The sequence below is a fragment of the Microlunatus capsulatus genome, from assembly GCF_017876495.1.
GTDB lineage: Bacteria > Actinomycetota > Actinomycetes > Propionibacteriales > Propionibacteriaceae > Microlunatus > Microlunatus capsulatus.
Genome location: NZ_JAGIOB010000001.1, coordinates 3,803,550 through 3,915,918, shown reverse-complemented (window position 1 = coordinate 3,915,918; position 112,369 = coordinate 3,803,550). Strand labels below are relative to the sequence as shown.

Below are 112,369 nucleotides of genomic sequence, written 5' to 3'. Positions count from 1 at the left end.
CGGCCTACCTGGGGGCCGCGGCGGTGGGCGTGCTGGCCGCCGTGCTGGTGCTGCTGGCCGTCCGCGACCGGCCGGTCGGCGTGGCCGCCCCGGTGCCGGTGGGCTGGGGCCGGGCGCTGGCGGACCTGCGCAGCTCGTTCACCCACCCGGGCACCCGGCTGGGGCTCTGGTCGCACTTCAGCACCCAGTTCTCCGGGATGGTCTTCGCCCTGCTCTGGGGCTACCCCTTCATGACCGCCGGGCTGGGGTACAGCCCGGGCCTGGCCGGCGCCCTGCTCACCGTCATGGTGCTGGCCGGTCCGGTGATCGGGCCCGTGCTGGGCCAGCTGACCGCGGCCTACCCGCTGCGCCGCTCCAACCTGATCTTCGGCGTCCTCCTCGCCACGGTGGCGATCTGGACGCTCGTGCTGGTCTGGCCCGGCACCGTCCCGCTGCCCCTGCTGGTCCTGCTGCTGCTCGTGCTCGCCGCGTACGGGCCGGCCTCGGCCGTCGGCTTCGACTTCGCCCGCTCCTTCAACCCCTCGACCCGGCTGGGCGCGGCGTCGGGGATCGTCAACATGGGCGGCTTCACGGCGTCGCTGATCACGATCTTCGCCATCGGCGTGATCTTGGACTGGCGGGCCCCGACGGGGGCCTTCGACCTCGTCGACTTCAAGATCGCCTTCTGCTTCCAGTACCTGCTGTGGGCCTTCGGCTTCGTGTCCCTGTGGAGCAGCCGCCGGCTGACCCGGGCCGGGATGCGGGCCGACGGCGGCGCGCCCATCGACCCGCTGACCCGCGCGATCGCCCGGCACTGGCGGCACCGGGGCCGTCGCTGAGCCCCTGCGGCGCCGATTCGTCGTGCGGGACGGGTGTTGCTATAGTTCACTGCTGCTGCACCAGTCCGGGTGGCGGAATAGGTAGACGCGCTAGCTTGAGGTGCTAGTTCCCTTTACGGGGAATGGGGGTTCAAGTCCCCCCTCGGACACGACGGCCCAGAGCCCCTCCCACCTCGGTGGGCGGGGCTCTCGTCGTCCCGGGGTCCGGTCAGCCCTCTGCGGGGCTCCCGAGCCCCAGCTCCGCCCGCCAGCGGTCGAGCACCCGGGCGTTGCCGAGGGAGTCCGCGTGGCTCATCTGCGGGGCCTCCCCGACGCCGACGCTGTCGGCCAGCGCGTCGGCCTCCAGGGCGAACGGCGCCACGCCGGTGAAGGCGGTCCGCTCCGGCCCGCCGTCGGTGGTCGAGAGCACCAGCTCGGAGTCGGGGCCGTGCGTCCAGGGCTCGGGCAGGTGCAGCGTCCCGCGCGAGCCGTGCACCGTCGCCGTGCGCGCCCCCGCCAGCCGGATCCCGGCGCGCACCGAGGCCGTGATGCCGCCGGGGAAGTCGAGCTGGGCGACGCTCCACTCGTCGACACCGGTGGGGCCGATCGCACCGGTCGCCCGCAGCCGCTCGGGCTCGGCGCAGGGCTGCCCCCGCGCGGCCCCGGCCACGGCGCGCGCGAAGGCGACCGGGTAGCCGCCGACGTCGAGGACGCCCCCGCCGGCCAGCGCCGGGTCGAAGAGCCGTCCGGTGCGCTCGGCCACCCGGAAGGTGGAGGCGGCGTCGACGTGGGTGACCGTGCCGATCCGGCCCTCCGCGACCGCGGCCAGCAGGGCCGCCGTCTGCGGGTGGAAGCGGAACTTGTAGGCCTCGACGAGGCTCCGTCCCGCGCTCCGGGCCGCGTCGACCATCGCCTGCACGTCCACCGCGGTCGGGGCGAGCGGCTTCTCGCAGAGCACGTGCTTGCCGGCGGCCAGGGCGTCGAGGGTCAGCCGGGCGTGCGTGGTGTGGACGGTGCCGACGTAGACGGCGTCGACGTCGGGGTCGGCGAGGACCTCGGCGTAGCCGGTGCCCGCCGCGGCGGGCAGGCCGTGCTCGAGGGCGAAGGCCGCCGCCCGGGCGGGGTCGGAGCTGCCGACGGCGACGAGGACGCCGCGCCGGCTGGCGGGCAGCTGGGCGAGGAACTTCCGGGCGATGACGCCGGGGCCCAGGACGGCCCAGCGGAAGGGGGCGGGAGCGGTCACGGTGCGTCGTCCTCCGTCGGCGCCGGGCCGCGGGTCGGCGCCGACGTCCGCCGACGCTAGCGGGCCGGTTTGAGCGGGCGCCCGGCTGGCTACCCGGGCGACGTGCGCCCCGCCCGACCCCGGACCCTCGCGGCCGCGGCCTGGGGGCTCCTCGTCCTGCTGACGGCGGTGCTGGTCCAGATGGCCCTGACGCTGCCCGCCGGGCCCGACGGGCTCTCCGACCTGCGCGTCTACCAGCAGGCCGCCGGCGCGCTGGTCCGCGGCGAGGGCCTCTACGCCTTCCGCGCCGCGAACGGCGACGGCTTCAGCTACCCGCCGGTCGCCGCGCTGCTGCTCGCCCCGCTCGCGGGCCTGCCGCCGGCGGCGCTCGGGGTGCTCTGGACGCTCGCCCTCGTGGGGCTCACCGTGCTGCTCGCGCACCTCGTGCTCCTCCGGGGCGACCACCCGGTGCTGCGCCGGCCGCCCCCGGCGGCCGCGCTGCCGCTCAGCGCCTGCGTCCTGCTGGCCAGCTACCCGGTCTTCAGCGGGGTCTTCCTCGGCCAGGTCAGCCTGCTGGTGACGGTGCTGGCCCTGCTGGACGCCCTCGACGTGGTGCCGCGCCGGCTGCAGGGCGTGGCCACGGGGCTGGCGGCCGCGGTGAAGCTCACCCCGCTCGTGTTCCTGCCCCACCTCTGGCTGACGGGCCGGCGCCGCGCGGCGGTCGTGGCCGCGGCGACGTTCGTCGTCGCGGGAGCGGCGGCCTGGCTGGTGCGGCCGGCGGACTCCGGGCTCTACTGGTCGACCGCGCTGGAGGTGCCCGCCTTCATCCCGCTGGAGCAGCTGGACAACCAGTCGCTGCGGGGGCTGGCGGCCCGCGCGGGCCGGACCGGGCCGGCCGCCGGCGCCCTGGTCCTGCTGGCCTCCGCGCTGCTGGCGGGGCTGGCCCTGCTCCGGGCCCGCGCCCTGCACCGGCAGGGCCGGCGGCTGGCCGCGGCCGTCGTCGTCGGCGCGCTGGCCGTCGTCGCCTCCCCGGTCTCCTGGAGCCACCACCAGACCGCGCTGGTGCTGGCCGCCGGCTGCGCCGTCGCCGGGCCAGCCCGCTGGGTGCGGACCTGGCCGGTGCTCGTGCTGGTCCTGATGACCCTCCCGCTGCCGTTCCTGCTGCCGCTGCTGCCCGGGGCCGTCCGGCCGGTGGCCGACGAGCTCGTGCTGCTGCTGGCGCTCGCCGTGGCCCTGGGCCTGCCGTTCCGCCGCCGGCGCCCACCGGTGGCCTCCCCGGCCCCCGCCGTCGCGTCCTCGGAGGCCCGGACCCCGGCCCGGCGGTGAGGGGCTGGGAGGATCGGGGCGCGGCCGCCGGGCCGCCCGACGAGAGGACCTCCATGAACGCCGCCGCCCTGCCCGCCGTCGCCGTCACCGGCGTCACCGGGGCAGTCGGCGGGCTCGTCGCCCGCGCCCTGGCCGACGCCGGGGTGCCGCTGCGGCTGCTGGCCCGGACGCCCGCCAAGGTCGCCCCGCTGCCGGGCGCCGTCGTCGTCGCGTCGAGCTACGGCGACGGCGAGCGCTCGGTCGAGGCCCTCCGCGGGGTGCGGACCCTGCTGATGGTCTCCGCCGCCGAGCACGAGGACCGGCTGGGCCAGCACCGCGCCTTCGTCGCGGCGGCCGCGGAGGCGGGCGTCGAGCACGTCGTCTACACCTCCTTCGCCGCCGCCGGGCCGGACGCCGTCTTCACCCTGGGCCGCGACCACGGGGCGACCGAGCGGGCGGTCGAGGAGGCGGGGCTGGCGCACACCTTCCTGCGCGACTCCTTCTACCTGGACTTCCTGCCGGAGACGGTGGGCGAGGACGGCGTCATCCGGGGTCCGGCGGGCGAGGGCCGGGTGGCTGCGGTGGCCCGCGCCGACGTCGCCCGGGCCGCGACCGCGGTGCTGCGGGACCCGGCCGCGCACCGGGGAGCCACCTACGAGCTGACCGGGCCCGAGGCGCTGTCCTTCGCCGACGTCGCGGCGCAGGTCTCGGCCGCGCGCGGCCGCCCCGTGCGCTACCACGCCGAGACGCTGGAGGAGGCCTACGCCTCCCGGGCCCACTACGGCGTGCCCGACTGGCAGGTCGACGCCTGGGTGAGCACCTACACCGCGATCGCCACCGGCGAGCTGGCCCGCGTCACCGACGACGTCGAGCGGCTCACCGGCCGGTCGCCGCTGACCCTGCGCCAGCTGCTCGCCGCCGCCTGAGCGGCCGCTCGCGACCGGCGCTGACGAGTCAGCCGGCCGCGGCCGATCCGGCCCGCCGGACCAGGGCGTCGACGGCATCGACGACCTGGGGCCACAAGGCCTCCGGGAGGTCGTGGCCCATGCCGTCGAGCACGACGAGCTCGGCCCCGGGCACGGCCGCCGCCGTGGCCCGGCCGCCCGAGACGTCGATCAGCGGGTCGTCGGCGCCGTGCAGGACCAGGGTCGGCACGGCGACGTCGGCCAGCCGGGCGGTCCGGTCGCCGGAGGCGTAGATCGCGGCCAGCTGGCGGCCGACGCCGGCGGGGTCGTGGTCGCGGTCCCAGCCCTCGCCGGCGCGACGGCGGACCTCGTCGGGGTCGGCCGGGTAGCCCGGGGAGCCCAGCACGCGGGCGGAGACGACGCTGCGCTCGAGCGCCTCCTCCCGGCTGCTCACGGGCGGGGCGAGCAGCGTCGCCGTCGCCGCCTCCGTGGCCCGGCCCACCGACCGGTCGCCGGTCGTGGACATGATCGAGGTGAGGCTGAGCACCCGCTCGGGGTGGTCGACCGTGAGCGTCTGGGCGATCATCCCGCCCAGCGACGCGCCGACGACGTGGGCCGCGGCCAGCCCCAGGTGGTCGAGCAGCCGGACGGCGTCGTCGGCCATGTCCGAGAGGGTGTAGCTGGCCGAGGACGGGTCGCCCGCCAGCAGGGCGCCGAAGTCGGGCCGCGGCGCCCCGTCGAGGTGCGTGGACAGCCCGATGTCGCGGTTGTCGTAGCGGACGACGAAGAGGCCGCGCTCGACCAGCGCCGCGCAGAACCCCTCGCGCCAGGCCAGCAGCTGTGCCCCCAGCCCCATCACCAGCAGCACCGGCGGGTCGGCCGGGTCCCCGAAGGTCTCGTACACGATCCGGATGCCGTCCGCCGTCCCCGCCGGGACCTCGCCTGACTCGCTCACGTCCGTCACCGTACCGGGGGCCCGGCTGGCACGATGACGGGCGTGCGGATCACCGGAGCGGTCCTGGAGGAGGTCGGGCGGCCGGCGCCGTTCGCGGCGTCGCGGCCCCTGACCCTGAGCGCCCTGGAGCTGGCGCCGCCGGGCCCCGGCGAGCTGCGGGTGCGCGTCGAGGCCGCCGGGCTCTGCCACTCCGACCTGTCCGTCGTCGACGGGAACCGGCCGCGGCCCACGCCGATGCTGCTGGGCCACGAGGCGGCCGGGCTGGTCGCCGAGGTGGGCGCGGGGGTCGACGACGTCGCGGTCGGCGACCGGGTGGTGATGACCTTCCTGCCGCGCTGCGGCCGCTGCCCGGGCTGCGCCACCGGCGGCCGGCTCCCCTGCGGCCCCGGCTCGGACGCGAACGCCGCGGGCGACCTGCTGGGCGGCGGCCGGCGGCTGACCCGCGACGGCGTCCCGGTCGCCCACCACCTCGGGGTGTCGGCCTTCGCCGAGCAGGTGGTGGTCGACCGGCGCTCGGTGGTGCCGGTGCCGGCCGACGTCCCCGCCGAGGTGGCGGCCCTGCTGGGCTGCGCCGTGCTGACCGGCGGCGGCGCCGTGCTCAACGCCGCGTCCCCGGAGCCGGGCAGCCCGGTGCTGGTGGTGGGGCTGGGCGGCGTCGGGATGGCGGCCCTGCTGGTCGCGCAGGCGCTGGGGCACCCGGTGACCGCCGTCGACCCGGTGCGCGGGAAGCTCGCGACGGCCGCCGAGCTGGGGGCGGTCGCCGCGCTCACCCCGGCCGAGGCGCTGGAGCGCGGCCTGCGGGCGCCCACCGTCGTCGAGGCGGCCGGCAGCGCCCGGGCCTTCGAGACCGCGCTCGCCGTCACCGCGCCGGGCGGGACCACGGTGACGGTCGGGCTGCCGGGCCCCGACGCGCGGGCCGCGGTGTCCCCGCTGCTGCTGACCGCCGAGGCCCGCACCGTCGTCGGCAGCTACCTCGGCTCGTCGGTCCCGGCCCGCGACGTCCCGCGCTACGTGGAGCTGTGGCGCGAGGGCCGGCTGCCCGTCGAGCGGCTGGTCTCGCACCGCCTCGAGCTCGGCGGCCTGCACGAGGCCCTCGACGCCCTGGCGCTGGGCGTCGTGCTGCGCCAGGTCGTCACCTTCTGAGGACCGTCACCGTCGTACTGCTCAGACGAAGGCCTGGTGCCCGGTGATGGCGCGGCCGACGATGAGGGAGTTCATGTCCCGGGTGCCCTCGTAGGAGTAGATCGCCTCGGCGTCGGCGAAGAAGCGGGCGACGCCGTGCTCCAGCACGATCCCGTTGCCGCCGAGGATCTCCCGCGCCCAGCCCACGGTCTCGCGCATCCGGCTGGTGGCGAAGGACTTGGCCAGCGCGGAGTGCTCGTCGCGCTGGACGCCCTCGTCCTGCATCGCCGAGGCCTGCAGGCAGAGCGCGATGCTGGCGGTGATGTTGCCGACGCAGCGGGCCAGCAGGTCCTGGACCAGCTGGTGCGCGGCGATGGGCTTGCCGAACTGCTCGCGCTGCAGGGCGTAGGCCAGCGCCGCCTCGTAGGCCCCGACCGCGATGCCGATGGCCTGCCAGGCGACGTCGCAGCGGGTCAGCCGCAGGACGGTCGCGACGTCGCGGAACGAGCGGATGCCCGGCAGCCGGCGGTCCTCGGGGACGACCACGTCGTCCAGCATGATGTCGGCGTTCTGCACCGAGCGGAGGCTGATCTTGTCCTCGATCTTGGACGCGGTGAAGCCCGGGCTGTCGGTGGCCACGAGGAAGCCCTTGACCTGGCCGTCGGCGACGTCCTTGGCCAGGACGACGACGACGTCGGCGAAGGTGCCGTTGCCGATCCAGCGCTTCTCCCCGCGCAGCACCCAGTGGTCGCCCTCGCGCCGGGCGGTGGTCCGCAGGCCGCGCGCGGAGTCCGAGCCCGAGAGCGGCTCGGTCAGCCCGAAGGCCCCGACCACCTCGCCCGTCGCCATCCGCGGCAGCCACCACGCCTGCTGCTCCGGGGAGCCGCCGACGTGCACGGCGCCCATCGCCAGGCCGGACTGCACGCCGACGAAGGTCGCGACGCCGGCGTCGACGCGGGCGAGCTCCAGGGCGATCCAGCCCCGGTAGACCGCGGTGTTCTCGAAGTGCCGCACCTCGGGCACGAAGGCGCCGAGCAGGCCCAGCTCGGCCAGCGCCGGGATGAGGTGGCGCGGGAACTCCGCTCGCGACCAGAAGCCGTCGGCGACCGGGCGGACCTCGGTCTCCATGAAGGTGCGGACCCGCAGCGCCGCCGCCTGCTCCGGCCCGCTCAGCCGGCCCTGGAAGCCGAAGAAGTCCGACGCCAGCCGGGGGGCCGCCGGGGCCGCGGCCTGCGCCGTCGGCGTCGCGCTCGGGTGGGTGGTCTCGGTCAGCGTCACGGCGTTCCCCTCGGTCCTAAGTTACTCACCAGTAGGTTACTCACCAGTAGTGTAGACGCCTCTCCCGCCGAGCGGGCCGGGACCGGCGGTCTAGGCTCGCGCGGTGACCGGCTACCCCTACCGCCAGGCCTTCGGCACCCGGTGGAACGACAACGACCAGTACGGGCACGTCAACAACGTCGTGCACTACGAGGCGATGGACACGACCATCAACCGCTGGCTCATCGAGCGGACCGGCCTGGACCCGCGAGCCGGCACCCGGATGGCCGTCTGCGCCGCGTCGTCGTGCCGCTACCGGCGCCCGGTGTCCTACCCGGACACGCTGGAGGTGGGGCTGCGGGCGGGCCGGGTGGGGACCACGAGCATCACCTGGGAGCTCGGCCTCTTCGTGGCCGGGGACCCCGAGCCCGCTGCGGAGGGCACCTTCACCCACGTCTTCGTCGACCCGGCGACCGGGCGTCCCGTCCCCATCCCGGACGACGTCCGGAGCGCGGTCGAGCGCGAGCTCCGCTGAGGCGCTGACCGGGTCGGACCGGTCGCGTCGTCCACCTCGGGCCGGCGCGTCAGCCCGCGGCGTCGAGCAGCTGCCGCTCGAGCGCCGGCGGCAGCCCGTGCACCGGCCGGTCCGGGCGCTGGGCCAGCGGGCCGTGCGCCCGGAGCCAGGCCCAGGTGTCGGCCACCGTCTCCCGCACCGGCCGGCAGACCAGCCCGGTGGCCGCGGCGAGGCGCGTGTCCGCCTCGAGGAAACCGGCGAACTCCCCCGACTCGGGGACCCAGCACGGCAGCTGGGTCCACGGCTCCGCACCCGCGGCCGCCAGCGCCTCCTCCCCCACCCAGACCAGCTCGGCCCCGCCGCCGGTGACCTCGACGCAGGCCTGCAGCAGGTCGGCGGTGGTGGCGTGCCCCGAGCGGCTGATGGTGTCGACGGGCCCGGCCAGCCCCGAGGCCAGGCCGTCCAGCAGCCAGGTGGCGAGGTCGCGGGCGTCGACGAGCTGCAGGGGCCGGTCAGGTCGCCCGGGAGCGACCACCCGGCCGCCGGCGGCGGTCCGGGTGAGCCACCAGGGCAGCCGGCCGACGTCCTCCCAGGGGCCGAGGATGAGCCCGGCCCGGGCCAGCAGGGCGTCCGGGAAGCTCTCCAGCACGCCCAGCTCGGCCCCGCGCTTGTCCGCGGCGTAGTCGGTGCTCCCAGCCGTCGGGTCGGCCGGGACCAGCGGGGAGGACTCGTCGACGTGCTCGCCCCAGACGTAGACCCCGCTGGTGGAGACGTAGCCGAACCGCTGGGCCCGCCCGCGCAGCAGCCGGGCGGCGGTGGTCGCGACGACCGGTGCCCCCGCCCAGGTGTCCACCACGGCGTCGACGCGCACGTCGGCCAGGGCGGCGGCCAGCGCCGCCTCGTCGGTCCGGTCGGCGTGCAGCGCCCGGACGCCGGCGGGCAGGCCCGGCGTCACCCCCCGGTGCAGGGCGGTGACGCCCCACCCCCGGGCGACCGCCTCGGCGACCACCGCCCGGCCGACGAAGCGGGTCCCGCCCAGCACCAGCAGCTCCATGTCCCGATCCTGGACCACGGCACCACGGCGGCGCACCCCGTTCTGCCGGGGGCGGACCGCCGTGGCCGCCGGCTCAGCGCTGGGTGGTCGGTGCGACCGCGGCGGCGGTCACCTCCGAGGCGGGGGCGTCGACCGGTGCCGGCTCGTCGCCGTGGTCGTCGGTCATCGTCGTCTCGTCGAACGGCCGCTGGCCGGCCAGCACCGCGTCCAGCTGCTCGCGGTCCAGCGACCGCGTCCAGGAGCCGACGAGGACGGTGGCCACGGCGTTGCCCGCGAAGTTGGTCACCGCCCGCGCCTCGGACATGAACCGGTCGATGCCGACGATCAGGCCGACGCCGTCCACCAGGTCGGGGCGGTGCGAGGCCAGGCCGCCGGCCAGGGTGGCCAGCCCGGCGCCGGTGACGCCCGCCGCGCCCTTGGAGGCGATCATCATGAACACCAGCAGGGAGATCTGCTCCGGGATCGTCAGCGGGTCGCCGAGCGCGGCGGCGATGAACAGCGACGACATCGTCAGGTAGATGGCCGTGCCGTCCAGGTTGAACGAGTAGCCGGTGGGGACCACGACGCCGACGGTGGGCCTGGCCACGCCGAGGTGCTCCATCTTCGCGATGAGCCGCGGCAGGGCCGACTCCGAGGACGAGGTGGAGACGATGAGCAGGAACTCCCGGCCGAGGTAGCGCAGCAGCTTGAAGATGTTGATCCCGGTGAAGGCCTTGAGCAGCAGGCCGAGGACGCCGAAGACGAAGATCGCGCAGGTCGTGTAGAAGCCGATCATGATCACGGCCAGCGCCTTGAGCGCGTCGAGGCCCGTCGCGCCCACGACGGCGGCGATCGCCCCGAAGGCCCCGACCGGCGCCGCCCACATGATCATGGACAGCACGCGGAAGACGAGCCGCTGCAGGTGCCCGATCCCCACCAGGATCGGCTCGCCGGAGGTCCCCATGGCCTGGATCGCGAAGCCGACGAGGAGCGCGACCAGCAGCGTCTGCAGCACGGTCTCGGTGGTCAGGGCCGAGAAGAGGGTCTCGGGGATGATGTTGAGGATGAACTCGGCCGTCGTCGCGGCCTCCTTCGGCGCCAGCCCGGCGCCCTTGCCGGCCAGCTCCTCGGTCAGCCGCAGCCCCTCGCCGGGGTGGATGATGTTGCCCACCACCAGCCCGATGACCAGCGCGACCGTCGACATGGTGAGGAAGTAGACCAGCGCGAGGCTGCCCACCTTGCCCACCTGGGCGGCGCTGCGCAGCGAGCCGATGCCCAGCACGATGGTGCAGAAGATCACCGGGGCGATCATCATCCGGATGAGGGCGACGAACCCGTCGCCGAGCGGCTTGAGCTCCACCGCGAAGTCGGGGGCGACGAAGCCGACGACGATGCCGAGCGCCACGGCCGCGATGACGGCGATGTAGAGGTAGTGCGTGCGGTCGCGCCGCTTCGGGGCGTCGGTCGCGGCGCCGACGGGGGGCTCGGTGGCCATGGGGTCTCCTCGTCGAGGGGTGGGGGCACGTGCCCGAGCAGTGTGTCCCACGTCTCACCGGCGCGTCGAGCGCCACGCCCGGTGGGCTCAGCCGTCCACGAGCGGCCACTCGACGAGGTCGACCTCCTGCACGGGTGCGGCCGGGTCGGCGGGCACCCGGAAGGTGCGGATCTGGTGCGCCCCGAAGTCCTCCTCCAGCACCCGGTCCAGCAGCCCGAGCACGATCCGCGACCGCGCGGGCCGCCCGGACGTCTCGACGGCGCGGACGACGAGGTCGGCCCCGCCGGGGTGGTCCACCGGGTCCTCCGAGCCCTTGACCGCGGTGACCAGCACGGCCCCCCCGCCGTCGTCGACGAAGGAGGCCACCGGCGGCAGCGGCCCCGGGTGGGAGGACTCGACCATGGCCCGGACGCCGGTGGCCAGCACGGCGGCGCGGCGGGTCGGGGCGGCGGCGCGGTGGTCGCCCGCGTGCGGCACCAGCTCGTAGCGGAAGCGCTGGACCCCCTGGTCCTGGTAGCTGTAGAAGCCGTCGGGGTCGAGCAGCTGGGGGTCGTGCCAGGAGTAGACGGGGCTGCGGACTGCGGTGAGGCCGATGCTCGGCTCGGCGCCGGGCGAGACGTCGTAGCCGTGCTTGTCCGTGGTCACCAGCGTGAGACCGGCCGGCCGGCCGGCGACCGTGCCCGTCAGGTCCACCCAGGCCTGGGCCGGCTCCTCGGCGCCGTCGACCGGCCGCTCCAGCTGCCCGAAGGGGATCTCGTAGGTGGCGCGCGGGTCGGCCAGCACCGTCGGGAACCGCAGCTTGAGCAGGTGGGCGGGCTCGCGCCAGTCCAGCGTCACCTCCACCCGCAGGACGGGGCTGTCGTGGTCGAGCACCAGCTCCTCGACCAGGGTCGAGGCTCCCCAGGCCCGCTCCACCCGGACCCGGGTGCGCAGCGGGCCGGTCTCGCGGACGACGACCCGGCGCAGCTCCATCGTGGCGCCCGGCCAGGCGTAGGAGACGACGCGGTGGCCCCAGGTGTCGGTGGGGTCGGCGCAGACCTGGGTGTGGGTGGACCCGTCGACCCCGGCCATCACGTCCACGCCGCTCGCCCGGTCGGCGTAGGAGCGGATCCAGCCGGTCTCCGGGTCGAGCTCGATGCGCACGTGGTCGTTCTCCAGCACCGAGGTGTCGGCGCGCAGCGGCTGCGGCGGCCCCGCGCTCCAGCCCGCCGCCGCCGGAGCGGGCGACGCCGGCACCAGCCGGTACAGCCGGTAGCCGAGCGCGGGGACGTCGGCGCGGAAGACGACGGCGCCCCGGGTCAGGTCGGCCGTCGTCGAGGTCGACTGCGTGGGCTGGGCGACGACCAGGCGGCCCGCCTCGTCGACGACCCCGACGCCGGAGCGCTGGGCGGCGTAGGTCATGACCACGTCGGTGCTGACGGCCCAGGGGTGCGGGTTGAGCACGAGCACCGGCTGGGTGCCCTCCTCGAACGGCACGTCGACCTGCCGGGCCAGCACGTTGTGGGCCCGGACGACCAGCCGCTTGGCGATCGCCGTCGCCTCGCCCAGCTGGTCGCGGGCGTCGTCGTAGGCGGTCTCGATGGCGGAGCCGGGCAGCACGTCGTGGAACTGGTTGAAGAGGATCTGCTGCCACGCCCCGGTCAGCTGCTCCCGCGGGTAGGGCAGGCCGTCCCGGAGCGCGACGACGGCGGCCCACCGCTCCGCGGCCAGCACGGCGTGCTGGGCGCGGCGCTGCCAGGCCTTGACCCCGGAGTGGGCGGAGTAGCAGCCGGGGGCGTGGTGCTGGAGGTCGTCGCGGCGGACGACGAGGCGCTCGGCCAGCCCCGGCGTGGCCAGGGCGGCGTCCAGGTACTCGCGCGGGGAGGCCATGCGCAGCCGGCCGAAGGAGCCCATCCGGTCGAAGCGGTGGATGGAGTCGATGTTGGCCCGCGTCGGGCCGCCGCCGTGGTTGCCGACGCCGTAGAAGACCATCCCGTCGCCAAGGCCGCGGTCCATCGAGGCCAGCGACTTCTCGACCTGGCCGTCGACGGGACCGGGCGGGCTGCCGTACTCGTAGGGGATCCGGTAGGCGAGGACGCGGGAGCCGTCGGGCGACTCCCACCAGAACAGCGTCGGCTCCAGGTCGCCCTCGTGCGGGCCGGGCCGCAGGAAGAGGTAGGAGTCGAGGCCCTGGCCGCGCAGGATCTGGGGCAGCATCGCGTGGTGGCCGAAGGGGTCGACGTTCATCCCCACCGTGGCCGGCCGGCCGAACCGGGAGAGCAGGTAGCGCTGCCCGAGCAGGCCCTGGCGGACGAAGGACTCCCCCATCCCGAGGTTCCCGTCGGGCTCCACCCACCAGCCGCCCGCGTTGACCCAGCGCCCCTCGGCCTCGCGGGCGCGGATGGCGGCGAACAGCTCCGGGTCGGACTCCTCCACCCAGCTGAGCAGCACCACCTGGTCGCAGGTGAAGACGAAGTCGGGGTGCTCGGCCATCCGCGCGACGGCGGACGCGAACGTCGCCCGGGCCTCGGCGTAGCCCTCCTGCCAGGGCCAGAGCCAGACCGGGTCGAGGTGGGCGTTGCCGATCATGTACAGCGTCCGGTCGGGGGTGGCCAGCGGACGCGGGCCGGCCGGGCGGTCGCCCGGCTGCGGTCCCGAGGGCGCGTTGGACAGGGGTGCCGGGCTCACGCGGGGGACCCGGTCCCGACGACGTGGTCGTCGGCCGCCGGGGCGGCGGCCGCCTCGGCGGCGGGCTCGGTGCCGACGGCCCAGAGGTCGACCACCTCCGAGACGGCGTGCAGCAGGAAGGTGTGCATCTCCTGGATGCGGGCCGTCGTGGTGCTGGGCACCAGCAGGGCGTGGTCGGCGTGGGCGGCGGCCGGTCCGCCGTCCCCGCCGCCGAAGAGGACCGTCGTGGCCCCCCGCCCCCGGGCGACCCGGAGCGCGTCGACGACGTCGGGCGAGCGCCCGCTGGTGGTGAAGGCGGCGACGACGTCGCCCGGCCGGGCCAGGGCGAGCAGCTGGCGGGAGAAGACGTCGTCGAAGCGGTAGTCGTTGGCGATGCAGGTCATCACCGTCGGGTCAGTGCTGAGCGTGACCGCGGGCAGCGGGCGGCGCTCCCGCTTGAACCGGCCGACCATCTCCCCGGTGAGGTGCTGGGCGTCGGCGGCGCTGCCCCCGTTCCCGAGGGTCCACAGGCCGTGGCCCGCGGCGAACCGCTCGCACAGCAGCGCGGCCACGGCCCGCGCCGCCGGCAGCAGGGTCGCCGTGGCCTCCGCGGTGCGCAGGTGCTCGGTCAGGTCGTCGGTCATCGGCTCGGGCATGCAGGCTCTCCGTCGGCTGGCGGTCGGGGGCGGTCGGCGCGCGGGGGCGGCGCGCGCACCCCGACGCCGTTACCCAGCCCGGGGTGCTCCACCCACGGCACGGCGGCGAGGACGGCCCGCACGTCCGTCCCGCGCCCGGGACCGCCGACGCCGACGCCGACCTCGGGCACCGGGTGCTGCGGGGCTGCCACGCGAGGCCTTCCGTCCGGGGGCCACAGGTGCTGTGGCAACGTTCCCAGGCAGCCTAGGCAGGGCCCCGGGGGCGGTCAACCAGCGGGGTCGCCGACGCGCGGGCCGGGGACCTTGACACCGTCCGGGCCGGGCCGAAGACTCGGGGCGCCATGAGCACCCCCACCGCACCCGCCCCGTCCCTGCGCGTCCTGGTCTGGGGGGAGAACCGGCACGAGCAGGTCGAGCCGCACGTCGCCGCCCTGTACCCCGACGGCATGCACGCCACCATCGCCGCGGGCATCGCCGAGAACCTCGGCGACGCGGCCGTGGTCACCACCACCACCCTCGACGAGCCCGAGCACGGGCTGACCGAGGAGGTGCTGGCCGCCACCGACGTCCTCGTCTGGTGGGGGCACGCCGCGCACGGCGAGGTGGCCGACGCCGTCGTCGACCGCGTCCATCAGCACGTGCTGGCCGGGATGGGGCTGCTGGTGCTGCACTCGGGCCACTGGTCGAAGATCTTCGGCCGGCTGATGGGCACGACGTGCACCCTGCGCTGGCGCAGCGAGCAGGACCGCGAGCTGGTCTGGACCGTCGACCCGACGCACCCGATCGCCCAGGGGGTGCCCAACCCGATCGTCATCGACCAGCAGGAGATGTACGGCGAGACGTTCGACATCCCGGCGCCCGACGAGCTGGTGTTCATCTCCTCCTTCACCGGCGGCGAGGTGTTCCGCTCCGGCTGCACCTTCCGGCGCGGCCACGGCAAGATCTTCTTCTTCTCCCCCGGCGACCAGGACTACCCCGTCTACCACCACCGCGACGTGCGCCGCGTCATCGCCAACGGCGTCGCCTGGGCGCGGACGGCCCGGGCCGAGCGCGCGGTCCCGACGCTGCTGCGCTACGAGTCCGGCGAGTTCTACCGCGGGCACGGCTACCAGGGCGCGATCGCGGACGCCGATGCCTGAGCCGCTGCGGCTGCTGCAGGTGGGCGCCGGCGGGATGGGCCGGGCCTGGCTGGGCACCATCGCCGCGAACCCCGACGTCGAGCTGGTCGGGCTGGTCGACCTCGACCTCGGCACCGCCCGGGAGGCCGCCGACGCGACCGGGCACGCGGGCGTCCCGGTGGCCAGCACGCTGGCGGGGCTGGCGGGCCCGACGGGGGCGCAGGCCGTCGTCGACGTGACCGTCCCGCGGGCGCACCACCCCGTCAACACCGAGGCGCTGCTGGCCGGGCTGCCGGTGCTGTGCGAGAAGCCGCTGTCGGAGTCGCTGGCCGAGTGCCTGTCGATGGTGGCCGTCTCCGAGCTGACCGGGCAGCTGCTGATGGTGTCCCAGTCGCGGCGGTACTGGCGCCACCTCGACCGGCTGCGCTCCCAGCTGGGCGCGCTGGGGCCGGTCGGGCTCGCCTCCTGCACCTTCGCGAAGGCCCCGCACTTCGGGGGCTTCCGGGACACGATGCCGTACCCGCTGCTGGTCGACATGGCCATCCACCAGTTCGACCTGGCCCGCGACCTCGTCGGCAGCGAGCCCGTCGAGGCGTTCTGCTCCTCGTCCAACCCGCCCTGGTCCTGGTACGCCGGCGACGCGGCCGCCACCGCGGTCTTCCGGTTCGCGAACGGCGCCCGCTTCACCTTCGACGGCTCGTGGTGCAGCCCCGGCCGGGAGACCTCCTGGAACGGCTCCTGGCGGCTGACCACGGCGGAGGGCTCGGCGGTCTGGGACGGGGACACCGCCCCCGTCGCCGAGCGGGCCGACGGCAGCCCCGTCGAGGGCACCGGCTCGGAGGCGCCCGAGCAGATCGCCGGCTCGCTGGCCGAGTTCGTCCGCGTGCTCCGCGACGGCGGCGAGCCGTCCGGGGAGGTGCACCGCAACGTGCTCAGCGTCGCGATGGTCGACGCCGCCACCGCCTCCGCCGAGCAGAGCCGCTGGGTGCAGGTCGCCGACCTCGTCGAGCAGGCGCACCGGCGGGCCGTCGCCGAGGAGCGGCGCCCGGACGTGCGCGCGGTGCTGGAGTCCTGGCCCTCCGCCGCCGCCCGGGTGGGCCTGGGCTGAGCCCGGCCCGCTCCCCGCTCCCCGCGCTCGTCGAGGGGCCCTTCGACAGGCTCAGGGAGCGGTGAGGTCAGGGGACGGGTGGCTCAGGCCGCGTCGGAGTCGAGGACGTCGACGAGGGCCTCGGCGTGCTGGCCGAGCCGGAGCGCGCCGATGGTGAGGTCGACGGCGACCCGGCGGTGGTGGCCGGGCGGGCCGCTCGCGGTGGCCGTCCAGGTGACGTCGGCGCTCTCCCCCGGTCCCAGCCGCAACGTCGGGACCGGTGGGCTCGTCCAGCCCCGGGGCAGCACCGGGACCAGGTCCACGTCGGCCGCCTCGGGCAGCGGGTTGCGGACCTCGAGGGTGAAGCCGAGGGTGCCGCCCGGGCGCACCCGCGAGCGGTAGGGGCGGATCCGGGCCAGCACCGAGTCAGCGCCCAGGTCGAGCTCGTCCAGCGGCAGCAGGGCGCGGTGCACCGCGACCAGCTCCTCGCCGCGGCGGCTGAGGTCGTCGAGGTAGGCCTGGTCGACGTCGCGCGGGCTCCAGTGCCCGGTGAGCATGAGCCCCGGCGCCACCCGCTGGTAGAGCGCCGCGCTGCGCCGGTAGTCCTCGAGGCCGAACCGGTTGCGGTACTGGTAGTTGAGGACCTCGGCCCGCACGCCCGGCTCCCCCAGCCCGTCCTGCTGGTCGCCGGTGAAGAGGGCGCGCACGCCGTCCACCTCGACCTCGTAGGCGGCGGCGTAGCGGGTGTGGCCCGGCAGGTCGTGCACCGTCAGCGTGTACTCGTTCCAGCGGAACGACTCCCCCAGCGGGAGCCTGCGGTCGGCGACGACGGGGTCGAACCAGCGGCAGGGCAGGTCGAGGTCGTCGGGCTCGGCCAGCACCCGCGCCACGTGCTCGGGGGCCCAGATCTCGGTGCCCTCGACCGCCCGCAGCAGCGGCATGCCGGCCACGTGGTCGTCGTGGTAGTGGGTGGGCAGCGCGACCGACACCCGGCGGACGCCGTACAGCTCCCGGAGCGCCCGCAGCGACGCCAGCCACGGCCGGCGGGCGGCCCGGTCGGCGGCGCCCGGCAGACCGGTGGTGACGTCGTAGCCGTAGTCGACCAGCAGGGCCTCGCCGGTGCGCGAGAGCAGCACGTAGCTGGCCGCGAGGCTGCTGCGGTTGAGCAGCAGGTGCTCGGTGAGCGGGGTGAAGGGGTCGCGCAGCCAGCGCCGGAGGTCCCAGGGCCGGGGGCGCCGGCTGTCGACGTAGGTCTGCATCCGCTCGGCGAGCAGCGCCAGCGCGGCGCGGGCCTCCGGCATCGGCCGGCCGTGCGAGGGCAGCAGCAGGTCCGGCTCCTCGTCCCCCAGCAGCAGGGCGCTGAGGACCGTCATGGCCGGGCCCTCGTTCTCGGTGTAGGACCACTGGGTCGAGGCCAGCGACCACACCTGGCCCGGGCCGTACAGCAAGTCACCGGTGAAGGCCGTCCGCTGCCCGCCGCGGTCCAGCAGGTAGCTGACCGAGCCGACGGTGTGCCCCGGGGTGGGCAGCGCCCGCAGCCGGACGCCCCCGTAGTCAGCCTCCCGGTACTCCGGCACCGTCCCCGTCACCGCCACGGGCTCCAGCAGGGACAGGTGGTCGTCGCGCAGCAGGTAGCGGTTGTCGAGCTGGCGGCCCTCCCACATCCGGTCGACGGCGGTGAAGAGCTCGACCTCGACCGGGGGCACGTGCACCCGGACGCCGGCCGCGACCGCGCGGGGCAGGCCCTGGCCCTGGTCGCGGTGGTGGTGGGTCATCACGACGTCGGTGATCCGGTCCAGGCCGAGGGCGGGCAGCAGGTCCAGCACCCGGCCCGAGCCGAAGTCCACGCAGACGCCCGTCCGCTCCCCCACGGCGCCCGCACCCGGCTCGGCGCGGACGACGTAGACCGCGCACGTGTCCTCGACCCGGACGACGTCCGGGGCGACCTCGCTCCAGCCCGGACCGGCCGCTCCCCCGGTCCGCGCGGCGGGGGCTGTCGTGGCGGTGGGGGCGGTCGCACGGGCCGTTTCTGGGATCGTTCCCACAGGGGTGCCGGGCTCTCTCGGTCGGGGTGGTCGGGCGGGTGGGTCAGCCGGTCGGACGGGCGAGAATCCGCGGGGTGCGGCGGCCCGCCGGGCACGGCGGAGAAGTGTGCAGAGTTGAACACTTCTCGCCAGTCTAGGACACTCGCCGAGGGGCCGTTCGGGACCCCGGCGGCCCGGGTCACGGGCGGGAGAGGAGCGGGCCGTGCGGTACCGGGAGGCAGCGGTCCGGCGCGACGAGCTGCGCCGCCGGGTGGAGCAGCAGGGCTACGTCGCGTCGCGGTCGGTCGCCGCGGAGCTGGGCGTCTCGGACATGACGGTCCGCCGCGACCTCGACCAGCTGGCCGAGCAGGGCCTCGTGCTGCGCGTGGTGGGCGGCGCCCGCCGTCCCGACGGCGCCCCCTTCGTCACGCGGGCGGTCGCGGCCGCCGCGGCCAAGGAGCAGGTCGGCGCCCTCGCCGCGGGGCTGCTGGCCGGCGAGCTCGTCGGCCCGGGAGCCGTGGTCGCCCTGGACGCGGGCACGACCGTCGAGCAGGTGGCCCGCCGGCTGCCGGGCGGGCTCACCGTGGTGACGCACTCGGTCCCCGTGATGGCCGCCTGCGCCGACCGCGACGACCTCACCCTCGTGGGCCTGGGCGGCGGGTACCACGCTCCCACCCGCTCCTTCGGCGGCCCCGAGACCTGCGCCCAGCTGGCCGGCCTGGCCGTCGACCTCGCCGTGCTGTCCGCCTCGGCGCTGCGCGCCGACGGGCTCTCCTGCCACGACGCCACCGAGGCCGCGACCAAACGCACCCTGCTGGCCGCCGCCGCGCAGGTGCTGGTGGTGGCCGACGCCGGCAAGCTGGGCGCCCGCGCCCCGGTGCACGTCGCGGGCTGGGACGCGGTGGACGGCCTGGTCACCGACGACGGGCTGGACGACCGCGGTCGGGCGCGGCTGGCCCGCTGGGCACCGCGGGTGCCGGTCCGCACCCCGGCCGGTCGGCTCGACCCGGAGCCGCGCTGACCGACGCTGACGTCCGGCGCGCGGGCTCAGGTGGGGCGCGGGGCGGCCGTCGAGCCGCGCGGCCTGATCTCGGCCTCGAGCACGACGGTGCGCGGCTCGGCGTCGGGGACGGCGACGCGGGCCAGCAGCAGGTCGAGCGCGGCCGCCCCCAGCGCCACCACGTCCTGGGCGACCGCGGTCATCCCGGGGCTGACCATGCTCATCCAGCGGGCGTCGTCGAAGGAGACGAGGCTGACGTCCTCGGGCACGGCGAGCCCGAGGTCGCCGACGGCGCGCCACACCCCCTCGGCCAGCACGTTGTTCGCGGCGAAGAGGGCGGTCGGCCGCTCGCGGCGGGTGAGCAGGGCGACCGCCGCCCGCCGGGCGCCGTCGACGTCCCAGCCGACCGGGACCAGCAGGCCGGGGTCGACGGGCAGCCCGGCCCCCGCCAGCGCGTCGGCGTACCCGCGGGCCCGCTCGGCCCCCGTCGTCCAGTCGGTCTCGTCCACCAGCAGGGCCACCCGCCGGTGGCCGAGGTCGAGGAGGTGCTCGGTGACCCGGCGGGCGACGTGGTGGTTGTCCACCACCACCGCGTCGCAGCGACCGGGCGAAAACTGCCGGTCGGCCTCGACGACGGGGATGCCCTGGTCCAGCAGGTAGTCGGTGACGGCGGCCGAGACCGGGGTGACGACGACGCCGGCCGTCCGGGTGGAGACGAAGGTGCGGGCCGCGGCCAGCTCGTCGTCGGCCGATCCCTGGTCGTCGACCAGCAGGACGGTGTAGCCGTGCGCCCGGGCCCGGGCGGCGACGCCCGCGGCCAGGTCGGCGTAGAAGGTGTTGCGCAGGTCGGAGACGACGACGCCGACGGACCGGCTCACCTGGGTGCGCAGCCCGCGGGCCATCGCGTGCGGCACGTAGCCCAGCCGCTCGGCGGTGTCGCGCACCCGCTCGCGGACGGCGGCGGCGACGTAGCCCTCGCCCGAGAGCGCGCGGGAGGTGGTCGACTGGGAGACGCCGGCCGCCCGGGCCACGTCCTTGAGCGTCGCCCTCCGGCGGGCCGGGCCGGGTCGGGGAGGTGTGCTCATCAGGTGGCTCTCCCCTCGGACGACGCCGTCCGGTGCGTGCGGATGGAGCAGGACCAGGGGTTTCGGAGGCGACCGGGGTGGGTACGCCTGGCTCGTGCTGACGACACCTGCGACTTCCTTGCACTCCCCTGGGGCAGCACCTAGAGTCGCCGTCGTGGTGACGATGCCACACGTCCCAGAAGGAGTCACCGGGGTGTCGAGCGTCGAGACGACGGGGCGTGAGCACGCCGCAGTGCGCAGCCGGAGCGGGGCCTGATGGCCGTCCTCACCCGGGAGCCCCGGGCGGGCGACCGCGGCGGCCGACGACCACCCCGCGACACCAGCGTCATCAAGAGCCGGAAGTACAACAAGCGCGAGGCCATCGCCGGGTACCTGTTCATCTCGCCCTGGATCATCGGCTTCCTGGTCTTCACCCTGGGCGCGATGGCCTACAGCCTCTACATCTCCTTCAGCTACTACAACCTGGCGAAGAACACGACGCGGCCCGCGGGCCTGGCGAACTACCAGGCGCTGATCGACGACCCGAAGGTCGCGCTCTCGCTGAAGAACACGCTGTTCTACGCGGTCATGGCCGTGCCGCTGGAGATCGTCTTCGCCCTGCTGCTGGCCGCCTTGCTGAACAAGGTGGGCCGCGGCGCCGGGATCTTCCGCACCCTGTACTACCTGCCGAAGATGACGCCGTCGGTGGCCACCGCCGCGGTGTTCTTCCTGCTCCTCAACGGCAACACCGGCGCCATCAACCAGGGCCTGGGGCTGATCGGCATCGAGGGCCCGCAGTGGCTGATCGACCCCTCGTGGGTCAAGCCCTCGATCGTCCTGATGACGCTCTGGGGCGTCAGCGGGACCATGGTGATCTTCCTGGCCGCGCTGAAGAACGTGCCGCGCGAGCTGTACGAGGTGGCCTCCCTCGACGGCGCCGGTCCTGTCCGGACGTTCTTCACGATCACCGTGCCGATGATCTCGAGCGCGATCTTCTTCAACGTCATCGTGCTCACCATCGCCGCGCTCCAGGTGTTCGACCAGGCCTTCCTGCTGTTCTGGCGCGACCAGAACAACGCCTCCCCGGAGTCGTCGCTGTTCTACGGCATCTACCTCTTCCAGCAGGCCTTCCGGACCTTCGACTTCGGCTTCGCCGCCGCCATGGCCTGGCTGCTCTTCGTCATCATCATGCTCATCACCGCCGTGCAGATCCGCTTCGGCAACCGCTTCGTCTACTACGAGGGAGACCGGGACTGATGTCGGTGACCCAGCCCACCTCGGGCACCGTGCCCGCACCGGCCCAGGCCGTCGGCCTCGCCGTCGCCGACTCCGCCACCACCGCCCGGCGCCCGGTCAACCGCTGGTACAGGCCCAAGAGCGTCGTCGCGAAGGTCCTGCTGTGGGTCGCGCTCATCGCCTTCTCGCTGCTGTTCCTCTACCCGTTCGTGTGGCTGCTCGCGGCGAGCCTCAAGCCCCGCGGGCAGGTCTTCGACAACCGGCTGTTCCCCGAGACGGTGCTGACCAGCAACTACGTCGAGGTCTGGGACCAGCTGCCGCTGCTCAGCTGGATGGGCAACAGCGTACTGATCGCGGTCCTCGCCGCGCTCTTCGTCGCCGTCTCCAGCTCGGCGGTGGCCTTCGGCTTCGCCTACTTCAAGTTCCCGCTGCGGAACTTCCTGTTCGGCCTGGTGCTGGCGACGATGATGCTGCCGGGCGCGGTCACTCTGATCCCCCAGTACCTCATCTGGAAGAACCTCGGGTTCCTCGGCACCAACGTGCCGCTGTGGGGCGCCAACCTGTTCGGCTCGGCCTTCTACATCTTCCTGCAGCGCCAGTTCTTCCTCGGCCTGCCGCGCGAGCTCTTCGAGGCCGCCCGGGTGGACGGCGCCAGCTACTTCGGGCTGTTCCGCCGGATCGCCATGCCGCTGGCCATCCCCTCGTTCATCATCGTGTTCCTCTTCGAGTTCCAGTCCAGCTGGAACAACCTGCAGGCGGCCCTGATCTACCTCAACGCCGGCAGCGTCGAGGACTTCACCGTCCCGCTGGGCATCGCCTACGCGATGACGAAGTACAGCCCGACCAACGGCGGCCAGGGCGACTACCAGTACGTCATGGTCGCCTCGCTGCTGGTGACGCTGCCGATGCTCGTGCTGTTCGCCTTCGGCCAGCGCTACTTCATCGAGGGCGTCGCCACGCAGGGGCGCAAGGGCTGAGAGCCACGCAGGGGCGCAAGGGCTGAGGGCGACGCAGGGCCGGCACCCCCCACCACGACGACGACCCTCCCGCAGCCGGGCTGCGGGAGGGTCGTCGTCGTGCGGGGGTCCAGCGGGTCAGAACCCGCTGCCGGCGTAGTCCTCGCCCGCGGGCTCGTCGCGGTGGGCGCCGTCGGGGTCGTTGGTGCTCCCCTGCGCGTAGCTGTCCTCGGTGGTCGTCTCCGACCCCAGCGAGGGGTCGGCCGGACCCGGGGGCAGGTCCACCTCGGCCAGCTCCTCCTCGTCCATCGCGCGCGGGTCGTCCATCGGGGTCTCGCTCATGTCCAGCCTCCTGTGCTCGGTCTGCCCCCTTGTCTACCCGCACGGCCCGCCGCGTCCCGGCGGGGGTGCCGGTCCCGGACGCGCGAGCGGCCCCGGACCAGCAGGTCCGGGGCCGCTCGAGGCCTTCAGTCGCGGCTGGTGCTCAGCCGGCGACCTGGTTGTAGGCCCGCATCGCCGACGTCTGCGCGTCGGCGAGGGCGGCGTCCGGCTCCTTGGTGCCGAGCAGCGTCGAGGTGATGGCGTTCTGCACCTCGGTCTGGATCTGCTGGCCGGCCGGCGAGGCGCCGTAGGACTTCCCCGTGCTCACCACGTCGTAGTACGTGGCGATGGTCTCGTTGAAGCCGGTGTTGTCGCTCTCCTTGACGTACTCGCTGCGGATGGCCTGGTCGGCCGCCGGTGAGCCGGTGAAGAGCCCGGTGTTGATGGCGCCCGGGGTGCCGGCGATCGTCTTCGCGCGCGCCGCGCCCGCCGCCATCCACGCGTCCTGGGAGGTCAGGTTGACCGCCCACGCGCACGCGGCGTCGGGGTTCTTCGCCGCCGTCGGGATGACGAAGGAGGTGCCGCCGGCGACGGTGAAGGGCTGCCCGTCGGCGTTCTTGAACGGCACGGCCGAGATCTGCACGTCCTTGACGTAGGGCGTCAGCACGTTGACGTACCACTGGGCGTTGACCTGGGCCCCCACCTGGTCGGCGACGTACTGGTTCTTCTCGCCGAAGGTGTCGAAGGAGTCGGTGAAGCTCTTGACCTTCGCGTAGCCGCCCTGGGCGTCCATCAGCTGCTTGAGGAAGCTGAGCGCCTTGGCGTTGGCCGGGTTGTCCAACGTCGGGACGCCCTCGGCGTCGATCAGCTGGCCGCCGAGGCCGAGGATCCACAGCTCGGACTGGCCGGTCGCCACCGGGTCGAAGCCCAGCGTCTCGGGGTTGCCCCCGCTGGCCACGTACATCTTGCCGGCCGCCGCGAGCAGTGCGTCGGGCTTGGAGGTGTCGATGTCGGCCGCGGTCACGCCGGCCTTCTCCATCACGCGCTGGTTCAGGATGATGGCCGGCGGCTGGTAGAACTGCGGCACCGCCCACAGCTTCTGGTCGTAGGTGACGTCGTCCACGACGGAGGGGTAGTACTGGCTCTTCGGGTCGACCCCGTGGGCCGAGAAGCAGGTGTCGAGCGGGCGGATCAGGCCCTGCGCCGCGTAGGTGCCGACGAGGCGCCGGTCCATCTGCACGACGTCGGGAACCTCGCCGCTGGCCGCACGGGTCGTGAACTTCTGCGCGTCGAAGGCCGTCGCGTCGATCTTGATGCTGACGCCGTTCAGCTTCTGCTTCGCGTAGTCCAGGCGCGACGTGCCGACCTCGTCGGCGTTCTCGAAGCCCCAGGCGCTCAGGTCCCCGGTGGCGTTGGTCGTGAAAGCGGGGCCCGTGTCGGCCGACTCGTCGGAGCCGGCGTCACCGCCCCCGCCGCAGGCGCTCATCAGTCCCAGGCTCGTGGCCAGACCGAGAGCGAGCAGCGTCCTCGTGCTCTTCTTCACCGCGGTTCCTCTCCTCAGGTCGTGGTCGCGCCGTCGCGACCACGCGGAACCGCGGTCCCCGGTCGGGTGGCATCGGTTCCAGGGGGAACGTAGTCCAGCGCCGCAGCAGTGACAAGCGGCGACCGGCCGTGTCGTCCGCACAGGTCCGGCTGAGCCTGAAACGGCCTCTGGTCAGGGCCGGAGAAGTGCTCGGCGGGCTCTGGGAACGTTCCCAGGTCGAGAGGTCGGCATGGTGGGTTACCCGCTCCCGACCCGCGTCAAACCCCGCGTCCGCGGACGCGCGTCAGGGCCTCCTGGGCGACCCAGTGGGGACCGCCGTCGGGGGCCGTGATCCGGCAGACCTGCACCCCGTCGAGCACCGCGACCTCACGGACCACGGACACGTGCGTGGGGCGGATGCGGCGGCCGTCGTCGAGCGCGATCGGGGCGGCGGGCCGGACCACGGTGCCCACCTGCAGCGGTCGCGCGCGGAGCAGCAGCATCCCCAGCAGGGCGATCGGCCCCAGCACGACGCCGAGCACCAGGAAGAGCCGGTCGTCGTAGCCCTTGCGGCGGGCCTCCCAGGCCGCGGCGATGCCGGCGGAGAGGTAGAGGACGAGCAGCAGGAGGTCGGTCACGCGTCCCACTCTGCCGCGCGTCGCGGCTCGGCGCCGCCGGCGTGGCCGAGGATGGACGCCGACCGCCCCGGCGCCCGCCGACGGCGCCGACGGTCCGAGGAGGGCGTGCGCACGTGAGCCCGGACGACGTGCTCCGCGCGGGCGTGCTGCTGCTGGCCGGCATCGGCTCGGGGGTGGTCGGCTACGCCGCCGGGCTCGCCTCGCTGGTGTCCTTCCCCGTGCTGCTGGCCCTGGGCGTGCCGCCGCTGACGGCGAACGTCACCAACTCCGTCGCGCTGACCGGGGTGACGCTGGGCGGCGTCGCCTCCGCCCGGCCCGAGCTGGTGGGCCAGCGACGACGGATGCTCACCTTCGGCGGCATCGGGGTCGTCGGCGGGGCGGCCGGCGCCCTGCTGCTGCTCCGGCTGCCCCCCGGGGTGTTCGAGCGGGTGGTGCCCTGGCTGGTCGCCTTCGGCTCGGTGGTGCTGCTGCTGCGGCCGTGGCTGCGCCGCTGGCACGCGGGCCGGCTGCACGAGCGGCACCCGGCGGTGCTGGCCGTCGTCGGCGCGGTGACCGTCTACTGCGGCTACTTCGGCGCCGCCGCGGGGGTGCTGCTGCTGGCCACGTTCGGCGCCGTGCTGCCGGACCGGATGGCCAGGCTGGCGGCCCTGCGCAGCGTCGTGGTGGGGGCGGCGAACACCACGGCCGCGGTCATCTTCGCCGTGACCGGCACCGTCGCCTGGTGGGCCGTGCCGCCGCTGGTCGTCGGGGCGGTGATCGGCTCGACGCTGGGGCCGCCGCTGGTCCGCCGGCTGCCCGAGACGCCGCTGCGGGTGGGCGTCGCCGTCGCCGGGCTGGCGCTGGCCGTGAGCCTGTACCTCGACCGGGCGGGCTGAGCAGGCGCTCACCGGAAGTCCCGGGACGGGTGCCGGCTGGGCAGCGTGCCGTGCGCCGCGGGGAAGACGGCGCCCAGCGGCTCCAGCTTGTCGGCGACGAGGTTGGTCACGCCCTCGCTGTGCTCGACCCGGCCCCGGATGACCATGGCGTTGGCGTTGCGGCCGACCCGGCGGAAGGCCCGCCACATCGGCTCGGCGCAGACGATGTTGAGCATCCCCGTCTCGTCCTCGAGGTTGAGGAAGGTGATGCCCCCGGCGGTGCCCGGCCGCTGCCGGTGGGTGACCAGACCGGCGACCCGCAGCCGTCGGCCGTCGTCGCCCGGGCCCAGCCCGCTGATCGGCACGATCCCCTGCTCGTCCAGCACCGGGCGGAGGTGGCCCACCGGGTGGTCGTCGGGTGAGATCTGGGTGGACCAGAGGTCGGCCAGCGTCAGCTCGACCGGGCTCATCCCCGGCAGCGCGGGCGGGGCCGCGTCGATCGCCGAGCCGGGCAGGGTGCCCAGGTCGTCGGCGTAGCCGGCGTTCCACAGCGCCTGCCGCCGGGAGAGGCCGAAGCCGTCGAACGCGCCGGCGGTGGCCAGCGCCTCGGTCTGGGCGACGCTGAGCCCGGCCCTCCGGACCACGTCGTTCTGGCTGGTGAACGGGGCCCGCTCCCGCTCGGCGACCAGCCGCTCGGCGACGTCGCGGCCCAGCCCCTGCACCGCGACCAGTCCCAGCCGGACGGCGAAGTGGCCGTCGCGGCGGTGCTCGTGGCTGCGGTCGGGGGCGCCGCGGACGAACCGGCCCACCGGGTCCTGGTCGCGGTCCCGGCAGCGGTCGGACCCCGTCGGCCCGGACCGGCCGGGCCCGACCGGCTCGAGGTCGGCGTCGACGCCGGAGAGCAGCACGTCGGGCCGGCGGACCTCCACCCCGTGACGGCGGGCGTCGCCCACCAGCGACTGCGGGGAGTAGAAGCCCATCGGCTGGGCCCGCAGCAGGCCGGCGAGGAAGGCGCCCGGGTGGTGCAGCTTGAGCCAGGCCGAGGCGTAGACCAGCAGGGCGAAGCTGATGGCGTGGCTCTCGGCGAAGCCGAAGTTGGCGAAGGCCTGGATCTTGGCGTAGATCTCGTCGGCCACGGCGCCGGTGATGCCGTTCGAGGCCATCCCGGCGTAGAGCTTCTCGCGCAGCCGCTCGATCTTCTCCACCCCGCGCTTGGAGCCCATCGCCCGGCGCAGCAGGTCGGCGTCGTCCCCGGAGCACTCCCCCACGGCCATCGCGATCTGCATCAGCTGCTCCTGGAACAGCGGGACCCCGAGGGTGCGCTGCAGCACCGGCTCCAGCTTGGGGTGCAGGTAGCTGACCTCCTCCTTGCCCGTGGCCCGCCGGATGTAGGGGTGCACCGCCCCGCCCTGGATGGGTCCGGGGCGGATCAGCGCGATCTCGATCACCAGGTCGTAGAAGCGGCGCGGCTGCAGCCGGGGCAGCGTCCCGATCTGGGCGCGGCTCTCGACCTGGAAGACGCCGATGGAGTCGGCCCGGCAGAGCATGTCGAAGACGCCGGCCTCCTCCTTGGGCATGGTGTCGAGCGTCCAGCGCTCCCCCACCCGCTCGGCGACGACGTCGAAGCTGTGCTGGATGGCGCTGAGGATGCCGAGGCCGAGGAAGTCGAACTTCACCAGGCCCATCCAGGCGCAGCTGTCCTTGTCCCACTGCAGGACGGTGCGGTCCTCCATCCGGCCCGGCTCGATCGGGCAGACCTCCCCCACCGGGCGGTCGGTGAGCACCATCCCGCCGGAGTGGATGCCGAGGTGCCGGGGTGCGCGCAGCAGCTGGTCGGCCAGGTCGATGACGGGGGCGGGGATGGAGTGGTCGTCGTCGAGCGGCATCGACCCGAAGGCGTCGATCTGCTTGGACCACGCGTCCTGCTGCCCGGTGGAGTAGCCGAGGGCCTTGGCCATGTCGCGGACGGCCGACTTGGGGCGGTAGCTGATGACGTTCGCCACCTGCGCCGCGTTGCGCCGGCCGTAGCGGCGGTAGACCTCCTGGATCACCTCCTCGCGCCGGTCGGAGTCGAAGTCGACGTCGATGTCGGGCTCCTCGTCGCGGGTCAGGGAGAGGAACCGCTCGAACGGCAGCTGGTACTTGATGGGGTCGACGGCGGTGACGCCGAGGACGTAGCAGACCACCGAGTTGGCCGCCGAGCCGCGGCCCTGGCAGAGGATGCCGCGCTCGCGGGCGAACGCCACGGCGTCGTGGACGATGAGGAAGTAGCCGGGGAAGTCCTTCTCCTCGATCACCGCCAGCTCGCGCTGCAGCCGCTCCTCCGCGACCGCCCGGTTGCTCCCGTAGCGCTCGTCGGCCCCGCGCCGGGACAGCTCCCGCAGCCAGCTGATCGGGGTGTGCCCGGGCGGCACCTGCTGCTTCGGCAGCCGCGGCTTGGCCAGCCGCAGCGCGAAGGCAAGCTCGTCGGCCAGCGCCGTGCTGGTGGCCACCGCGCCCGGGTAGCGGGCGAAGCGCTGCTGCATCTCCTCCCCCGAGCGCAGGTGCGTCCCCGGCGGCGGCAGCCAGCCGTCCATCTCGGTCAGGCTGCGGCGGGCCCGGACCGCGGCCATCGCCGCCCCCAGCCGGTGCTCGGCCGGGGTGGCGGCGTGCACGTTGCCGGTGGCCACGGTGCGCAGGCCGTGGTCGGCGGCCAGCGCGGCCAGCGCGTCGTTGACCCCGGAGTCGGTGGGCAGGCCGGAGTCGGTCAGCTCCACCACCACCTGGCTGTGCCCGAACAGGGCCGTCAGCCGGTCCAGCTCCACGGCTGCCGCCTCGGTGCCGCCCCGGGCCAGCGCCGAGCGCACCGCACCCTTGCGGCAGCCGGTGAGCACCAGCCACTCCCCGCCGGCCGCGGCGCCGAGCTCCTCCAGGTCGTAGCGCGGCCGGCCCTTCTCCCCGCCGCGCAGCTGGGCCTCGGTGATCGCCGCGGCCAGCCTGTGGTAGCCCGGGACCCCGGCGGCGAGCACCAGCAGGTGCCCGCCCTCGGGGTCGGCGACGCCGTTCTGCGGCGTGGTCAGGCCCAGCGACAGCTCGGCGCCGTAGACGGTGCGCAGGTCGTGGGCGCTCGCCGCCTCGGCGAACCGGGCGGCCCCGTAGAGGCCGTCGTGGTCGGTGAGCGCCAGGGTGTCCAGCCCCAGCCGGACCGCCTCCTCGACGAGGGTCTCCGGGTCGGCGGTGCCGTCGAGGAAGCTGAAGTTGCTGTGGCAGTGCAGCTCGGCGTAGGGCACGACCGGTCCGGACGGCCGCCGGACATCGGCGCCCGTCGGCTCGTAGGCCGCGCGCTTGCGCTTGTAGCCCGGCGCGGAGTCGTCGGTGGGGTTGTCCGGCGAGACGGCCCGGGCGAAGGGCCGCTCCCCCGGCCCGCCCGGGGCCGGGGGCCCGTCCGGGCGCGGGGCGGACGGCGCCCGGTCCGACAGCCGGCGCTCCAGCTCGGCCCAGGGCAGCGGCGGGTTGTCCCAGCTCACCGCGCACCGCCGCTAGTCATAGCGGGCCTCGCACCACCAGCGGCCGTCCTCGACGACCAGCAGCCACGCGCTGCCGTCCACCCCGACGACCTGGAACCGGGCCACCCGCCGGGCCTGGGCCGGGTCCCACCACAGCTCGTCGACCGGCCACGGCCCGGCCCACGCCTGCACCCGGGTGGGCGGGGACATCCGCTCGACGGTGAACAGCACCGGGTCCCCGGTGACGAGCCCCCGCTCGGTCACCGCGACCGGGCGCCCGTCGGTCCCGGTGACCAGGGCGGGCTGGGGTTCGGGGAACACCCGGGCCGGGGCGGGCGGCGGGATGGAGCCCGGCCAGGGCAGCCCCGCCGGCCGGGAGGAGGTGGCGCGCTCCCCCCACGGCGTGAGCGACTGCCGCTCCCGCGGTCCCCGACCGCCCTGGACGGCGGGGGCCAGCACCTCCTCCGGGCCGAGCATCCCCTGCAGCCGCGCGACCCCGCGCTCCACCCGCTCGTCGGCGGCGCTGCCCCACAGCCCGTCCCCGTGGTCCGCGCTGGACTCCACCGTCTCGGGGACGAACCGCACCTCGCAGACCGGGTCGGGCGCCGGGTCGCCCTGCAGCTGCCAGTAGAGCCGGTCCACCAGGTCGGCGGTGCTGAACCAGCGCGCGTGCAGCCAGACCCGCGAGCCGCTCCAGCCGCCCTCGGTGGTGACCACGACCCGCACCTCGGTGCAGACCAGGCCGTGCCGGGCCAGCTCGGTCACCGTCCGCTCGGCGGTCCGCCGGCTGGAGAAGGTGATCGGCTCGATGGTCTCCAGCGGCGGCTCGAAGGCCACCCGCTGCTCCAGCTCGGGCGGCACCTGCCGGGAGACCGCCGCCCGGTCGTCCACCCCGCGGGCCAGCCGGTGCAGCCGGGCGCCCGACGAGCCGAACCGGGTCAGCACGTCGCGCGCCGGGAGGGCGGCGAAGTCGCCGAGCGTCCGCAGCCCCAGCCGGCGCAGCAGGCTGACCAGCTCGGCGTCCTCGAGCGCCCCGACGGGCAGCGGGGCCAGGAACGCGGCCGAGCCGCCGGCCGGCACCACGGTGCAGTCCTGGGTGGCGGCCCGGCGCGCGGCCTGCTCGGCGGCGAAGATGCCGTCGGCCACCCCCGTCCGGCAGTCCCAGACCCCCAGCGCGACGAGGTGCTCGGCCACGGCCGCCGCGGCCGCCGCCTCGCCGCCGTAGAAGCGACTGGGCACCGACAGCGCGCACAGGCCGGGCTTGACCGGGGCGACGCCGGCGCTGACCTCCTCCACCGCGGCCAGCACCGCGTCGAAGCTGCGGGTCTCCACCTCGGGGACCCGGTCCACCACGACGAGCTCGGGGCAGCGGGCGGAGGCGTCGCGGCGTCGCATCCCGCGCTTGACCCCCTCGGCCCGGGCCGCGGCGGAGCAGGCGAACACCTCCCCGCGCTCGACGACGGCGAGCGGGGCGTCCAGCGACAGCTCGTGCTGCAGGGCCGCCGCCACCACCGGCCAGTCGGGGCACCAGACGACCATCACCCGCCGCCCGCCCGGACCCGTCTCCCCCGCGCCCGACGACCGCCCGGCCGCCTCCGGCCCGGCCACGCGCCCGACCGGCCCCCGCTCCACCAGCGCCGCCATCTCAGCCCGCCCGCACCGCGGTCAGCGGGGCCCGCTGGACGGCCGGCCCGGCCGCGCTCACCCGGGCGTCGACGCCGGGCAGCCAGAGCGACGTCCGCCGCACGGGCGCCCCGCCCCGGCGGACCCCCACCTCCACCGAGCGGCCCTGCAGGTGGCCGTGGCCCTGGCCCAGCCCCGTCCAGGAGGAGGTGAGCACCGAGACCGTGGCGTCCGAGCGCGGCCAGGAGCCCCAGCAGATCAGCGCGGCGTCCTTCTGCCGGAGCCGGGCGCGCAGCCGCTCCGCCTGGTGCTCGCTGACCGGGGACGCGGGCCGCACCAGCACCACCGAGACGACGTCGGCGAGGCCCGCGGTCACGCTCAGCCAGTGCTCGCCGGGCGAGGGCACGACGATGGTCCGCTCCAGCGCGACCCCGAAGCCGGCGGCGGCCTCGAGCCCCAGCTCGGGCACCCCGACGACGGCGCACCACTCCCCGGCCTGCGACGGGCCGGCCATCAGGGCCAGGGCGAGGCTGGGGCTGTCGACGGCGTAGGCGCCCCCGGTGCGCAGCCGCAGCACCTCGCCGAGCGCGGGCAGGCTGTCCAGCGTCCGGGTGACCCCGGCCCCCTGCATCCGCTGGACGCGCTGCTGCAGCTCCTGGATGCGGTCGGCGGCGGGGAGTGCGGTCACCCGTCCATAATCGAACACGTGTTCGAACACGTCAACCGCGGTCTCACCCGGAGGTGGAGGTCGAGCCCGACCCGCCGGGCCAGGGTAACGGGGCTCCGGCGGGGCCTTGACCGGGCGGCCATAATCCTGGTGACGACATCGTCGTCCTCGTGCACCCTGGTCGGGCCGGTCGAGGGGCCGGCTCCCGGGTGGCGGGGAGCTGAGGAGGTGCGGCTTGTCCGGGGTCATCGTGCTCAACACCGACAACACCGCGCTGCACACCGTCTCCGTCCAGCACGCGATCAAGATGCTGGTCCGCGAGGTCGCCATCGTCGAGGAGGCCCGCGACGGGCACTCGATCGGCCCCTACCCGTGGCCGGTGGTGCTGCGGCTCCTCCGCTACGTCCGCACCACGTTCCTCTACGCCCGCAACCCCGCCTGGTCCAAGCGCGGGGTGCTCCGCCGCGACCTGCACCGCTGCGCCTACTGCGGCACCGCGGCCGACACCGTCGACCACCTGCTGCCGGTCTCCCGCGGCGGGCAGAACACCTGGCTCAACACCGTCGCCGCCTGCACCCGCTGCAACAACGTCAAGGCCGACCGCACCCCGGCCGAGGCCGGCATGCGGCTCGACCGGCGTCCCGTCGTCCCGTCCTGGCGCGAGGCCTACCAGCGGCGCGGCTGAGCCCGCGGGCGGAGCGCGCCCTGGTGCCGGTCGCTACGGTGGGCGCGTGCCCGAGCCCGAGCGCGAGACCGCACCGCCGTCCCCCGAGCCCGGGGCGGCCGACGCCGCGGAGGCCGACGCCACTGCCGACGGCGAGGAGACCCCCCGGGAGTGGTGGGACGACCCGCGGATGCCCTGGAAGGGCAGGCCGGGCCGGGCCGACGTGGGCTGCTGGGTCGCCTTCTCCCTGACCGGCCTCTACGCCCTCGTGCTGCTGCCGCTGCGCCCGGTGCTGCTGGGCGCCAACCCGTACCTGCTGGCCGCGCTGGGCGGTTCCCGGGTCTCGGCGGTCACCATCGGCGCGCTGGCCGCGACCGGCGTCGGCTTCTGGCCGCTGGGCCTGCTGCTGGGCACGGTCGGCGCCGTCAAGTTCGACTGGATCTACTGGTGGGCCGGCCGGCTGTGGGGCCGCGGCCTGATCGAGATGGTCGCGGGCCGCTCGCCCCGCGCCGCCCGCAACGCCGACCGGGCGGAGCGGCTCGCGCGGCGGTTCGGGCCGGCCGCCATCGCCCTGGGCTACGTCGTCCCGCTGCTGCCCGGCGCGGTCGTCTACGCCACGGTCGCGGCAGCGGGGATGAGCCTGCGGAAGTTCCTGCTGATCGACGTGCTGAGCGCCGCCGTCACCCGCGGGCTGCTCATCTGGCTCGGCTGGAGCATCGGCGCCCCGGCGGTGCACGTCGTCGAGGTCGTCGCGCAGTACTCCTGGTACCTCTCGATCGTGCTGCTGGTGGGCGTCGTCGTCACCAGCGTCCGGCAGGCGCGCCGGCGCCGGGCCGCCGTCGAGGGCTGAGCCTCAGGCGGGTGGCGGGGCCGCCGGCAGGACCTCGTCGGCCCGGGCCCGGACCGCGGGCCGGACCAGGGTGAGGAAGGCCAGCGACGCGAGCGCGCTGACGACGACCGCGACGACGCCGAGCGGCACCGCGGTCTCCTCGCCGGCGATCCCGACCAACGGCGCGACCACCGCCCCGAAGACGAACTGGCCGAGCCCCAGCAGCGAGGACGCGGTCCCGGCCTGCTCGGGGTAGTCCGACATCGCCAGCGCCGTGGCGGTCGGGAACACCAGGCCGAGCGCGCTGACCATGACGAACAACGACGGCACCAGGAAGGGCAGGCCGAGCCCGAGCAGCACCGTCGTGGCGAGGGCGGCGGCGCCGAGCAGGTTGAGACCGAGCCCCAGGGCCAGCACCTGGACGGGCGGGCGGCGCCGGCTCAGCCGAGCCCCCAGCTGGCTCATCGCCATGATGCCGACCGAGTTCAGCCCGAACACCAGCGAGAAGCCCTGCGCCGACATCCCGTAGATGCGCTGCAGGACGAAGGTCGCCCCCGAGATGTAGGCGAACATCGACGCCCCGGCCAGGCCGGCCGAGAGCGCCGCGCCGACGAAGAAGCGGTCGCCCAGCAGCACCCGGAACCCGCGGAGCGTGGTGGTCAGCCCGCCGGTGCTGCGGCGCTCCGCCGGCAGCGTCTCCCGCTGCAGCAGCCCCGCGACCAGCAGCAGCGCGCCGAACCCGGCCAGCACGACGAAGATCCCGCGCCAGCTCATCACCCGGCTGAGCTGGCCGCCGAGCACCGGCGCGACGACAGGCGCCAGGCCCGAGATCAGGGTGAGCCGTGAGAAGAACAGCACCAGTCGCCGGCCCTCGTAGAGGTCGCGGGCCACCGCGCGGGCGACCACCAGCCCGGCGGCGCCGGCCAGACCCTGCACCAGCCGGAGGACGACGAGCACGGTGACCGACGGCGCGAAGGCGCAGGCCAGCGAGGCGAGCAGGTAGGCCACCAGCCCCACGAGCAGCGGCCGGCGGCGGCCGAAGCGGTCCGACAGCGGGCCCGCGACGAGCTGGCCCAGGGCCAGCCCCACCAGGCAGGCGGTGATCGTCAGCTGCGCGGCGGACGGCGTGCTGGCGAGGTCGTCGGCCAGCTCCGGCAGGGCGGGCAGGTAGAGGTCGAGGGAGAGCGGGCCGAAGGTCGACAGCAGCCCGAGCACGACGATCGAGCGGAGGGCCGGGGCGGCGGGGTCGCGGGACACGAGCGCCACTGTGGCACCGGGTCGCCTCCGCGGGCCCGCCGGGCCGTCCGCCGAGATGGGGCGCGGGGCGACCGGCCGAGCGGCGCGGGTCGCTCAGCCGAGCGGGCGCGGACCCGTCCCCGGGCGGGTGGCCCGCCGGGACTGGACGACGACGTAGGTGCTCTCGAGGGCCTCGACCGCCTGGTCGTAGGAGCGCTGGGCGACGCCGCTGAACAGGCAGTCGACCACGGCGAGCTGGGCGATCCGGCTGGACATCGCCCCCGAGCGGAAGGTCGTCTCCCGCGCCGCGGTGGTGAGCACCAGCTCGGCGTGCTCGGCGAGGAGGGAGCCGGCGAAGTTGGTGACGGCGACGGTCGTGGCCCCGCGGTCGCGCGCGACCTTGAGGGCGTCGACCACCTCGGCGGTCGTCCCCGTGTGCGAGATGCCGATGGCCACGTCGCCGGCGCCGAGCAGGGCGGCCGAGGCGAGGGCCTGGTGGTGCTCGGACCAGAGGAAGGAGACCAGGCCGATCCGGTGCAGCTTGAGCTGCAGGTCCTGCCCCACGAGGGCGCTGGCGCCGGTGCCGTAGACGTCGACGCGACGGGCGGCCGCGACGGCGGTGACGGCGGCCTCGAGGACCCCGATGTCCAGGGCCGCGCCCGTGTCCTCGACCGAGCGGGCGTCGGCGTGGGTGACCTTGGCGACGACCTCGGCGAGGGTGTCGGTCTTGGTGATGACGCCCGTGACCGGGCTGCCGCCGGCCTGGTCGCTCTCCTCCCACTGGGCGGCGCGGGCCAGCGCGATCCGCAGCTCGGGGTAGCCGGCCAGCCCGAGGGCGCGGCAGAACCGCAGGACCGTCGTCTCGGAGGTCTGGCACTGCCGGGCGACGGTGGTGATCGAGCTCTCCGACACCTTCGCAGGGTCAGCCAGCACCGCCTCGGCGACCCGGCGCTCGGCCGGTCGCAGGTTGGGCATCGCGCCGCGGACCCGGATGAGGACCGACAGCGTCGGCCGTGCGGCCGGACCGGCCCCCGTGCTCGTGCTCTCCGACGTGCTCATGCCGACCTCGCTCCCCCGCTCGGGCTCTGCGCGAGCCTACTGTCCAGCACCCCTCAGCGTGCGGACCGCGGCAGAGTCCCGTCCGGGCGCGGCGGCAGGTGCGTGGCGAGGAACTCCGCGGTCGCCGCCCAGGCGGCCCGCGAGGCCTCCGCGTGGTGGAAGGCGGGGGCCGGGTTGTCGAAGGCGTGGCCGGCCCCCGGGTGGCTGAGGAACTCCGCGCCCACGGCGGTCACCGCGCGGCGGATCGCGTCCTGGGTGGAGGGCGGCACGTAGGCGTCCTCGGTGCCGAAGTGGTGCAGGCTCGGCGTCCGCACCTGCTCGGCGAGCGCCAGCAGGTCGCCCAGGGCGGACCCGTAGTAGCTGACCAGCGCCTCCACCGGCTCGACCGCGGCCACGTTGAACGCGAGCCCGCCGCCGAAGCAGAAGCCGACCAGCCCGACGCCGCCCTCGACGCCGTCCAGCCCGCGCGCGTGCCGCACCGTCGCGGCGACGTCCTGCACCGCGGTCGGCCAGTCCAGCCGCTGGACCAGGGCCATCGCGCGCGGCAGCAGGTCGTCGGCCGTCTCGGGCAGCGCGTGGTCGGGCAGCCGCCAGTAGACCTCGGGCACGACGACGACGTAGCCGAGCGCCGCGAGGTCGGCCGCCCGGTCGCGGATGTAGCCGGTGACGCCGAAGATCTCCTGGACCAGCACCAGGCCCGGTCCCGAGCCGCCGGGCGGGCGCAGCACGAGGGCGGGCACCGCCCCGTCGGCGGTCGGCACCGCGTCGTCGCGGGGCTCTGCTGCGGGGGGTGTGGCGGCCGTCATGGCGTCACGGTAGCCCCGCCGGCGGGCTTCCCCGGGGACCCGGACCGTGGTTGTCTTGACGTCAAGACATCTGGAGGAGCACGTCATGGTCGTCTGGGACCCCCGCACCTACCTGCAGTTCGCCGACGAGCGGAGCCGGCCCTTCGCCGACCTGCTGGCCCGCGTCGGCGCCGAGGACCCGGCCGTCGTGGTCGACCTCGGCTGCGGGCCCGGGCAGCTCACGGCGACGCTGGCCCAGCGCTGGCCCGGGGCCGACGTGCTGGGCGTCGACTCGTCGCCGGCGATGGTCGACCGGGCGCAGGAGCACGCCGGTCCGCGGCTGCGGTTCGTGTCCGGGGACGTGCGGACCTGGGTGCCCGACGCACCGGTCGACGTGCTGGTCAGCAACGCGACGCTGCAGTGGGTGCCGGACCACCGCGCCCTGCTGCCCCGGCTGCTCGCCGGGGTCCGACCGGGTGGCTGGCTGGCCTTCCAGGTGCCGGGGAACTTCGACGAACCCAGCCACGCGCTGCTGCACGCGCTCGCGGCCAACCCCCGCTACGCCGACGCGACCCGCGACGTGGCCCGTCCCTCCGCCGCGGGACCGGGCGACTACCTCGCGGACCTGACCGCCCTGGGCTGCACCGTCGACGCCTGGGAGACGACCTACCTGCACGTCCTCACCGGCCCCGACCCGGTGTTCCGCTGGATCTCCGGCACGGGAGCCCGCCCGGTGCTGCAAGCGCTGGACGCACCCCGGCGGGCGGCGTTCGAGGCCGAGTACCGGGCCCGGCTCGCGGCGGCCTACCCGCCCGGACCCGCGGGCACGGTGCTGCCCTTCCGCCGGGTCTTCGTGGTGGCGCGGAAGACGGTGGCCGCGTGAGCGCGCGGTGGACGGCGCCGGTGACCCTGCGCGGGGACCGGTTGGTGCTGACGCCCCTGCGGCTGGCCGACACCGCCGCCTTCCTCGCCGCCCTCGGCAGCGCCGAGGAGGCGGCGGAGGTCACGGCGCACCTGTCCTACCGCTCCCCCGACCTCGCCGGGGCCCGGGCGGCGGTGGCGACCCTGCTGACGACGCCCGGGCAGCTGCCCTTCGCCCAGCGGCTGGCCAGCAGCGGGGAGCTCGTCGGGACGACGTCCTGCTACGAGGTCGACCCGCAGCGGCGAAGCCTGGCCATCGGGCACACCTGGCTGGCCCGGCGGCACTGGCGGACGGGGCTGAACACCGAGTCCAAGCGGCTGCTGCTCGGCCACGCGTTCGACACCCTCGGCGCCGAGCGGGTGGTGTGGCACACCGACATCCGCAACACCCGGTCCCAGGCGGCGGTCGAACGGCTCGGCGCGACCCGCGAGGGCGTCCTGCGCCACCACCGACGACGGCCCGACGGCAGCTGGCGCGACACCGTCCAGTACGCCCTGGTCGCGACGGACTGGCCGGCGGTGCGGGAGCGGCTGCTGACCGCACCCGGGAACGGGTGAGCCCAGGCCGGCGCCGCCTGGAGCAGGGTCGGGCCTTGTGCGGCTCGTCGGTGCCGCGGACGGCGGGTCCGCCGGACGGCGGTCCGGGACGGTCAGCCCGCGGCGGGCTGGGCGGTCGGCTCGCGGACCGGCGCGACCCCTCCCGGCGCGGTGGCCGCAGCGGTGGCGGCGGGCGGCGCGGCGGCACGCCGGGTGCGGCGGCGCTCGGCCAGCCGGACCACCCCGAGCACGGCGAAGCCGTAGGCGCCCATCCCCGCGATGACGCCCCAGGCGACGAGGTCGTTCACGCGCCCGGCCCCACGACCCGGGCGCAGCGGTCGCAGCGCGCGTAGCCGTCGGCGTGCGGCCCCGTCAGGGCCGTCGTCGCTCGGTGTCCGGTGACGTCGCACAGCCGGCGCCGGACCCAGCTGGGCCGGCTGCGGGCAGCGCGCAGCGTCGTCTTGAGCAGCATTGAGATGTCCCCCGATATCTCCGGCCGGCCGGGGCTGGTGCCCGGGCCGCCGATCCCCTGTGGCGTCAGGCCCGCATGACCAGGCGCCGCGCGAACCGTAACGAGGGATCTTCGGAGCCGTCCGGCGAACGGATCGGATCGTTACCCGCCGCCGCCGCGAGGCCACCGGTCCGGCGTCGGCCCGGGTGGCGGTCGTACGCTGCCCGGGGGGTCCGCCCGGGACCCGGCCGGGAGGAGCGACCGATGAGCGACGACGACCAGGACGGCCGCCCCGCGGTGCGGGTGACCCGGGACGACGACCGGTCGCGCTACCAGGGGCTGGTGGACGGGGAGCCGGCCACCGTCATCGACTTCACGCGCCGCGGCGACGTGCTGGTCTTCACCCACACCGGGACCGACCCGCGGTTCCGCGGCCGGGGGCTGGCGGGCGCGACGACGCGGCAGGCGCTCGAGGACGTCCGGGCGGCCGGGCTCGCGGTCGAGCCGCTGTGCTCGTTCACCGTCCGCTACTTCGCCGAGCACCCCGAGGTCGCCGACCTGCACGCGTGAGCCGCGCCGGCCGGGCGCCCGGTCAGGCCCGGGCGCCCAGCAGCGTGGTCTCGTCGCTGACCCAGAGCCCGACGAGGCCGCGGAAGTGGGCCAGGAAGCGCTCGTGCTCCGCCGGCGGGTAGGTGGCTCGCACGGTCTCGACCAGCACCCGGTCGAAGTCGGCCGAGGAGACCCAGGCCAGGACGCGCTCGTCGAGGTCGGGCAGCGCCTCGGCGCAGAACGCCTCGTACTGCTCGCGCTCGAAGTGGGCGTCGGCCAGCTGCTGGTAGCGGCCCAGCTTGGCCTGGTAGTCCAGCTCCGGGTCGTCGGCGACGGCGAACCAGGGCGTCGGGTCCACGTGCAGCCGGGAGCGACGGCCGCTGGCGGCGCAGAAGGCGGTCCAGCGGACCAGCGCCCGCATCGCCCAGGGGAAGTAGTAGTGCAGCGAGGTGACGGCCACGTCGGGGCAGGCGTTCGCGTAGTCGATGGGCAGCACCTGGTCGCCCTGGACGAGCATCTCGCAGGAGTTGAACTCCCAGCGGAAGAAGGCGTTCACCGTCTGCGCGATGGTGATCGCCTCCTGCCCGACAGCGGGGGCGAGGAAGTCGTGGTCGACGGCGTAGCGGTCGTGCATCGGCTCGTCCGGCCGGAAGTGCATGACCATCGTCTCGGGCCCGATGGTGAGCGCGCGGGCGAAGACGTCGAACGGCTCGACGGCCTTCTGCAGGTGCATGAGCATCTCGCCCGACTCGTCGTAGGCGGAGCGGAGCGCCGCCTCGTCCCCGATCCGGGACACCCCGCGCCACCCGCCGCCGTCGAACGGCTTCATGAACAGCGGGTAGCCCATCTCGCCGGCGATCTCGGCCAGGTCGAAGGGGTCGTTGTAGTTCCGGGAGGTGTAGGCCCAGCGGACGTTGTCGACCGGGTGCTTGTGCGGCACCAGGACCGTCTCGGGCACCTTCATGCCCAGCCGGATCAGGGCGCAGTAGGCGGAGTGCTTCTCCATGGACTGGAACGTGAAGGGGGAGTTGAGCAGGTAGACGTCGTCCATCAGGGCGACCTTCTTGAGCCACTCGCGCGGGTGGTAGTACCAGTAGGCCAGCCGGTCGATGACGACCTCGTGGCGGGCGGGGTCGCGCAGGTTGAAGGGGGCGATGTGGATCCGCTCGGTGTCGAGCACGTGCTCGGCGCCCCGGTAGGAGAACGGCCCGACGGCGCGGGTGAGAGCCTCGAACGCCTGCGGCCAGTCCTCCTCCGCTCCGAGCAGCAGACCCACCAGGTGGTGCTGTGACGTCATCGTGTCCCCCTTCGTACGGCCCGCGGGCCCCGGTCGAGCGGTCTCAGCAGAAGCGTGGCAGGTGGTGCGCCAGCTGGCGCTGCCACCACACCCAGTCGTGGCTGACGTCCTCGCCCCACAGGTCGAGCTCGCAGCGCAGGCCCTTGTCCTGCAGGAGCTGGGCCATCGCCCGGGTGGAGGGCAGGGCGCCGGTCGGGTGCGTCTCCCAGGCTCCCTGGCCGACGACCAGGAGCACCGAGAGCCGGCTGCGCAGCCAGTCGAGGTGGTCGCCGTGCAGGTGCGGCACGTAGTCGGTCGGGTTGGCGAAGTAGGTGGCGTCGCCGCGCTCGCCCCACGCCCGCCAGGTGGTGACGTCGTAGTTGCCGGAGAGCCCGATGGCCAGCGGGGCGAGGTCGGCGCGCTGGAGGGAGAACTGCAGGGCGTGGTAGGCCCCGAGGCTGCAGCCGGTGGTGATCAGCTCGGCGCCCGGGCTGGTGTCGGCGTGCACCGTCGGGACCAGGACGTCGGTCAGCCAGCGGTGGTAGATCCCGTGCCGGACCGCCCGCTCCTCGGTCGGCAGGCTGCGGTCGGACCAGGTGTCGGCATCCACGGAGTCGACGCAGTAGAGCGTCACGCGGCCCGCGTGCAGGAGGTCGCCGACGGCGTCGACCATGCCGTTGGCCTCGAAGTCCCAGGCCCGGCCGGCCTCGCTGGGGAAGACGACGACCGGCCTCCCGTAGTGGCCGTAGCGGATCACGGTCATCCCGCGGTCGACGCCGCTGCCCAGCGGCAGCTCGAACTGGTGGCGGTTCACGCGGCCATCCTGGCGCTCGGGGCCCCGGCGGTCGCGGTCCGGGCGCCGACGTCCCGCCGGCTGGTCACCCCCGGCGCCCGTCGGCGTCGGCCGGGAGCCGGAGCGCGTCGGGCAGGTCGAGGCCGCTGCGGCGCAGCTCGACCTCGGCCAGCCGGGTGATGACGGCCCGGTCGCCGCCCCGCCAGGCGGCGACCGGGTCCGGGCTGATCGCGGCGAGGACCGGCAGCGGCTGGGCGGCGAGGGCCCGCAGGGCGAAGAGGTCCAGGTCGGCACCGGAGTCCAGGAAGGCCTGAGCCGCCCGCGCCCGCCGGTGGAAGCGGATCCGGCGGGGCAGCCAGAGCGCGAGGACGACGGCCACCGGGATGACGAAGGCGAGCCAGCCGGTCAGCGCGGCGACCCGCTCGATCACCGCGACCTGCCGGTCGGCCGAGGCGATCAGCTCCCCCAGCGAGCCGGAGGCCGAGTCGAAGGGCCGTCGGAGCTGGTCCCCGAGGCCGGGCACCTGGGCCGCCTGACCGGCCGCGTCGGAGAAGCTGCCGGCGATCCGCTCGGCCGTGCGGGCGGTCTCCCGTGCCGGCCCGGCCAGCAGCGAGACCGTCCGGTCCACCAGCACGCCGACGACCGCCCAGCCCAGCACCCAGGCAGCGACCAGGCCGTCGCCGAGGAGCTGACCGGCCCGGCGAGCCGGCTGTGCGGCGTAGAGGCCCATGCCCGGACCCTACAAGTGACGCCCCGGCGGGCCCGTGCAGCACGGGGACGCCGGACGGCGGTGGCACGATGAGGCGATGCGCCCGTTCTCCCCCGACGTCGCGCGCGCCCGGCCGGCGCGGCGCCCCCGCTGGACGTCGCTGGCGGTGGCCGCGCTGCTGCTCGCCGGCTGCACCTCCACCCCCGGTCCCGACCCCGACGACGCCGGCGCGCAGGCCGCGGCCGACGCCCTGGCCGCCGGGCTGGCGGCGAAGGACCTCACCCCGGTCGCCTTCGAGGGCGCGACCGGCGCGGAGGCCGAGGCCCGGCTGGACCCGCTGGTCGCGGGCATGGGCCCGCTGGCCCCCGTCGTGACGGCCGGCCCCGTCAGCACCGACGGGGACACCGCGCGCAGCACCCTCACCTACCGCTGGACGTTCCCCGGGGTCCCCGCGCCGTGGACCTACGAGGCCCCGGCCCAGCTGGTCCGCGAGGCCGGCACCTGGAAGACGCGGTGGGCCCCCACCCTCCTGGAGCCGTCGCTGAACGGCAGCCAGCGGCTGTCGCAGCGCCGGCTCTACCCCGAGCGCGGGGAGGTCCTCGGCGAGGACGGCGACCCGCTGGTCACGCAGCGCTCGGTGATCCGGATCGGCCTGGACAAGACCGCGGTCAGCGGCGCCGCCGCCACGCGCTCGGCCCGCCAGCTCGCCGCGCTGCTCGACATCGACGCCGGCGACTACGTCGACGAGGTGGCCGACGCCGGCCCGCAGGCCTTCGTCGAGGCTCTCACCGTGCGGGCGGAGGCCGACGACCGGCCCGACGACGGGGACGTGCGCGCGATCACAGGTGCCCTGGCCCTGGAGGACCGGCAGATGCTGGCGCCCACCCGCACCTTCGCCCGCAGCCTGCTGGGCACCGTCGGGGAGGCGACGAAGGAGGACGTCGACGCCGCCGGGGGCGCCGTGGTCACGGGGGACCAGGTGGGCCGCTCCGGCCTGCAGAAGCGCTACGACGAGCAGCTGCGCGGCGTCCCCGGGGTCCAGGTCGTCCGGGCCCCCCTCGCCACCGGCGCCAGCCCCTCGCCCAGCCCCTCGGCGGACCCGTCCCCCTCGGCGAGCCCGTCGCCGGCCGCCGACCTCTTCCGCGTCGCGCCCACGGCCGGTGAGCCGCTCGAGCTGACGCTCAACCAGACCCTGCAGCAGCTGGCCGAGGACGTGCTGGCCGACACCGGGCCCGCCAGCGCCCTGGTGGCGGTCCGTCCCTCGACCGGGGCCGTGCTCGCCGCCGCGAACGGCCCCGGCGCGGGCGACCAGGCCCTGGCCACCACCGGCCAGTTCCCGCCCGGCTCGACGTTCAAGGTCGCGTCCTCGCTGGCGCTGCTGCGCGCCGGGCTGACCCCGACCTCGCCGGTGCGCTGCCCGGCGACGCTGGAGGTGGACGGGTTCCGCTTCAAGAACTACAGCGACTACCCCGGCGGAAGCCTGGGCCGGATCGACCTGCGGACCGCGCTCGCGCAGTCCTGCAACACCGCCTTCATCGGCGAGCGCGACGAGCTCGGCCGGGGCGACCTGGCCGACGCCGCCGCCTCGCTGGGCCTTGGCACCGACTACGACGTCGGCTTCCCCTCCTTCTTCGGCGCCGTGCCCGAGGAGTCCAGCGAGACAGGCCGGGGCGCGGCGATGATCGGCCAGGCCAAGGACCAGGCGTCGCCGCTGGCCATGGCCGCCGTCGTCGCCTCCGTCCAGGCCGGGAAGACCGTGGTCCCCCACCTGCTGGACGGGACCGTGGCCGAGCCGACCGCCGCCCCGCTGACCGAGGACGAGGCCGACCAGCTCCGCGCCATGATGCGCCGGGTGGTGACGCAGGGCAGCGCCGGCGGCGTGCTCGGGGACCTCGACGGCCCGGCCGTCCTCGCCAAGACCGGCACGGCCGAGTACGGCGACGACGAGCCGCGCAAGACCCACGCCTGGATGATCGCGGCGCAGGGCGACCTCGCCGTCGCCGTCTTCGTCGCCGACGGCGCCTCGGGCTCCCGCACCGCCGGACCCCTGCTGGCGGACTTCCTGCGCGGCACCCGGTGAGCCCGCGGACGGCCGGTCGGCGCCGGCGGCGCTGAGTAGGCTGGCCGCCCGGCCCGACGGGCACGTGGAGACGGACCGGCCCGGACCGGGCCCGAGCAGCGGAGGAGCACCAGGATGGGCGGCAGCCACGGCCACGGGTCCTCCCACAGCCACCACCCCACCGGGCCCGGCGACCACCGCCGCGTCCTCGCCCTGGTGCTGGGCCTGACCGCCGCCAACTTCGTCGCCCAGGTCGTCGGGGCCGCCCTCTCGGGCAGCCTGGCCCTGCTGGCCGACGCCGGGCACATGCTCACCGACGTCATGGGGCTGACCCTCGCCCTGGTCGCCGCCGGCCTGATGACCCGGGCCGCCTCCACCCGGCGGACCTGGGGCTTCGTCCGGGCCGAGGTGCTCTCGGCCGCCGTCCAGGCCCTGGTGCTCAGCGCCGTCGCGGTGTACGTGCTGGTCGAGGGCGTCCGCCGCCTGCTGGACCCGCCCCCCGTCGCCTCCGGCGCCATGCTGGCCTTCGGCGTCGTCGGGCTGGTCGGCAACGCGCTGGCCATCGCCCTGCTGACCCGCAGCCGGACGTCGAACCTCAACCTCCGGGCCGCGTTCCTCGAGGTGGTCAACGACGCGCTGGGCTCGGTCGCGGTCATCGTCGCCGCCGTCGTCATCGCCACCACCAGCTGGCTGCGGGCCGACGCGGTGGTGTCCCTGCTGGTGGGGTTGCTGATCCTCCCGCGGGCCCTGCTGCTGCTGCGCGAGGCGGCCGCCGTGCTGCTGGAGTCGACGCCGCGGGGGCTGGACCTGGCCGAGGTGCGCCGGCACCTGCTGGAGACCCCGCACGTGCACGACGTCCACGACCTGCACGCCTCCCAGATCGCCACCGGCCTGCCGGTGCTGAGCGCCCACGTCGTCGTCGACGACTCCTGCTTCAACGACGGGCACCTGCCGACGATGCTGGACGCGGTGCAGCGCTGCGTGGCCGACCACTTCCCCGTGAGCATCGAGCACTCGACCTTCCAGTTCGAGCCGGTCAGCCACGTCGAGCACGAGCACGCCACCCACGCCTGAGGCTCGTCGCCGTCCGCTCGCGTCTGCGCCGCGCCCCCCGGTCGCGCCCGACCAGCGGGTGCACGCACGCCGAGGGCGGGCTCCGGGAGGAGCCCGCCCTCGGGTCGTGCGGTGGTGCTGCCCAGCGGCTAGCCGCTCGTGAGGGTGAACGGGGCGCTGGCCCCCAGCTCGTTGCCGCTGCCGTCGAACAGCTTGGCGACCACCTGACCGGGGTTCGTGGTCCCGGTCAGCGCGCTGGTGCGGAACCGTCCGTCGAAGGTGGACCCGGTCGCCGGGGCCACCGCGGCGACCAGAGCGGAGGGCCCGGCGTACTGCGTGCTGTAGGTGCCGTCGGCCGACTTGCGGTAGAACCGCACGACGCTGGAGGTCAGGGCGGGCTGGTCGGTCGTGCCCTGGATCCGCGTGTCGGCGTTCTTCCACCGGCCGGTCGTGATGGCCACCCTGGCGGAGGCCAGCGGGGTCGTCGCCGTCGCTGCCGGCGACGGAGAGCTGGCCGCGGCGCCGTACAGCGCCTTGACGGTGAACGCGTACCTCGTGCTCGAGGCGAGCCCGGTGACGACCTGGTTGGTGTCGGTGGTGACCGTCGGCTGCACGGGGAGCGGGGTCGTCGTGCCGTCGGCGGCGACCGTCGAGGCCTCGACCTGGTAGCCCGTGACCGCGGTGCTGCTGCCCGACGGGGCGACCCACTTCAACGCGACCTGACCGATGCCCGGCGTGGCGACGAGCCCGGTCGGCGCGTTGAGCACCTGGGCGCCGACCGGCTTGTAGAAGCCGATGGCCTGCGCGGAGATGTTGCCGGCCCGGTCGATGGCCACGGCGTGGATCTCGGTCAGCGCGGTGATGGCGATCGGGGACCTGTAGAGCTGGGCCGTGTCGCCGGGCAGGTCGCCCAGGACGGCCTCGCTGCCGTCGGTGGTGACGTACACGTCGGCGGCCGACTCGGACCCCAGCATGACGCTCGACGCCTCGACCGCGGTCTCGGCGGTGTTGCCCGAGGCGGCCGGGCTGATGGTCAGCCTGGGCACCGTCTGGTCGGCCGGGAGCTCGCCGGAGCCGGTGGTCGGAGCCGGCTCGAAGGGGACGCCCATGGTGGTGCCCGCCATCGAGCGGACCTCGACGGTGTAGTCCACGACCGCCGGGTCGACCGCGAGGGTCGCGCCGGTGGCGCTCGCGCCCACCCGGGCCCCGACGGAGGTGTCGTCGGCCTTGAAGGCCTGCACGTTGTAGCTGGTGACGGCAGGGGTGCCCGCCGGGGAGTCAGCCGGGGTCCACCGGACGGCCAGCTTGGCCTTGTCCACGGACCGGGTGATCGAGTAATGGCCCCGGGGCGGAGCCACGTCCGCCGGGCCAGCAGGGCAGCCCCCCATGCCGGGGCCGCCGAGCTCGCCGAACTCGGAGATGGTCAGGCCCTGGCGGTTGGCGTCGCCGTCCTCGACCTGCCAGGACATGAAGCGCTCGACCTGGGTCGCCTCTGCGATCTGCGCCGCCTTGAGGGTGTCGAAGACGAAGGTGGCGGTGAACCGGCCACCGGCCATCTCCAGGTTCGAGGAGTACCCGCCCTTGGGGGCGACGGTCAGGCCGCCGGTGACGGCCCGGACGTCGCGGCGGCCGACCTCGGCGGTGAGGTCGGGGTTGACGATCCGGACCTCCGCCTGCCCGGCGACCACGTCCGGGCCGTAGGTGCCCTCGACCTTGACGGTCTGGCCGTCGCGGGCTGCGTGGCTGGTGGCGGAGCCGGTGCTGGTGGTCGTGTCACCGCTGGCGCCGTCGGGGAACGCGATCGAGACCTTGTCGCCCTTCCGGATGTCCGGCGTGACGTTGAACCCGGTCCCCGCGCCCCAGCACACCCCACCGGGGTGGTTGATCTCGAAGGCTACGTCGCCCTCGGCCACCCGGCCGACGGCGGAGCCCACCACCTGGCCGTTGCGCGTCACCGTGACGGTGCCCTGCTCGCCGATGTGGTCCTGGTACCCCTCGATGGTCACGAAGTCGCGGTCGGGGAAGACGACCACGTTGTCCGGGAAGGCGGGCACGGCCGCCGAGGCCGGTCCCGAGCCGAGGCCGGCCAGCCCGCCGACGCTCATCAGGCCGGCCACGGTCAGCGCGACACCACGCCCCGTCCGGCTGCCTCTCCGCGCTGACGGCGTGGCCGTCGGCCCTGCTGCTGATCTGTTCACGCTGTTCCCCCTGGGTTGGTGGCGGGGTCTGGGTGGACCCTCGCTCGGCCCCGACGGGCCACCGACCACTCTGCTGAGGGGTCGCTCCCCGGGGAGGCCTCATCGAAGGGGGTGGGGACCACCCAAGTGAGGGGGTGGTGCGCCGCTCACGCGGGAGCCGGCAGCATCGCCCGGTGCGGCACCGCCCGCCAGCCGCGCTCGCTGCCCTCGACCAGCCCGCGGTCCTCGAGGGCGTGCAGGGCGGCGAGGCAGGAGGGCACCGGCACCCCCGCCGCCAGCGCGATCTCGCCCGAGGAGACCCGGGACCGCGCCGGCGTCGCCTCGAACACCGCGAGCTGCTGCTCGGTGAGCGCGTCGGTGGCCCGCTGCGGGGTGACCCCGGCCGCGACCGGGTGCTGACCCAGTCCGCCGACCAGCTCGACCACCTCGGCCGCGCAGGTCACCAGCGTCGCCTGGCCGTTGCGGATCATCAGGTGCGGGGCGGTGGAGGCCCGGGAGTGCACCGGTCCGGGCACCGCCATCAGCGGCCGTCCGCACTCCAGCGCCCAGCCGGCCGTGTTCCGCGCCCCGCTCCGCAGCGCCGCCTCGACGACGACCGTCCCCTGGGCGAGCGCGGCGATCAGCCGGTTGCGGGCCAGGAAGCGGACCCGCGTCGGGTGCGCACCCGGCGGCAGCTCCGAGACCACGAGGTGGTCCCGGGCCACGGCCTCGAACAGCGGGGTGTTGCCCGGCGGGTAGGCCACGTCGACGCCGTTGGCCAGCACGGCGACCGTCGGGCCGCCGGCGGCCAGCGCGCCCCGGTGGGCCGCGGCGTCGATCCCGAAGGCCAGTCCGGACACCACCGTCACGCCGTGCTCGGCCAGCTCGGCCCCGAGGTCGGTCGCCACCCCCGCGCCGTAGGCGGTGGCGGCGCGGGAGCCGACGACGGCGACCGCGCGCTGGGTGAGCGCGCCGAGGTGGCCGGGACCGCGCAGCCAGAGCCCGAACGGCAGGCCGCCGCGGCGCTGGATGGGCTCCACGTGGGCGAGGTCGTCCAGCCCGGCCACCCACTCGTCCTCCCCCGGGACCACGAACCGGGCCCCCACCCGGGCCGCCAGCCGCTCGACCACCTCCACGTCGGTCGCGGCGGCCCGGCGGGCCAGCGGCTCGCCGAGCGCGCCCTCGGCGATCTTGGCCCACGCGCCCTGGGCGCCGACCCGGGCGACCAGCCGCGCGGCCTCCGGCTCCCCGCCGTCCACCGCGCAGGAGAGCGCCGTCCGCGCCCGCTTCTCCGACCACATCAGCCCGCCTCCGTCCGGTCCAGCTGCTCGCCCCGGCGCATCGCGAGCGCGACCGCCACCTCGTCGGTGCCGGGCGCGTCCCGGCCGGCCAGGTCGGCCAGCGTCCACGCGACCCGCAGCACCTTGTCCACGCCGCGCGGGCTCAGCCGCCCGCGGTTGACGGCGTTCTCGACCACCTGCAGCCCGTCGGGCAGGGGCAGCTGCCGGCGCAGGTACGGCCCGGACACCTCGCCGTTGGTCCGCCAACCCGTCCCGGCCAGCCGCCGCTCCTGCCGGTCCCGCGCCTCGCGCACCCGCTCGCCGACCACCGCCGAGGACTCCGTGCGCTGCAGCGCCGCCGCCAGGTAGGCCTTGCGCAGCGGCAGGAACACGCAGCTGATGTCGATCCGGTCCTTGATGGGACCCGAGATCCGCTCGGCGTAACGGCGGACCGCCTGCGGCGGGCACGAGCAGTGCGCCCCCGGCGTCGCGGCCTGGCCGCACGGGCACGGGTTGGAGGCCATCACCAGCTGGAAGCGGGCCGGGTAGCGCGCCTGCACCTCGCTGCGGCCGAGCGTGACCGTGCCCGACTCCAACGGCGTGCGCAGGGCGTCGATCACCCGCGTCGGGAACTCCGGCGCCTCGTCGAGGAAGAGGATGCCGCGGTGCGCGCAGGAGATCGCCCCGGGCTTGGCCATCCGGGTGCCGCCGCCCACGATGCTGGCGACCGACGCCGAGTGGTGGGGGTCGCTGTAGGGCGGCCGGGTGATCAGCCCGTCGGCGAGGTTGAACCCGGCCAGGGAGTGCACCGCGGACACCTCGAGCGCCTCGGTGAGCGTGAGGTCGGGCAGCAGCCCGGGGATCCGCTCGGCCACCATCGTCTTGCCCACCCCCGGCGGCCCCGAGAACATCAGGTGGTGACGGCCGGCGGCGGCCACCTCGACCGCCCACTTCGCCTCCACCTGGCCGACCACGTCGGCCAGGTCCAGCGGCCGCGTCCGGTGGTCCGACGGCGCCTCGCCGAGCACCTCGACCGGCTCGGCCTCGGGGACCGGGTCACCGCGCAGCAGGGCGACGAGCTGGGCCAGCGAGCCGACGCCGAGGACGTCGAGCCCCTCGACCAGCGCCGCCTCACCGGCCTGGCGGACGGGCACCACCACCCGGGTGAAGCCCGCCTGGGCGGCGGCCAGCACCGCCGGCAGGATGCCCCGGACGGGCCGGACCCGGCCGTCCAGCCCCAGCTCCCCGAGCAGCACCGTCCCCGCCAGCTCGGCGCGCGGGATCACCTCCGCCGCGGCGAGCACCGCCGCGACGATGGCCAGGTCGTAGTGGCTGCCCGTCTTCGGCAGCGTCGCCGGGCTGAGGTTGATCGTCAGCAGCGACGCCGGCCACGAGTGCCCGGTGTTGCCCACCGCCGCCTTGCACCGGTCGCGCGCCTCGGACAGCGCCGTGTCCGCCAGACCCACCAGCACCGTCCGCGGCAGCCCCGCCCCGATGTCGGCCTCGACCTCCACGATCCGCCCGTCGAGCCCCACCAGGGCCACGCTCCACGCGCACGCCTGCATCAGCCCCTCACCGCCCGGTCGACCCGCTCCCGCGCCCACCGCGCGCCCCGCACCCGCTCCGTCATGTGCACCTCCGACGGGGACCATCGGCACGGCGCCGGTCGGCGCGACGTCGGCGTCCGGACCTGTGGACACGGCCGGCCCACCGGCTGTGGACGGTGACGGGTGCGGTGGCGGGCCCTACCGTGGGACCACCTCCCGCCGTCGACCCGTCGAGGTGCGCCATGACCGTCCGTCCTCAGCCCGACGCGCCGCGCGACCGCGCCCGGTGAGCACCGGACCCCGCTCGCGCGCGCAGCGCCGGCGCGACACCGAGCACCACCTCGCGCACGACGTCGACCTCTGGGTGGCCACCGCCTCGGCCGACGGCGCGCCGTACCTGGTGCCGCTCTCCTTCGACTGGGACGGCCGCGCGCTGCTCCTCTCCACCGCGGCCGCCAGCCCGACCGGCGCCAACCTGAGCGCCCGGCCCGTCGCCCGGCTGGCGCTGGGCGGGACCCGCGACGTCACCCTGGTGGACGGCGACGTCGAGGTCCTCCCGGTCGACGCCCTGCCCGCCGCGGTGGGCGACCGGTTCGCCGCCCGGACCGGCTTCGACCCGCGGACGTCGGGACCCGGCTACCGCTGGTTCCGCGTCACGCCGCGCCGCGTGCAGGCCTGGCGCGAGGTGGACGAGCTGGCCGGGCGGGACCTGATGCGCGAGGGGCGGTGGCTCCGCTGACCCGACGGCCCGCACGGCCGGACAGCCGCGCCGGTCCGGGCCAGGATGGACCCGACCACCGCGAGCCGGGGCCCCATCCCGGATCGTGGCCGCACCGCACCGCACCGCACCGCACCGCACCGCACCGCACCGCACCGCAGCGAGGAGAGACCATGACCACGACGCCGGAGGCGCAGGCGGCGGAGCCGCACGTGGCGGACCGCCACGACCTGATCAGCGTGCAGGGGGCCCGCGAGAACAACCTCCGCGACGTCAGCGTGGAGATCCCCAAGCGCCGGCTCACCGTCTTCACCGGCGTCTCGGGCTCGGGCAAGAGCTCGTTGGTGTTCAGCACGATCGCCGCGGAGTCGCAGCGGATGATCAACGAGACCTACAGCGCCTTCCTGCAGGGCTTCATGCCCACGATGGCCCGCCCCGACGTCGACCGGCTGGACGGGCTGACGACCGCGATCATCGTCAACCAGGAGCGGATGGGCGCGAACCCGCGCTCCACCGTCGGCACCGCCACCGACGCCAACGCGCTGCTGCGGATCCTGTTCAGCCGGCTCGGCCAGCCGCACGTCGGCTCGCCGCAGGCGTTCTCCTTCAACGTCGCCTCGGCCAGCGGGGCCGGCGCGGTGACCTTCGAGCGCGGCGGCCAGACCGTCAAGGAGCGCCGGGAGTTCACCGTCACCGGCGGCATGTGCCCGCGCTGCGAAGGGCTGGGGCGGGTCACCGACATCGACCGCTCCGAGCTCTACGACGAGAACCTCTCGCTGAGCCAGAACCCCTTCACCATCCCCGGGTACAGCACCGACGGGTGGTTTGGCCGCATCTTCGCCGGGTCCGGCTTCTTCGACGTCGACAAGCCGATCAAGGACTACAGCGCGGCCGAGATGGACGCCCTGCTGCACAAGCCGCCGACCAAGATCAAGGTCGAAGGCATCAATCTCACCTACGAGGGCCTGATCCCCAAGCTGCAGAAGTCGATGCTGAGCAAGGACCGCGAGGCCATGCAGCCGCACATCCGCGCCTTCGTCGACCGGGCCGTCACCTTCACCCCCTGCCCGGACTGCGGCGGCACCCGGCTGAACGAGGCGGCGCGCTCGTCGCGGATCGGCGACCTGAGCATCGCCGACGCCTGCGCGCTGCAGATCAGCGACCTGGCCGCCTGGGTGCGCGACCTGCAGGAGCCGTCGGTCGCCCCGCTGCTGAGCACCCTGACCGAGATCCTCGACTCCTTCGTCGAGATCGGCCTCGGCTACCTCAGCCTCGAGCGGTCCGCCGGCAGCCTCTCCGGCGGGGAGTCCCAACGGACGAAGATGATCCGGCACCTCGGCTCGGCGCTGACGGACGTCACCTACGTCTTCGACGAGCCCACGATCGGGCTGCACCCGCACGACATCCAGCGGATGAACGACCTGCTGCTGAGGCTGCGGGACAAGGGCAACACCGTGCTGGTCGTCGAGCACAAGCCCGAGACCATCGCCGTCGCCGACCGGGTCGTCGACCTCGGCCCCGGCGCCGGCAGCGCGGGCGGCACGGTCTGCTTCGAGGGGACGGTCGAGGGCCTGCGCCGCAGCGGGACGCTGACGGGTCGCCACCTCGACGACCGCGCGCGGCTCAAGGACGCGGTGCGCACCCCGACCGGTGCGCTGGAGATCCGCGGCGCCCGGCAGAACAACCTCCGCGACGTCGACGTGGACATCCCGCTGGGCGTCCTCACCGTCGTCACCGGCGTCGCCGGCTCGGGCAAGAGCTCCCTCATCCACGGCAACCTGGCGAAGCGCGAGGGCGTGGTGGTCGTGGACCAGACGGCGATCAAGGGCTCGCGGCGGTCCAACCCGGCGACCTACACCGGCCTGCTCGAGCCCGTGCGCAAGGCGTTCGCCAAGGCCAACGGGGTGAAGCCCGCCCTGTTCAGCCCGAACTCCGAGGGCGCCTGCCCCACCTGCAACGGGGCCGGCGTGGTCTACACCGAGCTGGGGGTGATGGAGACCGTCGCGACGCCGTGCGAGGAGTGCGGCGGCAAGCGGTTCCAGGCCTCGGTGCTGGAGTACCGGCTGGGCGGGCGGGACATCAGCGAGGTGCTGGCGATGGCTGTCAGCGAGGCCGCGGAGTTCTTCGCCGCCGGGGAGGCCCGGACGCCGGCGGCCGCGGAGATCCTGCGCCGGATGGCCGACGTCGGCCTGCACTACCTCACCCTGGGCCAGCCGCTGACGACGCTGTCCGGCGGGGAGCGGCAGCGGCTGAAGCTCGCCACCCAGATGGCCGGCAAGGGCACCGTCTACGTCCTCGACGAGCCGACGACGGGACTGCACCTCGCCGACGTCGAGCAGTTGCTGGCCCTGCTGGACCGGCTCGTCGACGCCGGCCGGTCCGTGGTGGTCATCGAGCACCACCAGGCGGTGATGGCGCACGCCGACTGGGTCGTCGACCTCGGCCCCGGCGCCGGGCACGACGGGGGCCTGGTCGTGTTCCAGGGCCCCCCGTCGGCCCTGGTGGCCGACCGCTCGACGCTGACCGGCCAGCACCTGGCCGCCTACGTCGGCGCCTGAGAGCGGCGGACCGTCGACGGGGTGCGCGGGCGCGGGGAGGAGGGCCGCCGGTCCGGGCTGGTCGTCGTCCTGACCGTGCTGGCCCTGGAGCTGGTCCGCGCCAGCGGACCGCTGCTCGACAGCGTCTACGGCCGGGACGGGGTGGCCGCGGTGGCGGCCGTCGCCGTCCTCAGCTACGCGGCCCCGGCCCCGCTGGCGGCGCTGCTGCTGCTGACCGCGCGGCGGGCGGCCCGGCCTGTCCGCACCGCCGTCCTGACCGGGACCGCCCTGCTGGCCGGGCTCCGGCTGCTGCTCCAGGCGGCCGACGGCGAGGTCCGGCTGGTCGTCGGGCTGGTCGCCGTCGCCGTAGCCGTGGCGGTGCTGGTGCTGGCGGCCGCCGCGCTGGTCGCGGCTCCCGGCGGCGGCCGGACGACGGCCGCCGCCGTGCTGGCCGGGGTGGCCGGCTCCGTCGGGCTGCAGCTGGTGCTGGGCACCTGGGACGCCGCCTGGCGCGCCGGACCGCTCGGCTGGGGGGTGGCCGTCGGCCTGGGCGGCCTGGCCCTCCTGCTGGCCGCGCGACCCACGTCCGAGCCGCAGGTCGACGGACGGGCGACCGCGCGGCTGGGGCTGCTCGGGCCGGTCCTCGCCCTGGCCGCCGCGGTGCTGGCGAACCCCGCCGCCCTGACGGCGCAGTCGGGCCTGCCGCTGGCCGTGGCCGGCCCGCTGCTCGGGACCGGCCTGCTGCTCGCCGCCGGTCTGACGGCGCGGGCACGGCCTGCGGTGTGGTCGCGCCTCGCCGCCGGGGTCGCGCTGCCGGGCGGCACCGCCGTCGCCCTGCTCGCCGCCCCCACGGGGGCCGTCGGGGGCGTCCTGGTCGTCGGGGCCGCACTGGCGTCCGCGCTGGCAGCAGGCGTCCTGCTCGCGGCGGCGTGGTCAGCACGGCCGGGCCGCCGCGCCCCGACCGCGACCGCCCCACCGCTCCGGACGGCGACGGCAGCGGGGGCGGCCGGGCTCGCCACGATCCTCCCGCTGCTGCTCTTCCAGCTGGACTACGACCTGCCGCTCGGGTTCCCCAACGTGTGGGTGCTGGTGGTCACGGCCACCGTCCTGGCGCTCGCCGGGCTGGTCGCCCCGGCCGCTCCGGCCGGTGAGCCGGCGACCCGCGGCGGCGCGGGTCGCCCGCTCGCCGCCGTCGCCCTCGTCCTCGCGCTGGGGACGACCACCGCCGCAGTCGGCGGGACCGGCCCCGGCTCCGGGACGAGCGCCCCGACCGGACGGGTCGTCTCCTGGAACCTGCACTACGGCGTCAGCGGCGACGGCACCGTCGACCTGGAGTCGGTGGCCCGGGTGATCGAGGCGCAGGACCCCGACGTCGTGCTGCTGCAGGAGGTGTCCCGCGGCTGGGTGCAGGGCGGCGGTGCCGACATGGGCACCTGGCTGGCGCGGCGGCTCGATCTGCACCTGGCCTTCGGCCCGGCGGCCGACGGCCGCTTCGGCAACGTCGTGCTGGCCCGGGCGCCGCTGACCGACGTCTCGGTGCAGGCGCTGCCGTACGGGGCGGGGCCGCAGCGCCGGTCGGCGCTGACGGCACGCACCGACGTCGGCGGGCGGCCGGTCACCGTGACCTCCCTCCACCTGCAGCACCGGGCGGCCAACGGCCCGACGCGGGTGGCAGAGGTCGAGACCTTCCTCCGGGCGCCCGTGGCGCTGCCGCAGGTGGTGGGCGGCGACCTCAACGCGGTGCCGGGGTCGCCGGAGGTGCGGCTGCTGACCGGAGCCGGCTACGTCAGCGCCGTCGACGCGGTCGGGGACCCGGCCGCCCTCACCGAGCCGAGCGAGCGCCCGAGCCGCCGCATCGACTGGGTCCTGGGTCGCGGCCTGGGCTTCACCGACGCCCGGGTGCTGGCCGCTTCCCCGCTCTCGGACCACCGCCCGCTCGTGGTGACCCTGGCCCCCTGAGCTCAGCCGAGGCTGTGCGCCGCGACCGCCTCGTGCACGACGAGCAGCCGCGCCACCTGGGCGTCGGCGCGCTCGACCAGCGCCGCCAGCCCGGGCTCGCCGTCGTCGGCGACGTGCGCCGCCGCCAGGGCGCGCCACCCCGCACCCTTCAGCGTGAGGGCGCCGAGGATCCCCTGCACCTCGACGAGGTCGCTGAGCGGGGCCCGGCGGACCAGGTGGCCGTTGGGCTTCAGCCGGCCCGCCCGCTCGCCGAGCCGCAGCGCCGAGCCCAGCAGCGCGTCGGGGGCGACGTGCAGGCGGCCCATCAGCCCGCGCAGCGACGCCAGGTCCTCCTCGGCCTCCCGGGCGAGCGCGGCCAGCTCGTCGCCCCAGGGCCGCTGCCGCTGGCCGCGTGCGGCCCGTCGGACCAGGTCGAGCCCGGCCCGGGCCGCGGCCTCGTGGTCGCGCAGGAAGATGCTCAGCTGGCTCGGCACACCCGCCCCGTACCCACCACGGCCGGTCTCACGCCCCTGGCCCCCTCAGCCCACGGCCCGCACGTGCCGGACGGTCGGCGCCCGGCCGCGGACCAGCAGCACCCCGACCGCGTCCAGCCGGACGGCGGCGGCGCTCACCTCGTGCACCCGCATCCACTCCGCGGCCAGGGTCCGCAGCCGCCGGAGCTTGGCCCAGGTGATGGCCTCCAGCGGGTCCCCGAAGCCCAGCCCGGAGCGGCACTTCACCTCGCAGAACACCACCGTCGTCCGGCCCGCCACCGTCTCGGTGGCCACCACGTCGATCTCGCCGAGCCGGCAGCGCCAGTTCCGCTCGACGACCTCCATCCCCTGCCGGCGCAGCTCCGCCACCGCCAGCTCCTCGCCCCGGACCCCCAACGCCTGCCGCGCGCTCTGCGCCATCGCCCACCTCCACCAGGGAGCATCAGGACCACCCGTCCGGCCGGACGCCGGCCGCCCGGGCCTGTGGACGGCGCCGGCGACGGGCCTGGGGACGACGGCCGCAGGGCCCGCGGAGGGCAGGTCAGCCGTCGAGCAGCTGCTCGGTGGCCGGGTCGGGACGACCGCCGTAGCAGCGGTCCAGCACGGCCCGGAACACCGGCTCGTCGGGCGCCGCGCGGGCGAAGAGGGTCATCGACGACCGCAGCTTCAGCGCGTCGACCGGTCCGAGCAGGTCCTCGGCCGGCACCCCGGGCCGGGCGGCGACCACCCCCGCGGCCTCGCGCAGCCGGGGACCCAGCACCGGGTGCGCGAGGTAGTCCTCGGCCTCGGCGAGCGAGCCGAGCGCGAAGAACCGGGCCGTGCTGCTGCGTCCGAGACCGGCCAGCTGGGGGAACACGAACCACATCCAGTGGCTGACCTTGCGGCCGCTGCGGAGCTCGGTGAGGGCGGTCGCGTAGGTGCCGCCCTCGTCCTGCGCCCGCACGAACCGCTCGAGCCCGTCCTGCGTCACCCGTCCGACCCCCCTCCGGGGCCTCCGCCCCGTTCCCTAGATTGGCTGTCCGTGAGCTCTGACGACGCCACCCCGGCGCCCCCCGACCCCGCGCGCTGGCGGGCCCTCGCCGTCTGCCTGGTGGCGGGGGCGATGACGCTGCTCGACGTCAGCATCGTCAACGTCGCGCTGCCGACGCTGCGCGAGGGCCTGCGGGCCGACGACAGCGACGTCCAGTGGATCATCGCCGGCTACGCGCTGGCCTTCGGGGTGGCCCTCGTGCCCGCCGGCCGGCTCGGCGACGCCCGCAGCCGGCGGAACGTCTTCATGGCCGGCATCGCCCTGTTCACCCTCTCCAGCGCGGCCGCCGGCGCCGCGCCGGACCCGACGTTCCTCTCCGTCGCCCGCGTGGTGCAGGGCCTGGCGGGCGGGATGATCTCCCCCCAGGTGTCGGGCTTCATCCAGAACCTCTTCCGCGGGCCGGAGCGCGGGCGGGCCTTCGGCCTGTTCGGCGCCTCCATCGGCATCTCGACCGCCGTCGGTCCCCTGCTCGGCGGCCTGCTCGTGGGGGTCGGCGGACCCGACTTCGGCTGGCGGCTGGTGTTCTACGTCAACGTGCCGGTCGGCGTCGTGCTGCTGCTGATGGCCCGCCGGCTGCTCCCGGCCACCCCGCCGGGACCGCGGCAGTCGCTCGACCCCGTCGGCGTGCTGCTCTTCGCCGCCGCGATCCTGCTGGTCCTGCTCCCCCTCGTCGAGGGCCAGCAGGACGCCCCGCTGAGCGAGCGCCCGTGGTGGCTGCTGGGCCCGGCCGCCGTGCTGCTGGCGCTGTTCCTGCTGTGGGAGCGGCGCTGGCGCGCCCGCGGCCGGGAGACCCTCGTCGAGCTCTCGCTGCTCAAGGTGCGCTCCTACGTCTTCGGGCTGGTGCTGGGCACCTTCTACTTCGCCGGGTTCACCGCGATCTTCCTGGTCATCACGCTCTACCTCCAGGTCGGGCTGGGCTACAGCGCCCTGCAGGCCGGGGCCACCCAGACCCCGTTCGCCATCGGCTCGGCCGTGGCCGCGTTCCTCGGCGGCCGGCTGGTCGGGCGCTACGGGCGGGTGCTCGTCGTCGGCGGGCTGGTGCTGGTCGCCGTCGGGCTGCTCGCGGTCGACCTGCTCGTGCCCGTCCTGGAGACGTCGGTCGGGCTCAAGCTGGCGCCCGCCTTCCTCGTCGCGGGCTTCGGCGGCGGCCTGGTCGTGAGCCCCAACGTGACCCTGACCCTGGCCGAGGTGGACCCGGCCCAGGCCGGCTCCGGCGGCGGGATGCTGCAGACCGCGCAGCGGGTGGGCTCGGCCATCGGCGTCGCGGTCGTGCTGGCGCAGTTCTTCGAGCGGGTGGCCGCCAGCCAGGGCCGGGACTACGCCGGCGCGCTCTCGGTCAGCCTGCGGACCACGATCGCCTTCGTGGGGGTGGCCCTGGTCTTCGCGGTGGCCGACCTCGTCCGCCGGCGCACGCAGCACGCGGAGCCCCGGCACGCCGCCGACGAGCCGGGGCCGCGGCACGCGGCCTGACGGTCCTGGTGCGGGGCGGGTGGCCCTTCGACGGACTCAGGGAGCGGGGGTCCGCAGCCCTTCGACGGGCTCGGGGAGCGAGGATTCCGGGGCCCTTCGACAGGCTCAGGGAGCGGGGGTCCGGAGCCCTTCGACAGGCTCAGGGAGCGGGGGTTCCGGAGCCCTTCGACATGCTCAGGGAGCGGGGTCCGCGGCTCGGTGAGCGGGGGCCTCAGGGGACGTTCTTCGGCACCTGGAGGTCGCTGTGGGTGATCTCCTCGATGGAGACGTCGCGGAAGGTGAGCACCTTGGCGCTCTTGACGAACCGGGCGGGGCGGTACATGTCCCAGACCCAGGCGTCGCCCATCGAGACCTCGTAGTAGACGTCGCCGCCCTCGGTGCGGACCTTGAGGTCGACGGCGTTGCAGAGGTAGAAGCGGCGCTCGGTCTCCACCGCGTAGGTGAAGATGCCGACGACGTCCTTGTACTCGCGGTAGAGCTGGAGCTCCAGCTCGCTCTCGTACTGCTCGAGGTCCTCCGCGCTCACGAGACGGCTCGCTCGGCGTCGAGGAGGCCGGCGTCGGCGACGGCGGCGGGGCGGGGTCGAGCAGGCGCGGTCATCGGGTCGACTCTAGTGGTTCGCGCGACGTTGTCGAAGCGCATCCGGTGCGTGGCCGAGGGGCCGTGGAGGTCGAGCCGCTCCTGGTGCAGCGGGGTGCAGTAGCCCTTGTGGACCGCGAAGGCGTACTCGGGGTGGACGGCGTCCAGCTCGGTCATCACCCGGTCCCGGGTCACCTTGGCCAGGATCGACGCGGCGGCCACGCAGGCGGCCACCCGGTCGCCCTTCCAGACCGCCAGCCCGGGCACGCCGAGGCCGTCGACGGGGAAGCCGTCGGTCAGCACGTAGGTGGGGGCGACGTCGAGGCGCAGCAGCGCCCGGCGCAGCGCCATGATGTTGGCGACGTGCATGCCCAGCCGGTCGCACTCCCCCGGCTCCACCGCGACCACCGACCAGGCCAGCGCCTTGTCCGTGATCTCGTCGTAGAGCCGCTCGCGGGTCCGAGCGGTCAGCAGCTTGGAGTCGGCCAGGCCCTTGATCTGGCGGTGCCGGGCGTCGGACAGGATGACCGCGCCGGCCACCAGCGGACCGGCGCACGCCCCGCGACCGGCCTCGTCGGCCCCGGCCACCGGGCCCAGACCCACCCGGCCCAGGGCGCGCTCGTAGCCGTAGAGCCCGCTGTCGCGGCGCACCACGACCGCCGGCACCTCGACGGGCGCGGGGCCCGGCTCCTGCTCCCCCGGGACGGCCATCAGCAGCTGACGCCGGCGGGCTCGATCACCGCGCGGTCGGGAGCGGGCGCCGAGGGCGCGGGCACGTCGGCGAAGGTGGCCGGGGTCCGCAGCCGCTGGGCGCGGTCGAACGGGGCCGCGATCGCGAACGCCGGGCCGACGACCAGGGACTCGGGCACGAACGCGATGCCGCCGCGCGGCAGATCCGGCCAGACGTCGTTCAGGTGGCAGCGCGAGTCGGCGCTGAGGTCGCGGTGGTCACCCATGACGAAGATCCGGTCCCGGGGCACGACGACCTCGAAGCGGACGTCGGAGGGGGCCACCTGGTCGCCACCGGGGTTGACGTAGAGGTAGGAGGTCTCGTCGAGCGGCTGCCCGTTCACGCTCAGCCGGCCCTCGTCGTCGCAGCAGACGACCCGGTCGCCCGGCATGCCGATGACCCGCTTGATGAGGTGGCCCGGGGTGCTGGCGGTCGGGATCCCGACGAACTCCAGCACCTTGTCGAACGGGCCGGGCTCGGCGACCGGCTCGTCGGCCAGCCAGCCGCCCGGGTCCTCGAAGACGACGACGTCGCCGCGGTGGAAGTCGGTGATCTTCTGCACCACGACGCGGTCGCCGATCAGCAGCGTGCTCTCCATCGACTGCGACGGGATGATGAACATCTGGCCGACGAAGGCGCGGAGCAGCGAGGAGACGACGAGCGCGCCGACGACGACGAACACCAGCTCCTTGAGGAACGAGCCGGCCTGCTGGCCCGCGGTGCGGCGCGGGCGGGGGGTCCCGCCCGCCGCAGCAGCGCTGCGGGCGTCTTGGTCAGTGGTCAACAGCTCGCCTCGGGTCCGGCGTCGATCGCGGCTTGCGCGGGTGCCGCGGCCGCGGCGGGAACAGCGTCCACCGTAGCCGGGATCGGCAACCAGCGCGCGTGACCCACCGGCCACGTCACGGCGATCGCGCGGCCGACCACCAGGTCCTCGGGCACGAAGGCGGCCGCACCCTCGGGCTCGCCGGGGCGGCGGTCGTGCAGGTGGCAGCGGGAGTCGCGGCTGCGCTCGCGGTTGTCGCCGAGGACGAAGAGCCGTCCGGCGGGGACGGTGACGGCGAAGGCGATCGTCGAGGGCTGGACCTGCCCGCCGCCCGGCACCACGTCGAGGTAGGACGTCTCGTCGAGCGGGTGCCCGTTGACGCTGACCCGGCCGCGGTCGTCGCAGCAGACCACCTCGTCGCCGGGCAGCCCGACGAGCCGCTTGATCAGGTGCTCGGTGCTGGAGTCGGGGAGCACGCCGACGAGCTCGAGCGCCCGGCCGACGGGACCGCGTCCCGGGGCGGGGGGCCCGCTGAGCCAGCCGCCGGGGTCGGCGAAGACGACGACCTCGCCGCGCTGCAGGCGGCTGATCTTCTCCACCACCACCCGGTCGTCGACCCGGAGCGTCTGCTCCATCGACGCCGAGGGGATGAGGAAGAGCTGCCCCACGAAGGCACGGAGCAGGAACGCCACGACCACGGCGCCCACGACGACACCGGTCAGCTCGCCGAGGAAGGCCCAGACGTGCTGGGCCGCCGTCAGCGGCTGCGGTGCCGGCCGCGGGACGTCCGTGGTCGGGTCGGGTGCGTCACCCACCGCGCCGGCTCAGGAGCACGGGGCGGCGGGGACGGTCACGGAGCCGGGGCTCAGTGAGCGTCGCGCTTCTCCTTGATCTTGGCGGCCTTGCCGCGCAGGTCGCGCAGGTAGTACAGCTTGGCCCGACGGACGTCACCGCGACGGTCGACGTCGACGTGGTCGATGATCGGGCTGTGCAGCGGGAAGGTGCGCTCGACGCCGACGCCGAAGCTCACCTTGCGGACCGTGAAGGCCTCGCGCACGCCGTCGCCGGCGATGGAGATGACCACGCCCGCGAAGACCTGGAGCCGGGAGCGGTTGCCCTCGACGACCTTCACGTGCACCTTGACGGAGTCGCCGGGGCGGAAGGAGGGGATGTCGGTGCGCAGGGACGCCTGGTCCAGCGCGTCGATCAGCTTGCTCATGGGTGTTTCCTCGCCGGTGCCACAGGTCACCACGTCGGTGGGTTTCGGAGGTCCCCGGCGGCGGACGATCCCCCTGTGGCAGGAGCCGCGCATCCGGACGGACAACAGCGAGCCAGTCTGCCACACCGGCGTCCGGCCCCGAAATCGTCAGGCCGACCCGTCCTCCACCGCCCGCGGTCCTTGCGGGGTCGCCCGCAGGACCCGTGCAACCGGTCGCCCGCCGCCCGCGTAGAGGGAGCAGGACGGCCCGCCCGTCCCGCCGCACCGCGGGTGCGGCCGGCCCACCGGGAGAGGACCACGATGCGACCGACGACGGAGGTGGCGGGCCGGCCCCCGGGACCGCCAGGATGGGCCGGCCCGGCCGAGCAGCCGGCCGGGACGGGGAGGACGGGGATGGACGAGGCCGCGTTCGACGCCTTCTACGAGGCCTCCTTCGGCCGCCTGGTCGGCCAGATCTACGCGATGTGCGGCAACCACGCCGAGGCCCAGGACTGCGTGCAGGAGGCCTTCGTCCGCGGCTGGGACCGCCGGCGCACCCTCGACGTCGACCAGGCCCCCGAGGCCTGGGTGCGCACGGTCGCCTACCGGCTGGCCGTCAGCCGCTGGCGCCGGGCCCGGAAGGCCCTGCTGGCCCCCGACCGCGCCCACGCGGCCCGACCGCCGCGGGAGCCCGACGTCACCCACGTGGCCCTGGCCCGCGCCCTGCAGGCGATCCCCGCCGACCAGCGGCGCGCCATCGTCCTGCACCACCTGGCCGACCTCCCCGTGGCCGCCGTGGCCGCCGAGGTCGGCGCCCCCGTCGGGACGGTGAAGGCCCGGCTGTCACGCGGCCGCGCCGCCCTGGCCCTGCTGCTGGCCGATGACCCCGAGGAGGGACGGCGATGACCGGACACGACCTGGACGAGCTCCTGCGCGGGCTCGGCGCCGACGCCGAGCGCGGCGCCGCCCCCCTCGAGCCGTCCCACGTGCGCCGGCTGGGCACCCGGCGCCGGCACCGCCGCCAGGCCGCCACCGCCGTCGTCGCCGCGGTCGTCGTCGTGCTGGCCGGCGGGGGCGTGCTCAGCCAGCTGCCCGGGCAGGACGGCACGGCCCCGCCCCCGGTGGCCTCCGCGGTCCCCTCGCCCGTCCCCACCGCACCCACGCCGACCCCGAGCCGGGAGCGCACCGTCGGCACGGCGCAGCTGCTGCGCGCCCAGGACGTGCCGACCCGCGGCGGGCCGGCGCTAGAGGTGGCCCCCGCGGGCACCGGCCGGGTCCCCGACGAGATCTCCGCGTGCGTCCCCGACGGCTTGGCCCCGCTCCGTGCCACCGGGCAGCAGGCCCGGGACTTCCGCTACCCGGGCCAGGAGCTGGTCGCGGTGCAGACCCTCGCGCTGCAGTTCGCCGACGCCGACGCGGCCCGGGCGGCCGAGCGGGTCGTCGACGGCTGGGTGGACGACTGCGCCGCCACCCTGGAGGACCACGGGAACACCCTGCTCGACGCCGCCGGGGAGCCCGTGCGGGTCGACGTGGCCACCCCCCGCGGCACCTCCGGGACGTTCGCCGTGGTGCCCGTCTACACCCAGCAGGGCGGGGAGAGCGACCAGGAGGGCTTCTTCGAGAGCCTGGGCGTGACCCGCGTCGACGACCGCCTCATGCTCACCGTCGAGGTGGTGCGCGGGATGGACGACAACGTCAGCCTGCAGCCCGGGGGCGACCCGGACAACGGCCTGCCGGAGCACCCCCAGTTCGGCCTGGTGCGGGCCGCCGCCGAGCGGCTGGCGGGATAGCCCCGCAACGGCACCGGCCACCGACCCGGGAGGGTCGGTGGCCGGTGTGCCGTGCGGTCGGGCTCAGCTGTTGGGGTGCGTGAGCGCCCCGTAGAGGTCCCGGTTGAGCCGGGAGATCGTCTCGAAGGGGATCTCCTTCGGGCAGACCGCGGTGCACTCGCCGATGTTCGTGCAGCCGCCGAAGCCCTCCTCGTCGTGCTGGGCGACCATGCCGAGGACGCGCGAGTGGCGCTCCGGCTGGCCCTGGGGCAGCAGGCCCAGGTGGGTCACCTTGGCGGCGGTGAAGAGCATCGCCGAGCCGTTGGGGCAGGCCGCCACGCAGGCGCCGCAGCCGATGCAGGCGGCGGCCTCGAACGCGTGGTCGGAGTTGGCCTTGGGGATGGGCGAGGCGTGCGCGTCGGGCGCCGTCCCGGTCGGGGCGGAGATGTAGCCGCCCGCCTGGATGATCCGGTCGAACGCGCCGCGGTCGACCATCAGGTCCTTGACCACCGGGAAGGCGTCGGCCCGCCACGGCTCCACGTCGATCGTGTCGCCGTCGGCGAACGAGCGCATGTGCAGCTGGCAGGTCGTCGTCTGCTGCGGGCCGTGGGCCACGCCGTCGATGACGACGCCGCACTGGCCGCAGATACCCTCGCGGCAGTCGTGGTCGAAGGCGATCGGGTCGTCGCCCTCGAGCGTGAGCCGCTCGTTGAGCACGTCCATCATCTCGAGGAAGGACATGTGCTCGGAGACGCCGGGCACCTCGTAGGCCACCATCCGGCCCTCGGCCTGGGCGTTCGGCTGGCGCCAGACCCGGACCGTGATGGTCATCAGGCGGGTGCCCTCGGTGCCGGCGGCCTGGGCCTCGCCGGCCTCGTTCTTGTCCTGCGCTGTCAAGGTCACTTGTAACTCCGTTGCTTCATCTCGACGTACTCGTACACCAGGGGCTCCTTGTGCAGCACGGGCTTGCCGCCCTCGCCGCCGAACTCCCAGGCGCTGACGTAGGCGAACTCGTCGTCGTGCCGCAGCGCCTCGCCGTCCTCGGTCTGCGACTCGGCACGGAAGTGCCCACCACAGGATTCGCGTCGCGCGAGCGCATCGATGCACATGAGCTCGCCCAGCTCGAGGAAGTCCGCCACCCGGCCGGCCCGCTCGAGGGCCTGGTTGACCTGGTCGCCCTGGCCGAGGACCAGCACGTCGGACCAGAACTCCGCCCGCAGCTCCCGGATCCGGGTGATGGCCTTGCGCAGACCCTCCTCGGACCGCTCCATGCCGCAGTAGTCCCACATGATGTGGCCCAGCTCGCGGTGGAACGAGTCCACCGTCCGGGTGCCCTTGACCGCCAGCAGCTTCTCGACGCGGGCGCGCACCTCCGCGACCGCCTCGACCGCGGCCGGGTGGGTCTCGTCCACCTTGGCGAACGGACCGGCCGCCAGGTAGTCGTTGACCGTGTTCGGCAGCACGAAGTAGCCGTCGGCCAGGCCCTGCATCAGGGCGCTGGCGCCGAGCCGGTTGGCGCCGTGGTCTGAGAAGTTGGCCTCGCCGGTGACGAACAGGCCCGGGATCGTGGACTGCAGGTCGTAGTCGACCCAGAGGCCGCCCATCGTGTAGTGCACGGCCGGGTAGATCCGCATCGGCGTCTCGTACGGGTTCTCGCCCGTGATCTGGGCGTACATGTCGAAGAGGTTGCCGTACTTGGCCTCGACGCTCTTGCGGCCCAGCCGGGAGATCGCGTCCGCGAAGTCCAGGTACACGCCCAGCCCGCCGGGCCCGACGCCGCGGCCCTCGTCGCAGACGTTCTTCGCCGCGCGGGAGGCGATGTCGCGGGGCACCAGGTTGCCGAACGCCGGGTAGATGCGCTCCAGGTAGTAGTCGCGCTCGTCCTCGGGGATCTCGCGCGGGTCGCGCTTGTCCTCACCGCTCTTCGGGACCCAGATGCGGCCGTCGTTGCGGAGCGACTCGCTCATCAGCGTCAGCTTGGACTGGTAGTCCCCCGACACCGGGATGCAGGTGGGGTGGATCTGGGTGAAGCACGGGTTGGCGAACAGCGCGCCCTTGCGGTGCGCCCGCCAGGTCGCGGTGACGTTGCAGCCCATGGCGTTGGTGGAGAGGAAGAAGACGTTGCTGTAGCCACCGGTGGCCAGCACGACGGCGTCGGCGAAGTGGGTCTCCAGCTCCCCCGTCACCATGTCGCGGACGACGACCCCGCGGGCCTTGCCGTCGACGACGACGACCTCGAGCATCTCGTGCCGGGTGTGCATCTCGACGGTGCCGGCCGCGATCTGGCGCTCGAGGGCCTGGTAGGCGCCGAGCAGCAGCTGCTGGCCCGTCTGGCCGCGGGCGTAGAACGTCCGCGACACCTGCACGCCGCCGAAGGAGCGGTTGTCGAGCAGGCCGCCGTACTCGCGCGCGAAGGGCACGCCCTGGGCGACGCACTGGTCGATGATCTGGACGCTGGTCTGGGCCAGCCGGTAGACGTTCGACTCCCGCGAGCGGAAGTCACCGCCCTTCACCGTGTCGTAGAACAGCCGGTAGACCGAATCGCCGTCGTTGCGGTAGTTCTTCGCCGCGTTGATGCCGCCCTGGGCCGCGATGGAGTGCGCGCGCCGGGGCGAGTCCTGGTAGCAGAAGCTGGTGACCTTGTAGCCGGCCTCGCCCAGCGTCGCCGCCGCCGCGCCGCCCGCGAGGCCGGTGCCCACGATGATGACGCTCAGCTTGCGCCGGTTGGCCGGGTTCACGAGCTTGGCGTTGAACCGCCGCTCGTCCCAGCGCTGGTCGATCGGCACCTGCGGCGCCTTGGTGTCGGCGATGTCGTCGCCCTCGAGGTAGATCGCGTCGGCGTCGACGGAGTTCAGGAGGTCGCCCACCGCGTGCCGGGCGGCGCCGACGAGGCGCTCGGCCAGGCCGGGCTCCTCGGGCGTCGTGCGGTCCGTCGTCGGGACGTCGTTCGTACGGTCGTTGCTCATCGATCAGCTCACCAGCCCCAGGAGAATGCTGTACGGAGGAAGGAGGAAGCCGACGGTGACGACACCGGCGACCACGTAGGCCAGGACGTTCAGCCGGTGCCGCATGGCGGCGGAGGTGTTGGCGCCCAGCGTGGTGAAGGCGCTCCAGGTGCCGTGCCGCAGGTGGAAGCCCACCGCGACCATGGCGAGGGTGTAGGCCACCACGACCCACCACACGCCGAAGCCGTTCACGACGCGCTGGTAGGGGCTGTCGCTCGCCCCGCCCGGGTGGATCGTGTTCCAGGTGAAGTGCAGCAGGTGGAAGACCACGAACAGCGCGATGACGATGCCGCCCCACCGCAGGGTGAAGGAGGCGTAGGTGCGCTGGACGCCGGTGCGGCCCTTGGTCGACTGGTAGCGCTTGGCGCCCCCGCCGCCGCGGGCCTTGCGGGCGCGGGCCCACAGCTTGAAGGCCGCGTAGCCGTGCCCGAAGACCGCGGCCAGCAGCACGACGCGGATGATCCAGAGCAGGCCGGTGTGGGGCAGGATCGGCTCGCCGAGCGTGCGCAGGTGGTGCGCGTAGTCGTCGAACGCCTGCTGACCCGCGAAGACCTTGAGGTTGCCGTACATGTGGGCCAGCAGGTAGCCGATCAGGATCAGCCCGCTGACCGCCATCAGCGCCTTGAGCGCGACCGTCGTGCGGACGGCGCGCTGCGTCGGCGACAGGGTTGTCGTTGCCACGCGCCCAACCCTAGGACCCCGCACGGGGAAGTGACGAATAAGACCAACGGCGGCACTGGTGTTCTTCGCCACGTCGCCGGGCGCATCCGTCCGGGCCGTGGCCGCGGTCGTCGGCCGACCCGGCCCATCAGCGGGCCGGCAGCACCTTCGCCAGGTCGAGCACGTCGACGCCGGGGTGCGAGCGGCGGCCCAGCACCCGGTAGCCGCGGCGTCGGTAGAAGCGCACGTTGGCCTCGCTGAGCACGCCCGTGACCAGCACGACCCGGCGGGTGCCCTCCGGCGCCAGCGCCTCGACGCGCTCGAGCAGCGCGCTGCCCAGGCCCTCGCCCTGCAGGTCGGGGGCCACCATCAGCCGGCCGACGTACCAGTCACCGCCCTCGCGGGCCTCTCCGCGCACCGAGCCGACCAGCCGCCCCGCGCGTCGGGCCACCAGGACGAGACCGTCGTCGAGGGAGGTACGGACCTCCGCCAGCGACTCGACCAGCGGGGGGATGTCGAAGGTGGCGTGCCGGCGGCCCTCGACGAGGTAGGCGGCCTGCTGCAGCGTCCACAGCTCGCCGGCGTCCTCGGGCACGGCGCGGGTCACGACCAGCGGCTCGTGCCGCGCCGGCAGCAGGTCGGGGCGGCGCTCGCGGGTGCGCTCGACCGCCTGCTCGCGCCGCCAGGCCGCGATCCGGCCGTGGTGGCCGGAGAACAGCACCTCCGGCACGTCGAGGTCCCGCCACTGCGGCGGCTTGGTGTAGACGGGGTACTCCAGCAGGCCGTCATGGTCGGCCGCGTGGGACTCCTCCGTCAGCGACGCGGGGTTGCCGACGACGCCGGGCAGCAGCCGGACGACGGCCTCGGTGACGACCAGGGCCGCGGCCTCGCCGCCGTTGAGGACGTAGTCGCCGATGCTCACCTCCAGCACCCGCAGCCGCGTCCGCGCGTGCTCGACGACGCGGGCGTCGATGCCCTCGTAGCGCCCGCACGCCACCAGCAGGTGCTGCTCGGCGGCCAGCTCGGCCGCCAGCGCCTGGTCGAAGCGGCGGCCCGACGGCGTCATCACCAGCAGCAGCGGGTCACCGGGTGCGCCCGGCGGGACGAGCGCGTCCAGCGCCTCGCCCCACGGGTCGGGCCGCATCACCATCCCGGCGCCGCCGCCGTAGGGGGTGTCGTCGACGGTCCGGTGCCGGTCGTGGGTCCACTGCCGCAGGTCGTGCACGCCCAGCTCGACGATCCCGGTGCGGACGGCCTTGCCGACCAGCGACAGCTGCAGCGGGGCCAGGTACTCCGGGAAGATCGAGACGATGTCGAGACGCATCAGGCGTCGTCGTCCCCCGCGCGGTCCGCGCCGGCCCCGTCCTCGCCGGCCCCGTCCTCGCCGACCCCGTCCTCGCCGACCCCGTCCTCGTCGGTCCCGTCCTCGTCGGCGTCGACGAGCAGGCCGGGGACGTCGGCCAGGTGCACCTCGCCGGCGGTCAGGTCGACCCGCGGCACCAGATCGGTGACGAAGGGGACCAGCCGGACGCCGGCGTCGGTGCGGATCTCGAGGGTGTCCTGCAGGGGCAGGTGCAGCACGTCGGTGACGGTGCCGACCGCGGAGCCGTCGGCGGCGCGCACGGCGAGCCCGATCAGCTGGCGGTCGTAGAACTCGTCCTCGTCCTCGGGCTGCTCGTCCGGGTCGACGTCGGCGACCAGGACGGTGCCGCGGGCGGCCTCGGCCAGCGTGCGGTCGGGCAGCTGGTCGAAGTGCACGAGTAGCCGGCCGGAGTGGTCGCGGGCGCTGGCGACGGTGAAGGTGCGGCGGCCGTCCTCGGCGCGCAGCACCTCGCCGACGGCGAAGCGGCGCTCCGGCTCGTCGGTGCGGACGTCGATGGTCACGTCGCCGCGGATGCCGTGCGCGCGGCCGATGATGCCGACGACGACCTCGACGGTCTCAGCCATGGGTTCTCCTCAGGAGCAGGGACCCGCGGAGACGCCGACGCCCCGGCCCCGCGGAGGGGGTCGGGGCGTCGAGCGGTCCTCGGGACCGGGGTCAGCGACGGCGGGCGCCGCCACCTCCGGGTCCGCCGGTGCGGCGCGGACCCTTGTCCACGTCGACGAAGTCGACCCGGACCTGGTCGCGCCCCGCCAGGGCGGCCACGACCGTGCGCAGCGCCGTGGCCGTGCGGCCGTTGCGACCGATCACCTTGCCGATGTCCTCGGGGTTGACCCGCACCTCGAGCATCCGCCCGCGGCGCAGGTCCTTGTCCTTCACCACGACGTCGTCGGGGTTGGTGACGATGCCGCGGACGAGGTGCTCGAGCGCATCGGCCAGCACGTCAGGCCCCGGTGCTCTCGGTGGCGGGGGTCTCGGTGGCGGGGGTCGCGGCGGCGGCCACGCCGGCGTCGGCGGCGTCAGCGGCCTCGGCCGGGGTGCCCTCGACGGTGCCACGGCCGCGCTTGCCGGAGATGGCCGCGGTCTGCGGCTCGCTGCCGGCCTCGGCGAGGGCGGCGTTGAACAGCTCGGTCTTGTTCGGCTTCTCCCGCTGCGGCTCGACGCCGGAGGGCGAGGTGTCGCCGGAGTAGCTCTGCCAGTCACCGGTCCGCTTGAGCAGCGCGACCACGGCCTCGGTCGGCTGGGCGCCGACGGAGAGCCAGTACTGCGCGCGCTCGGAGTTGACCTCGATGACCGACGGGTCGTTCTTGGGGTGGTACTTGCCGATCTCCTCGATCGCGCGCCCGTCCCGCTTGGTCCGGGAGTCGGCGACGACGATGCGGTAGTGCGGCGACCGGATCTTGCCCAGGCGCTTCAGACGAATCTTGACAGCCACGTGTGTGGTTTCTCCTGTGTGAGCTGTGGCCGGCTGCGCCGGCCACGAGATGGGTGAGACCGTGTCACGCGGTGGGGAAATCACTCGGCGACGACCTCGGGTGAACCCGTGCCGTGCGGACGGTGAGAGGGCGCCCACGACACAGATGCGGCCAACATTCTGCCAGAGCCCGCGCCGGGACGCGAACCCGCCGCGGCGGGGCTCGTCGCGGCCGGTGGCGACCGGTCCTAGGGTGCGCCCATGCAGACCGTCGCGATCGACACCCGGCTGGACGGCCGGCTGGCCGTCCTCGTCCGCCCCGCCGCCCCCGGACCCTGGCCCGGGGTGGTCATGGTGCACGAGGCGTGGGGCCTCGACGACGTGCTGCGCCGCCAGGCCGAGCGGCTCGCCTCGGCCGGCTTCGTGGTGCTGGCCCCCGACCTGTTCGACGACGGCCCGCGGCTGCGCTGCGTCCGGTCGGTGTTCCGCTCGCTCGGCGCCCGGTCCGGTCCCCCGTTCGCGCTGCTGCAGGCCGCCCGGGCCCAGCTGCTGGAGGACCGCCGCGTCAACGGCCGCGTCGGCGTCATCGGCTTCTGCATGGGCGGCGGCTTCGCCCTGCTGGTCGCGGCCGAGGGCTTCGACGCCAGCGCGGTGAACTACGGGATGGTCCCGGCCGACGTGGAGGAGGTGCTGCGCGGCGCCTGCCCCGTCGTCGCCAGCTACGGCGGCCGCGACCGCCAGCTCGTCGGCGAGGTCCCCCGGCTCACCGCCGCGCTCGAGGCGAACGACGTGCCGCACGACGTCCAGGTCTACCCCCGCGCGGGCCACAGCTTCCTCAACGACGCCCCGAACGGTCCCCGGGTCCTGCGGCCGCTGCTGCGGCTGGCCCACGTCGGCCCCGAGCCCGAGGCCGCGCAGGACGCGTGGCGCCGGATCGAGGCCTTCTTCGGCACCCACCTCGCGGCGGACATGCCCGGCGACCCGGCCGACGCGACGCCGGCCGGGACCTGAGACCCGGCTTAGCCCGTGATGAGCGTCAGGCCGTAGGCGTTCAGCGCCTCGCGGACCGGCTGGATGTAGGAGATGTTCGGCTGGCCGACCTTCTCCCCGCAGACGGCGTCGGCGCCGTAGCCGGCGCCCCCGCTGGTCAGCCCCTGCGCCTGCGTACCGGCCAGGTTCGCCCCGCCCGAGTCCCCGCCCTCGGTGCAGGTGCTGGTCTCGGTCAGCCCGGAGACGACGCTGGTGCTGCCGTCCTCGTTGCTGTAGCTCACCGTCTGCCCGGTCGCCTGCACGGTGCCGCAGGTCCACCCGGTGGTCCGGCCGCTCTTGCAGACCGCCGCGCCGACGGCGGCCGGCGCCGAGCCGGTCACCGCCACCGAGTCGCCGTCCCACGTGCTGACGCGGCCGCGGGGCGTCCAGCCGGCGGCGATCGGCGCGCGGGCGTAGTCGTCGCCGGGGAAGCTGTAGGCCGTCGTCGTGCCCACCGGCGTGCCGCCGCTGGTGAAGGTCGCGTAGTCGGCCCCGCAGTGGCCGGCGGTGAGCATCACCGGCGACCCCTGGGCGGTGCGGGCGGTGAAGCCGACGGAGCAGACGTAGCCGCCGAACTCGATCTGCTGGCCGCCGAGCAGGTCGGCCATCGGCTGCACCCGCGCCGTCGTCGTGGTCACCGCGACCTTGCTGCCGTGGGTCCGGGCGTGCCGCAGGAAGGCGCTCGTCCGGGCGTCGTCGGCGCCGGCCGTGGTGCGGACGCGGACGGTGCCGGTCGCGGCGTCGACGCCCCAGCTGACCACCCGGCCGGCACCCTCGCTCCGCGCCCAGCCGTCGAGGTCCTCGCGGACGCGGGTCAGCTGGGTGCCGCTGTGGGCCACCCGGTGCGGCACCGCCCCCAGGGCGCGGGCCTCCGCGGCAGCCGCGTCGGTCGTCACCGCGACCGCGACCGTGCCGGTCCGCGCGTCCAGCCAGCTGCCGGCCGAGACCGACGGCGACAAGGCGGCCTCGACGGCGGCGCTGGTGCGGCTGAGGGCGGCCTGGGCCGCGACGCGGTCGCGGGCGACCGACGGGGAGATCCCGCTGTCGCGGGCCAGCGCCTCCGCGGCGGCCTCCGCCGGACGGGCGGGCGCGGGAGTGGGCGCGGCGCCGGCGGGACCGGCGGCGGTGGCCGCCAGGGCGAGGGTCGTCGCGGCGACGCCCAGGACCAGGCGGGACCGGCGACGGGCGGCGCGGGAACGGGGTGCGGGGGAACGAGGTGCAGGAGAACGGGGTGCGGGGGTCACGGGGGTCTCCGGAGGTCGGGTCAGCGAAGATAACGATCCGATAACGGGACGGTCAAGGGGCCCCTCGGCTCAGCTGGTGACGTCCTTGCGGCGGAAGTGCCAGGCCCCCAGCGAGACCAGGACCACGGCGTAGCCGACGGACCAGAGCGCGCCGGACGCCATCCCCGACCAGTCGACGGTGGGCGACAGCGCGTCGGCCCAGGCGAAGGCGTAGTGCCCGGGCAGCCCCTGCCGGAGGTCGCCGAGCGCGGTGATCGTGTCGAGGATGGCGCTGAGGATCATCAGCAGCACCGCCCCGCCGACGGCGGCCAGCGGGGCGTCGGTGAGCACGCCGAGGGCGAAGGCGAGCGCGCCGACCACGCTCAGCTGGACGGCCAGGTAGACCACGACGACCGCGAACCGGCCGAGGAGCTGGGGCCAGCCGATCTGGTCCCCGGTCGGGCCGACGTAGGGCCCCCAGCCGTAGGCGACCCCGCCGACCAGCAGGGTCCAGACCGGCAGGGCCACGAGCGCGGTCAGGCTGGACAGGGCGGCGACGACCAGCTTCTGGCGCAGCAGCCGGCCGCGCGGCACGGGGGCGGCCAGCAGGTAGCGCAGCGTCGACCAGCTCGCCTCCGAGGGGACGGCGTCGCCGGCGAACAGCGCGACCAGCACCACCAGCAGGAAGCCGGTGGAGGCGAAGAGGGTGAACACCGTGAGGTTGGCGCCGCTCTCCTGGGCCAGGTCGACGAAGCCGCGCGCGCCGGTGGCCGGCCCGCCGTCGTCGTCGGAGCCCAGGGCGAAGGCCCCGACGAGGACCAGCGGCAGCAGCAGGAGCACCCAACCGACCGCCTGGGTCCGGCGGCGGCGGAGCTGGCGGCGCAGCTCGGCGCGCAGCGGCAGCGCCCGCCGGGGACGGGCGGGCGTCGTCGGCGTCGCGGGCGCGGTGGTCGGGTCAGCCACGGCCGCCCTCCCCGCCCTCGCCGGGTCCCCCGCCGACCAGCCCCATGAAGACCTCCTCCAGCTGACGGCGTCCGTCGACCTGCTCGACCCCGACGCCCGCGCCGACGAGGGCGGCGACCACCGCGGCGCGCGGCCGGTCCCCCTGCACGCGCAGCAGGCGGTCCTCGGCCGTGCCCACGACGAGGCCCAGCCCGCGCAGCACCGCGACAGCGGCCTCGCGGTCGGCGTCGGCGGACAGCCCGACGAGGGTGACGTCGTCGCTGGCCGTGAGCTCCTCGACCGAGCCGGCCAGCACGACGCGGCCGCGGTCCATGACGACGACGTGGCTGCAGGTCGCCTGCACCTCGCCCAGCAGGTGGCTGGAGACCAGCACCGTGCGGCCGGTGGCGGCGTAGTCGGCGAGCACCCCGCGCATGGCGAGGATCTGCGGCGGGTCGAGGCCGTTGGTCGGCTCGTCGAGCAGCAGCAGCCGCGGGCGGCCCAGCATGGCCTGGGCGATGCCGAGCCGCTGCTTCATGCCCTGGCTGTAGCCGCGCACCCGGCGGTCCAGGCCGCCGCCCAGGGCCGCGACCTCGAGGGCCTCGTCGAGGTGGGCCTCGGCCGCCGGCCGGCCGGTGGCCTGCCAGTAGGCCTCGAGGTTCTGCCGGCCGGTGAGGTGCGGCAGGAAGCCCGGCCCCTCGATGAAGGCGCCGACCGCGCCGAGGACCTCGGCGCCGGGCTGCACCGCCGAGCCCCCGACGTAGACGGCCCCGGCGTCGGGCCGGATCAGCCCGACGAGCATCCGCATCGTCGTCGTCTTGCCGGCGCCGTTGGGGCCGAGCAGGCCGACGACCTGGCCCGGACCGGCGGTGAAGGACACGCCGTCGACGGCCCGGAAGCCGTCGCCGTAGGTCTTGACCAGGCCGTCCACGGCCAGCGGGAGGTCGGCCAGGTCCGCGCGGTCGGGCACGGCGGCGACCCGGCGGCGCAGCACCAGCGCGGTCAGCCCGGCCGCGAGCACCACGCCGGCCACCGCGAGGACCAGGGGCAGCGGCACGTCGAGGCCGCCGCCGCTGGTCTGCGCCGACTCCAGCCGGGGCAGGGTCAGGACCGGGTCGCCGGCCAGGGCGACGGTGTGCACGGCGGCCGTCCGCGGCAGCGCGTAGGCCTGGTCGGTGCTGGACACGACCACCTGCAGCCGGTGCCCGACCGGTACCTGGTGGGCGACGGCCGGCAGCGCGACCTCGACCCGCCGGGCCTGGCCCGGGACGAGCCCGGTGAGCCGGACCGGGGCGACGGCGGCGCCGGGCAGCACCGCCGACGAGGGCGCGGCCGACCGCCCCGGCGTCCCGGAGCCGGCCGCGCCGGGGTTCGTCGAGCCGGGGTCCGTCGCGTCGGGGCCGAGGTCCCAGACGGCGGCGAAGAGGGTGGCCGAGGTGGCCGTGCTGGTGACGTCGAGCACCACCCGGCCGCTGCCGAGGAGCCGCAGCGGGGCGTCGAGCGGCGCGGTGGTGAAGGTGGCCGCCTGACCGGGCAGCACGCCGAGGCCGTAGCCGGCGACCCCGGTGACGGCCGCCAGCGCGGGCCCGGTGCCGGGCAGGCTGGTCAGCGCGGCCGGCGCGCCGCCGGCGGGCGCCAGCACCTGCTGCGGGCCGCCGTCGAGCGCGCGGTCCTCGGTGGCCAGCGGTGCTCCGCGGCCGGGGTAGGCCGAGGTCTGCAGGGTGAGCGGGGCGTCGTCGTCGGCCTGGCCCACGAGGGCGGTCTGCGGGACGACGGCCGAGAGGCCGGGGGCCGCGGGGGTCCCGTCGCCGCGCAGGTAGCGGCCGAACCAGGCCTCCAGCTCGCCCACCTGGTCCTGGACGTCGACCGACGCGTCGTGCCCGCCGCTGGCCCAGACCACCCGGCTGGGCGTGCCGGCCGGCAGGCCGCGGACCGTCGCGTCGGCCTGGTCGAGGCCGAAGAGCGTGTCCTGCTCCCCCTGGACCAGCAGGGTCGGCGCGCTCACCCGGGACAGCAGCCGCGCCGGCGCGATCCGGTCCAGCCGGGCGACGAGGTCGGCGTCGGGCCGGCCGGACCCGGCGGTGGCCAGGTAGCCCCGGCAGAGCTCTGGGGCGAAGCGCCCGCAGAGCGCTGCGGTGCCGTCGCGCGGGCCGTCGCCGGCGCCCGGCGCTCCCCCGGCGGCCGAGCCGCTGCGGAAGAACAGCGCCGCCCAGCGCTGCTTGAACACCCCGGTGTCCTGCGGCGCGACGTCGGCCAGCGAGGTCGCGGGCCCGGCGACGGCGCTCTGCGGGAAGAGCGCCGTCCGCAGGCTGTTCCAGGTGAAGGCGGGGGCGATGGCGTCGACGCGGGGGTCGAGGCCGGCGGCCACCAGGGCCAGCGCCCCGCCGTAGGAGGCGCCGGCGAACCCGACGACGGGGTCGTCACCGGTGCGCTGCACCTCGGGCCGGGTCGCCAGCAGGTCGACCAGCCGGACGGCGTCGGCCCCCTCGTAGTCCGGGTCGTCGAGGTGGATGAGCCCGCCCGAGGCGCCGAACCCGCGCGCGGTGGCGGTCAGCACGGTGTAGCCGGCGCGGGCCAGGTCGCGGCCGAGCGGGGCCAGGTCGTCCTTGCTGCCGCCGAACCCGTGGGCCAGCACCAGGGCCGGCCGGGGCACCGCCGGGTCGGTGGTCATCAGGGTGACGTCGAGGTCGACGGGACGGCCGTCCGGCTCGGGCGTGCCGGGCACGGACAGCACGGTCTCGACGACGGGCGCCTCGTCCGCCGCGGCCGCCGGCGCGGCGGGCAGCAGCCAGCCCAGCGCGGCGAGGACGGCGAGCACCAGGGCGGGGGGACGCCGCCGCCGGATGCCGCGCAGACCGGCCGGGCGGCGCGGCTCAGCCAACGACGCGTCCGCGCAGCACGACGTGCCGGGGGTGGCGGAGCACGCCGAGGTCGGCGCGCGGGTCGGCGTCGAAGACGACGAGGTCGGCGGGCGCTCCCTCGGCCAGGGTCGCGGGCCGGCCCAGCCAGGCGCGGGCCCGCCAGGAGCCGGCCCCGAGGGCGTGCTCGGCCGAGGTGACGGCGCCGAGCAGCCCCATCTCCTGCCCGACCAGCCCGTGCGGCAGGTAGCCGCCGGCGTCGGTGCCCGCGTAGACCGGCACGCCGGCCTCGTGGGCCCGCCGGAGCACCCCGAGCCGGCCCGCGTACAGGGCCCGCATGTGCGCCGCGTAGGTCGGGAACTTCTCCTGCGCGCTGGCGGCGATGGACTCGAAGTTCTCCAGCTGGACCAGTGTCGGGACCAGGGCCACCTGCCGGGCGGCCATCGCCTCGATCGTCGCGTCGTCAAGCCCCGTGCCGTGCTCGATGCCGTCGATGCCGGCGGCCACCAGCTCGGTGGCGGCCTGCTCGCCGAAGACGTGGGCGGTGACGCGGGCGCCGAGCGCGTGCGCGCGGGCGATGGCGGCGGCGGCCACGTCCTGCGGCCACAGCGGGGCGAGGTCGCCGACCCCCCGGTCGATCCAGTCCCCGACCAGCTTGACCCAGCCGTCGCCGCGGGCCACCTGGCGCTCGACGGCCTCGACGAGCGACTCCGGCTCGACCTCGTCGGCGTAGTTGCGCAGGTAGCGCTTGGGCCGGGCGATGTGCCGGCCGGCCCGGATGAGCCGGGGCAGGTCCTCGCGGTCGTCGACCCAGCGGGTGTCGGCGGGCGAGCCGGCGTCGCGCAGCAGCAGGGCGCCGGCGGCGCGGTCGGCCAGGGCGTGCTGCTCGGCCACCGCGGGCTCGACGGCGCCGTGCAGCTCCAGGCCGACGTGGCAGTGCGCGTCGACCAGGCCCGGCATCACCCAGCCGCCGGTCGTCAGGGTCGTCGCGTCCCGCACGGGCTCGGTGCGGACGACGCCGTCGACCACCCACAGGTCGCGCGGCTCCCCCTCGGGGAGGAGCACGCCCTGCAGGTGCAGCCGCGGCGCCCCCTCCACCTGCAGCCCGGTCACCTACTTCCCGAGCCGGCCGCGGAGCTCGGGCGGCAGCTGGAAGTCGGCCATGGCCTTCTCCAGCGCGGCCTGGTCCATCGTCCCGGCGCCGAAGGCGGCCGCGGCGTCGCCCGGGTCGGCGGCCCGGGCGGCGACGGCGTTGCGCTTGGCCGGGTTCCCGGAGACCCCGCGGGAGCCCTTCTTCTTCTGCTGCTTGGCCGGCTGCTTCTTCGGCCCGCCGCCCATCCCGGGCAGGCCCGGCATCCCGGGCATCTTCCCGGAGGCCATCGACGTCATCATCTTGCGCGCCTCGAAGAACCGGTTGACCAGCCCGTTGACCTCCGAGACCTCGACGCCGGAGCCCTTGGCGATCCGGGCGCGGCGGGAGCCGTCGATGATCTTGGGGTTGTCGCGCTCGGCCGGGGTCATCGAGTGGATGATCGCCTCGATCCGGTCGACGTCGCGCTCGTCGATGTTGTTGATCTGGTCCTTGATCTCCCCCATCCCCGGCAGCATCCCGAAGATCTTGGAGAGCGGGCCCATCTTGCGGACCATCTGCATCTGCTGCAGGAAGTCCGCCAGGCCGAACTCGCCGCCCTGCCCGGTCAGCTTGGCCGCGGCCTTGGCTGAGGACTCGGCGTCGAACGTCTTCTCGGCCTGCTCGATCAGGGTGAGCATGTCGCCCATCCCGAGGATGCGGCTGGCCATCCGGTCGGGGTGGAAGACGTCGAAGTCCTTGAGCTGCTCGCCGTTGGAGGCGAACATGATCGGGCTGCCCGTGACCCGCGCGATCGAGAGCGCCGCACCACCGCGGGCGTCGCCGTCCAGCTTGGTGAGCACCACGCCGTCGAAGCCGACGCCCTCGGCGAAGGCGTTCGCGGTGTTGACCGCGTCCTGGCCGATCATCGCGTCGACGACGAAGAGGATCTCGTCGGGGCTGACGGCGTCGCGGATGTCCGCGGCCTGTTGCATGAGCTCGGCGTCGACGCCGAGGCGGCCGGCGGTGTCGACGATGACGACGTCGAAGAGCCGGCGCTCGGCCTCGGCGATGGAGGCCTTGGCCACCGCGACCGGGTCCCCCGTCCCGTTGCCGGGCTCCGGGGCGAACACCTGCACGCCGGCCCGCTGCCCGACGACCTGGAGCTGGTTGACCGCGTTGGGGCGCTGCAGGTCGCAGGCCACGAGCAGCGGGGAGCGGCCCTCGCTCTTCAGCCACAGCGCGAGCTTGCCTGCGAGCGTCGTCTTGCCGGCGCCCTGGAGGCCGGCGAGCATGATCACCGTCGGCGGGCGCTTCGCGAAGCGCAGCAGCCGGGTCTCGCCGCCGAGGATCTCGACCAGCTCGTCGTTGACGATCTTGATGACCTGCTGGCCGGGGTTGAGCGCGCCCGAGAGCTCGGTCTCGCGCGCCCGCTGCTTGACGGCCGCGACGAAGTCCTTGACCACCGCCAGGTTGACGTCGGCCTCGAGCAGCGCCACCCGGATCTCGCGGGCGGTGGCGTCGATGTCGGCCTCGGTGAGCCGGCCCTTGCCGCGGAGGTTCTTGAACGTCGCGGCCAGGCGGTCCTGCAGGGTGTCGAACACGGCGGAGTCCTTCGGTGGGCGGAGCTGACCCGGGCCGTCCCGGGAGGACGGGTCGAGGTCGGGGGACGCGGCGCAGGCGCACCTGCGACCGCGTGGAGTCGGTCCGGCCCAGCCTACTCAACCGGCGCGTCCCGGCCCGCACCCGCGACCACTAGCCTGACCGGCCATGAGCACCCCCGCGTCCCCCGCCGCCGCCCGCACCGCCGTCGTCACCGGTTCCTCCCGCGGCCTCGGCGCCGTCATCGCCCGACAGCTGGCCGCCGACGGGTGGGCGGTGGCCGTCAACTACGTCGCCGGCGCCGCGTCGGCCGAGGCCGTCGCCGCCGGCATCCGCGAGGCCGGCGGCCGCGCCCAGGCCTACCGCGCCGACGTCACCGACCACGAGGACGTGCACGCCCTCGTGGCCGCGGCCGAGGCCGACCTGGGCCCGGTCGAGGTGGTGGTGGCCAACGCCACCGGCCCGCAGCCGGGGATCGCCGTCGAGGACCTCACCTGGGAGGACCACCTCGACCAGCTGCGCTTCTTCGTGCACAGCCCGACGCTGCTGGTGCAGGCCGCGCTGCCGACGATGAGGCGGCTGGGCACCGGGCGGGTGGTGCTGGTGGGCTCGGACATGGTGGGCCGCGCGCTCCCCCGGGCCTCGGCCTACACGGCGGCGAAGGCCGCGCAGATCGGGCTGGTCCGGTCGTGGTCGCGCGAGCTCGGCCCGCACGGGGTGACGGTGAACCTCGTCCAGCCGGGCTGGGTCCCGGTCGAGCGGCACGCGGGGGCCGACACCGCCGCCTACGAGGCCGAGGTGCCGATGGGCCGGATGGGCACGCCCGAGGACGTGGCGGGCCTGGTCGGCTACCTGGCCGGCGACGGCGCCGGCTTCGTCACCGGCCAGCAGATCACCGTCAACGGCGGCCACACCCTCTGACCCACCGCCGGGCCGGGGTCCCCGCCGCGGGGGCCCCGGCTACGTTGGCGCCATGGTCGAAGACACGAAGTCCGTCAAGAAGGTCGCCTTCCTCGTCGCCGCCGAGGGCATCGAGAAGGCCGAGCTCGTCGAGCCCTGGGCGGCGGTCACCGACGCCGGTCACGAGGCCGTGCTGCTCAGCCCCGCCAGCGGTGAGGTGCAGCTGTTCGAGCACCTCGACAAGTCCGGGACGCAGGCGGTCGACGCCACCGTCGGCGAGGTCGCCGTCGGCGACTTCGACGCCCTCGTGCTGCCCGGTGGCGTGGCCAACCCCGACGCCCTGCGCACCGACGCGGCCGCCGTCGCGTTCGTCCGGGAGTTCGTCGAGTCGGGCAAGGTCGTCGCCGCCATCTGCCACGCGCCGTGGACGCTGATCGAGGCCGACGTGGTCCGGGGCAAGCAGCTGACCTCCTGGCCCAGCCTGCAGACCGACCTCCGCAACGCCGGCGCCTCCTGGGTGGACGAGCGGGTCGTCGTCGACGGCAACCTCGTCACCAGCCGCAACCCCGACGACATCCCCGCCTTCACCAACGCCCTGCTGGAGGCCCTGCACCACGGCGTCGGCAGCGCGCAGACGGTCAGCGAGGCCTGAGGCCCACCACGGGCTGAGACCCACCCCGTTCCCTGGACTCGTCGGAGGCGCCCTTCGACAGGCTCAGGGAACGGGGAAGGCCAGCGGTGACGCAGCACACGGACTAGCCGTGCCCCGGCGGCGGTTGTCCCGGACATGACACGCACACCCGAGAAGATCGTCTACACCGCCTCCGCCACCACGACCGGCGGCCGCCAGGGCCGCGCCGTGAGCAGCGACGGCGTGCTGGACCTCACCCTGACCAGCCCCAAGGAGATGGGCGGCACGGGTGAGGGCACCAACCCCGAGCAGCTCTTCGCCGCCGGCTACTCCGCCTGCTTCAACAGCGCCCTGATGATGGTGGCCCGCCGCGCGCGGGTCGACGCCTCGGCCGCGCAGGTCAGCGTGCACATCGGCTTCGGGCCGGAGGGCCAGGGCTACGCCCTCACCGCCGACCTCGAGGTGGCCGTCCCCGGCCTCGAGCTGGCCCAGGTCCAGGAGCTGGCCGACGCCGCGCACCAGGTCTGCCCGTACTCCGCGGCCATCGCGGGCAACGTCCCGACCACGGTCACCGCGGTCGCCGCGGCCTGAGCCCGTCCGTGTGGTGACTTCCGGGTCGATGTCGACCCGGAAGTCACCACAGGATCAGCCCGCGTCGAGCAGCGCGTCGACGAACACCTCGGCGTCGAAGGGCGCGAGGTCGTCGACGCCCTCCCCCAGCCCCACCAGCTTCACCGGCACGCCCAGCTCGCGCTGGACCTGCACCACGATCCCGCCCTTCGCCGAGCCGTCCAGCTTGGTGAGGACGATGCCCGTGACGTCGACGACGTCGCGGAAGATCCGCGCCTGGGTCAGGCCGTTCTGACCCGTGGTCGCGTCGAGGACCAGCAGCACCTCGCCCACCGGCGCCTGCCGCTCGATCACCCGCTTGACCTTGCCCAGCTCGTCCATCAGGCCGGTCTTGGTGTGCAGCCGGCCGGCGGTGTCGACCAGGACGACGTCGACCTCCTGCTCGATGCCCACCTTGACCGCCTGGTAGGCGACGCTGGCCGGGTCGGCGCCCTCGGCACCGCGGACGGTGGGGACGCCCACCCGGTCGCCCCAGGTGGCCAGCTGGTCGGCGGCGGCGGCGCGGAACGTGTCGACCGCGCCCAGGACGACGTCCTTGTCCTCGGCCACCAGCACCCGGGCCAGCTTGCCGACCGTCGTCGTCTTCCCCGTGCCGTTGACGCCGACGACCATGATCACCGCGGGGGTGTCGCCGCGGTCGGCGCGCACGGCGCGGTCCAGGGTCGGGTCGACCAGCCGCACCAGCTCCTCGCGCAGGATCTCCCGCGCGCGGGCCGGGTCGGACACGCCGTCGACCCGCAGGCGGCTGCGCAGCGCGTCGACGAGCTCGGTCGTCGGGCCGACGCCGAGGTCGGAGGTGATGAGGACCTCCTCGAACGCCTCCCAGGTGTCCTCGTCGATCCGGTCGCGGCTGATCAGCGCCAGCAGGCCGCGGCTCAGCGGGCTGTCCGAGCCCGCCAGCCGGCGGCGGAGCCGGGCCAGCCGGCTCTCGCGGCTCTCGGGCCGGTCGACGGGGACGAGCTCGGCCTCGACGACCGGCTCCTCGTCGGTGACGAGGCCGCCGGGGCGCTCTTCGAGGTCGACGGCGGAGCTGCCGCGCCGGCCGGCGCCGTCCCCGTCACCGGGGGCCCCGCGCAACTGGGCGGTGTCGCGGGCGCGCTGCAGCGCCGCCCGACGACGGGTGGCGACGACGCCCACCACCACGAAGGCGGCGAGGACGACGGCGCCGATGACTATCCAGAGGGTCAACGGATCCACCGGGTCATCCTAGGGGCGGGCCAACCCTCCACCGGGCCGCGCAGCCGCCGGAGACGACCCGCTCCGGGCGCGTCAGGAGAAGCGGCGCAGGAAGGCGGCGGGCGGGGTGCCGTCGCCGTTGAGGTGCTGGGCCGCGCGGGCCATCCGGTCCGCGACGCGGGGGGCGCGGTCCTTGAACCGGCCCTCGATGCCGACGACCACGACGCCGGCGGTGCCGGCGACGACGGCGAGGATGACGAGCATGGCGACGACGATCGATGCCACAGGGAGCCTTTCAGACAGTCGGGCAGCGTCCGGGGAAGGGGCTGTCGTGCGGGACCCGAGTCGACGGGGCGCCCGCGCGGGGCACCCGTCGAGGACGATCGTGGCACCGCCGGGGCCGCGCGACGGCGAGGCGCGACGCACCGTCGCGCTCACGGTCCGGTAACGGCAGACCCTCGCGAGCGACCGGCCCCCGCCGCCGGTCCCGAGAGCCCTCAGGAGCAGACTCGCGAGCAGCACCGACCACGCCGCCCCGGCGGCCGAGGAGAGGACGCCCGCATGACGATGCCGCCGCAGGAGCCCGTCGGACCCGTGCCGCCCGGGCCCGCCCCGATCCCGACGCCCGACCCCGGTCCGCCGGTCAGCCCGCCCGGGGACCCGCAGCCGATCCCGGACCCAGGCCCGATCGAGCAGGCCTCAGGCCACTGACTCCGTCTCGCGCAGCCGCTGGGAGATGACCGCGGAGACGCCGTCGCCGCGCATGGTCACGCCGTAGAGCGCGTCGGCGATCTCCATCGTCCGCTTCTGGTGGGTGATCACCAGCAGCTGGCTGTTGGCGCGCAGCTCCTCGTAGATCTCCAGCAGCCGACCCAGGTTGGTGTCGTCCAGCGCGGCCTCGACCTCGTCGAGGATGTAGAACGGGCTGGGGCGGGCGATGAACAGCGACACCAGGAACGCCACCGCGACCAGCGAGCGCTCCCCGCCGGAGAGCAGCGAGAGCCGCTTGACCTTCTTGCCCGGCGGACGCGCCTCCACGTCGACGCCGGTGGTCAGCCAGTTGCCGGGCTCGGTGAGCACCAGCCGGCCCTCACCGCCCGGGAACAGGCGGGCGAAGACGCGGACGAACGCCGCCTCGACGTCGGCGTAGGCCTCGGCGAAGACCTGCTCCACGCGGGCGTCGACGTCGGCGATGATGTCGAGCAGGTCCTTGCGGGTGCGCCGGAGGTCCTCCAGCTGCTCGGAGAGGAACCGGTGCCGCTCCTCCATGGCGTCGAACTCCTCCAGCGCCAGCGGGTTGACCCGGCCCAGCGCGGCGATCGAGCGCTCGGCCTTGCGCAGCCGGGCCTGCTGGACGTCGCGGACGTAGGGCACGGGCGGCGGCTGCTCGTCGTCGGGACCCAGCGCGGTGCCGTCGGGCCGGGCCAGCACGGGGACCGGCTGGTCGGGGCCGTACTCGGCCATCAGCGCGTCCGCGGCGATGCCCACCTCGACCATCGCCTTCTCCGTCAGCGCGTCGACCCGCATCCGCTGCTCGGCCCGGGCCAGCTCGTCGCGGTGCACGGCGTCGACGAGCTGCTCGAACTGGCTGCCCAGCGAGCGGACGTCGGTGCGGACGGCGCGCAGGGCGGCGTCGGCCTCGGCGCGGGCGGCCTCGGCCTCGGCGCGGCCGGTGGCGGCCCGCGCGAGCGAGCGCTCCAGCTGGGCGGCCAGGTAGGTGCCGGCCGTCTGCACCGCGGTGGCCTCGCGGGCCTCCCGCTGCAGCCGCTCGCGCCGCGCCTGCGCCCGGGCGCGGGCCTGCCGCTCGTTCTCGGCCGCGCGGCGCAGCGCGTCGGCCCGGCCGGCCAGCGACCGGGCCCGCTCCTCCTGGGTGCGCAGGGCGAGCCGCGCATCCATCTCGGCGCTGCGGGCCCGGCGGGCGGCCTCCGCCAGCCGGTCGCGCTCGGCGGGGTCGGGCTCCGGCTCGTCCTGGCTGGAGGCGGCCAGCGCCAGCCGCTGCTCCAGCTCCGCGAGCCCGGCGACGTCGCGGTCACGGGCCGCCTCGGCCTGGCCGATGGCCTGCCGCAGCCGCTCGGCCTCGCCGCCCGCCGAGCGGGCGGTGCTGCTCAGCTGGCCCAGCTCCTCGGCCAGGGCGGCCATCGCGGCGTCGGACTCGTGCAGCTTCTCCAGCGCCACCTCGACGGCCTCGTCGGCCGCCCGGCGGCGCTCCTCCAGCTGGCTCTGCGCGAACCGCAGCCGGTCCGCGGTGTGGCCGGCCTCGGCCAGCCGGCGCTCGGCGTCGTCGACGGCGGCCTGCAGCTCGATGAGGCTGGGCTGGGCGCTGGAGCCACCGGCGGCGGTGACCGCGGACAGCACGTCGCCGTCGCGGGTCACCGCGGTCAGCACGGGGTGCTCGGCGACGAGCCGGCGGGCCGCGGCCAGGTCGGCCACCAGGGCCACCCGGTCCAGCACGGCGGTCAGGGCGGGCCGCAGCGCGTCGGGCACCCTGACGACGTCGACGGCGTAGCGGGCCTCGGCGCCCAGGTCGGGCCAGGGCCCCGCGGGCGGCGGGGTGGCGCCGCCCAGCAGCAGGGCGGCCCGGCCGAGGTCCTCGGCCTTGAGGTGGGCGACGGCGGCCAGGGCGGCGTCGGGACCCTCGACGGCGACGGCGTCCGCGGTCCGGCCGAGCGCCGCGGCCAGCGCGACCTCGAAGCCGGCCTCGACCTCCACCAGGGCGGCGACGGCGCCGAGCAGCCCCGGCACGGGGACGCCGTCGGCCAGCAGGGCCGCGGCCGCGTCCTTGCGCTGCAGGCCCACGGCCAGCGCCTCGACCCGGGCGGCCAGGGCCGCGCGCTCCGAGCTGGCGGCGGCCTCCTGCCGGCGGACCTCGGCCAGCTCGGCGCGCACGGCCTCCTGCGCCTCGACGGCGCTCTCGTGTTCGGCGTCCAGGCCCAGCTCGCCGTCGTCGAGGCCGGCGACCCGGCTCTCCAGGGCGGTGAAGGCGCGGGTGGCCTGCTCGGCCCGCTCCTGGGCCTGCGCCGACGCGGCGGTCAGCCGGCCGATCTCGGCCTCGGCCGCCTCGGCGCGGCTGCGCAGCGTGTTGACCTGACCGGTCAGCCGGGCCAGGCCCTCGCGGCGGTCGGCGGCGGCCCGCAGCAGCGCCGTCAGCCGGGACTCCTCGGCGCGGTGGGCCTCCTCGGTCGCCGCCCGCTCGGCCGACGCGCGGGTCAGCGCCTCCGCCCGGGCGGTGACCTGGGCCGTGAGCTCGCGCTCCTGCGCGGCGACGGCGGCCGCCTCGCGCTCCAGGTCCTCCGGGTCGCGCCCGGTCCGGGTCTCGCCCGGGTCGGAGGCGGCGTTGCGCACCCGCTCGCGGGCGATGGAGACGGTGCTGGCCACCCGCTCCCGCAGGGCGGCCAGCCCGTACCAGGTCTCCTGGGCCGCGGTCACCGCCGGCGAAGCCTCCCGGACGGCCTCCTCCGCGGCGACCTCGCGCTCGCGGGCGTCCTCGAGGGCCTGCTCCAGCTGGGCGCGGCGCTGCCGCAGGGCGCGCTCGTCGGCCAGCTCGGACTCCAGCGCCAGGGTGGCCTGGACCAGGTCGTCGGCCAGCAGCCGGGCGCGGGCGTCGCGGAGGTCGGCCTGGATGACCGCGGCGCGCCGGGCGACGTCGGCCTGGCGGCCCAGCGGCTTGAGCTGACGACGGATCTCGGCGATGAGGTCGGAGAGCCGGTTGAGGTTGACGTCGCAGGTCTCCAGCTTGCGGAGCGCCTTCTCCTTGCGCTTGCGGTGCTTGAGGACGCCGGCGGCCTCCTCGATGAAGCCGCGGCGGCCCTCCGGCGTCGCCTGCAGGATCCCGTCCAGCTGGCCCTGGCCGACGATGACATGCATCTCGCGGCCGATGCCGGAGTCGCTGAGCAGGTCCTGGACGTCCATCAGCCGAGCGGCCGAGCCGTTGATGGCGTACTCCGAGCCGCCGTTGCGGAACATCGTCCGGCTGATCGTGACCTCGGTGTAGTCGATGGGCAGGGCGCCGTCGGTGTTGTCGATGGTCAGCGACACCTCGGCCCGGCCCAGCGGGGCGCGGCCGGAGGTGCCGGCGAAGATGACGTCCTCCATCTTGCCGCCGCGCAGCGACTTGGCGCCCTGCTCCCCCATCACCCAGCTGAGGGCGTCGACGACGTTGGACTTGCCGGAGCCGTTCGGCCCGACGACGCAGGTGATGCCCGGCTCGAAGTTCAGCGTCGTCGCCGAGGCGAACGACTTGAAGCCCCGCAGGGTCAGGCTCTTGAGGTACAACGTCGACCTTTCGCCGAGATCCGGGGCCGGGGCGCGGGTGGCACCGGATCGGTCAGGACATGCCGCGGGAAGGCGCGATCACTGTAGCCGAGGCGGTCGGGAGCCCCGGGCAGCCGCGACGGCGCGCCCCGCCCCCCGGCTCGGCACGTCCGCTCAGCCCTCCGGCTCGCCCTCCGCCCGGTCCCCCGCCCGCCCGCGGCCGCCCGCCAGCACCGCGTGCCGGCGCCCGTAGCCGAGGTAGATCGCCAGGCCGACGGCCAGCCAGACGAGGAACCGCAGCCAGGTCTCCACCGCGAGGCTGGTCATCAGGGCCAGGCAGAGCAGGGCGGAGACGATCGGCAGCAGCGGCACCTGCGGGGTGCGGAAGGGCCGTGGCATCCGCGGCTTCGTGCGCCGCAACACCGCCACGGCGATGGAGACGACGAAGAAGGCGAAGAGCGTCCCGATGCTCACCATCTCGGCCAGGGTGGCCAGCGGCACGAAGGCGGCGAGCACGGCGATGACGACGGTGGCGATCGCGGTGAACCGGTACGGCGTCCGCCAGCGCGGGTGGATCCGCCCGACCGAGGGCGGCAGCAGGCCGTCCCGGCAGACGGCGAAGCCGATCCGGCCGACGGCGACGATGTCGACGAGGATCACCGAGGTGAGGCCGGCGATCGCGGCGATGCCGATCAGCAGCCCGGCCCAGCCGAGGCCCACCTGGTCGAAGGCGTCCGAGAGCGGTGCGCCCTCGCTGAGGTCGGTGTACTTGACCATCCCCGTGAGGACGACGCAGACGCCGACGTAGAGCAGGGTGCAGATGACCAGCGTGCCCAGCAGCCCGCGCGGCATGTCCTTGGCCGGGTCCCGGCTCTCCTCGCCGAGGTTGGCCACGGCCTCGAAGCCGGAGTAGGCGAAGAAGACGACGGCCGCCGCCACCAGCAGGCCCGGCACCCCGAAGGCCGCGGGCTCGACGCCCGAGGCGAACTGCCACAGCGGCTGGGTCAGCCGACTGCCGCCGCCGTCGGCCGGCGGGGCCGTCGGCGGGATCAACGGCACCAGGTTGGAGGCCTTGACGAAGAACGCGCCGACGACGATGACGAAGAGGCAGACCGAGACCTTCACCACCACCAGGGCGTTGGTCACCCACTTCGACTCCTTGATGCCCACCATGGCCACGGCCCCCAGGACGAGCACGATCGCCACCGCCCCGAGGTTGACGACCGAGCCCTCCTCGCCGAAGAAGGCCCGCGGCAGCCCGAACGCCTCCTGCAGGTACCCCGACCAGCCGCGCGCGACGACGGCGGCGCCGAGGCTGAACTCCAGGATCAGGTCCCAGGCGATCACCCAGGCGAAGACCTCGCCGATGGTCGTGTAGGCGTAGGTGTAGGAGCTGCCCGCCGTCGGGACGGCGGCCGCCAGCTCGGCGTAGCAGAGGGCGGCCAGCAGGCTGACCACCCCGGCGAGCAGGAAGCTGATGACGATGCCCGGGCCGGCGTTGTTCTTGGCCTGCACGCCGGTCAGGGTGAAGATCCCGGTGCCGATGACGATCCCGATGCCGAACCCCATCAGGTCACGGGCCCGGAGACGCCGGCTGAGCCGGGTGTGGTGCCGGTCGCTCGGCCCCTCGTCGGAGTTCTGGGCGATGACGTCGTCGACGTCCTTGGTGCGCAGGAGACCGGTCTTGGCTGCCATGGCGAAGAACTTAGGTCACCTCTGCAGAGCCCCGCCAGCGACCCTCCGGCGCCGGGTCGGGCGGGGCGGGACCTCAGGGGCGGCGGGCGTGCCGGGCGTGCGCCGCCGCGGCCTCGGGCGAGCCGTCGACGGCGGCGTCCTCCGGGCCGGGCTCGGGCGGCAGCGCCGGGCGACTGCGCACCGAGGAGAAGGTCCAGAGCTTGTTGAGGACGAAGGAGACCGGCGTGGTGACGACGATCTGGATCAGCTGGGCCCAGTAGAGCCGGGTGCGGAAGCCGGAGGAGTCGTCGAAGAACGTCGGCGACAGCGACAGCCAGGAGCCGGGGTGCAGCAGCAGGGTGAGGATGCCGAGCCCGACGAGGTGGGCCAGCAGCCCGACGGCCATGAACGGCAGGTACTCGCCCAGCCAGCCGGCGTGCTTGTTGCTGCGGAACGTCCACAGCCGGTTCAGCTGGAAGTTCCACAGGTTCGCCACGACGAAGGCCGCGGTCGCGAACACGTGGTACCAGCGGATGTTGAAGTCGGTGAGCGGGAGGCCGGCGAACACGCCCTCCTCGTCGGGGCCGAGCTTGTTGAGCAGCACGACCACCAGCAGGTTCACGAGGACGCCGGAGCCGCCCACCAGGCCGAACCGGAGCAGGAGGATCCAGTTGTGGCCGTGCCGGACGAACAGGAAGTGCCTCAGTCGCTCCACGATCGGATGAGGATACCCGCGCCGCCCGTCCTCGTCAGCACCGCTCGGGCGCGCCGCGCGGGCGTCCCCGGGGCCGCGCTCAGCCACCGTAGGAGGCCCCGGACGGCGTCCGCTGGCAGCGCGGGCAGCGGAACGCGGAGCGGTTCATGAAGGGCTCGCGGCGCACCGGTGTGCCGCAGCGCGGGCAGGGCCGGCCCTCCTGGCCGTAGACCGCCAGCGAGCGGTCGAAGTAGCCGCTGGAGCCGTTGACGTTGACGTACAGCGCGTCGAAGGAGGTGCCGCCCTGCTCCAGGGCGGTGGCCATCACCTCGCGGGCCGCGGTGAGCACCGCCCGGGCCTGGGCCTGGCCGAGGTTGCTCGTCGCCCGCGCGTAGTGGGTGCGGGCCCGCCACAGCGCCTCGTCGGCGTAGATGTTGCCGATGCCCGAGACCAGGGTCTGGTCCAGCAGCGCCCGCTTGACGCCGGTGCGCTTGGCCCGCATCCGCCGGGCGGCGGCCTCGAGGTCGAAGGCGGGGTCGAAGGGGTCGCGGCCGATGTGGGCGACCTCGGCGGGCAGCTCGGCGCCGCCCGGGGACAGCGAGAGCCCGCCGAACATCCGCTGGTCGACGAAGCGGAGCTGGGGGTCGCCGTCGGCGAAGGTGACGAGCACGCGGGTGTTGGCGACCAGCGGCGCGTCGGCCGGGTCGAGCCGGAACTGCCCGCTCATCCCGAGGTGGGCCAGCAGGGCGTCGCCGTCGGCGAAGGGCAGCCAGAGGTACTTGCCCCGGCGCCGGGGCTCGGTGAACGTGCGCCCGACCAGCTCGGCGGCGAAGGACTCCGGTCCCGCGAGGTGCCGGCGGACGGGCCGCGGGTGGAGCACCTGGACGGCCGCGATGGTGCGGCCGTCGACGCCGGGGGCCAGGCCGCGCCGGACGGTCTCGACCTCGGGCAGCTCGGGCACGGGAGGGCCGTCAGCGGGTGGCGGGAGCCGCCTCGGCGGTCCCCCCGGCACCGGGCACGTCGGCGGGGGCGTGCGCGGCGGCCGCGTCCGCCTCGGCCTTGAGGGCGGCGAACGCGAGGGCGGCGGCGTTCTGCTCCGCCTCCTTCTTGTTCCGGCCGGCCCCGGGGCCGTAGCTGTGCCGGTCGAGCACGACCATCGCCTGGAAGGTCTTGGCGTGGTCGGGGCCGGACTCGACGACCTCGTAGACGGGGACGCCCAGGCCGGCGAGCGAGGCGCTCTCCTGCAGGCTCGTCTTCCAGTCCAGGCCGGCGCCCAGCGTGGCCACGTCGACCATCAGCTGGTCGAACAGATGGTGCACGAAGACGCGGGCGGCGTCGATGCCGTGCTCGGTGAACACCGCCCCGATGACGGCCTCCATGGTGTCGGCCAGGATCGAGGACTTGTCACGACCGCCGGTCGCCTCCTCGCCACGGCCCAGCCGGACGAGCGCGCCGAGGTCGAGCCCGCGGGCCACGTCGGCGAGCGCGCGCGAGTTGACGACGGCCGCCCGCAGCTTCGCCAGCTGCCCCTCCGAGAGGTCGGGGTAGGAGGTGAACAGGTGCTCGGTCACCACCAGGCCCAGCACGGAGTCCCCGAGGAACTCCAGCCGCTCGTTGGTCGGCAGACCGCCCTGCTCGTAGGCGAACGAGCGGTGCGTGAGGGCGCGGTCGAGCAGCTCGGGAGCGATGTGCATCCCGAGCTGCGTCAGCACCTCGACCATCGAGGGGCGGGGCGAACCCGCCCGCTCGTCGGTGATCAGGACGCGAGGACCTGTCGACGGGCCGCGCGCGGCCCGTACTGGCCGCACGAGGGGCACGCCACGTGGGGCAGGTGCTTCTCGCGGCAGGCCGGGTTCTGGCAGGTGACCAGCGTGGGCACGGTCGCCTTCCACTGGGACCGACGGTGCCGCGTGTTGCTGCGCGACATCTTCCTCTTCGGGACGGCCACGGTTCTCTCCTCGCTCCTCCACCGGTGCGGTGGACGGACTTCAACTAGCTCTGGGACTGGCTCTGGACATCGTAGGAGCCGCTGTCCCCGCCGTCGAGGCGGCGCAGCTTCTCCCACCGGGGGTCGATCGGCTCGTCGTGGCCGTGCTGGGGATCGTCGTTGAGGTTGGCGCCGCACTCGACGCACAACCCCTGGCAGTCCTCCCGGCACAACGGCTGGAACGGCAGGTCGAGCACCACGCCGTCGCGGAGCAGCGGCTCGAGGTCGACGAGGTCGTCCTCCAGCCGGCTGGCCTCCTCCTCGGTGGCCTCGCTCTCGGGGTGGACGAACAGCTCCTGCACGTCGACCTCCAAGGTGTCGGAGACCTCCGTCAGGCACCGCACGCACTCCCCGCGGACCTGGACCGTGGCGGTGCCGGTCACCAGCACCCCCTCGACCACCGACTCGAGCCGGAGGTCCAGGACGACGGGTGACCCGGGTGGTACCCCGATCACGTCGATGCCGAGGCCGTCCGGCGCGTCGACGGTCGTCTGAACCTGCTTCATCCCGCCCGCGTGACGACCCAGGTCGTGGGTGTCGAGGACCAGCGGTGAGCGGTGGTCCAGCGGGCGATGCGGCGAGCCCATCGCGATCCCTCCATGCCGAACGGTCCTGACAGCGTCACGACCGACGTCCTACGTTACCGGGTGCGGACCTCCGCGGCCAAAACGGCCGGGACGGGCCCGCAGCCGTCCATCCTGCCACGGGGCTCAAGCGCCGGGCGCGGTGCCCTTCGCGCCGGCGGCGGGTGCCGTCGTGCCGGCGGCGGCGGTGGCCCGGGCGCGGTCGGCGGGGTCGAGGTCGCTGCGCTCGGCCAGCCGGGCGCGGGCGGTGCGGACCTGGCTCGAGGTCTTGTGCAGCACGGACTCGAAGCCGGCCATCCGGGAGTCGATGAAGAGGTCGGTCTCCTTGCGGAGCGCGGCGGCCTCGGCCTCGGCGTCGGCGGTGATCTTCGCGGCCTGCTCCTCGGCGACCTTGACGATCTGGCTCTCGCGGGCGAGGGCCTCGGCCTCGTCGCGCGCCCGGGCGAGCAGCCGCTGCGACTCGGCCTCGCCCTCGGCGATCTTGGCCTGGGAGCGGTCGATGACGCGCTGGGCGTCGCTGATCTCGTCCGGGAGGCCGTCGATGACCTCGTCGATGGCGGCCAGCACCTCGCCACGGTTGACCACGCAGGACGCCGACATCGGCATGGCGCGGGCGTTCAGGACGAGCTCGCGCAGGCGGGAGAGCTTCTCCTCGGCGGTGGTCTGGTCAGGCACGGGAACTCCTCGAGCACGGAACTGGTGTCCGCTCCCGGCGGGGGTCCGGGGGCGGTCGGTCATCCGGTCCAGACTAACGGCCGCGCTCCTCCGCCCGGCGACGCACGTGCGCGGCGACAGCGGGGGTGAGGAGGGCCGAGACGTCGCCGCCGAGGCCCGCCACCTCCCGCACCAGGGAGGACGAGACGAAGGACCAGGCGGGCGCGGTGGCCACGAAGACGGTGTCGACGCCGCTGAGGTGGGCGTTCATCTGGGCCATCGGCAGCTCGTAGTCGAAGTCGGCGGCCGAGCGCAGGCCCTTGACCACCGCCCCGGCGCCCTCGGCCCGGCAGAAGTCCACGAGCAGGCCGTCGAAGAGCGCGACGCGCACGTTGGGCCACGCCGCGCAGGCCTCCTCGAGCATCGCCACCCGCTCGGCCGGGGTGAACCAGGCCCGCTTGGACTGGTTGGACCCGACCGCGACGACGACCTCCTCGACCAGGGCCGCGGCCCGGCCGATCACGTCGAGGTGGCCGAGGGTCACGGGGTCGAAGCTGCCGGGGCACACCGCGCGCGTCATGGGGCCACGCTAGCGGCGGGCCCGGCGTCCCCCGGTGCGTCCTCGGCCCCGTCCTCCGGGCCGGCGCAGGAGGCGTAGTGCAGCACGGTCTCGCCGTAGCCCCGGCTCCAGGTGTCGACGACCGGCGCGGGCCAGGCCAGGTCCGGGGTGCGCCGGCTGCGCTCGACGACCAGCAGGGCGTCGGGGGTCAGCCAGCCGCCGTCGGCCAGCGACGTCATCACCCCGGCGAGCACCGCGCCGTCGAGTTCGTAGGGCGGGTCGAGGAAGACGACGTCGTAGGCCTGCTCGGCGGGGGCGGCGACCACGGTCTCGACCCGCCCGGTGCGGACGAGGGCAGCCAGGCCCAGGTCGCGGACGTTGCGGGTGGTGACCGCGGCCGTCCGCTTGTCGGCCTCGACCAGCAGCACCGGCCCGGCGCCCCGGCTGGCCGCCTCCAGGCCGACGGCGCCGGAGCCGGCGAACAGGTCGGCGAAGGCCAGCCCGGCCAGCGCCTCGTCGGCCGGGGAGTCGGCGGTGCCGGCCCAGGCGGCGACGGCGGAGAACAGCGCCTCGCGGACGCGGTCGGTGGTCGGGCGGGTCCGGGAGCCGGGCGGGGTGGTCAGCCGTCGGCCGCCGCGGGAGCCGGCGATGATCCGGCTCACGTGCGCTCCAGCCAGTCCCCGGCGGCCTGGCGCTCCATCAGCGCCACGGTGTCGGCGAGGCCGGCGTCGGCCAGGCCCGGGTCGGCGGCGACGCAGCGCTCGGCCAGGTCGCGGGCGCGGGCGATGACGTCGGCGTCGTCCAGGACGCGGAGCAGCCGCAGGCTGGAGCGGTGACCGGACTGGCTGGCGCCCAGCACGTCGCCCTCCCGGCGCTGCTCCAGGTCGACCTCGGCGAGGGCGAAGCCGTCGCGGGTCCGGGCCACGGCGTCCAGCCGCTCCCGGGCCAGGCTGCCGTCGGGGGCGGCGGTGAGCAGCAGGCAGACGCCGGGGTGCTCGCCGCGGCCGATCCGGCCGCGCAGCTGGTGCAGCTGGGAGATGCCGAAGCGGTCGGCGTCGCAGATGACCATGACGGCGGCGTTGGGCACGTCGACCCCGACCTCGATGACGGTGGTGGCCACGAGCACGTCGGTCTCGCCCGCGGCGAAGCGCCGCATGACGGCGTCCTTGTCCTCGGCCGGCAGCTGGCCGTGCAGCACCTCGACCCGGACGCCGGCCAGCGGGCCGGCGCTCAGCTCGGCGTACAGGTCCTCGACGGCGGCCGCGGGCGGCAGCGGCTCGGTGCCGTCGTCCAGCACCTCGTCCTCCCCCGGCCGGGCCGCGGACCCGGTCGAGGAGATGCGGGCGCAGACGACGTAGGCCTGCCGGCCGGCGGCCACCTCCTCGGCGATCCGGCCCCAGGCCCGGCCCACCCAACCGGGGTGGCGGCGGCTGTCGACGACGACGGTGCCGACGTCGGCGCGCCCGGCCGGCACCTCGCGCAGCACGGAGGTCTCCAGGTCGCCGAAGACGGTCATCGCCACCGAGCGCGGGATGGGCGTCGCCGTCATCACCAGGACGTGCGGGCGGGCCGTCGCCTTGGCGGCCAGCGCGGCCCGCTGCTCGACGCCGAACCTGTGCTGCTCGTCGACGACGACCAGGCCCAGCTCGGCGAACTGCACCCCGGTGCTGAGCAGCGCGTGGGTGCCGACGACGACGCCGGCCTCCCCCGAGGCGGCCTGCAGCAGGGCCTCGCGCTTCTGCGCGGCGGTCATCGAGCCGGTCAGCAGGGTGACCCGGGTGGCGTGCTCGGCGCCGCCGAGCATCCCGCCCTGCGCCAGGTCGCCCAGCATCCGGGTGATCGTGCGGTGGTGCTGGGCGGCCAGCACCTCGGTGGGGGCCAGCAGGGCCGCCTGGCCGCCGGCGTCGACGACGGTGAGCATGGCGCGCAGGGCGACGAGCGTCTTGCCCGAGCCGACCTCGCCCTGCAGCAGCCGCTGCATGGGCCGGTCCAGGGCCAGCTCCCGCTCGATCTCGGCCCCGACCTCCACCTGCCCGGCGGTGAGGGTGAACGGCAGCCGGGCGTCGAAGGCGTCCAGCAGCCGGCCAGGGCGCCGCGGCCGCGGGACGGCGCCGTGGGCGGCGGCGTCGGCGCGGCGCTGGGCCATCGTCAGCTGCAGGGCGAAGGCCTCGTCGAAGCGCAGCCGGTCGCGGCCCTCGTCGATCTCGTCGCGGCTGGCGGGCTGGTGCAGCGCACGCAGCGCCGGCAGCAGCTCGATGACCTCCGCCTCCTCCCGCAGCCACGCGGGCAGCGGGTCCTCGAGGCCGTCGAGGGTCTCCAGGGCGAGCCGCGCGCACTCCGCGATCGTCCAGGTGCGCAGCTTGGCCGTCTGCGGGTAGAGCCCGATCAGCGGCGAGGACACCGCGGTGGTCATGGCGGCGTTGCGCTGCGCACCGCCGATCATGGCGCCGTCGGCGTCGACGATGACGAAGTCCGGGTGGGCCAGCTGCAGCTGGTTGTTGAACTCGCGGACCTTGCCGGCGAAGATCCCCCGGGCGCCGGGCGTCAGCTGGTTCTGCCAGTAGGTGATCACCCGCGGCTGGCCGAAGAAGGTGAGCGTCAGCGAGCCGCGGTGGTCGGTGATCCGCGCCTCCAGCCGGGGCTTCTTCGCCGTGTGGTAGCTGCCGGAGGGCATGTTGTGCGCCCGGCTCTCCACCACCTCGGCGACGACGGCGACCTCCTGCTCGGGCTGCAGCACCGACAGGTCGCTGAGCTCGGCCGCGGAGAAGTAGCGGCGGGGCAGGTGGTGCATGAGGTCGCGGACCGTGCGCACCTTGAGCGGCTCGAACTGCTTGGCCGTCTTGTCCCCCAGCACCCGGTCCAGCCGCTCGGTCAGCCGGCGGAAGGTGTCGGTCCGCCAGGCCTGGACCACGGGCCCGGTCGCGGCGCTCACTCCGCCCCCAGCAGGACCGGGTAGCGGGGCTGTCCGCCGTCGAGGACCTGCACCTCGACGGCGCCGGGGAGCCGGCGGGCCCAGGCCGTCAGCGCCTCGGCGAGCCCGGCGGGCGCCTCGGCCCCGAGGACGACGGTGAGCAGCTCCCCGCCCGGGGCCAGCAGCCGGGCCGCGACCCGGGTGGCCACCGCGGTGACGTCGTCGCCGATCTCGACGAAGTCGCCGTCGACGACGCCCAGCACGTCCCCGACCTCGCAGCGGCCGGCCATCGTCATGGCGGCGCCCTCGGCGACGGTGACGGCCCCGTGCCGCGCGTGCCCGGCGGCCGCGCCCATGGCCGCGACGACGCTGTCGAGGTCGGTGTCGGGGTCGTGCACGGCGAGCGCGGCGAGGCCCTGCACCTGCGCGACGGTGGGGATGACGACGAGGTGCCGGCTGCGGCCGCCGCGCTCGGCGCGCAGCCGCCCGACGAGGTGGGTCGCGGCCTCCAGCGTCTCCATGTCGTTGGGCAGCACGACGACGTCGCCGCCGGCCCGGCGCAGGGTGGCGCTCAGCTCCTCGGCCAGCGGGTGCGGCCCGTGCCGGTCCAGCGCCACGCCGCCCGCCGCCGTGACGGCGCGGGCCAGCCCCGGCCCCGCGACGACGGAGACGACGGTGCGGCTGGGGGCGGCGACCGGGTCGAGGGCGGTGATCCGGATCTGGGAGATCCGGCCGGCCCCCAGCGCCGCCTCGACGGCCGCCCCGGGCTCGGCGAGGTGGACGTGCACCTGGGCCAGCCCGCCGGCGCTGGCGTCCTCGCCGACGACGACGACGCTGTGCCCGAGGGCGGCCAACCGGTCGCGCAGCTCGTCGAGGGCCGCCGCGGTGGCGTCGTGGACGACGTACATCACCTCGTACTCCGGGCCGCCCGCCGCGGGCAGCGGGCGGGGCGCGACGTCAGCGGCGGCCAGCGGGACCGCGGGCTCCCCGCCGAGCACCTCCACCAGCGCGTCGACCAGCAGCGCGTAGGCCTGGCCCCCCGCGTCGACCACCCCGGCGGCGGCGAGCACGTCGAGCTGGTCGGGGGTCCGCAGCAGCGCCGCCCGCGCCTCGGCCTGGGCGGCGCGGGCCACGGCCAGGGCGTCGTCGGGGGTCTGCTCGGCAGCCTGCTGGGCGGCGCGGGCCGCGTCGGCGGCGACGGTGAGGATCGTCCCGGCGACGGGCCGGGCGACGGCGCGGCGGGCGGCGTCGGCCACGGTGGCCAGCAGCACGGCGACGCGGGTGCCCGCCGGACCGGCGCCGGCGCCGGGCAGCCCGCGCTCCAGGCTGCGGCAGACGCTGGAGAACATCTCGGCGACGATGGCCCCGGAGTTGCCGTGGGCGGAGAGGATGGCCGCCTGGACGACGGCGCCGAGGTTGCCCCGGTTGACGTCGGGGACGGCGCGGGCGATGCCGGCGAGGGTGAGCTGGAGGTTCGAGCCGGTGTCGGCGTCGGAGACCGGGAAGACGTTGAGGGCGTCGAGGGCGTCGGCGGAGTCGCCGATCACGGTGCTGGCCCGGCGCAGCCAGGCGTCGAAGGTCTCCCAGACGCTGGACCCCGCGACGAGCGGGGCCGGCGCGCCGGCGCGGGAGGAGGGCAGCACCCGCTCACCCTATCCGCGCGGCCGGACCGGGCTGCCGCACCCGCTCCCGGCGGATTGGTCCCCGCGCCCGCGGTTCGGGTACGCTGTTCCGGTTGCCCGTACGGGTGACCCAAGGACGCCGCCCGCGGGGCGGCACTTCATGTCAGACAGCAATGGGAGCAACTCCAGTGGCAGCGGTATGCGACGTGTGCGGCAAGGGACCGGGCTTCGGCCACAACGTGCCCTGGTCGAAGAAGAAGACGAACCGGCGCTGGAACCCGAACATCCAGCGCATCCGCGCGATCGTGTCGGGCGCGCCGAAGCGGGTCAACGCCTGCACCTCCTGCATCAAGGCCGGCAAGGTCACCCGCTGACCTGATCGCCCCTGACCCGCCTCCTCCGGGAGGCGGGTTTTGTGCGTTCCCGGACGCCTGCAGCACCACGAGCTCCCTCCCCCACGTCCAGCCGGACGTGCGGGAGGGACCTCGACGTGCGTGGGGCCTCAGGCCTGGATGACGACCGGGATGATCATCGGGCGGCGGCGGTGGGTGTCGTTGACCCACTTGCCCGTCCGGCGGCGGACGGCCTGCTGCAGGCGGTAGGGGTCGTCGATGCCCTCCTGCAGGGCGTTCTCCAGCGCCTCGACGACCAGCGGCCGCAGGCTGTCGAAGACGTGCTCGCCCTCGACGAAGCCGCGGGCGTGGATGTCCGGTCCGCTCGTGATCGTCGAGGTGTGGGTGTTGACCACCGTGACGATGGAGATGAAGCCCTCCTCGCCGAGGATCCGCCGGTCGGTCAGCGCCGACTCGGTGATGTTCCCGACCGTCGAGCCGTCCACGAAGATGTAGCTGGCGTCGACCTTGCCCACGATCCGCGCGCGGCCGTTCTGCAGGTCGACGACGGAGCCGTCCTCGGCGATGATCGTCCGCTCGCGCGGGACGCCGGTGGCCACGGCCAGGTCGGCGTTGGCGATCAGGTGGCGGCTCTCGCCGTGCACGGGCATGACGTTCCTGGGCTTCACGATGTTGTAGCAGAAGAGCAGCTCGCCGGCGCTGGCGTGACCCGAGACGTGCACCATGGCGTTGCCCTTGTGCACGACCTTCGCGCCCAGCTTGGTCAGGCCGTTGATGACGCGGTAGATCGCGTTCTCGTTGCCCGGGATCATCGAGCTGGCCAGCACGACGGTGTCGCCCGGCTTCAGCGAGATCACCTGGTGCTCGCGGTTGGCCATCCGGGACAGCGCCGACAGCGGCTCGCCCTGGGAGCCCGTGGAGATGATCACGACGTCCTGCGGCCGGTGCTTGTCGATGTCGCGCATGTCGATCAGCGTGTTCTCGGGCACCTTGAGGTAGCCGAGGTCGCGGGCGACGCCCATGTTGCGGACCATCGAGCGGCCGACGTAGACGACCTTGCGGCCGTGCTCGGCCGCCGCGTCCATCACCTGCTGCACGCGGTGCACGTGGGAGGCGAAGCAGGCGACGATGACGCGCTGCTTGCTGCGGCTGAACACCCGCTCCAGCGCCGGCGCGATGTCGCGCTCGGGGGTGGTGAAGCCGGGCACCTCGGCGTTGGTGGAGTCGACGAGGAAGAGGTCGACGCCCTCCTCCCCCAGCCGGGCCAGCGAGCGGACGTCGGTGATCCGGTCGTCCAGCGGGAGCTGGTCCATCTTGAAGTCACCGGTGTGCAGGAGCAGGCCCGCGGGCGTCCGCACGGCCACGGCGAGCGCGTCCGGGATCGAGTGGTTGACGGCGATGAACTCGAGGTCGAAGTGGCCGACCGTGATCCGCTCGAGGTCGGTGACCTCGCGCTTCACCACGCCGCGGATCTGGTGCTCGCGGAACTTCTCGCTGACCAGGGCCAGGGTGAGCTTCGAGCCGATCAGCGGGATGTCGGTGCGCTGCCGCAGCAGGTAGGGGACGCCGCCGATGTGGTCCTCGTGGCCGTGCGTCAGCACCACGCCGACCACGTCGTCGAGCCGGTCCTCGATCACGCCGAAGCCCGGCAGGATCAGGTCGACGCCGGGGTGGTTCTCCTCGGGGAACAGCACGCCGCAGTCGATGAGCAGGAGCTGGCCCTTGTACTCCAGGGCCGTCATGTTCCGGCCGATGTCGCCGAGACCGCCGAGGGGGATCACCCGGAGGGCGTTCCCCTGCTGGGCGGGAGGGTTCTTCAAGCTGCTGGCTGCCACGTCGGACCACGTTACAGGGGAGTGCCGACAGGAGCGGTGTCGTGCGGACGGCGGGCGCGCGCTCCGGGGGCGCGTCGCGACGCGTCGGGGGTCGTGCGGCCCTCGGCTAGCATCGCGCGGGTGAGCTCCCCCTCGACGCCGGTCGCCGACTCCGTCCGGCTCGCCTGGCCCGCGGAGGCCGTCGCTATCGCCGACGTCCAGCGCCGGGTGTGGGCGGCCGAGCTCGACCCCGACGTCGCCGCCGAGGTGCTGGCCGGGGTGGGCGCCGCCGAGATGGCCGCCGCCTGGGAGCAGGCCATCGCCCGCCCGCCGCAGGCGCGCTTCCGGGTGCTGGTGGCCGTCGAGGAGTCCCGCGTGGTCGGCTACGCGACCACCGTCCCGGCCCAGGACCCCGACGCCGACCCCGCCGCCGACGGCGAGGTCCAGGAGTTCGCCGTCGACCCGCCGGCCCGGCACCGCGGTCACGGCTCCCGGCTGCTGAATGCCTGCGCCGACACCCTGCGCGCCGACGGCTTCACCCGGGCCCGCTGGTGGGTCGGCACCACCGACGACGCCCTGCGCCGCTTCCTCACCTCCGCCGGCTGGGCCCCCGACGGCAGCAGCCGCGAGCTCGGCTCCGACGACGTCGACGTCCGGCTGCGCCAGGTGCGGCTGCACACCGACCTGGGCTGAGGAGCCCTTCGACGGGCTCAGGGCGCGGGGCGCGCCCTTCGACGGGCTCGGGGAGCGCAGCCCTTCGACCGGCTCGGGGAGCGCGGCTCGGGGAGCGGAAGCGCTCAGCGGCTGAGCTCGACGTCCTCGCCCAGCAGGCCCACGTCCACGGCGTCGTCGCCGGCGGTGACGGAGATGACCCGGAGCCCGAGCGGCAGCCCGCGGACGGGGATGGGCTGGACCACCGCTCGCAGCAGCGCATCGGCGGCCGTCTGCGGCAGGGTGACGCCGGCGACGTCGATCGTCGGGTCGGTGAGGGTGAGGGTCTGGGCGTCCGGGTCGAGCCGGGGCAGGCCGGTCACCGTCGCCTTGACCTCCGCGCCGAAGAGCGACGTGGTCCGCTCCAGCTGCACCCGGCCGCCGCCCGCCGGCGCCAGCGGCACCCCGGCCAGCGCGCCGAGGGCGTCGTAGTCGAGCCGGGCGGTCCCCTCGACGCGGGCGGCCTCCAGCGTCCGGAACCAGTCGGGCGTGGTGACGTCGGTGAGCAGGAGGTCGGCGTGCGCGACGGGCACCGCGGTGCCGCCGTCGGCGCCGAGGTCGTCGGCGACGACGTGCACCCGGGGCAGCCGCTGGGCGACGACCTGGGTGAGGAAGGGCCAGCCCTCGACGTCGACGGCGGGCGGCGCGGGGCTGCCGAGCTCGGCCTGGAGCTGGGCGGCGGCCTCGCGCTCGACGCGCTGCTCGACGTAGCGGTCGCCGAGGACCAGCCCGAGGGCCACCAGGACGGCGACCACCCCGAGGACGACGAACCCGGTGAGCGGGGACCGGCGGCGGCGGGCCGCCATCAGCCGAGCCCGAGCACGGGCTCGATGCCGACGGTCAGCCCCGGCCGGTCGCCGACGGCGCGGACCGCGGCCAGCACGCCGGGCATGAAGGAGACCCGGTCCAGGGAGTCGTGCCGCAGCGTCAGCGTCTCCCCCTCCGAGCCCAGCAGGACCTCCTGGTGGGCCACCAGGCCGCGGAGCCGGACCCCGTGCACACGGATGCCGTCGACGTCGGCGCCGCGCGCGCCCGGCAGCTCCTGCATCGTGGCGTCGGGCGGCGCGGGCAGGTCGGCGGCCGCCCGCGCGGCCGCGACCCGACGGGCCGTCGTCGTCGCGGTGCCCGAGGGGGCGTCGGCCTTGCCCGGGTGGTGCAGCTCGACGATCTCGACGCTCTCGTAGAAGGCGGCGGCCTGCTCGGCGAAGCGCATCATCAGCACGGCACCGATGGAGAAGTTGGCGGCCACCAGCACCCCGACCTCCGGACGCTCGGCGAGCAGGGCCCGCAGCCGTTCCAGGCGGGCGTCGTCGAAGCCGGTGGTGCCGACGACGGCGTGCACGCCGTGCGCGACGCACCAGGCGAGGTTGTCCATCACCGCGTCGGGGTGGGTGAAGTCGACGGCCACGTCGGCGCCCTCGGCGGCGCGGAGGTCCTCGCCGGCGTCGACCGCCGCGACCAGCTCCAGGTCCTCGGCGCCCTCGACGGCGCGGCACACCTCGGCGCCCATCTTCCCGCGCGCGCCGAAGACGGCCACCTTCGTCATGTCCTGCTCCTCCTGGCGTCCCGCGGCCACCCGGCCGACGTCAGGACCAGTCTCGCAGCACCTTCGCGGGCACCCGGGGACCGACCAGGCCCAGCACCGGCTCACCGGCGAACAGCGCGGCCGCCGCGGCCTGGACCTGGCCGACGTCGACGGCGTCGAAGCGGTCCAGCACCTCGGCCAGCGTGCGGTCGTCGCCCAGCACGGTGTTGCCCCCCAGCCGGCTCATCCGGCTGCCCGGGCTCTCGTAGGACAGCACGGTCTGCCCGCGCATCTGGCCCTGCGCGCGGGCCAGCTCGGCCTCGGTGACGCCGTGCTCGGCGACCTCGGCGAGCGTCGCCCGGACGAGGTCGACGATGGGCGCCAGCTTGTCGGGCGCGCACTGCCAGTCGACGCTCCACAGGCCGGCGTCGGAGTAGGTGGTCTCCCCCGCGTCGATGCCGTAGGTGAGGCCGCGGCGCTCCCGCACCTCGACGAACAACCGCGACGCCATGCCGCCGCCGACGACGAGGGAGAGCAGGCCCAGCGGGTAGCGCGCGTCGTCGAAGAGGCCCGGGCTGGGGTAGGCCAGCACCGCGCTGACCTGCTCGACCCGGCGCTGGGCCGTGACGAGCCCGCCGCGCGGGTTGACGACGGTGGGCCGGGGCGGCTTCAGCGCGGGCGCCGACGGGCGGGCGTCGAGCGGCGCGAGCTGCTCGACCAGCCGGTCGTGGTCGACGAGGCCCGCGGCCGCCACCACCAGCGACGACGGACCGTAGTGCCGGCGCCAGTAGCGCACGACCTGGTCGCGGCTCAGCGCGGCGATGGAGCCGGGCGAGCCGATGACGGTGCGACCCAGCCCGGAGCCGGCGAAGACGTGGTCGGCGACGAGCTCCTGCACCACCTCGCCGGGGTCGTCGGCGTGCATGGCGATCTCGTCCTGGATGACGTCGCGCTCGCCGTCGAGGTCGGCGGCGGTGATCCGCGAGGCCGTGATCATGTCGGTGAGGACGTCGACGGCCAGGGGGGCGTCAGCCGCGAGCACGCGCGCGTAGAAGCACGTGTACTCCTTGGTGGTGTAGGCGTTCAGCTCGCCACCCACCGCCTCGACGGCGGCGGAGATCTCCTCCGCGGTGCGCCGGGCCGTGCCCTTGAACAGCACGTGCTCGAGGAAGTGCGACGCCCCGTGCAGGGCGGGCGTCTCGTGCCGGGAGCCGACGCCGGCGAAGACGCCCAGGGAGAACGTCCGGCTGGCGGGCATGTGCTCGGTGACCACCTGGAGCCCGTTCGCCAGGGTGGTGCGCCGCACGGCGCCACCCACGATGGGGTGACGCCGTGCGGTTCGCCGCGGAGCGGCAGGTGAGGCCGTGGGGGTCAGACCGACGCCTCTTCCTCGACGACGGGGATCAGCGAGAGCTTGCCCCGGTCGTCGATCTCGTTGATCTCGACCTGGATCTTCTGGCCGACGCTGACGACGTCCTCGACGTTGTCCACGCGGGCACCGCCGGCGAGCGGGCGCAGCTTGCTGATGTGCAGCAGGCCGTCCTTGCCGGGCAGCAGCGACACGAAGGCGCCGAAGGCCGTGATCTTGACGACGGTGCCGAGGTACCGCTCGCCCTTCTCCGGCATGGTCGGGTTGGCGATGGCGTTGATCATCGCCCGCGCCGCCTCGGCCTTGTCGCCGGAGTCCGCGCCGACGTAGATCGTGCCGTCGTCCTCGATGGAGATCTGCGCGCCGGTGTCGTCCTGGATCTGGTTGATCACCTTGCCCTTCGGGCCGATGACCTCGCCGATCTTGTCCACCGGGATGTGGATCGTGATGATCCGCGGGGCGAACAGGCTCATCTCGTCCGGGCCGTCGATCGCCTCGGCCATGACCTCGAGGATCGAGGTCCGGGCGTCCTTGGCCTGGTCCAGCGCCTGGGCCAGGACCGACGCCGGGATGCCGGCGAGCTTGGTGTCCAGCTGCAGGGCCGTGATGAAGTCCTTGGTGCCGGCGACCTTGAAGTCCATGTCGCCGAAGGCGTCCTCGGCCCCGAGGATGTCGGTCAGCGCGACGTAGCGCGTCTCGCCGTCGACGGTGTCGGAGACCAGACCCATGGCGATGCCGGCGACCGGGGCGCGCAGCGGCACACCGGCGTTCAGCAGGCCCAGGGTGGAGGCGCAGACCGAGCCCATCGAGGTGGACCCGTTGGAGCCCAGCGCCTCGGAGACCTGGCGGATCGCGTAGGGGAACTCCTCGCGCGTCGGCAGCACCGGCAGCAGGGCGCGCTCGGCGAGCGCTCCGTGCCCGATCTCGCGCCGCTTCGGCGACCCGACCCGACCGGTCTCACCGGTGGAGTAGGGCGGGAAGTTGTAGTTGTGCATGTAGCGCTTGGACGTCTCGGGCGAGAGGGTGTCCAGCTTCTGCTCCATGCCCAGCATGTTCAGCGTGGTGACGCCCAGGATCTGGGTCTCGCCGCGCTGGAAGAGCGCCGAGCCGTGCACGCGCGGGATCACGTCGACCTCGGCGGACAGGGTGCGGATGTCGCTCAGCCCGCGGCCGTCGATGCGCACCTTGTCGGTGAGGATCTTCTGCCGGACGAGCTTCTTGGTGAGCGCCCGGTAGGCCCCGGTGATCTCCTTCTCGCGGCCCGCGAACTGCTCGGACAGCCGGGCGACGAGGGAGGCCTTGAGCGCCTCGGTCGCCTCCTCGCGGTCCTGCTTGTCGCCGATCGACATCACCTGCGACAGCTCGGCCGTAACGGTGTCGGAGACGGCGGCGTACACGTCGTCGGCGTAGTCGGCGAAGATCTTGAACTCCGCCGTCGTCTTCGGGAAGTGCGTGGCCAGCTCGGCCTGCGCGTCGCACAGGGCCTTGATGAACGGCTTGGCGGCCTCGAGGCCGGAGGCCACGACCTGCTCGGTCGGGGCGGTCGCGCCGCCGCGGACGAGGTCCCAGGTCTGGGTGGTCGACTCGGCCTCGACCATCATGATCGCGACGTCGCCGTCGGCGAGCACGCGGCCGGCCACGACCATGTCGAAGGTCGACTGGCCCAGCTGGTCGACGTCGGGGAAGCCGACCCACTGGTCGCCGATCAGGGCGACGCGGACGCCGCCGATCGGGCCGGTGAAGGGCAGGCCCGCCAGCTGGGTGGACATCGAGGCCGCGTTGATGGCGACGACGTCGTAGGTCTTGTTCGGGTTGAGCGCCATGACGGTGACGACGACCTGGACCTCGTTGCGCAGGCCCTTGACGAAGCAGGGGCGCAGCGGGCGGTCGATCAGCCGGCAGGTGAGGATCGCGCTCTCCGACGGGCGGCCCTCGCGGCGGAAGAAGGAGCCGGGGATGCGCCCGGCGGCGTACATCCGCTCCTCGACGTCGACGGTCAGCGGGAAGAAGTCGATGGCGTCGCGCGGCTTGCTCTGGGCCGTCGTGGCCGAGAGGAGCATCGTGTCCTCGTCGAGGTAGACGGTCGCCGAGCCGGCGGCCTGCCGGGCCAGCAGGCCCGACTCGAAGCGCACGACGTGGCGGCCGTGGGCCCCGTTGTCGATGACGGCTTCGGTGAAGTGCAGTTCAGGTCCCTCCACGGGAATCCTTTCTGTGGCGGCCGGATCGGCTCGCCGGAGGTGTGGACCACATCCGCACACCTGTCGCCTGACGGCGGCTGCTCGACGGCCTCGTGCCACGAGGCCCTGCTCCCCCGGAGCTGTGGAGGCCGGTCTTCGATCGAGGTCCGCGGGTCGGGCAGGTGACGACCTGCGCGCCGCCGGCACGAGGCCGGCGGACCCGAAGACCACTACCGAGGACCGAAGCTCTCCGCGTCGAGTGCGTGCGGGATGCGGTTCAGCGGGTGGTTGACGACTGTTCAGTTGTGGGTGGTGCCGTGCGGGTGGTGCGGGGAGGAGCGGTCCCCCGTCCCGGGGGCCGGGAGGACCGCTCCGACGACGTCAGCGGCGCAGGCCGAGGCGCTCGATGAGCGACCGGTAGCGGTTGATGTCGGTCTTCGCCACGTAGTTGAGCAGGCGACGGCGCTGGCCGACCAGGAGCATCAGACCACGACGGCTGTGGTGGTCGTGCTTGTGCTCCTTGAGGTGCTCGGTCAGGTGCGCGATGCGCCGGGTCAGGACCGCGACCTGGACCTCGGGAGAACCCGTGTCACCTTCGTGGGTGGCGAACTCGTCGATGGTCTGCTTCTTGATGGCAGCGTCAAAAGCCACGTTCTCTCCTTCGGTTTCCCGTTGCGCGGCGCCCCCGGGCCCCGTGTTCTGGGGGTTCACTCGGTGTGAGGGGAGCTCTTGGTGGTCCGCGGCCGATCGAACGGCAGCCCCCAACTTACCAGCGCGGCCCGAGGAGGACGAATCCCGCACGAGCGCGGCCGCCGCGCTGTCAGGGGCCTCCGCTACCGTCGGCCGGGTCAGGCCGGCGCCGGCCGGCACCGGAGGACGAAGGAGTTCGCCATGACCACCCTGTCACGTCGCCACCTGCTGGCCGGCGGCCTCGCCGCCACCGGGACGGCCGCCCTCGGCGGCGCCGTCGCCCCGCTCCCCTCCGCCGCCGCCCGAGCCCGGCACCGCAGCCCGCTGCGCCGCTGGGCCGGGGACACCTGGACCTCCCTGGTCGCGATGACCGACGAGACGACCGGGCTGACGGCCGACAACGTCGAGGGCCCGGTCACCGACCCCGTCCGCAGCGGCTACACCTCTCCGACCAACATCGGGGGCTACCTGTGGAGCACCGTCGTCGCCCGCGAGCTGGGCCTGATCGGGCGGCGGGAGAGCCGGCGGCGCCTGCGGCAGACGCTGGACAGCCTCGCCGGCCTGCGCCACCACCGGCCCAGCGGCATGTTCTACAACTGGTACGACGAGGCGACCGGGGAGGTGCTCACCCAGTGGCCGGGCAGCGGGGACCGGGTTGACCCGTTCCTGTCCAGCGTGGACAACGGCTGGCTGGCGGCCGGCCTGATGGTCGTCCGGTCGGCCGAGCCGGCCGTCGCCGACGAGGCCGCGCGGCTGCTCCGCCGGATGGACTTCGGCGCCTTCTACGACCCGGAGCCGGCCGACCACGGCGACCTGGGCGCCGGCCTGCTGCGCGGGGGGTTCTGGGACGCCGAGCCGCCGGGGGCCGCCGTGCCCGGCGTGGTCCCGGGCACCGACGACGCGGTCTGGTTCACCCCGAACTACTACGACACGACGGTCTCGGAGACCCGCATCGCCTCCTACATCGCCATCGCCCGGGGCCAGGTGCCGCCCGAGCACTACTACGCGACCTGGCGGGTGCTGCCGCTGGACCGCGACTGGCAGGAGCAGCAGCCCGTGGGTCGGACCCGCCGCTACGCCGGGATCGACGTCTTCGAGGGCGCCTACACCTACCGGGGGATGCGCGTCGTCCCCGGCTGGGGCGGTTCGATGTTCGAGGCGCTGATGCCCGACGTCTTCGTCCCGGAGGCGCGGTGGGCGCCCCGCTCCTGGGGGGTCAACCACCCGCTCACCGTGCGGGCGCACCGCGAGCACGGCCTCGAGGAGGCCGGCTACGGGTACTGGGGCTTCTCACCCGCCAGCGAGCCGGGCGGCGGGTACCGCGAGTACGGCGTCGACGCGATCGGGATGAACCCGGCGGGCTACTTCTCCGACGCCGAGCGGACCGACGTCGACCGCGGCTTCGGCACCGTGCGCCCGGGGACGAACCCGTCGCCGACGTTCGGCGACGGCGTGGTCACCCCGCACGCCTCGTTCCTGGCCCTGCAGCACGAGCCCCGGCAGGCGCTGGCGAACCTCAGGAAGATGGAGCGCGACCTGGGCGTCTACGGCGACGGCGGCTTCTACGACGCGGTCGCCGTCGGCTCGGGGACGGTGGCCCGGCGCTACCTGTCGCTGGACCAGGCGATGGTGATGGGCGCGATCGGCAACGTGGCCGGCCGCGACGTCGTCCGGCGGGCCTTCACCCGCGGCGCGGTGGAGCGCACCATCCGGCCGCTGATCGCCCCCGAGCGGTTCGGGGCCGGCCTGGTGCGCTGAGCCCGGTCAGCGCTCCAGCCAGGCCCGGACCTCGCGGCGCAGGAAGGCCAGGTCCTCGGGGTTGGTCCGCGGGTTGCCCGCCCGGTGGCCCCAGACGCTGGGGATCGGGTGCAGGACGCCGTCGCGCAGGTGCTCCAGCTCGGCCTCGTTGTCGGCGACCCGGAAGTAGAGGTCGGTCGCGCCGGGCAGCAGGAGCACCGAGGCCTGCAGGGAGGCCAGCGCCGCCGGCAGGTCGCCGCCGGCGACGCCGCGGCTGATGTCGGCCTCGGCCCAGGTGCGGGCCTGCGCGTAGAGGTTCCCCGCCCGGGAGGTGGCGAAGGACTCCTCCCAGTCGGTCCGCAGGAAGGTCTCCAGGTCCGGGGCGCCGAGGGCGGTCTCGTGCAGCCGCTCCCGGTAGAAGTCCTGGCTGAGGCCCCAGCCGGCGTAGACGTGGGCGAAGGCCTTGAGGGCGGCCACCGGCTGGGCCGAGAACCGTCCGCCGCCGAGGTGCTCGGGCGCGGCCTCCAGGACCCGCAGCAGGCCGGACAGGAACACCCGGTTGTGGACGGCGGTGCGCGCGCTGCCGCAGACCACCACGGCCCGCTGCACCAGCTCCGGGTAGAGGGCGGCCCAGTGGTAGGCCTGGCCCGCGCCCATGGAGAACCCGTAGGCGCACGCGACGCCGGTGACACCGAGGTGCTCGGTGAGCAGCCGGTGCTGGGCGCGGACGTTGTCGGCCATCGTCACGACGGCCGGGAAGTCCGGGTCGTCGGCGGCGGAGGAGGAGAGGCCGTTGGAGAACATGTCCGGCACCACGACGAACCAGCGCTCCGGGTCCAGGACGCCGTCGGGGCCGATCTGCCAGGCGAGGTCGTCGTGGTCGGCCCCGTAGCTGCAGGGGTGGACGACGACGTTGTCGCGGGCGGCGTTGAGCGTGCCGTGGGCCTGCCAGGCCAGCTCGGCACCCCGGATCGTCCCGCCCAGCTCGACGTCCAGGTCGCCGAGCGCGAAGCGGCCGCCGGTGACGGGCCAGCTCACCGCAGCGCGCCGCTCGGCAGCAGCGCGTGCACGCCCCACGTCTGGTTGGCGACCTGGGTGACCCGCAGGTCGACGACAGTGCTGGCCAGCGCGAGCGCCGTCGCCTTGTCGACGTCGTGCAGCCCCGCCATCCAGACCACCATCGCGTCGAGGGCGTCGCCGGTCGCGGCGTTGAGGTCGGCGTCGAAGCCGAACGTGACCAGCCCGGCGGGCGTCTCGGCGTGCACCCCGGCCAGCGGCCGGTCCGCCACGACGTCGACGGTCAGCTCGGTGGTCATCGGGCACTCGATCGCGGTCCCGCCCACCTCGCCGTCGCCCTGGGCGGCGTGCCCGTCGCCCAGGTAGAGCAGCGCGTCGTCGACCGCGACCGGCAGGTAGAGGGTCGACCCGGCGACGAGGTCCTTGCAGTCGATGTTGCCCCCGCTCGCGGCCCGCGGCGGGATGGTCGAGTGCTCACCGGGCTCGGCCGGGGCGACCCCCATCACGCCGAGGAAGGGCGCCAGGTCGCGGACGAGGCCCCGGGACTCCCGGCCGGTGCCGGCGTCGGCGTCGAGCTCCCACAGCAGCCAGGAGGGCGGGCCGTCCGCCAGCCCCAGCCGTCGGGTGACCGGGGTGTCCGCGGCCGCCGCGACCGTCCAGCCCCACGGGTCGGGGCGCAGCGCGTGCAGGCGGAGCGCCAGGTGCTGGCCGGGCCGGGCGCCGCGCACCGCGACCGGGCCGGTCAGGCAGTGCCCGCGGCCCTCCGGGTGCAGCGTCGGCTGCTGCTGGCCCGGGTGCTCCTGGGGGTGGAGGTAGCCCGAGGCGTCGAGGGAGCGGACGCCGAGCCGGGTGCCCGGGTCCACGGTCAGCACCGGGGCGTGACCGGCGGAGAAGACGTCGGCGGTGGTGCCGGGGGCCGGGTCGAGGCGCACGGGCCCGGCGTCGGCGGGGGTCGGCGCGGCCACGTCAGAGGACCCCGAGCAGGTGCCGGATGTCCTCGACGTCGTGGTGCATCTGCTCGATCAGCGGGTCCATGCCGGCGAAGCGGATCTGGCCGCGGACGCGGGCGTAGAAGTCGACGGCGATCTCGACCCCGTAGAGCTCGAGGTCGTCGCGGTCCAGCACGTAGGACTCGATCCGGCGCTGGACGCCGTCGAAGGTCGGGTTGGAGCCGACCGAGATCGCCGCCGGCCAGCGGTCCGCGCCCGGCTGGTCCAGCCGGGTGACCCAGCCCGCGTAGACGCCGTCGGCCGGCACGGCCATGCCGGGCGCGACCAGCAGGTTGGCGGTCGGGTAGCCCAGCAGCCGGCCCCGCTGGTCGCCCTGGACGACGACTCCGGTGAAGCGGAAGGGGTGGTCGCTGAGCTCGCGGACCCGGCCGAAGTCGCCCTCGGCGACGGCGTGCCGGACCAGCGTCGACGAGCTCGGCTGCGCACCGTCGGTGACCAGCCCGACCGGCTGGACCACGAAGTCGCCGGCGCCGAGCGCGGCGAGGGTCTCGACGGTCCCGGCGGCGCGGAAGCCGAAGCGGAAGTTCTCCCCCACCACCACGCGGCGGGGGTGCAGCGGGCGCAGCACCGTGTCGACGAACTGCTCGGGGCTCCAGCCGGCCACCTCGGGGGTGAAGTCGACGACCACGACGTCGTCGGCCCCGGCCTCGCGCAGCAGCTCGACGCGGTGCGGCAGGGTGCTGAGCAGCGGCGGGGTCTGGTCGGGCCGGACCACCGACATGGGGTGCGGCCAGAACGTGACGACGACGAGCGGGGCGTCGGGCTCGGCCGCACGGGCGGTGCGCAGCAGCGCGACGTGCCCGCGGTGGACGCCGTCGAAGTTGCCGATCACGACCACCGGGTCGCTGGTCATCCGCTCCGCCTCCCTGCACCGCCTCGAGCACGCGGTCGCGGCTCCGGCCGCCCAGTCAACCACGCTCCCCCGGGCGGTCCGGCCGCCCTCAGCCGCAGAACACGGCCTCGGCGACGGCGCCGTCCCCGCGGCGGCGGTAGAGGGCCAGGAACTCGTCGTCGGCGCCCAGCAGGGCGGCCTGCTCGGCGGGCAGCGCCAGCCCCGGCAGTGCCCGGCCGACGCGGACGGCGGCCTCCTGCTCGGCGTCCAGCACGACGGTGGCGAAGGTGCGCCGGACGACGTCGGCCATCCCCAGCACCGGCAGCGACGCGGTGGCGTCGGTCAGCGGCACCGCCTCGTCGAGGCCGAAGGGCCCGACGGCGGTGCGGCGCAGCGCCGTCAGGTGACCGGCGGAGCCGAGCGCGGCCCCGAGGTCGCGGGCCAGCGCGCGGACGTAGGTCCCCGAGCTGCACTCGACGACGACGTCGAGGTCGGCGCACGGCACGCCGTCGACGACGAGGTCGCGGCGGGCGAGCACCTCGAGCCGGTGCACGGTGACCGGCCGCGCGCTCAGCTGGACGTCCTCACCAGCCCGCACCTTGGCGTAGGAGCGGACGCCGTCGACCTTGATGGCCGACACCGCCGTCGGGACCTGGGCGATCGCCCCCCGCAGCGGCACCAGGGCCGCCTCCAGCGCGGCGTCGTCGACCGGGCCGAGGCCGGGGCGGGACGTCACCTCGCCCTCGGCGTCGTCGGTCACGGTGCCGACGCCGAGCCGCACCGTGGCCGCGTAGGCCTTCCGGGTCAGCATCAGGTGGCCCAGTAGCCGGGTCGCCCGGTTGACGCCGACCAGCAGCACGCCGGTCGCCATCGGGTCGAGGGTGCCGGCGTGCCCGACCTTGCGGGTGCCCAGCAGCCGCCGGCAGCGGGCCACCACCTGGTGGGAGGTGAGACCGGCCGGCTTGTCGACGACGACGAGGCCGGAGCCGGTCGTCGCGCCGGCCGCGCGGGTGGAGCCGCTCAGCGGTCCAGGTCCACGTCGTCGCTGTCGTCCTCGTCGGGGTGCTTGTAGGGGTCCTCGTCGCCGGCGTAGGTCTTGCCGTGCGCCGTCTGGGCGACCCGGGCGTCGACGTCGCGGGCCCGCTGCAGCAGGTCGTCGATCTGCCGGGCGTTCTCGGGGATCGCGTCGGCCACGAAGGTGACGGTCGGGGTGAACTTCATCCCGAGCTGCTTGCCGACCTGGGAGCGGATGAGCCCGGTGGCCGAGGTCAGGGCCGCGGCGGTGCCGGCGGAGTCCTCCGCGGACCCGAGCACGGTGTAGAAGACGGTCGCCTCGCGGCTGTCCCCCGTCAGCCGCACGTCGGTCACGGTGACGAAGCCCAGCCGGGGGTCCTTGATCTTGCGCTCGAGCATCTCGGCCACGATCACCTTGATCTGGTCGGCGAGCTTGAGCACCCGGGGCGATGCCATGGTTCCTCCTCTGACGGACAGCCTTCCATTGTGCCGCATCGCCCCGGACGTCAGGACCGCGTGCGGCGCCCGGCCGGGCCGCGAACGCGTCGAGCGCCCCGAGCACCTCGTCGGCCCGCCAGGCCCGCCCCCCGCCGGTGGAGCGGGAACGGCGTCAGCACCCCCGCCTCGCTCAGCCGCTCGAGGTGGCGGTGCACGTTGGTGACGCCGACCCCGGTGGGCAGCTGGCGGACCGGTCCGGTGTGGATCGGCCGTTCGGCCACCAGCCCCGTGGGCGCCGACCACATGGCGCCGCGGGCCGCCCTGGTCCCCGGGCTGTGGAGGACCTGATGGCCTGGGCTGCGCGCCCGGACCTCCCCGTGCTGGCCCAGGCGTCGCCGTCGGCCAGCAGGGCGCGGTGCAGGGCCAGCACCGTGCCCGCCGAGAGGTCCTGCGCCAGGTCGAGCGCCGAGCGCAGGGCGTGCACGTCGGCGACCACGAGGCCGGCGTTGGTCCGGCCGGGTCGCCGGGTCGGGGCGCCGGAGCCGCTGTCCCGGGTCAGCCGCTCCCAGCCGACCGCCGGCCAGCCCGCCGCACCCGACGCTGTCATCCGCCGATGATCATCACCTCGGAGGTGACGTGATGGTGGACGTCGCCTCCCGGGGAGACGCCGGAGGGCGGGGTCCGTGTGGACCCCGCCCTCCTGCGCACTGTGCTCCCTACCGGGTCAGCTGCGAGCCTTCTCGCGCATCTCGAAGGTCTCGATGACGTCGCCCACGCGGATGTCGGAGTAGTTCGCGAGCGTGAGACCGCACTCGAACCCTTCCCGCACCTCGGTGGCGTCGTCCTTCTCCCGCCGCAGCGAGGCGATCGTCGTCTCGTTGATGACGACGCCCTCCCGCAGCAGCCGGGCCTTCGAGTTCCGGCGCAGGGTGCCACCGGTGACCATGCAGCCCGCGATGATGCCGGCGCGGGAGCTGCGGAAGATCTCGCGGATCTCCGCCTGGCCCAGCGCGGCCTCCTCGTAGATCGGCTTGAGCAGGCCCTTGAGCGCGGCCTCGATCTCGTCGATCGCGGAGTAGATCACCGAGTAGTACCGGATGTCGACGCCCTCGCGGTCCGCCATCTCCGTCGCCTTGCCCTGCGGGCGGACGTTGAAGCCGACGATGACCGCGTTCGACGCCGCCGCCAGGCTGACGTTGGTCTCGGTGATCGCACCGACACCGCGGTCGATGACCCGCAGGCTGACCTCGTCGCCGACGTCGATCTTCGCCAGCGCGTCCTCCAGGGCCTCGACCGAACCAGCGCCGTCGCCCTTGAGGATGAGGCGGAGCTCGGAGTCCTCGCCCTTCTCGAGCTGGTCGAACAGCTGGTCGAGCGTCTTGCGCCGGGTGCCGGCCGCCTGGGCCGCCATCCGGAGCCGGGACGCCCGGCGCTCGGCGATCTGCCGGGCCATCCGGTCGTCGTCGACGACGATGAAGCTGTCGCCGGCGCCGGGGACGGCGGTCAGGCCGAGCACCTGGACCGGGAACGACGGCGGGGCCTCGTCCACGTTCTGGCCGTGGTCGTCGAGCAG

The 112,369-nt window shown here is 75.1% G+C and carries 104 protein-coding genes and 1 tRNA gene (2 of these 105 only partly in view); 33 read left to right on the top strand and 72 right to left on the bottom strand.

Going from position 1 to position 112,369, the window contains the following annotated elements:
- Positions 1–818, top strand: partial view of an MFS transporter gene (locus tag JOF54_RS18185; RefSeq protein ID WP_210058388.1) — the 3' portion only. 496 nt of this gene lie to the left of the window's left edge; only the last 818 of its 1,314 coding nucleotides appear in the window; its start codon lies beyond the left edge, outside the window; the stop codon is at positions 816–818.
- A 63-nt stretch (positions 819–881) separates the two neighbouring features.
- Positions 882–967: transfer RNA gene (locus JOF54_RS18180), tRNA-Leu, on the top strand.
- Between the two features lie 59 nt (positions 968–1,026).
- Here JOF54_RS18180 and JOF54_RS18175 read toward each other — a convergent pair.
- On the bottom strand, positions 1,027–2,040 hold the full coding sequence (locus tag JOF54_RS18175) for a Gfo/Idh/MocA family protein (protein ID WP_210058367.1): 1,014 nt from the start codon (positions 2,038–2,040) through the stop codon (positions 1,027–1,029).
- Between the two features lie 102 nt (positions 2,041–2,142).
- On the opposite strand from JOF54_RS18175, the gene JOF54_RS18170 reads away from it, so the two are divergent.
- The gene (locus JOF54_RS18170) at positions 2,143–3,345 is read left to right on the top strand and encodes a glycosyltransferase family 87 protein (RefSeq protein ID WP_210058365.1); all 1,203 of its coding nucleotides are present in this window, start codon (positions 2,143–2,145) and stop codon (positions 3,343–3,345) included.
- Positions 3,346–3,398: 53 nt separating this feature from the next.
- On the top strand, positions 3,399–4,250 hold the full coding sequence (locus JOF54_RS18165; RefSeq protein ID WP_210058362.1) for an NmrA family NAD(P)-binding protein: 852 nt from the start codon (positions 3,399–3,401) through the stop codon (positions 4,248–4,250).
- Positions 4,251–4,278: 28 nt separating this feature from the next.
- Here the strand turns inward: JOF54_RS18165 and JOF54_RS18160 are convergent, their stop codons facing one another.
- Positions 4,279–5,184 carry an alpha/beta fold hydrolase gene (locus JOF54_RS18160; RefSeq protein ID WP_307804352.1) on the bottom strand — a complete coding sequence of 302 codons (906 nt, stop codon included), beginning with the start codon at positions 5,182–5,184 and terminating at the stop codon, positions 4,279–4,281.
- 42 nt (positions 5,185–5,226) lie between these two features.
- Between JOF54_RS18160 and JOF54_RS18155 the strand changes: the two genes are divergently transcribed.
- Positions 5,227–6,327: an alcohol dehydrogenase catalytic domain-containing protein gene (locus tag JOF54_RS18155; RefSeq protein ID WP_210058360.1), complete on the top strand. Its 1,101-nt coding sequence runs from the start codon at positions 5,227–5,229 to the stop codon at positions 6,325–6,327.
- Between the two features lie 21 nt (positions 6,328–6,348).
- On the opposite strand, the gene JOF54_RS18150 is transcribed toward JOF54_RS18155, so the two are convergent.
- Positions 6,349–7,584 (bottom strand): acyl-CoA dehydrogenase family protein, encoded by a 1,236-nt coding sequence (locus JOF54_RS18150; RefSeq protein ID WP_210058358.1) that lies wholly within the window; start codon positions 7,582–7,584, stop codon positions 6,349–6,351.
- 103 nt (positions 7,585–7,687) lie between these two features.
- Between JOF54_RS18150 and JOF54_RS18145 the strand changes: the two genes are divergently transcribed.
- Positions 7,688–8,098, top strand: a complete 411-nt coding sequence (locus tag JOF54_RS18145; protein WP_210058356.1) for an acyl-CoA thioesterase — start codon at positions 7,688–7,690, stop codon at positions 8,096–8,098.
- Positions 8,099–8,147: 49 nt separating this feature from the next.
- On the opposite strand, the gene JOF54_RS18140 is transcribed toward JOF54_RS18145, so the two are convergent.
- From JOF54_RS18140 to JOF54_RS18125, 4 genes are all read right to left on the bottom strand, one after another.
- Positions 8,148–9,131 carry an NAD-dependent epimerase/dehydratase family protein gene (locus JOF54_RS18140; RefSeq protein WP_210058354.1) on the bottom strand — a complete coding sequence of 328 codons (984 nt, stop codon included), beginning with the start codon at positions 9,129–9,131 and terminating at the stop codon, positions 8,148–8,150.
- A gap of 73 nt (positions 9,132–9,204) precedes the next feature.
- On the bottom strand, positions 9,205–10,605 hold the full coding sequence (locus JOF54_RS18135) for a cation:dicarboxylate symporter family transporter (protein WP_210058352.1): 1,401 nt from the start codon (positions 10,603–10,605) through the stop codon (positions 9,205–9,207).
- Between the two features lie 87 nt (positions 10,606–10,692).
- The gene (locus JOF54_RS18130) at positions 10,693–13,272 is read right to left on the bottom strand and encodes an alpha-mannosidase (protein WP_210058350.1); all 2,580 of its coding nucleotides are present in this window, start codon (positions 13,270–13,272) and stop codon (positions 10,693–10,695) included.
- Positions 13,269–13,907, bottom strand: a complete 639-nt coding sequence (locus JOF54_RS18125) for a D-sedoheptulose-7-phosphate isomerase (protein WP_210058349.1) — start codon at positions 13,905–13,907, stop codon at positions 13,269–13,271. The genes JOF54_RS18130 and JOF54_RS18125 overlap by 4 nt, the downstream gene beginning before the upstream one ends.
- 341 nt (positions 13,908–14,248) lie before the next feature.
- On the opposite strand from JOF54_RS18125, the gene JOF54_RS18120 reads away from it, so the two are divergent.
- Both JOF54_RS18120 and JOF54_RS18115 read left to right on the top strand, forming a co-directional pair.
- Positions 14,249–15,046: a ThuA domain-containing protein gene (locus tag JOF54_RS18120; RefSeq protein WP_210058348.1), complete on the top strand. Its 798-nt coding sequence runs from the start codon at positions 14,249–14,251 to the stop codon at positions 15,044–15,046.
- On the top strand, positions 15,039–16,133 hold the full coding sequence (locus tag JOF54_RS18115) for a Gfo/Idh/MocA family protein (RefSeq protein WP_210058347.1): 1,095 nt from the start codon (positions 15,039–15,041) through the stop codon (positions 16,131–16,133). Before JOF54_RS18120 ends, JOF54_RS18115 begins: the two co-directional genes overlap by 8 nt.
- 83 nt (positions 16,134–16,216) lie before the next feature.
- Here JOF54_RS18115 and JOF54_RS18110 read toward each other — a convergent pair whose 3' ends face one another.
- Entirely contained in the window at positions 16,217–18,157 is a 1,941-nt protein-coding gene (locus JOF54_RS18110; RefSeq protein ID WP_210058346.1) for an MBL fold metallo-hydrolase, read from the bottom strand.
- A gap of 202 nt (positions 18,158–18,359) precedes the next feature.
- Here JOF54_RS18110 and JOF54_RS18105 point away from each other — a divergent pair, with 202 nt between their 5' ends.
- On the top strand, positions 18,360–19,157 hold the full coding sequence (locus JOF54_RS18105; protein ID WP_210058344.1) for a DeoR/GlpR family DNA-binding transcription regulator: 798 nt from the start codon (positions 18,360–18,362) through the stop codon (positions 19,155–19,157).
- A gap of 26 nt (positions 19,158–19,183) precedes the next feature.
- On the opposite strand, the gene JOF54_RS18100 is transcribed toward JOF54_RS18105, so the two are convergent.
- Entirely contained in the window at positions 19,184–20,221 is a 1,038-nt protein-coding gene (locus tag JOF54_RS18100) for a LacI family DNA-binding transcriptional regulator (protein WP_210058342.1), read from the bottom strand.
- A gap of 255 nt (positions 20,222–20,476) precedes the next feature.
- On the opposite strand from JOF54_RS18100, the gene JOF54_RS18095 reads away from it, so the two are divergent.
- Together JOF54_RS18095 and JOF54_RS18090 are read left to right on the top strand one after the other, a co-directional pair.
- Positions 20,477–21,457, top strand: coding sequence for a carbohydrate ABC transporter permease (locus JOF54_RS18095; RefSeq protein WP_210058340.1), 981 nt, complete (start codon positions 20,477–20,479; stop codon positions 21,455–21,457).
- Between the two features lie 5 nt (positions 21,458–21,462).
- A complete protein-coding gene (locus tag JOF54_RS18090) occupies positions 21,463–22,413 on the top strand; it encodes a carbohydrate ABC transporter permease (protein WP_307804350.1) in 951 nt (316 codons plus the stop codon).
- Positions 22,414–22,530: 117 nt separating this feature from the next.
- Here the strand turns inward: JOF54_RS18090 and JOF54_RS18085 are convergent, their stop codons facing one another.
- From JOF54_RS18085 to JOF54_RS18075, 3 genes are all read right to left on the bottom strand, one after another.
- Positions 22,531–22,734 carry a hypothetical protein gene (locus JOF54_RS18085; RefSeq protein WP_210058336.1) on the bottom strand — a complete coding sequence of 68 codons (204 nt, stop codon included), beginning with the start codon at positions 22,732–22,734 and terminating at the stop codon, positions 22,531–22,533.
- 142 nt (positions 22,735–22,876) lie between these two features.
- The gene (locus JOF54_RS18080; protein ID WP_210058333.1) at positions 22,877–24,256 is read right to left on the bottom strand and encodes an ABC transporter substrate-binding protein; all 1,380 of its coding nucleotides are present in this window, start codon (positions 24,254–24,256) and stop codon (positions 22,877–22,879) included.
- A gap of 257 nt (positions 24,257–24,513) precedes the next feature.
- The gene (locus tag JOF54_RS18075) at positions 24,514–24,873 is read right to left on the bottom strand and encodes a hypothetical protein (RefSeq protein ID WP_210058331.1); all 360 of its coding nucleotides are present in this window, start codon (positions 24,871–24,873) and stop codon (positions 24,514–24,516) included.
- Between the two features lie 113 nt (positions 24,874–24,986).
- Here JOF54_RS18075 and JOF54_RS18070 point away from each other — a divergent pair, with 113 nt between their 5' ends.
- Positions 24,987–25,748, top strand: coding sequence for a sulfite exporter TauE/SafE family protein (locus JOF54_RS18070; RefSeq protein ID WP_307804349.1), 762 nt, complete (start codon positions 24,987–24,989; stop codon positions 25,746–25,748).
- A gap of 8 nt (positions 25,749–25,756) precedes the next feature.
- Here JOF54_RS18070 and JOF54_RS18065 read toward each other — a convergent pair whose 3' ends face one another.
- Genes JOF54_RS18065 through imuA' form a run of 3 tightly spaced genes read right to left on the bottom strand, consistent with a single transcriptional unit; the run spans position 25,757 to position 31,523 of the window.
- Positions 25,757–29,233 (bottom strand): error-prone DNA polymerase, encoded by a 3,477-nt coding sequence (locus JOF54_RS18065; RefSeq protein WP_210058330.1) that lies wholly within the window; start codon positions 29,231–29,233, stop codon positions 25,757–25,759.
- 12 nt (positions 29,234–29,245) lie between these two features.
- Positions 29,246–30,856 (bottom strand): DNA polymerase Y family protein, encoded by a 1,611-nt coding sequence (locus tag JOF54_RS18060; RefSeq protein ID WP_210058328.1) that lies wholly within the window; start codon positions 30,854–30,856, stop codon positions 29,246–29,248.
- A gap of 1 nt (position 30,857) precedes the next feature.
- Positions 30,858–31,523, bottom strand: a complete 666-nt coding sequence (gene imuA', locus JOF54_RS18055; protein WP_210058326.1) for a DnaE2-dependent mutagenesis accessory factor ImuA' — start codon at positions 31,521–31,523, stop codon at positions 30,858–30,860.
- Between the two features lie 214 nt (positions 31,524–31,737).
- On the opposite strand from imuA', the gene JOF54_RS18050 reads away from it, so the two are divergent.
- On the top strand, positions 31,738–32,187 hold the full coding sequence (locus JOF54_RS18050) for an HNH endonuclease (RefSeq protein ID WP_245358189.1): 450 nt from the start codon (positions 31,738–31,740) through the stop codon (positions 32,185–32,187).
- 46 nt (positions 32,188–32,233) lie between these two features.
- Positions 32,234–33,016, top strand: coding sequence for a DedA family protein (locus tag JOF54_RS18045; protein ID WP_210058324.1), 783 nt, complete (start codon positions 32,234–32,236; stop codon positions 33,014–33,016).
- Between the two features lie 3 nt (positions 33,017–33,019).
- Here JOF54_RS18045 and JOF54_RS18040 read toward each other — a convergent pair whose 3' ends face one another.
- From JOF54_RS18040 to JOF54_RS18030, 3 genes are all read right to left on the bottom strand, one after another.
- On the bottom strand, positions 33,020–34,252 hold the full coding sequence (locus JOF54_RS18040) for a multidrug effflux MFS transporter (protein WP_210058322.1): 1,233 nt from the start codon (positions 34,250–34,252) through the stop codon (positions 33,020–33,022).
- A gap of 93 nt (positions 34,253–34,345) precedes the next feature.
- Entirely contained in the window at positions 34,346–35,290 is a 945-nt protein-coding gene (locus JOF54_RS18035; protein ID WP_245358187.1) for a MurR/RpiR family transcriptional regulator, read from the bottom strand.
- 53 nt (positions 35,291–35,343) lie between these two features.
- A complete protein-coding gene (locus JOF54_RS18030) occupies positions 35,344–36,096 on the bottom strand; it encodes a dienelactone hydrolase family protein (protein WP_210058320.1) in 753 nt (250 codons plus the stop codon).
- 55 nt (positions 36,097–36,151) lie between these two features.
- On the opposite strand from JOF54_RS18030, the gene JOF54_RS18025 reads away from it, so the two are divergent.
- Positions 36,152–36,958, top strand: a complete 807-nt coding sequence (locus JOF54_RS18025) for a trans-aconitate 2-methyltransferase (RefSeq protein WP_307804348.1) — start codon at positions 36,152–36,154, stop codon at positions 36,956–36,958.
- A complete protein-coding gene (locus tag JOF54_RS18020; RefSeq protein WP_210058318.1) occupies positions 36,955–37,554 on the top strand; it encodes a GNAT family N-acetyltransferase in 600 nt (199 codons plus the stop codon). Before JOF54_RS18025 ends, JOF54_RS18020 begins: the two co-directional genes overlap by 4 nt.
- 92 nt (positions 37,555–37,646) lie before the next feature.
- Here the strand turns inward: JOF54_RS18020 and JOF54_RS18015 are convergent, their stop codons facing one another.
- Positions 37,647–37,841 carry a hypothetical protein gene (locus JOF54_RS18015; protein WP_210058316.1) on the bottom strand — a complete coding sequence of 65 codons (195 nt, stop codon included), beginning with the start codon at positions 37,839–37,841 and terminating at the stop codon, positions 37,647–37,649.
- Entirely contained in the window at positions 37,838–38,005 is a 168-nt protein-coding gene (locus tag JOF54_RS18010; RefSeq protein ID WP_210058314.1) for a hypothetical protein, read from the bottom strand. Before JOF54_RS18010 ends, JOF54_RS18015 begins: the two co-directional genes overlap by 4 nt.
- A 243-nt stretch (positions 38,006–38,248) precedes the next feature.
- Here JOF54_RS18010 and JOF54_RS18005 point away from each other — a divergent pair, with 243 nt between their 5' ends.
- On the top strand, positions 38,249–38,554 hold the full coding sequence (locus JOF54_RS18005) for a GNAT family N-acetyltransferase (protein WP_210058312.1): 306 nt from the start codon (positions 38,249–38,251) through the stop codon (positions 38,552–38,554).
- A gap of 22 nt (positions 38,555–38,576) precedes the next feature.
- On the opposite strand, the gene JOF54_RS18000 is transcribed toward JOF54_RS18005, so the two are convergent.
- The 3 genes from JOF54_RS18000 to JOF54_RS17990 all read right to left on the bottom strand — a co-directional run bounded on the left by JOF54_RS18000 (position 38,577) and on the right by JOF54_RS17990 (position 41,332).
- The gene (locus JOF54_RS18000; RefSeq protein WP_210058310.1) at positions 38,577–39,830 is read right to left on the bottom strand and encodes an ATP-grasp domain-containing protein; all 1,254 of its coding nucleotides are present in this window, start codon (positions 39,828–39,830) and stop codon (positions 38,577–38,579) included.
- Between the two features lie 43 nt (positions 39,831–39,873).
- The gene (locus JOF54_RS17995; protein ID WP_307804345.1) at positions 39,874–40,623 is read right to left on the bottom strand and encodes an esterase family protein; all 750 of its coding nucleotides are present in this window, start codon (positions 40,621–40,623) and stop codon (positions 39,874–39,876) included.
- A 64-nt stretch (positions 40,624–40,687) separates the two neighbouring features.
- On the bottom strand, positions 40,688–41,332 hold the full coding sequence (locus JOF54_RS17990; RefSeq protein WP_210058307.1) for a hypothetical protein: 645 nt from the start codon (positions 41,330–41,332) through the stop codon (positions 40,688–40,690).
- A gap of 76 nt (positions 41,333–41,408) precedes the next feature.
- On the opposite strand from JOF54_RS17990, the gene JOF54_RS17985 reads away from it, so the two are divergent.
- Positions 41,409–43,391, top strand: a complete 1,983-nt coding sequence (locus tag JOF54_RS17985) for a penicillin-binding transpeptidase domain-containing protein (RefSeq protein WP_210058305.1) — start codon at positions 41,409–41,411, stop codon at positions 43,389–43,391.
- Between the two features lie 114 nt (positions 43,392–43,505).
- Positions 43,506–44,444, top strand: a complete 939-nt coding sequence (locus tag JOF54_RS17980) for a cation diffusion facilitator family transporter (RefSeq protein ID WP_210058303.1) — start codon at positions 43,506–43,508, stop codon at positions 44,442–44,444.
- A gap of 128 nt (positions 44,445–44,572) precedes the next feature.
- Here JOF54_RS17980 and JOF54_RS17975 read toward each other — a convergent pair whose 3' ends face one another.
- The 3 genes from JOF54_RS17975 to JOF54_RS17965 form a co-directional block, all read right to left on the bottom strand.
- Positions 44,573–46,528, bottom strand: a complete 1,956-nt coding sequence (locus JOF54_RS17975) for a fibronectin type III domain-containing protein (protein WP_210058301.1) — start codon at positions 46,526–46,528, stop codon at positions 44,573–44,575.
- Positions 46,529–46,767: 239 nt separating this feature from the next.
- On the bottom strand, positions 46,768–47,901 hold the full coding sequence (dprA, locus tag JOF54_RS17970; protein ID WP_210058299.1) for a DNA-processing protein DprA: 1,134 nt from the start codon (positions 47,899–47,901) through the stop codon (positions 46,768–46,770).
- Entirely contained in the window at positions 47,901–49,448 is a 1,548-nt protein-coding gene (locus JOF54_RS17965; protein ID WP_446685855.1) for a YifB family Mg chelatase-like AAA ATPase, read from the bottom strand. The genes dprA and JOF54_RS17965 overlap by 1 nt, the downstream gene beginning before the upstream one ends.
- A gap of 265 nt (positions 49,449–49,713) precedes the next feature.
- On the opposite strand from JOF54_RS17965, the gene JOF54_RS22055 reads away from it, so the two are divergent.
- The 3 genes from JOF54_RS22055 (at position 49,714) to JOF54_RS22050 (ending at position 54,641) form a co-directional block, all read left to right on the top strand.
- Positions 49,714–50,166 (top strand): pyridoxamine 5'-phosphate oxidase family protein, encoded by a 453-nt coding sequence (locus JOF54_RS22055; RefSeq protein ID WP_307804344.1) that lies wholly within the window; start codon positions 49,714–49,716, stop codon positions 50,164–50,166.
- A gap of 152 nt (positions 50,167–50,318) precedes the next feature.
- A complete protein-coding gene (locus JOF54_RS17955) occupies positions 50,319–52,703 on the top strand; it encodes an ATP-binding cassette domain-containing protein (RefSeq protein ID WP_210058292.1) in 2,385 nt (794 codons plus the stop codon).
- A gap of 21 nt (positions 52,704–52,724) precedes the next feature.
- The gene (locus JOF54_RS22050) at positions 52,725–54,641 is read left to right on the top strand and encodes an endonuclease/exonuclease/phosphatase family protein (RefSeq protein WP_210058290.1); all 1,917 of its coding nucleotides are present in this window, start codon (positions 52,725–52,727) and stop codon (positions 54,639–54,641) included.
- 2 nt (positions 54,642–54,643) lie between these two features.
- Here JOF54_RS22050 and JOF54_RS17945 read toward each other — a convergent pair whose 3' ends face one another.
- The 3 genes from JOF54_RS17945 to JOF54_RS17935 form a co-directional block, all read right to left on the bottom strand.
- Positions 54,644–55,114 (bottom strand): hypothetical protein, encoded by a 471-nt coding sequence (locus JOF54_RS17945; protein WP_210058288.1) that lies wholly within the window; start codon positions 55,112–55,114, stop codon positions 54,644–54,646.
- Positions 55,115–55,159: 45 nt separating this feature from the next.
- Positions 55,160–55,534, bottom strand: a complete 375-nt coding sequence (locus JOF54_RS17940; RefSeq protein ID WP_210058286.1) for a YraN family protein — start codon at positions 55,532–55,534, stop codon at positions 55,160–55,162.
- A gap of 121 nt (positions 55,535–55,655) precedes the next feature.
- Complete coding sequence (locus JOF54_RS17935) at positions 55,656–56,084, bottom strand: DUF1810 domain-containing protein (protein WP_210058284.1); 429 nt, start codon at positions 56,082–56,084, stop codon at positions 55,656–55,658.
- Between the two features lie 51 nt (positions 56,085–56,135).
- On the opposite strand from JOF54_RS17935, the gene JOF54_RS17930 reads away from it, so the two are divergent.
- Positions 56,136–57,614 carry an MFS transporter gene (locus JOF54_RS17930; RefSeq protein WP_307804341.1) on the top strand — a complete coding sequence of 493 codons (1,479 nt, stop codon included), beginning with the start codon at positions 56,136–56,138 and terminating at the stop codon, positions 57,612–57,614.
- Positions 57,615–57,825: 211 nt separating this feature from the next.
- On the opposite strand, the gene JOF54_RS17925 is transcribed toward JOF54_RS17930, so the two are convergent.
- From JOF54_RS17925 to rplS, 5 genes are read right to left on the bottom strand one after another with little or no spacing between them, the layout of a single operon-like run.
- Complete coding sequence (locus JOF54_RS17925) at positions 57,826–58,140, bottom strand: DUF2469 domain-containing protein (protein ID WP_210058282.1); 315 nt, start codon at positions 58,138–58,140, stop codon at positions 57,826–57,828.
- On the bottom strand, positions 58,137–58,904 hold the full coding sequence (locus JOF54_RS17920) for a ribonuclease HII (protein ID WP_210058280.1): 768 nt from the start codon (positions 58,902–58,904) through the stop codon (positions 58,137–58,139). Before JOF54_RS17920 ends, JOF54_RS17925 begins: the two co-directional genes overlap by 4 nt.
- On the bottom strand, positions 58,904–59,707 hold the full coding sequence (lepB, locus tag JOF54_RS17915; protein ID WP_210058278.1) for a signal peptidase I: 804 nt from the start codon (positions 59,705–59,707) through the stop codon (positions 58,904–58,906). The genes JOF54_RS17920 and lepB (JOF54_RS17915) overlap by 1 nt, the downstream gene beginning before the upstream one ends.
- Positions 59,704–60,501 (bottom strand): signal peptidase I, encoded by a 798-nt coding sequence (gene lepB / locus JOF54_RS17910; RefSeq protein ID WP_307804339.1) that lies wholly within the window; start codon positions 60,499–60,501, stop codon positions 59,704–59,706. The genes lepB (JOF54_RS17915) and lepB (JOF54_RS17910) overlap by 4 nt, the downstream gene beginning before the upstream one ends.
- A 50-nt stretch (positions 60,502–60,551) precedes the next feature.
- Positions 60,552–60,905 carry a 50S ribosomal protein L19 gene (gene rplS, locus JOF54_RS17905; protein ID WP_210058276.1) on the bottom strand — a complete coding sequence of 118 codons (354 nt, stop codon included), beginning with the start codon at positions 60,903–60,905 and terminating at the stop codon, positions 60,552–60,554.
- A gap of 393 nt (positions 60,906–61,298) precedes the next feature.
- Between rplS and JOF54_RS17900 the strand changes: the two genes are divergently transcribed.
- Positions 61,299–61,790 carry a SigE family RNA polymerase sigma factor gene (locus JOF54_RS17900; RefSeq protein WP_210058274.1) on the top strand — a complete coding sequence of 164 codons (492 nt, stop codon included), beginning with the start codon at positions 61,299–61,301 and terminating at the stop codon, positions 61,788–61,790.
- Complete coding sequence (locus JOF54_RS17895; RefSeq protein WP_210058272.1) at positions 61,787–62,674, top strand: hypothetical protein; 888 nt, start codon at positions 61,787–61,789, stop codon at positions 62,672–62,674. Before JOF54_RS17900 ends, JOF54_RS17895 begins: the two co-directional genes overlap by 4 nt.
- Positions 62,675–62,737: 63 nt before the next feature.
- Here the strand turns inward: JOF54_RS17895 and JOF54_RS17890 are convergent, their stop codons facing one another.
- From JOF54_RS17890 to rpsP, 7 genes are all read right to left on the bottom strand, one after another.
- Positions 62,738–63,484 carry a succinate dehydrogenase/fumarate reductase iron-sulfur subunit gene (locus JOF54_RS17890; protein WP_210059684.1) on the bottom strand — a complete coding sequence of 249 codons (747 nt, stop codon included), beginning with the start codon at positions 63,482–63,484 and terminating at the stop codon, positions 62,738–62,740.
- Between the two features lie 68 nt (positions 63,485–63,552).
- On the bottom strand, positions 63,553–65,619 hold the full coding sequence (locus tag JOF54_RS17885; protein WP_210058269.1) for a fumarate reductase/succinate dehydrogenase flavoprotein subunit: 2,067 nt from the start codon (positions 65,617–65,619) through the stop codon (positions 63,553–63,555).
- 3 nt (positions 65,620–65,622) lie between these two features.
- Positions 65,623–66,339, bottom strand: coding sequence for a succinate dehydrogenase cytochrome b subunit (locus JOF54_RS17880; RefSeq protein ID WP_210058267.1), 717 nt, complete (start codon positions 66,337–66,339; stop codon positions 65,623–65,625).
- Between the two features lie 127 nt (positions 66,340–66,466).
- Positions 66,467–67,642, bottom strand: coding sequence for a tRNA (guanosine(37)-N1)-methyltransferase TrmD (gene trmD, locus JOF54_RS17875; protein WP_210058265.1), 1,176 nt, complete (start codon positions 67,640–67,642; stop codon positions 66,467–66,469).
- Entirely contained in the window at positions 67,642–68,265 is a 624-nt protein-coding gene (rimM, locus tag JOF54_RS17870) for a ribosome maturation factor RimM (RefSeq protein WP_210058263.1), read from the bottom strand. Before rimM ends, trmD begins: the two co-directional genes overlap by 1 nt.
- Positions 68,266–68,356: 91 nt before the next feature.
- Complete coding sequence (locus JOF54_RS17865) at positions 68,357–68,641, bottom strand: RNA-binding protein (protein WP_210058262.1); 285 nt, start codon at positions 68,639–68,641, stop codon at positions 68,357–68,359.
- 1 nt (position 68,642) lies between these two features.
- Positions 68,643–69,134, bottom strand: a complete 492-nt coding sequence (gene rpsP / locus JOF54_RS21630) for a 30S ribosomal protein S16 (RefSeq protein ID WP_210058261.1) — start codon at positions 69,132–69,134, stop codon at positions 68,643–68,645.
- Positions 69,135–69,374: 240 nt separating this feature from the next.
- Between rpsP and JOF54_RS17855 the strand changes: the two genes are divergently transcribed.
- On the top strand, positions 69,375–70,124 hold the full coding sequence (locus JOF54_RS17855) for a dienelactone hydrolase family protein (RefSeq protein WP_210058260.1): 750 nt from the start codon (positions 69,375–69,377) through the stop codon (positions 70,122–70,124).
- Positions 70,125–70,132: 8 nt separating this feature from the next.
- Here JOF54_RS17855 and JOF54_RS17850 read toward each other — a convergent pair whose 3' ends face one another.
- The 5 genes from JOF54_RS17850 to ffh form a co-directional block, all read right to left on the bottom strand.
- Positions 70,133–71,386, bottom strand: a complete 1,254-nt coding sequence (locus tag JOF54_RS17850; protein WP_210058259.1) for a S1 family peptidase — start codon at positions 71,384–71,386, stop codon at positions 70,133–70,135.
- A 69-nt stretch (positions 71,387–71,455) separates the two neighbouring features.
- Entirely contained in the window at positions 71,456–72,328 is an 873-nt protein-coding gene (locus JOF54_RS17845) for an ABC transporter permease (RefSeq protein ID WP_210058258.1), read from the bottom strand.
- Positions 72,321–75,188 carry an alpha/beta fold hydrolase gene (locus JOF54_RS17840; protein WP_210058257.1) on the bottom strand — a complete coding sequence of 956 codons (2,868 nt, stop codon included), beginning with the start codon at positions 75,186–75,188 and terminating at the stop codon, positions 72,321–72,323. The genes JOF54_RS17845 and JOF54_RS17840 overlap by 8 nt, the downstream gene beginning before the upstream one ends.
- Positions 75,181–76,278: an amidohydrolase family protein gene (locus JOF54_RS17835; protein ID WP_307804336.1), complete on the bottom strand. Its 1,098-nt coding sequence runs from the start codon at positions 76,276–76,278 to the stop codon at positions 75,181–75,183. Before JOF54_RS17835 ends, JOF54_RS17840 begins: the two co-directional genes overlap by 8 nt.
- The gene (gene ffh / locus JOF54_RS17830) at positions 76,279–77,838 is read right to left on the bottom strand and encodes a signal recognition particle protein (RefSeq protein ID WP_210058256.1); all 1,560 of its coding nucleotides are present in this window, start codon (positions 77,836–77,838) and stop codon (positions 76,279–76,281) included.
- A gap of 166 nt (positions 77,839–78,004) precedes the next feature.
- Between ffh and JOF54_RS17825 the strand changes: the two genes are divergently transcribed.
- The 3 genes from JOF54_RS17825 (at position 78,005) to JOF54_RS17815 (ending at position 79,958) form a co-directional block, all read left to right on the top strand.
- On the top strand, positions 78,005–78,757 hold the full coding sequence (locus tag JOF54_RS17825; protein WP_210058254.1) for an SDR family oxidoreductase: 753 nt from the start codon (positions 78,005–78,007) through the stop codon (positions 78,755–78,757).
- A gap of 52 nt (positions 78,758–78,809) precedes the next feature.
- A complete protein-coding gene (locus JOF54_RS17820; RefSeq protein WP_210058251.1) occupies positions 78,810–79,388 on the top strand; it encodes a type 1 glutamine amidotransferase domain-containing protein in 579 nt (192 codons plus the stop codon).
- A 135-nt stretch (positions 79,389–79,523) separates the two neighbouring features.
- The gene (locus JOF54_RS17815; RefSeq protein WP_210058249.1) at positions 79,524–79,958 is read left to right on the top strand and encodes an organic hydroperoxide resistance protein; all 435 of its coding nucleotides are present in this window, start codon (positions 79,524–79,526) and stop codon (positions 79,956–79,958) included.
- A 54-nt stretch (positions 79,959–80,012) separates the two neighbouring features.
- Here JOF54_RS17815 and ftsY read toward each other — a convergent pair whose 3' ends face one another.
- The 14 genes from ftsY to JOF54_RS17745 form a co-directional block, all read right to left on the bottom strand.
- Positions 80,013–81,194, bottom strand: coding sequence for a signal recognition particle-docking protein FtsY (ftsY, locus tag JOF54_RS17810; RefSeq protein ID WP_210058247.1), 1,182 nt, complete (start codon positions 81,192–81,194; stop codon positions 80,013–80,015).
- A 72-nt stretch (positions 81,195–81,266) separates the two neighbouring features.
- Positions 81,267–81,458, bottom strand: coding sequence for a hypothetical protein (locus JOF54_RS17805; protein WP_210058245.1), 192 nt, complete (start codon positions 81,456–81,458; stop codon positions 81,267–81,269).
- 414 nt (positions 81,459–81,872) lie between these two features.
- Positions 81,873–85,445 (bottom strand): chromosome segregation protein SMC, encoded by a 3,573-nt coding sequence (smc, locus tag JOF54_RS17800; protein WP_210058243.1) that lies wholly within the window; start codon positions 85,443–85,445, stop codon positions 81,873–81,875.
- 153 nt (positions 85,446–85,598) lie between these two features.
- Positions 85,599–87,119, bottom strand: a complete 1,521-nt coding sequence (locus tag JOF54_RS17795; protein ID WP_210058241.1) for an APC family permease — start codon at positions 87,117–87,119, stop codon at positions 85,599–85,601.
- Between the two features lie 73 nt (positions 87,120–87,192).
- Positions 87,193–87,813, bottom strand: a complete 621-nt coding sequence (locus JOF54_RS17790) for a GtrA family protein (RefSeq protein ID WP_210058239.1) — start codon at positions 87,811–87,813, stop codon at positions 87,193–87,195.
- A 79-nt stretch (positions 87,814–87,892) separates the two neighbouring features.
- Positions 87,893–88,753: a bifunctional DNA-formamidopyrimidine glycosylase/DNA-(apurinic or apyrimidinic site) lyase gene (gene mutM / locus JOF54_RS17785; protein WP_210058238.1), complete on the bottom strand. Its 861-nt coding sequence runs from the start codon at positions 88,751–88,753 to the stop codon at positions 87,893–87,895.
- Between the two features lie 10 nt (positions 88,754–88,763).
- On the bottom strand, positions 88,764–89,486 hold the full coding sequence (gene rnc, locus JOF54_RS17780; RefSeq protein ID WP_245358185.1) for a ribonuclease III: 723 nt from the start codon (positions 89,484–89,486) through the stop codon (positions 88,764–88,766).
- A 62-nt stretch (positions 89,487–89,548) separates the two neighbouring features.
- On the bottom strand, positions 89,549–89,740 hold the full coding sequence (gene rpmF, locus JOF54_RS17775) for a 50S ribosomal protein L32 (RefSeq protein WP_210058234.1): 192 nt from the start codon (positions 89,738–89,740) through the stop codon (positions 89,549–89,551).
- Between the two features lie 44 nt (positions 89,741–89,784).
- Positions 89,785–90,366, bottom strand: a complete 582-nt coding sequence (locus tag JOF54_RS17770; RefSeq protein WP_210058231.1) for a YceD family protein — start codon at positions 90,364–90,366, stop codon at positions 89,785–89,787.
- Positions 90,367–90,489: 123 nt separating this feature from the next.
- Positions 90,490–91,038 carry a hypothetical protein gene (locus JOF54_RS17765; RefSeq protein WP_210058229.1) on the bottom strand — a complete coding sequence of 183 codons (549 nt, stop codon included), beginning with the start codon at positions 91,036–91,038 and terminating at the stop codon, positions 90,490–90,492.
- A 73-nt stretch (positions 91,039–91,111) separates the two neighbouring features.
- Positions 91,112–91,597 carry a pantetheine-phosphate adenylyltransferase gene (coaD, locus tag JOF54_RS17760; RefSeq protein WP_210058228.1) on the bottom strand — a complete coding sequence of 162 codons (486 nt, stop codon included), beginning with the start codon at positions 91,595–91,597 and terminating at the stop codon, positions 91,112–91,114.
- A complete protein-coding gene (gene rsmD, locus JOF54_RS17755; protein ID WP_210058226.1) occupies positions 91,594–92,238 on the bottom strand; it encodes a 16S rRNA (guanine(966)-N(2))-methyltransferase RsmD in 645 nt (214 codons plus the stop codon). Before rsmD ends, coaD begins: the two co-directional genes overlap by 4 nt.
- On the bottom strand, positions 92,235–94,508 hold the full coding sequence (locus JOF54_RS17750; protein WP_307804333.1) for an ATP-dependent DNA helicase RecG: 2,274 nt from the start codon (positions 94,506–94,508) through the stop codon (positions 92,235–92,237). Before JOF54_RS17750 ends, rsmD begins: the two co-directional genes overlap by 4 nt.
- Positions 94,505–96,130 (bottom strand): DAK2 domain-containing protein, encoded by a 1,626-nt coding sequence (locus JOF54_RS17745; protein ID WP_210058224.1) that lies wholly within the window; start codon positions 96,128–96,130, stop codon positions 94,505–94,507. The genes JOF54_RS17750 and JOF54_RS17745 overlap by 4 nt, the downstream gene beginning before the upstream one ends.
- Before the next feature lie 167 nt (positions 96,131–96,297).
- On the opposite strand from JOF54_RS17745, the gene rpmB reads away from it, so the two are divergent.
- Positions 96,298–96,483 carry a 50S ribosomal protein L28 gene (gene rpmB / locus JOF54_RS17740; protein WP_091411178.1) on the top strand — a complete coding sequence of 62 codons (186 nt, stop codon included), beginning with the start codon at positions 96,298–96,300 and terminating at the stop codon, positions 96,481–96,483.
- A 128-nt stretch (positions 96,484–96,611) separates the two neighbouring features.
- Here rpmB and JOF54_RS17735 read toward each other — a convergent pair whose 3' ends face one another.
- Positions 96,612–98,297, bottom strand: a complete 1,686-nt coding sequence (locus JOF54_RS17735) for a ribonuclease J (RefSeq protein WP_210058222.1) — start codon at positions 98,295–98,297, stop codon at positions 96,612–96,614.
- A 120-nt stretch (positions 98,298–98,417) separates the two neighbouring features.
- Here JOF54_RS17735 and JOF54_RS17730 point away from each other — a divergent pair, with 120 nt between their 5' ends.
- A complete protein-coding gene (locus JOF54_RS17730) occupies positions 98,418–98,969 on the top strand; it encodes a GNAT family N-acetyltransferase (protein ID WP_210058220.1) in 552 nt (183 codons plus the stop codon).
- Positions 98,970–99,073: 104 nt separating this feature from the next.
- On the opposite strand, the gene JOF54_RS17725 is transcribed toward JOF54_RS17730, so the two are convergent.
- The 5 genes from JOF54_RS17725 to rpsO form a co-directional block, all read right to left on the bottom strand.
- Positions 99,074–99,793, bottom strand: coding sequence for an LmeA family phospholipid-binding protein (locus JOF54_RS17725; protein WP_210058218.1), 720 nt, complete (start codon positions 99,791–99,793; stop codon positions 99,074–99,076).
- On the bottom strand, positions 99,793–100,533 hold the full coding sequence (gene dapB, locus JOF54_RS17720) for a 4-hydroxy-tetrahydrodipicolinate reductase (protein WP_210058216.1): 741 nt from the start codon (positions 100,531–100,533) through the stop codon (positions 99,793–99,795). Before dapB ends, JOF54_RS17725 begins: the two co-directional genes overlap by 1 nt.
- Positions 100,534–100,573: 40 nt before the next feature.
- On the bottom strand, positions 100,574–101,818 hold the full coding sequence (locus JOF54_RS17715; protein WP_210058214.1) for a M16 family metallopeptidase: 1,245 nt from the start codon (positions 101,816–101,818) through the stop codon (positions 100,574–100,576).
- 65 nt (positions 101,819–101,883) lie between these two features.
- On the bottom strand, positions 101,884–104,079 hold the full coding sequence (locus tag JOF54_RS17710; protein ID WP_210058212.1) for a polyribonucleotide nucleotidyltransferase: 2,196 nt from the start codon (positions 104,077–104,079) through the stop codon (positions 101,884–101,886).
- Positions 104,080–104,439: 360 nt separating this feature from the next.
- Positions 104,440–104,709, bottom strand: coding sequence for a 30S ribosomal protein S15 (gene rpsO / locus JOF54_RS17705; protein WP_210058211.1), 270 nt, complete (start codon positions 104,707–104,709; stop codon positions 104,440–104,442).
- A 240-nt stretch (positions 104,710–104,949) separates the two neighbouring features.
- On the opposite strand from rpsO, the gene JOF54_RS17700 reads away from it, so the two are divergent.
- Positions 104,950–106,506 carry a glucoamylase family protein gene (locus tag JOF54_RS17700; protein WP_210058209.1) on the top strand — a complete coding sequence of 519 codons (1,557 nt, stop codon included), beginning with the start codon at positions 104,950–104,952 and terminating at the stop codon, positions 106,504–106,506.
- 6 nt (positions 106,507–106,512) lie between these two features.
- Here JOF54_RS17700 and JOF54_RS17695 read toward each other — a convergent pair whose 3' ends face one another.
- From JOF54_RS17695 to rbfA, 5 genes are all read right to left on the bottom strand, one after another.
- Entirely contained in the window at positions 106,513–107,523 is a 1,011-nt protein-coding gene (locus tag JOF54_RS17695) for an alpha/beta fold hydrolase (protein WP_210058207.1), read from the bottom strand.
- A complete protein-coding gene (locus JOF54_RS22045) occupies positions 107,520–108,467 on the bottom strand; it encodes an acetamidase/formamidase family protein (protein ID WP_210058205.1) in 948 nt (315 codons plus the stop codon). The genes JOF54_RS17695 and JOF54_RS22045 overlap by 4 nt, the downstream gene beginning before the upstream one ends.
- A 1-nt stretch (position 108,468) precedes the next feature.
- On the bottom strand, positions 108,469–109,365 hold the full coding sequence (locus tag JOF54_RS17685; protein WP_210058203.1) for a bifunctional riboflavin kinase/FAD synthetase: 897 nt from the start codon (positions 109,363–109,365) through the stop codon (positions 108,469–108,471).
- Positions 109,366–109,453: 88 nt separating this feature from the next.
- Positions 109,454–110,368: a tRNA pseudouridine(55) synthase TruB gene (gene truB, locus JOF54_RS17680; RefSeq protein WP_210059682.1), complete on the bottom strand. Its 915-nt coding sequence runs from the start codon at positions 110,366–110,368 to the stop codon at positions 109,454–109,456.
- A complete protein-coding gene (gene rbfA / locus JOF54_RS17675; protein WP_210058200.1) occupies positions 110,365–110,814 on the bottom strand; it encodes a 30S ribosome-binding factor RbfA in 450 nt (149 codons plus the stop codon). The genes truB and rbfA overlap by 4 nt, the downstream gene beginning before the upstream one ends.
- Positions 110,815–111,015: 201 nt before the next feature.
- Between rbfA and JOF54_RS21625 the strand changes: the two genes are divergently transcribed.
- Complete coding sequence (locus tag JOF54_RS21625) at positions 111,016–111,144, top strand: hypothetical protein (protein WP_281073429.1); 129 nt, start codon at positions 111,016–111,018, stop codon at positions 111,142–111,144.
- Positions 111,145–111,520: 376 nt separating this feature from the next.
- Here JOF54_RS21625 and infB read toward each other — a convergent pair whose 3' ends face one another.
- Positions 111,521–112,369: the final stretch of a translation initiation factor IF-2 gene (infB, locus tag JOF54_RS17670; RefSeq protein WP_210058198.1), read on the bottom strand. It continues 2,163 nt past the right edge of the window; only the last 849 of its 3,012 coding nucleotides appear in the window; its start codon lies off the right edge, out of view; it ends in the stop codon at positions 111,521–111,523.

What these genes read in the sequence shown, in the direction of transcription:
- JOF54_RS18135 (WP_210058352.1), bottom strand. Translation starts at nt 10,605, where the DNA reads ATGGCCACCGAGCCCCCCGTCGGCGCCGCGACCGACGCCCCGAAGCGG.
- JOF54_RS17980 (WP_210058303.1), top strand. Translation starts at nt 43,506, where the DNA reads ATGGGCGGCAGCCACGGCCACGGGTCCTCCCACAGCCACCACCCCACC.
- JOF54_RS17825 (WP_210058254.1), top strand. Translation starts at nt 78,005, where the DNA reads ATGAGCACCCCCGCGTCCCCCGCCGCCGCCCGCACCGCCGTCGTCACC.
- JOF54_RS17725 (WP_210058218.1), bottom strand. Translation starts at nt 99,793, where the DNA reads ATGGCGGCCCGCCGCCGCCGGTCCCCGCTCACCGGGTTCGTCGTCCTC.
- JOF54_RS17820 (WP_210058251.1), top strand. Translation starts at nt 78,810, where the DNA reads ATGGTCGAAGACACGAAGTCCGTCAAGAAGGTCGCCTTCCTCGTCGCC.
- JOF54_RS17900 (WP_210058274.1), top strand. Translation starts at nt 61,299, where the DNA reads ATGGACGAGGCCGCGTTCGACGCCTTCTACGAGGCCTCCTTCGGCCGC.
- JOF54_RS17815 (WP_210058249.1), top strand. Translation starts at nt 79,524, where the DNA reads ATGACACGCACACCCGAGAAGATCGTCTACACCGCCTCCGCCACCACG.
- dprA (WP_210058299.1), bottom strand. Translation starts at nt 47,901, where the DNA reads ATGTGGTCGGAGAAGCGGGCGCGGACGGCGCTCTCCTGCGCGGTGGAC.
- JOF54_RS18095 (WP_210058340.1), top strand. Translation starts at nt 20,477, where the DNA reads ATGGCCGTCCTCACCCGGGAGCCCCGGGCGGGCGACCGCGGCGGCCGA.
- JOF54_RS17975 (WP_210058301.1), bottom strand. Translation starts at nt 46,528, where the DNA reads ATGAGCGTCGGCGGGCTGGCCGGCCTCGGCTCGGGACCGGCCTCGGCG.
- JOF54_RS17940 (WP_210058286.1), bottom strand. Translation starts at nt 55,534, where the DNA reads ATGGCGCAGAGCGCGCGGCAGGCGTTGGGGGTCCGGGGCGAGGAGCTG.
- JOF54_RS17700 (WP_210058209.1), top strand. Translation starts at nt 104,950, where the DNA reads ATGACCACCCTGTCACGTCGCCACCTGCTGGCCGGCGGCCTCGCCGCC.
- JOF54_RS18120 (WP_210058348.1), top strand. Translation starts at nt 14,249, where the DNA reads ATGAGCACCCCCACCGCACCCGCCCCGTCCCTGCGCGTCCTGGTCTGG.
- JOF54_RS18085 (WP_210058336.1), bottom strand. Translation starts at nt 22,734, where the DNA reads ATGAGCGAGACCCCGATGGACGACCCGCGCGCGATGGACGAGGAGGAG.
- JOF54_RS18125 (WP_210058349.1), bottom strand. Translation starts at nt 13,907, where the DNA reads ATGCCCGAGCCGATGACCGACGACCTGACCGAGCACCTGCGCACCGCG.
- JOF54_RS18140 (WP_210058354.1), bottom strand. Translation starts at nt 9,131, where the DNA reads ATGGAGCTGCTGGTGCTGGGCGGGACCCGCTTCGTCGGCCGGGCGGTG.
- JOF54_RS18030 (WP_210058320.1), bottom strand. Translation starts at nt 36,096, where the DNA reads ATGACGGCCGCCACACCCCCCGCAGCAGAGCCCCGCGACGACGCGGTG.
- JOF54_RS18010 (WP_210058314.1), bottom strand. Translation starts at nt 38,005, where the DNA reads ATGCTGCTCAAGACGACGCTGCGCGCTGCCCGCAGCCGGCCCAGCTGG.
- JOF54_RS17955 (WP_210058292.1), top strand. Translation starts at nt 50,319, where the DNA reads ATGACCACGACGCCGGAGGCGCAGGCGGCGGAGCCGCACGTGGCGGAC.
- JOF54_RS18000 (WP_210058310.1), bottom strand. Translation starts at nt 39,830, where the DNA reads ATGACGTCACAGCACCACCTGGTGGGTCTGCTGCTCGGAGCGGAGGAG.
- JOF54_RS18060 (WP_210058328.1), bottom strand. Translation starts at nt 30,856, where the DNA reads ATGGCGGCGCTGGTGGAGCGGGGGCCGGTCGGGCGCGTGGCCGGGCCG.
- JOF54_RS17855 (WP_210058260.1), top strand. Translation starts at nt 69,375, where the DNA reads ATGCAGACCGTCGCGATCGACACCCGGCTGGACGGCCGGCTGGCCGTC.
- dapB (WP_210058216.1), bottom strand. Translation starts at nt 100,533, where the DNA reads ATGACGAAGGTGGCCGTCTTCGGCGCGCGCGGGAAGATGGGCGCCGAG.
- JOF54_RS18115 (WP_210058347.1), top strand. Translation starts at nt 15,039, where the DNA reads ATGCCTGAGCCGCTGCGGCTGCTGCAGGTGGGCGCCGGCGGGATGGGC.
- rplS (WP_210058276.1), bottom strand. Translation starts at nt 60,905, where the DNA reads ATGAGCAAGCTGATCGACGCGCTGGACCAGGCGTCCCTGCGCACCGAC.
- JOF54_RS17985 (WP_210058305.1), top strand. Translation starts at nt 41,409, where the DNA reads ATGCGCCCGTTCTCCCCCGACGTCGCGCGCGCCCGGCCGGCGCGGCGC.
- trmD (WP_210058265.1), bottom strand. Translation starts at nt 67,642, where the DNA reads ATGCGTCTCGACATCGTCTCGATCTTCCCGGAGTACCTGGCCCCGCTG.
- JOF54_RS18035 (WP_245358187.1), bottom strand. Translation starts at nt 35,290, where the DNA reads ATGAGCACGTCGGAGAGCACGAGCACGGGGGCCGGTCCGGCCGCACGG.
- JOF54_RS18165 (WP_210058362.1), top strand. Translation starts at nt 3,399, where the DNA reads ATGAACGCCGCCGCCCTGCCCGCCGTCGCCGTCACCGGCGTCACCGGG.
- JOF54_RS17920 (WP_210058280.1), bottom strand. Translation starts at nt 58,904, where the DNA reads ATGGCCGTCCCGGGGGAGCAGGAGCCGGGCCCCGCGCCCGTCGAGGTG.
- JOF54_RS17685 (WP_210058203.1), bottom strand. Translation starts at nt 109,365, where the DNA reads ATGACCAGCGACCCGGTGGTCGTGATCGGCAACTTCGACGGCGTCCAC.
- JOF54_RS18005 (WP_210058312.1), top strand. Translation starts at nt 38,249, where the DNA reads ATGAGCGACGACGACCAGGACGGCCGCCCCGCGGTGCGGGTGACCCGG.
- JOF54_RS18100 (WP_210058342.1), bottom strand. Translation starts at nt 20,221, where the DNA reads ATGAGCACACCTCCCCGACCCGGCCCGGCCCGCCGGAGGGCGACGCTC.
- rnc (WP_245358185.1), bottom strand. Translation starts at nt 89,486, where the DNA reads ATGCACATCGCTCCCGAGCTGCTCGACCGCGCCCTCACGCACCGCTCG.
- rimM (WP_210058263.1), bottom strand. Translation starts at nt 68,265, where the DNA reads ATGGCTGAGACCGTCGAGGTCGTCGTCGGCATCATCGGCCGCGCGCAC.
- JOF54_RS17990 (WP_210058307.1), bottom strand. Translation starts at nt 41,332, where the DNA reads ATGGGCCTCTACGCCGCACAGCCGGCTCGCCGGGCCGGTCAGCTCCTC.
- JOF54_RS17885 (WP_210058269.1), bottom strand. Translation starts at nt 65,619, where the DNA reads ATGAGCAACGACCGTACGAACGACGTCCCGACGACGGACCGCACGACG.
- JOF54_RS17770 (WP_210058231.1), bottom strand. Translation starts at nt 90,366, where the DNA reads ATGGGCTCGCCGCATCGCCCGCTGGACCACCGCTCACCGCTGGTCCTC.
- JOF54_RS17795 (WP_210058241.1), bottom strand. Translation starts at nt 87,119, where the DNA reads ATGGCAGCCAAGACCGGTCTCCTGCGCACCAAGGACGTCGACGACGTC.
- coaD (WP_210058228.1), bottom strand. Translation starts at nt 91,597, where the DNA reads ATGACGCGCGCGGTGTGCCCCGGCAGCTTCGACCCCGTGACCCTCGGC.
- rbfA (WP_210058200.1), bottom strand. Translation starts at nt 110,814, where the DNA reads ATGGCATCGCCCCGGGTGCTCAAGCTCGCCGACCAGATCAAGGTGATC.
- JOF54_RS17890 (WP_210059684.1), bottom strand. Translation starts at nt 63,484, where the DNA reads ATGACCATCACGGTCCGGGTCTGGCGCCAGCCGAACGCCCAGGCCGAG.
- JOF54_RS17895 (WP_210058272.1), top strand. Translation starts at nt 61,787, where the DNA reads ATGACCGGACACGACCTGGACGAGCTCCTGCGCGGGCTCGGCGCCGAC.